The sequence below is a fragment of the Streptomyces sp. NPDC002467 genome (assembly GCF_042889825.1).
Taxonomy (GTDB): domain Bacteria; phylum Actinomycetota; class Actinomycetes; order Streptomycetales; family Streptomycetaceae; genus Streptomyces.
Window position 1 is genome coordinate 198,250 of the sequence record NZ_JBIARJ010000010.1, and the last position, 89,864, is coordinate 288,113.

Consider the following 89,864-nt stretch of genomic DNA (forward strand, 5'->3'; position numbering starts at 1 on the left):
TTCAGGCCGGTGGGCCTGCCGATGCCGAACTTGGACAGGTACGAGTACAGGACCCTGTTGGCCTCGGGCTGGGTGGGGCCGAGCTGGCCGGTGGCCAGGATCGTCCCGATGTTGGAGGACTTGGCGAGGACCCCGTTGAGGGTCAGGTACCAGGTCGGGTGGTCGATGTCGTCCTTGAAGAGCCGGTCGCCGCGGTGCAGCCGGTTGGGCACCTCGACGGGCGTCTCGGGCGTGGCCTTCTTCTCCTCCAGTACGGCGGCCATCGACATCACCTTGGCGGTGGAGCCGGGCTCGTACACGTCCTGGAGGGCGGCGTTGCCCATGGCGGTGGAGCGGGCCCGGGTCAGGTCGTTGGGGTCGAAGCCGGGGGCGTTGGCCATGGCCAGCACCTCGCCGGTGCGGGTGTCCTGTACGACGACGTAGCCGCGGTCGGCGCCGGACTTCTCGACCTGCTCGGCGATGGCGCTCTGCGCGGCCCACTGGATGTCGCGGTCGATGGTCAGCTCGACGTCCTCGCCGGGCACGGCGGGCTTCTCGCTGGAACCGGCCGTGGGGACCTTGCGGCCGCCGGACTGGGCGTAGGTGATCTCACCGTCCTTGCCGGACAGCTTCTTGTCGAGGGAGGACTCCAGCCCGCCCGCGCCCTTGCCGTCGGCGTTGACGTAACCCAGTATCCCGGCGGCGAGGTCGCCGTTCGGGTACACGCGCTTGCTGCTGTCCTCCTTGAACACGCCCGCCAGGACGTTGGCGCCGGGGCCGTTGTTCTTCTTGTCGGCCGCGGCCTTGTCGGCGAAGACCCGCTTGAGGTCCTTGATCTGGTTCCAGACCTGGGGGGTCTGGCGGTGGGCCAGCACGACGTAGCGGGAGTTCTTGGTCTTCAGCTTGGCGGTGAGCGCCTTGGCGTCCGCGCCGAGGATGGGCCCGAGGAGGGCGGCGGCCTGCTCGGGGGCGTCCGGGGCCTTGCTCTCCTGAGCGGTGAACATCTTCGGGTCGGCGGTGATGTCGTACGCGTCGACGCTGGTGGCCAGGGCCACGCCCTTGCGGTCGGTGATCTCGCCGCGTTCGGCGGCCAGCTTGACGCTGGTGTAGCGGTTCTTGGAGGCCTCGGCGGAGAAGGCGGAGGCGTCGACGGCCTGCACCTGGAGCAGGCGGACGACGAAGGCGACCATGACCAGCGTCAACCCGACGCCGACGAGCCGCAGCCGGGGGCGGGGGCTGCCGAGCCGGATGGTGTGCGGCTTGCGCTGCGCGGCGGGGCGGCGGGTCGCGGGCCGTGCGGTGGGCCGCGCCCGGTCCCGGTCCCCCGGCCTCGGCCGCCCGGGCCGCGGCACCCGCCGCCGCGGGTCCTGCGGGCTCACCGGGCCACCGCTGCGGGCAGGGCCGCGCCCGGCCTCCTGGGGCTCCGCCCCAGACCCCGCTCCTCAAACGCCGGAGGGGCTGACTTCGGGCCACTGCCGTCCGCCAGGCGCGGCCGGTCCACCCGCAGCGCGAATCCCGCCCCGCCGGGGGCGATTCCAGCCCCGCCGGCGTTTGAGGCGCCGCCGGAGGCGATTTCAGCCCGTCCGGGGCGCACCTCCCAGCGGTGGCTCGGGAAGTTCGAGGACCGAGGGTCCGGGGCGGAGCCCGGGGGGCGGGTCCGGGCGGAGTCCGGGGAACCGGGGGCACCTCCCAGCGGTAGCTGGGGGAGGAAGGGCGGGGTGGGGCAAGGCCCCGCAGGGATCCGCGTCACGACGTCACCTTCCAGGAGTCTGGCTGGGCTGCGGGCCACCGCCGGGAGTCGGCTGGGCCTGGGACGGACTCGCCGGGGCGGCCGGGCCCGGGGCCGACGCGGCGGCGGCGGACGGCGGCGGCGACGGGGCCGGCGGGGGCTCCGCCTCGGCGGCGGTCCCCGCCACCTTGCCGTCCGCGCCGATGAAGACCGGGCTGCCGCCCGGGACCAGGCCCAACTCCTGCGCCCGCCGCTGCAGGGCGTCCGGCGCCGAGTACCCGTCCACGTCCCGCTGGAGCGCCTGCTCCTCGTCCGTGAGGGTGGTGGTCTCCTTCTTCAGCTTCGACAGCTGGAAGGAGCCCTCGTTCAGCGCCGAGTTCAGCAGCAGCAGGCTGATGAGGCCGCCCGCGAGCAGGGCCACGACGAGCAGCACGAACGGCGTCCGCGCCGCCTGCCCTCCCGACCGGGCGGGTCGGACAGTCCGCGCGGGCCCGGCGGCGCGGACCGGCCGTCCGCCGAGCGCCTTGCGCGTCAGCGTCGCGAACTTCCCCGGCCCGGCCGCGGCTCCGGCCTTGGCACCGGCCCCGCCGGCTTTCGTCACAGTCGCGCCTCCCGGATGCGCTCCACTCCGCGGAACCTCGCCGGCGCGGCCCGCCGGTTCTCGGCGACCTCCTCCTCCGTCGGCAGTTCCGCCCCGCGCGTCAGCAGCTTCAGCTTCGGCTGGTACTTCTCCGGTACGACCGGCAGCCCGGGCGGGGCCGTGGAGGTGGCACCCGCCGCGAAGACCTGCTTCACCAGGCGGTCCTCCAGCGAGTGGTACGAGAGGACGGCGATCCGGCCGCCGACCGCGATCCGGTCCACCGCCGCCGGGATGGCCTTCTCCAGCCCGGACAGCTCTCCGTTGACCTCGATGCGCAGGGCCTGGAAGGTCCGCTTGGCGGGGTTGCCGCCGGTCCGCTTGGCCGCCTGGGGCAGCGAGTCGCGGATCAGCTCCACGAGCCGGGCGCTGTTCGAGAAGGGCTCCTTCTCGCGTTCCCGGACGATCGCCGACACGATCCGCTTGGCCTGCTTCTCCTCGCCGTACTGGCGCAGGATCCGTACGAGCTCGCCCGCCGCGTAGGTGTTGAGCACCTCGGCGGCGCTGATGCCCGTCGTCTGGTCCATGCGCATGTCGAGCGGGGCGTCCTGCGCGTAGGCGAAGCCGCGGTCGGCCTCGTCGAGTTGCATGGAGGAGACGCCGAGGTCGAAGAGGATGCCCTGGACCGCGGGGATGCCCAGTCCGTCGAGGACCTCGGCCAGGTCGGCGTAGATCGCGTGGACGAGGGTGGCCCGGTCGCCGAAGGGCGCGAGGCGTTCCCCGGAGAGCCGCAGGGCCTCCTTGTCGCGGTCGAGGCCGATCAGGTGCGCCTCGGGGAACCGGGTCAGCAGGGCCTCGCTGTGGCCGCCGAGGCCGAGGGTGCAGTCGACGACGACGGCCCCCGGCTTCTGCAGCGCCGGGGCCAACAGGTCCAGGCACCGCTGGAGCATTACCGGGACATGTCGGGACTCGCTGGTCAAAGCGCCCTCTCAGATAACGGCGCGGCAGGCATACGCCGCGCCGCGCACGCGGAGTGTTACCAGGGGGCCGGGCGGCCGGTGAGGGCCGGGCTCCGGCCGGTTCGCGTCACTTTAGTGCAACGGTCGCCGCGGTCAACGAACCGCCCCGCGTGCGGTGCGCCCCTCTCGTACGGAACCCGCGAATGCCCCGAATCACCCGTACGGCCCCCTCCTGCCACCCCTGTGGATTAGCTCACAACAAAACCGGTTGACCTTCTTTGTCCGTCCTCACCCGGTGCCCGGACCAGCTGTGACCACTAACGTCGTATCCATGACGACTTCCGCATCCGTGCCCGCCGAGTCCGCACACAAGGCCCCCGTCGGAGGCACCGTCACCGACCGACTGGTCGAGGCGAACCGTGCCTACTCGGCCGAGTTCACCGATCCGGGAATGGACGCGCGCCCCGTGCTCCAGGTGGCGGTCGTCGCCTGCATGGACGCCCGACTCGACCTGCACAAGGCCCTCGGCCTGGAGCTCGGCGACTGTCACACGATCCGCAACGCGGGCGGCGTGGTCACCGACGACACCATCCGCTCCCTCACCATCAGCCAGCGCGCCCTGGGCACCCGCTCGGTCATACTCATCCACCACACCGGATGCGGTCTCGAACGTCTGACCGAGGACTTCCGGCACGAGCTGGAGGACGAGGTCGGCCAGCGTCCCTCCTGGGCCGTGGAGGCCTTCCGGGATGTGGACCAGGACGTTCGCCAGTCCATGCAGCGCGTCCGCACGAACCCTTTCCTGCCCCACCGCGACGATGTGCGAGGCTTCGTCTTCGACGTGCACACCGGACTCCTGCGGGAGATCGATCCCAGCTCTTGAGTGACACAAGGCCGTAACGCCGTCAACAATGCGGGGAGACGCCACCCGGGACCCCCCGGGCCGGTGTCCGCGTTTTGGGGTGGGCCGGTCATGCGCCAAGGGCGTCGGCCCTGGATTTTGGGCCGAGGAGTACCAAGGTGACGACGTATGACGACCGAGCGAGCCTCGCGGATCTGACGAGCACGGCGGAGCGGGTGCGCCACTCGGTCGAGAGCGTGATCGAGGGCAAGCCCGAGGTCGTCCGCCTCGCGCTGACCGTGCTCCTCGCCGAGGGGCACCTGCTGATCGAGGACGTCCCCGGCGTCGGCAAGACGATGCTCGCCAAGACGCTCGCCAAGTCCATCGACTGCTCGGTGCAGCGCATCCAGTTCACGCCGGACCTGCTGCCCTCCGACATCACCGGCGTCAGCATCTACGACCAGCAGCGCCGCGAGTTCGAGTTCAAGCCCGGCGCGATCTTCGCGCAGATCGTCATCGGCGACGAGATCAACCGCGCCTCCCCCAAGACCCAGTCCGCGCTGCTGGAGTCGATGGAGGAGCGCCAGGTCACCATCGACGGCACCACCTACACGCTGCCGAGCCCCTTCATGGTCGTCGCCACCCAGAACCCGGTCGAGATGGAGGGCACCTACCCCCTCCCCGAGGCCCAGCGCGACCGCTTCATGGCCCGCGTCTCCGTCGGCTACCCCGGCCCCGACGCCGAGCTGCAGATGCTCGACGTGCACGGCGGGCTCTCCCCGCTCGACGACCTCACGGCCGTCGCGCACGCCCACGACATCGTCAAGCTCATCGAGGCCGTCCGCGAGGTGTACGTCGCCGAGCCCGTCAAGCGGTACGTCGTCGACCTGGTCTCCGCCACCCGCACCCACCCCGACCTGCGCCTGGGCGCCTCGCCCCGCGCCACCCTGCACCTGCTGCGCGCCGTGAAGGCCTCCGCCGCGCTCTCCGGCCGGGACTACGTCCTGCCCGACGACGTCCAGGCGCTCGCCGCCCCGGTCCTCGCGCACCGCCTGCTGCCCACCGCTCAGGCCCAGCTGAACCGGCGCACCGCCGAGCAGGTCGTCGCCGACATCGTGCAGCGCACCCCCGTACCGGCCGCACACCACGGCGGCGAGATGCCGCCCGGCGCCGGCCTCCGGGGCTTCTGATGAGCGCCGGTGCCCCGCGCGGCGCCGGTGGCGAGGACAGCGGCGGCGGGCTGCGCGCGTCGCTGTCCGGCCTGACCACCCGCGGCCGTTCGTTCCTGGCCGCCGGGATCGCCGCCGCCGCGTGCGCCTACGTACTGGGCCAGAGCGAACTGCTGCGGGTCGGCCTGCTGCTCGTCGCCCTGCCGCTGATCTGCGTCCTCGCCCTGCACCGCACCCGCCACCGGGTGTCCGGCAGCCGACGGCTGAGCCCCGGGCGGGTGCCCGCGGGCACCGAGGCCCGGGTGCAGCTGCGCATGGACAACGTCTCGCGCATGCCCACCGGACTGCTGATGCTGCAGGACCGGGTGCCCTACGTACTGGGCCCGCGCCCGCGGTTCGTCCTGGACCGGGTGGAGCCCGGCGGGCGCCGCGAGGTGTCCTACCGGGTCCGCTCCGACCTGCGCGGCCGCTACCCGCTGGGCCCGCTCCAGCTGCGCCTGACCGATCCCTTCGGGCTGGTCGAGCTGACCCGCTCCTTCAGCACGTACGACACGCTCACCGTCATCCCGCGAACCGAGCCCCTGCCGCCGGTCCGGCTGGCGGGCGACTCCTCCGGCTACGGCGACGGCGGCCGCCGCTCGCTGGCCCTGGCCGGCGACGACGACGTCATCCCGCGCACCTACCGACGCGGCGACGACCTGCGCCGGGTCCACTGGCGCTCCACCGCCCGCTACGGCGAGCTGATGGTGCGCCGCGAGGAGCAGCCCCAGCGCAGCCGGGCCACCGTCCTGCTGGACACCCGCGACATCGCCTTCGAGGGCGCGGGCCCCGACTCCGCCTTCGAATGGGCCGTGTCCGCGGCCGCCTCCACGCTGGTGCACCTGCTCGAGCAGGGCTTCTCGGTGCGACTGCTCACGGACACCGGGACCTCGGTGCCCGGCGAGGGCGCCGGCGGCTTCTCCTCCGGCGGCCACGAGTCCGCGGAGGCGGCCGGGTTGATGATGGACACCCTCGCGGTGATCGGGCACTCCGACGGCGCGGGGATCTCCCGTGCCCACGACGCGCTGCGCGGCGCCGCCCAGGGCGGCGGGTTCGGCGGCGACGGCCTCCTCGTCGCCTTCTTCGGGGACCTGGACGACGTACAGACCGAACTGGCGGCCAAGATGCGCCAGCGTGCGGGGGCCGCGGTGGCCTTCGTACTGGACTCGGCGGCCTGGGCCGGCGAACCCGCGCTCGCGCAGGACCTGCCCTCGCCGGCGGAGCGGCTGCGCAGGCTGCGCGACGCGGGCTGGACGGCGGTGGCCGTCCCGCCCGGGGCGGCCTTCGGCGAGCTGTGGCGGCACGCCGGGGCCGCTCCCCTCGGCACGGGAACCTCCGGAGGACGCGGATGAGCGGGCGCGCGAGACTGACGCTGTTCGCGGCACTGGCGACACTGCTCACCTCGTGGTCACTGACCCCGCTGGTGCAGTCGTCGGCCTGGCTGCTCCAGGCGGTGCTGCTGCTGGCCGTGCAGAGCGGGGTGGGGGCCGGGGCGCGGCGGGTGCCGCTGGCCCGGTCGCTGACCGTGGCCGCGCAGGCCCTGGTGTCACTGCTGGTGCTCATGTTCGTGTTCCTGGGCAAGGGCGAGTCGACCGGCCAGGGGCCGTTCGCCTACCTCGTCACGGACTTCGGGGCGCTGTACGCGCAAGGCGCGCAGGACGTGAACGAGTTCGCCATACCCGCCCCGATGACGGACGGCATCCGGCTGCTCCTGCTGTCCGGGGTGCTGCTGATCGGGCTGCTCGTCGACACGCTCGCGGTCACCGCGCGGACCGCGGCGGCGGCCGGACTGCCGCTGCTCGCGCTGTACTCGGTGGCCGCGGGCCTGTCGGGCGGCGGCAAGGCCTCCTGGTTCTCCTTCCTCCTGGCGGGCTGCGGCTACCTGTTGATGCTGCTCGCCGAGGGCCGCGACCGACTCGCCCAGTGGGGCAGGGTCTTCGGCGCGGCCCCCCGGGACCGGGTCTCGGCCTCCACCGGCCTGGGCGGCGGTGCGGGCGGACACGCGACGGCCCCGGTGCGGACCGGGCGGCGGATCGGCGCGGTGGCGCTCGGAGTCGCGTTGGCGGTTCCGGCGGCGCTGCCCGCGCTCGGCGGCGGGCTGCTGGGCGCGCGGGGCGAGGACGGCGGCGGCAGCGGTGCCGGCGGGACGATCTCGGCCGTCAACCCGCTGGTGTCCCTGCAGAGCAGCCTGAACGCGCAGGACAACCGGGTGGTGCTGAAGTACCGCACCGACAGCCCCCAGCAGAGCGACCAGTACCTGCGGATCCTGGCCCTCGACGAGTTCAACGGGGTCAAGTGGGAGGCCTCCGGGCGGGCGTTGACCGACGTACCCGAGCAGCTGCCGACGCCCGCCGGGCTCAGCGCGGCGGTCCGGGCGGGCGCGACCGAGGTGCGGACGAGCGTCTCGGCGGCGGACAGCTACACCCAGCGCTACCTGCCGATGCCGTATCCGGCGACGCAGGTGGACATCGGCGGGAAGTGGCGGTTCGAGCCGGAGGGCCGGACCCTGGTCGGCGACCAGCTGGCGAAGGACAAGTTCCAGAACGTCCAGGGCGCGCAGTACACCGTACGGAGCCTGCTGCTGAAGCCGACGGCCCAGCAGCTCTCCAAGGCCCCGGCACCGGACACGGCCGTCCTGGCCGAGTACACCAAGCTGCCGGACGACCTGCCGCCGGTGGTCGCGGAGACCGCCCGCCAGGTGACGCAGGGGGCGAAGGACAACTACACGCGGGCGGTCAGGCTCCAGGACTACTTCGCGGTGAACGGCGGCTTCCGCTACAACACGAAGACCGCCTCGGGCACGGGTTCGGAGGCGGTCGCGAAGTTCCTCGCCCAGAAGGAGGGCTTCTGCGTCCACTTCGCGTTCTCGATGGCGGCGATGTCCCGCTCCCTGGGGATCCCGGCCCGGGTGGCCGTGGGCTTCACGCCCGGCGAGAAGCAGGCGGACGGCAGCGTGAACGTCTCGATGCGGGACGCGCACGCCTGGCCCGAGCTGTACTTCGAGGGAGTGGGCTGGACCCGGTTCGAGCCGACGCCCCGGTCGGGCATCACGGTTCCGGACTACTCCCGCCCGCAGGCGCAGCCGGCCCAGCCGTCCGCGCCGGCGCCGCTGCCGTCGGCGAGCACGCCCGCGCCTTCCGCGGCCCCGTCGCAGGCGGACGACTGCCCGCCGGACATGAAGAAGCTCGGCGAGTGCGGTGCGGCCATGGCGGCCAAGCGCCCGTCGGCCGGCGGCGGGCCGTCGGCGACGACGGTCGCGCTGTGGGCGGGCGCCGCGCTGGCGGTGCTGGGCCTCCCGCTGCTGCCGATGCTGTGGCGGAGCAGGCTGCGGGCGCGCCGGCTGGGCTCGGGTGACGTGCTGACGGCCTGGCGGGAGCTGGGTGACGCGGCGTGGGACGTGGGCGTGCCGCCGGACGGGGCGCTGTCCCCGCGGCGGGCCGCGGCGCGCGTGGTGGACCTGGGCCGGCTGGAGCCGGACGCGGCGGCTGCCGTGCACCGGGTGGCGGGCGCGGTGGAACGCTCCCTGTACGCGCCGCCCGGCGCGGAGGGCTCGTACCCCGATCTGGCCTCCGACGTCCTGCTGGCCCGCGCCGGCCTCCTGTCGGCGGTGACCCGCCGGTCGCGGCTGCGCGCGCTGCTGCTTCCGCGCTCGGCGGCCCGCCTCTCCTGGGCGGCCTCGGCCCGCTGGTCCTCCGCGACCACGGCGACGTCGGCCCGCCTGGCGGCGGTGCGCCTGCGTCTTCCCCTCCGGGGCCGCGGCTGACGGGCGGGCCCTGCGGGCGGCTCTGCCCCTCCCCGCCCTTCCACCGTTCCCCGGGGCTCCGCCGCGGACCCCGCGCCTCAAACACCGGCGGGCTGGAAGATCCAGCCCGCCGGTGTTTGAGGCGATCTTCGAGCGGCACAGGGCAGACGGCAGCGGCCAAATCCAGCCTCGCCGGCGTTTGAGGCGCGGGGTCCGGGGTGGAACCCCGGCAGCGGCGCCGCACCCGGCATCCGAACCGGCACCCCCGCGGAAGCGAAACGGCGAGGCTCGATCCCCCCGAGCCCCGCCGTTTGCGCCCCACACCCCCGTATCCGGACCGGGAGACACCCGCCCCGCTCCGCAGCCCCGTGTCGGCGGTGCGGGCCGGGTCTCCCGTCCGTGGTCCCCAGTCTGGCGTCCGCGCAGGTGGGGGCCCATCCGCGCGCCTACTCATATCCGCGTCTAGGTACGGATACTCAGTCGCCGCGGCGGGGCCCCACCAGTTCTACGGGCTCCACGCCCCGCGCGGACACCGCCGACCGGGGGTCAGCGCCGGTGCGACCGAACCTTTGATTCGCTCATGTGAGTGATAGTGCATTTGAGCGGCCGTCGTTACGGTCGGGTGCATGAACCTCAAGGAATGGGCGAAGGCGCAGGGTGTGCATTCGCAGACCGCGTATCGCCGGTTCCGTGAGGGCGCGTCGTGGGCGCCTGCGGAGCGATCAAGGCCACGCACGTTCCTGGCGGTGACCACTGCGGTGGTCGAGCACGGAGACCGTCTGGGAAGTGGTGGCTGCCGATGACTGAGCAGCCGAAGAAGAAGCAGCTGCGCACCATCGACGCGCCGTTCGTGGCCCCCGGCCCGTCCGGCGTGGCGATACGCGACCGCCTCAAGCACCTCACCCCCGAGGACGAGAAGGTCTTGCAGCTCGTGGGTGGACACCTTGGACACCTGGCGTCCTTCGATCTGGCAGCCCGTTGCGCCGATGGCAACGACCATGACGCGCAAAGATGGGCGGCCCGCAAACAGGGTCTGACCGCCGCATCGTCGTCCCGCTGGGCGGGCAGCATCACCAAGGCCACGCACGACCAGTGGGCGCTGTCCCGCCGTTGTCAGCTCGCGTACATCCAGAACATCGAAGCCGGTGTCCGCATGCTGACGCACAGGCTGTCCCAGCCTCTTGGAGGCAAAGGCAGCAAGCGGGCGCCCGGCGGCTACCGGTCCAAGGGGGAGTGGTTCCACAAGTCCCGTCGCCTGCACACCCTGGAACACCGCCTCGACACGGCTCGGGCCGACCGGGAGAACGGTGTCGTGCACGTCGTGCGCGGCGGCAAGAAGCTCCTGGGCAACCGGCACCACCTCGAAGCGGCGCATCTCACCGAGGCCGAGTGGCGGCATCGGTGGGAGGCGGAGCGCTGGTTCCCGGCCGCTGACGGCGAGTCCGGCAAACGCTTCGGCAACGAGACCATCCGTGTCGCCTCGGACGGCGAAGTGTCCCTCAAGCTGCCCGCGCCGCTGGCACACCTGGCGAACGCGAAGCACGGCCGGTACGTGCTGACCGCCCGCATCGCCTTCGCCCACCGGGGCCAGGAGTGGCGGGACCGGATCGACGGCAACCGGGCCGTCGCCTACCGCATCCACTACGACGCCCCGCGCGGGCGCTGGTACCTCACAGCGTCCTGGCAGCGCCCCGTGGTCCGGACGGTCCCGCTGGAGACGGCACGGGCCAAGGGCGTGATCGGCGTGGACACCAACGCCGACCACTTCGCCGCCTACCGGCTCGACGCCCACGGCAACCCGACCGGCGAACCGCGTCGCTTCCCCTACGACCTCAGCGGGATGGCGGACCACCGGGACGCGCAGATCCGGCACGCCATCACCCGGCTACTGCACTGGGCCAAACGGGCCGGCGTCGCCGCGATCGCCATCGAAGACCTCGACTTCACCGCAGAGAAGACCCGCGAGAAACACGGCCGCAGGAAACGGTTCCGGCAGCTCATCTCCGGTATCCCCACCGGCAGGCTCAAGGCCCGACTCGTCTCCATGGCGGCTGCAGCCGGCCTCGCGATCATTGCGGTCGACCCCGCCTATACCTCCCTGTGGGGTGACCAGCACTGGCGCAAGCCGCTGACCACCCCACGACGCAAGATGTCCCGACACGATGCCGCCGGTATCGCGATCGGGCGACGCGCCCTCGGACACCCCATCCGGCGACGGACGGCACCGCCCCACGACGACCAGAGCGATCGTCGCGGGCATCGGACCGCCCAGGCCGGAAGCGGTACCCGAGGACGCGAGGAAACCCGCCACCCCGCAACGGACCGTGCACACGATGCACGCGCCCGAACGGGGACAAGACGAAGAACGCGGGCGACCAGTGCATCCAAAACCGTTCGGGATGCGCTCAGTACCAGGACGTGGGTCCAAGACCCACTCCTGCGCACTGGCTAGGAACGGTCAGTGGCCGCTGACCCGACCCCGCAGCAGCAGCGACAGCGCCGAGTGGACGTCGTCCAGGGACCGCTCGCGCTGGAAGGACTGCCAGTCCAGCGCCGCCACCAGCACCATCCCGACCAGTGCCGCCGCCGTCAGCGGCACGTCGATCTCCGCGCTCAGCTCACCCCGCTCGACGCCCTCCGCCAGCACCTTCTCCACGACGGCGACCGCCTCCTGGCGGACCACCATCAGCGTGGACTGCCAGGTCCGGTTGGTCCGCCACAGCTCGGCGACGTACAGCTGAGTGAAGGCCGGGTAGCGGTCGATGAAGACGAGACCGGCCCGGATCATGCCGTCGAGGGCCTCGACCCTCGTGCCGCCCCGTGCCTCGGTGGTCTCGGCGGCTTCCCGCAGGGACGCGGTCAGCAGTCCGACTCCGTGCCTCAGCAGTTCCTCGAAGAGGTCGTTCTTGCTGGCGAAGTTGTAGTAGACGGTGCCCTTCGCCACGCCCGCCCGCTCGGCGATCTCCTCGACCGTGGTCGCCGAGAAGCCCTGCTCCGCGATGAGCGTCACGGCCGCCTCGTAGAGCTTCTGCCGCGTGGCCTGCCGTCGGCCGCCCGCGCTGGTACCGGTGCTGCCGGTGCTGCTTTCCATGGCGCTGATTCTCACAGGTCAACCGCTCCCTACAGGCTCAGTTCCGGGTGCAGCCGGTCCATGGTCCACACCTGCTTGCCGCGGGCGGCGAGCGCGGTGAGCGCGAGGGCGCCCACCGTGAAGGCGAGCAGGACCCCGCAGCCCTGCCAGACCGCGGTGAGCGGACCACCGCTGATCAGGTGGCGCAGGCTCTCGACGATGTACGACATCGGCAGGTACGGGTGGATCGCGTTGAAGAAGCCGGGGCTGGTCTGCACCGGGTAGGTGCCGCCCGCCGAGGTCAGCTGGAGCATCAGCACGGCGAGGACGAGGATCCGCCCGGCCGCCCCGAACTTGGCGTTGAGCCACTGCACGATCGCCGCGAAGCAGCCCGTGACCAGCATCAGGAAGCCGATGGTGAGGGCCGGGTGGGCCATCTCCAGGCCGAGTCCGAAGTGCAGTACGGACATCAGCGCGCCCACCTGTGCCGCACCGAGGCCCGCTACGGGCAGCCAGCCGGCGAGGGCGATCCGCCAGGGCGAGGCGCCGGCGGCCAGGGCCCGCTTGTTGAGCGGGGCGATCAGCATGTAGGCGACCATCGCGCCGACCCAGAGCGAGAGCGGGATGAAGTAGGGGGCGAAGCCGGTGCCGTAGTTGGGCGCCTTGTGCAGGGACTGGTTGGCGAGCCGGACGGGGTCGGCCATGACCTCGGTGCGGACGTCGCGCTGCTGCTCGTCGTAATTCGGGATCTTGTCGACGCCCTCGTGGAGGCCGCCGGCGAGTTCGCCGGTGCCGTCGACGAGCTTGTACATGCCGCCGCTGAGGCTGTGCGCGCCGTCGCCGGTCTTGCCGACTCCCTCGCCGATGGCGGCGGAGCCGTCGGTGGCCTTGCCCAGGCCCTCGTGGAGCTGGGCCATGCCGGTGGCGACCTTGTGGGCGCCGTCGTTGAGGGCCTTGGCGTCGGCGACGGCCTGGTCGAGCTTGCCGGCGAGGCCAGGGGCGCCGTCGGCCAGCTTGCGGGCCTGCTTCTCCAGGTCGGCGAGCTGCTTGCGCAGGGCCGCCAGGTCTCCGCCCGAGTCCTTGACCAGGGTGTCGACGTCGCCGGTGAGCCGGGCGGCCTCGGCGGTGGCGTCCTTCAGCTTCTTCATGTCGGCGCACGTGGCGGGCAGCGGCTTCGGCGCCGCGCCGGTGCAGGTGCGGGCGTAGGTGTCGGCGGCCAGGGTGGCGGCCTGCTTGCTGACCCTGGCCGCGGCGGGGGCCTTCTTGCCGAAGGTTTCGAGGTGGTCCTTGACGACCCCTGCGGTGTCCGCGACGAGCAGGGCCGCGTCGGCGAGCTGCTTGGGGTTGTCGAGGTAGGGGCGGACCTGGGAGGCGGTGCCGTTGACCTTGTCCGCGACCTGCTGGGTGCCGGCTGCGACGTCCTTGGTGCCCTTCGCCAGCTTGGCGGAGGCCTCGCCCAGCTTCTTCAGCCCGCCGGTCAGTTCGCCGTTCTTCTCCTCGACGGTGTCGAGTCCGGCGGCGATCTCCTTGGCGCCTTCCTGGGCCTTGCCCGCGCCGTCCTTGAGCTTGTCGGCGCCGTCGGCGGCCTGGGCGGTCTTGTCGTGCAGGTCGGAGAAGGAGACGAAGATCTTGTCGAGGAAGCCGCGGGAGGCGTTGGTGGACGCCGCCGAGCGGACCTCGGAGAAGACCGTCCGGGAGATCGAGCCGACGATGTAGTTGTTGGCGTCGTTGGTGCGGACCTGGAGGGCCCCGGTGGTGGGGTCCTGACCGGAGCTGGAGGCGATCCTCTGGCTGAAGTCCGCGGGCATGGTGAGGGACAGGTAGTACGTCCCGTTCTCCAGGCCCTTGGCGGCTTCCTCGGGGCTGACCTCGCGCCAGTCGAAGGTCTTGCTGTCGTGGAGCTTCTTGGTGATCTCGCCGCCGGCGTCGATGTGCTTGCCGTCGACGGTGGCGCCCTTGTCGGAGTTGACGAGGGCGACGGGCACCTTGTCGAGGCGGCTGTACGGGTCCCAGAAGGACCAGAGGTACAGGGCTCCGTAGAGCAGCGGCAGCAGGAGCAGCGCGACGAGAGCGGCCCGGGGCAGCTTCCCCCGCCCGAACCGCTTCAGCTCAAGCGCGGCCAGCTTCGGCGAGCGCATCGTCCGCCCCCTTCGTGTCTTCGTTGTCGGTGTCGGTGTCGGTGCCGGTCTGGGTGCCGGTCTCGGCGTCGACCTCGGCGTCGACCTCGGCGTCGACCTCGGCGGTGACGGCCTTGGTGGTCGCGGCCCCCGGGCCGGCGCCGGTCCGCAGGACCATCGCGTCGGCCGGGGCCTCGCTGCACACCGCGAGGACGGTGGTGCCCGCGGCGGCGATCCGGCGGAGCATCGCCCAGGCCTCGTCGCGTTCGGCGTCCGAGAGCTTCAGGTCGAGGTCGTCCAGGGCCAGCAGTCGCGGCTCGCCGAGCAGGGCGATGGCCACGGACAGCCGTACGGCCTCCAGTCGTTCCAGGTCGCGTACGGAGGTCCGCGCGCCCTTCGGCAGCGTGTCGAGGTCCAGTCCGGCGGTGGCGAGCGCGGCGTCGATGCGGCCCGCGGTCGCGGCGCTGCGCTCGTCGCGGGGGCGCAGCAGTGCGCGGACGGATCCCTCGTAGCGGCGCTGGAGCAGGGCGCCCTCGCGCAGTTGCTCGGCGACGGTGAGGGCCTGGTCGAGCTCGTTGACCCCGGTGACCGGGCCGAGGGCGGCGGTCTTGCGGACCGCGGTCATCCGCTTCGGCAGCCGGTGGCCCCCGATCTCGGCGTGGCCCTCGGTGGCCTTCATCCGTCCGGTGAGGGCGAGGAGCAGGCAGGTGCGGCCGCTGCCGGAGGGGCCTTCGACCGCGATGAGCGAGCCGGGCGCCGCGTCGACGCCGATCCCCCGGAAGGCCCATCCTCGCGGGCCCTTGAGTCCGAAGTTCTCGGCTTTGACGGCCGCGCCGTGCGGGCTGTCCACGCCGTCCCCCCTTCTTTTTGAACTGACCGGTCAGTTCAAAAACTAGCACCCCTTTCCGCACCACGCGCGCAGGAGGGGGCAGTTGCCGTGTCGACGGATGCAAAACCGCAGGTCAACGCGATTGTCAGTGGTGACCGTCACGATGGGAGCAGGCAGCAACACACGTGCAAGGCATCGACAGGAGGTTCGTCATGGCCACACCGTCCCCGTCCCCTGTCCATCCCGTCCCGCGCAAGTCGACGGCCGATCCGTCCGCGCTCGACCTGCTCGAAAAGGCGCGCGCCGGCCTGGCCGAAGCGGCGCGGCTGACCCGGCCCAACGAGCGGTACGCCACCGCCCACCTGGCCGCGCTGCGCACCGCCGCGGCCGTGCTCGCCGCGCGCGGGCGGCCGGAACCGGTCAACCCGCGGCGGCGGCCCCGGATCCGCAGCGCGTGGGAGGTGCTCCCGGAGATGGCGCCGGAGCTCTCCGAGTGGAGCGCGCTCTTCGCCTCCGGCGCGGCGCGCCGGGCCCGGGCCGAGGCGGGGATAGCGGGCGCGGCGAGCCCCCGCGAGGCGGACGATCTGGTGCGCGCCGCCTCGATGTTCCTGCGCCTGGTGGAACGGATGCTCGCCCTCCGGCCACTGACGCAGACCCTCCCGGGGCCCTTGCCGGGACCTCGTCCGGAGCGTCCGGACGCGGGATGAGCTGCCGGACTGCGCAAGGCAATAGGGTGGGACCGGGTGGGGCACTGACGGCCCACCCGATTCCCTAGCGCGCCGAGGAGCCATCAGCCGTGTCGGACAATTCCCGCCCCCGCGCCTCCCTTCGCACCGCCGTGGTGTGGGAGGTCCTCAAGGAGGCCCTCGACCGCCGGGTGAAGGCGACCGGGCGGGATGTGCTGGACGTGCTCGACACCGGTGGCGGCACGGGCAAGTTCGCGGTGCCGGTGGCCCTCCTGGGCCACCGGGTCACCGTGGTCGACCCCAGCCCGAACGCGCTGTTCGGGCTGGAGCGCCGGGTCTCCGAGGCGGGTCTCTCCGACCTGGTCCGCGGCGTCCAGGGCGACGCCCAGGGCCTGTTGGACGTCGTCGAGCAGGGCGCGTACGACGTGGTGCTCTGCCACGGCGTGCTGGAGTACGTCGACGACCCGGCCGAGGGCGTGGCCAACGCGGTCTCCGCCCTGCGTCCCGGCGGCACCCTCAGCCTGCTGGCCGCCGGCATCGGCGGGGCCGTGCTCGCCCGCGCGCTGGCCGGCCACTTCACCGAGGCCCGCACCGCCCTCACCGACCCGGCCGGCCGCTGGGGCTCCGGCGACCCGGTGCCGCGCCGCTTCACCGCCGAACAGCTTTCCGAGCTGGTCGGCGGGGCCGGCCTGGAGGTCGGTTCGGTCCACGGCGTACGGATCTTCGCCGACCTCGTCCCGGGCGTCCTGGTGGACACCGAGCCGGGGGCCGTGGAGGCTCTGCTCCGCCTGGAGGAAGCCGCCGCGGAGCTCCCCGCCTTCCACGCCGTCGCCACTCAGCTGCACGTACTGGGCGAGAAGCAGGGCTGATCTGCGATCTTCATCGCATGGAGTCGGCCACACACCCTCCGCCACGACGCTCGGCCCCGTATGATCGGGTAACCGAACGGCATGGCGGACGGATCATTGGGGAATAAGCGCCTCAGTGGCCGCTCACGGAGCCGGACGGACATGCAGTTCTTTCCGGCAGTGCTTTTTTAGGAACGTGGCATAGAGGGCGGGTATCACGGGGGCGGTTCCCCGCCTATCCTGAAGGGGACCCCTGGTCGCTACCCCCCGCGACCGACGGATGAGGAGGACTCCCGTGCCGCTCTCGGAGCACGAGCAGCGAATGCTCGAGCAGATGGAGCGAGCGCTGTACGCCGAAGATCCCAAGTTCGCGACAGCGCTTGAGGGAAGCGGACTGCGTACGTACACCCGGCGACGGGTCTACCAGGCAGTCGCAGGCATTGTGGTGGGTATCGCGCTCCTCATGACCGGTGTGATCATTCCGAACGTGCTCTGGATCAGCGTGGTGGGCTTCCTCGTCATGCTCGGATGCACGGTTCTCGTGGTCACCGGTTGGCGCAAGGCACCCAAGCCTGGCGAGCAGCCCGTCTCCGGCAGTACAGGCGGTTCGGCCCACGGCCGGGACCGCCGGCGTCGGTCGATGATGACCCGCATCGAGGAACGGTGGCAGCGCCGCCGTGACGAGCAGGGGCAGTAGCACCACCGGCCCCGGAATCAACGTGCACGAGGGGACGGCCGCCGCCCGGTGGCCGTCCCCTCGTCGTTGTGCGCCCCGTCACCGTCCCGCTCCCCGATTCCGCACGCGATCCACACCCGTTCGGCCCACGACTGCGGCATGATGATCGCGTGAATGTGCTCCCCCTGGTCTTCACCAGCGGCTGGGCCAGTGGGGTCAACGCGTACGCCGTGGTCCTCCTGCTCGGCATCTTCGGCGCGACCGGCATGACCGACGAGGTCCCCGCTTCGCTACAACGCACCGACGTCATGATCGTCGCCGGCGTGCTGTTCCTCTGCGAGGCGGTCGCCGACAAGATCCCGTACGTGGACTCGGTATGGGACTCGGTCCACACCGTGATCCGCCCCGTGTCCGGCGCGGTGGTGGGAGCCCTGCTGGCGGGCCAGAGCGGTTCGCTCTCCGACATCGCCGCCGGCGCCATCGGCGGCTCCACCGCGCTGATCAGCCACTTCATCAAGGCCGGCACCCGGATGGCGATCAACACCTCGCCGGAGCCGTTCAGCAACATCCTGGTGAGCACGGCCGAGGACCTCGGCGTGGCCGCCATCGTCACCTTCGCGATCTTCCACCCGGGGGCCGCCGCGACCATCGTGGCCGTCATGCTCGCCGCCGGCCTGGCCCTGCTGGTCTTCCTCTGGACCAAGATCCGCCGCTTCATGCGCCGGCGCGCCCAGCGCCGCGAGGAGAAGCGCCTGGGCACCGGGGCCCGCGAGACCGCCGGGGCCCCGCCGTACCGCTGACCGGGCTCGATAGGCTCGGCCGCATGGCACGAATTGCGGTGATCGGCGCCGGGATGGGCGCGATGGCGACGGCGGCCCGGCTGGCCGTGGCAGGACACCTGGTGACGGTGTACGAGCGCGGGACCACCTACGGCGGAGCGCTCGGCAGGTACGAGCGCGACGGCTTCGCCTTCGACACCGGGCCCGGACTGCTCCACCTGCCCGCCGTCTACCGCGACCTGTTCGTGAAGACCGGCAAGCGGTCCCTGGAGGACTGCGTGGACACCGTCCAGGTGGATCCCGCCATCCGGCACGTCCTCCCCCACCACGGCATCGACGTCACCCTGCCGGGCGCTTCGCGCGGCGGGGTCGCCGCCGCCCTCGACTCCGCCTTCGGCCCGGGTGCGGGCGAGCGCTGGAACGGAGTGCTGGGCCGCGCCCGGGACGCCTGGGACGCCACCCGCCGCCCGCTCCTGGAGGAGCCGCTGCGCACGGACGAGGCCCGGCGGACGCTGGGCGCCGACCCGTACCCCGCCCTGCGCAGGAGCGGCCTGCTGCGCCGCCGCACTCCGACCCTCGCCGAGGTGGCCGACCGGGAGCTGGGCGGCGCGCTCGGGGAAGTACTGACGGGCCTGGTCCGCTCGTACGGGATCGACCCCGCCGGCGCGCCCGCCTCCGCGGCCGTGCTCCCGTACATGGAGCAGACCTTCGGCAGCTGGTACGTGCGCGGCGGAATGCGGGCGCTGGCCACCGCCGTGTACGAGCGCTGCCTGGAGCGGAAGGTCGCCTTCGTCTTCGGCGCCGAGGTACGGGAGGTGCTCGCGCCCGCCGGCCGGGCCTCCGGGCTGCTGCTGGCCGACGGCACCGAGGTGGAGGCGGATTCCGTGGTCTGCGGGATCGACCCGCGGCAGCTGCCGGCCCGGTCCCTGCCCTGGCCCCCGGAGGCGGTCCCCGCCCGCGGCGAGGGGGTGCCCAGCCGGGTCACCCTGCTGCTCGCGCTGCGAGGGGCCCGCCCCGCCGACGCCGTCCACCGCACGCTGGTCCACGCGCAGGGCGCCGACGTCACCGTGATGCGCCCCGACGACCCCGCGACCCGACCCGACGCGGACCACGAGGCGGTCACCGTGAGCGCCGTGTGCGGCCCCCGGGTGCCCGGGGAGGGGGAACTCCTGGAACTCGCCGAGAAGGCCGTTCCAGGGCTACGGGAGCGCCTGCTGTGGCAGGAGGTGCGCACCCCCGCCGACATCGAGGCGGCCACGGGCGCGGTCGGCGGCTCGGTGCCCCCGCCCGCCCTCGCGGGGGCCGGGGGCCGCCTGCTCCACCCGGCCAACACCACGGCCGTGCCCGGCCTGTACCTGGCGGGCGGCTGGGCGCACCCGGGCGGCGGGCTGCCGCACGCCGGGATGACCGGGGCGCTGGTGGCCGGGCTGATCGTGGAGGGTGCGGAGTTCCGCGGCTCGCAGTGAGCCGCGGGGTCCGTCAGTAGCGGTACTGCTCGTACTCGCCGGTGCCCTGGGAGGGGTACGGGTAGCCCTGCTGCTGGTCCTCCGGCGGGTACGGCTGCCCGTACGCGTCGGTGGTCCGCTGCTGCGGGACCCACACCCCGCCGGGCGGGGTGTCCATGGAGTACTGCTGCTGCGCCTGGTCGCCGTAGGGGGCGTAGCCGGCGGCGTACGGGTCGGCGCCGGGCGGGACCGACCCGCCGGTGCCGATGTACGGGTCCGAGTAGGCGGCGTACACCTGCTGCTCGCCCCCCGCGTAGCCGTTGGAGTAGTCGTAGCCCTGGCCGCCCTGGGACTGCGAGGGGTCGTAGTACGCGGCGTACTGGTGGGCGTCCTGCTCGGCCGTGGTGAACGGCGAGGCGAAGGCCGCCGTCTGCGCGGCGTCATGGGCGGGCTGGTCGGGCCGGCCGGGTGCGAAGCTCTGGATCCCGTAGGACCCCGTGTCCTCGGGCACCGGCTCCGGGCTGTAGACCTCCGGGGCCTCGGGACGGTCCCGGCCGTCGCCGCTGCCGTCGCCCTGGCCCTCGTACTCCAGCCCGGTGACCTGGAGGGAGGGTTCCTGCTTCGCCGGGGCGCCGGAGCGGCGCCGCCGGGTCTGCCGTACGGGTTCCCCGCCGCGGCGCAGCGCCCAGCCGGCCACGAAGCCCTTGCGGAACGAGAGCGTGACGAGGGTCTGGCCCGCGGCGAACATGGCCGCGCCGGCGCCGATGACCAGCACCGACGGCAGCACGACCCCGGCGACCACGCCGAGGAACCCGGCGAAGGCGAGCAGGCGCCAGCGGAGCCGGGCCTTGTACTGCATCAGGACCTCGGCGAGCAACCACAGCGCGACGATGCCGAACGCGATGTAGAGGACCGTCATACCCATGCGTGGCCCCTCTCGGTACGGCCGCCCATGGCGTACGGCCGATCAGGCCCGCTGGTGCAGGCCCAGGTTCTCGTAGATTTCGAGAGTCGCCGTGGAGTTGTTCAGCGTGATGAAGTGCAGTCCCGGTACACCCTCGGACAGCAGCCGCGCGCAGAACTCCGTGGCGAACTCGATGCCAATGGAGCGTACAGCGGCCGCGTCGTCCTTGACCGCGAGCATGCGCTCTTTCACGTCCGCGGGGAAGACCGCGTTGGTGAGCTGGGGCAGTCGGTCGAACTGCTTGATGCCCACAACAGGCATGATCTCGGGGATGATCGGGGTCTCGCAGCCCGCCTTCTCGACGCTGTCGCGCAGCCGCAGATAATTCTCCGGGTCGAAGAACATCTGCGTGATGGCGTAGTCGGCGCCGGCGCGGCACTTGTCCACGAAGTGCCGGATGTCCGTGTCCCAGTCGGCCGAACGCGGGTGCATCTCGGGGAAGGCCGCGACGCCCACGCAGAAGTCCCCGGACTCCTTGACGAGTCGGACGAGGTCGGCGGCGTAGTGCACGCCCTCGGGATGCGCCACCCACTCGCCCATGGGGTCACCCGGCGGGTCTCCGCGCAGGACGAGCATGTTCCGGATGCCGGCGTCGGCGAACTGGCCGATGACGTGGCGCAGCTCGGCGACCGAGTGGTCGACCGCGGTGAGGTGCGCGACGGGGGTCAGGGTGGTGTCCGAGGCGATCTGCTCGGTGGCGCGGACGGTGCCGCCGCGGGTGGAGCCGCCGGCTCCGTACGTCACGGAGACGAAGCTCGGGGATACCGCCTCGATCCGGCGCAGCGCGTTCCAGAGGTTGCGTTCGCCCTTCTCGGTCTTCGGCGCCCAGAACTCGAAGGAGTAGGAGCGCCCGGACGCGAGGAGGTCCCGGACCGTGTGTGCACGGTCCGACCAGGTGGAAGCGGTACCAAAGGCCATACGGGCAGGTTAGACGCGGCGTGGCGCAGCCCGAAGTGGTGTCCGTCTTTTGGACACCTTTTTGGACACCTCGTCGGGGCTATTGGCCGATGCGGGCCCTTACGCGCTTGGCCAGCTCGGCGGCGGCCGCACCCGGGTCGGAGGCCTCGGTGACGGCGCGGACGACCACCACGCGGGTGGCTCCGGCGTCCAGGACCTCGTCCAGGTTCGAGGCGTCGATGCCGCCGATGGCGAACCAGGGCCGGTCCTGCTCCAGCGAGGCCGCGTACCGGACGAGCCCGAGGCCGGGGGCGTAGCGGCCGGGCTTGGTGGGGGTGGGCCAGCACGGGCCGGTGCAGAAGTAGTCCACGCCCGGCTCGGCGACGGCCGCGTCGACCTCGGACTCCGCGTGGCAGGAACGGCCGATCAGCACGCCCTCGCCGAGGATGGCGCGGGCGGCGGGGACGGGGATGTCGCCCTGGCCCAGGTGCAGGACGTCGGAGCCGATGGCGTGGGCGACGTCGGCGCGGTCGTTCACGGCGAGGAGCTTGCCGTGCCGGCGGGCGGCCTCGGCGAACACCCGGAGGTGCTCCAGCTCCTCCCCGGCCTCCATGCCCTTGTCCCGGAGCTGGACGATGTCCACGCCTCCGGCGAGCACGGCGTCCAGGAACTCGGGGAGGTCACCCTGCTTCTTCCGGGCGTCCGTGCACAGGTAGAGCCGGGCGTCGGACAGCTGCTGCATGGGTGTACCCCCCGTGGTGGAGCGCGGTGCACGGGCACGGACGGCCCGCACACCGCGGTGGAACAGATGGATCAGTCGGAACGACTCAGAGGGCGAGCGCCTGAGCCCGGCGCTTGACCTCCGTGCCGCGATTCTCGCTCAGCGCCTGCGCGGGGGTGCCGGGCAGGGTCGGGTCCGGAGTGAACATCCACTCCAGGATCTCCTCGTCGGAGAAGCCGTCGTCGCGGAGCACCGTCAGCAGGCCGACCAGGCCCTTGACGACCTTGTCGCCGTCGATGAACGGCGCGGGCACCTGGAGGGAGCGGTTCTCGCCGCGGCGCACGGCGACCAGCTGACCTTCCTTGACCATCTGGCGGACCCGGGTCACCTCGATGTCGAGCATCTCCGCGATGTCGGGGAGGTACAGCCAGGAGGGGACTAGGGCATCGATCTTTGCGTCAATCTCGGTCACACCCCAAGCCTGCCATCTCGACTCCGCCGCCGGTACCTGACCCACCCCGTCCGGGTAGCCCCCGGCATTTCCAGCCCGTCCGGCGTTCGAGGATCGCGGTCCGGGGCGGAGCCCCGGGAAACGGAGAAAGGGCGGGGCGGGGAGCTGCTCCGCGCAGCGGCACCCCCACCCCGCCCCACCGGTCACACGGCTACGCGACGACCGCCGACTTCAGCGCGACCCCGGGGTCGGAGACCTTCGCGGGGTCCACCGGCACCCCCGTCTCGATCAGCCGCCGCCCCTGCGCGAGGTCCCGCGGCCTCCCCACCGCGAGCACCGCGACCAGCGCCCCGCCCTTCAGCCAGCACACCGACCAGGCCTCACCGGCCGGGTCCCCCCGCCACAGCAGCTCGTCCGCCCCGCCGTGGTGCCCGGCGTACTGCACGAAGCGCCCGAACTGCTCGGACCAGAAGTACGGGACCGGGTCGTACACCTCACCCGGTTCCCCACCCCCCGCCAGGATGTTCGCCGCGACCGCCCGCGGCCCCTGCAGCGCGTTGTCCCAGTGGTGCACCAGCAGCCGCGCCCCGTACCGCCCCGAGGGGAACGACGCGCAGTCGCCGACCGCGTAGACCCCCGGCAGGGAGGTACGCAGGTGCTCGTCCGCGGTGACCGACCCGTCCGGCCCGAGCTCCACCCCGGTCCCGGCCAGCCATCCGGTGGCGGGGCGGGCGCCGATGCCCACCACCACCGCCCCGGCCGGCAGCTCGCGGCCGTCCGCCAGCAGCACCCGCCCGGCCTCGACCCCGGCGACCTTCGCGCCGGTGACCAGTTCGGCGCCCGCCTCCGCGTACCAGCGCCCCATCGGCGCGGCGACCTCCTCGGGCAGCGCCCCCGCCAGCACCCGCTCGGCGGCCTCGACCACCGTCACCGCGCAGCCCGCCTCCCGGGCCGCGGTGGCGAACTCGGCGCCGATCCAGCCCGCCCCGACGACCACGACCGAGGGGGCCTCGGCCAGGACCGGCCGCAGCCGGGCCGCGTCGTCGAGGGTGCGCAGCAGGTGTACGCCGGGAACGCCCTCGGTCCCCGGCAGGGTCAGCGGTTCGGCTCCGGTGGCCAGCACGAGGACCTCGTACGGGACCGGACCGGCCTCGGTGTCCAGTTCCCGCTCGCCGGCCCGCAGCCCGGTGACCTCGGTGCCGAGCCTGAGCTCGATGCCGAGCCCCTCGAAGTCCACGTCGAAGGCGGAGTCCTCGGCCTTGCCGAGCAGGACCGCCTTGGAGAGCGGGGGCCGGTCGTAGGGCTGGTGCGGTTCGGCGCCCAGCAGGGTCACGGGGCCGGCGTAGCCCTGCTCCCGCAGGGCCACCGCGGTCTGCACACCGGCCATTCCGGCGCCGACGATCACGACGCCGCTCTGATTGTTCTCCGTCTGCTCACTCACCCGGCCACCCTAATCATCTGACGCTCCGTCAGGAATAGGTGCCGCCTTACCCGCCGTCGACGGCCGGGTTAGTCTGGCCACCGTACCTATCGCGGGAGTCCGGCGCACCGGGCTGAGAGGGAGGCTGGACGGCCTCCGACCGTACGAACCTGATCCGGGTCATGCCGGCGAAGGGAGGGGCTGGACGCCCATGTTTTCATCTCGGAATCGAACAGAACCCGAAGCGGGATCCGGAACCGGACCCGGTACGGGATCCGGAGCCGGATCCGACGTCCTCGTCATCGGCGGCGGCATCATCGGCCTGGTCACCGCCTGGCGGGCCGCCGAGCGCGGCCTGCGCACCGTACTCGCCGACCCCGCCCCCGGCGGCGGCGCCGCCCAGGTCGCGGCCGGGATGCTCGCCCCGGTCACCGAACTCCACTACGGCGAGGAGTCCCTGCTCGGCCTCGGCCTCGCCTCCGCCGAGCGCTATCCGCGGTTCGCCGCCGAGCTCGCCGAAGCCAGCGGCGGCATGGACATCGGCTACCGCGCCTGCGGCACCCTCGCCGTCGCCCTCGACTCCGACGACCGCCTCCACCTGCGGGAACTCCACGCCCTGCAGCGCCGCTGCGGCCTGGAGTCGGAGTGGCTCACCGGCCGCGAGTGCCGCCGCCTGGAGCCCATGCTCGCCCCCGGCGTCCGCGGCGGCCTGCGCGTGGACGGCGACCACCAGGTCGACCCGCGCCGGCTCGCGGCCGCCCTGCTGGCCGCCTGCGAGCGGGCCGGGGTGATCATCCACCGGGCCAACGCGGAACGGCTCCTGGTCACCGCCGACCGCGCGGCCGGCGCCGTGCTCGACGACGGTACGGAGCTGCGCGCGAACCAGGTGGTCCTGGCCGCCGGCTCCCTCAGCTGCAAGCTGCCCGGCGTACCGCCGGAGGCGGCCGTACCCGTCCGGCCCGTCAAGGGCCAGGTCCTGCGGCTCGCCGTACCACCGGCGTACGCGCCGTTCCTCTCCCGGACCGTGCGGGCCGTCGTACGCGGCAGCCACGTCTACCTGGTGCCGCGCGAGAACGGGGAACTCGTCCTCGGCGCCACCAGCGAGGAACTCGGCTGGGACACCACCGTCACCGCCGGCGGGGTCTACGAACTCCTCCGCGACGCCCACGAACTGGTACCCGGCATCACCGAACTCCCCCTCGTCGAGACCAGGGCCGGCCTGCGCCCCGGCTCCCCCGACAACGCCCCGCTGCTCGGCCCGACCGAGCTGCCGGGCCTGCACCTGGCCACCGGCCACTACCGCAACGGGGTCCTCCTCACCCCCCTCACCGGCGACGTACTCGCGGAGCTGCTGACCACCGGCGAACTCCCGCCGATCGCCCGCCCCTTCTCCCCCCGCCGGTTCTCCGCCGCACGTCAGGAGTCCTACGCATGACCATCTCCGTCAACGGCGAGCCGCGCGAGATCGCGGCCGGCACCACCCTCGACTCGGTGGTCGCCACCCTCACCACCGCCCCCTCCGGCGTCGCTGCCGCGCTCAACGAGACCGTCGTCCCGCGCGGCCAGTGGCCGGCCACGGCGCTGGGCGAAGGCGACCGGGTCGAAATCCTCACCGCGGTCCAGGGAGGCTGAGCGAGATGGCGGACGACCTCTTCACCCTCGGCGGCCGGACCTTCTCCTCCCGCCTGATCATGGGCACGGGCGGGGCCCCGAGCCTGGACGTCCTGGAGCGCGCACTCGTCGCCTCCGGCACGGAACTCACGACCGTCGCGATGCGCCGCCTGGACCCGACGGTCCAGGGATCCGTCCTCTCCGTCCTCACCAAGCTCGGCATCGCGGTCCTCCCCAACACGGCGGGCTGCTTCACGGCGGGCGAGGCCGTCCTGACGGCGCGCCTCGCCCGGGAGGCGCTGGGCACGGACTGGATCAAGCTGGAGGTCGTCGCGGACGAGCGGACCCTCCTCCCGGACGGGGTCGAACTCCTCGACGCGGCCGAGATCCTGGTCGACGAGGGCTTCACCGTCCTCCCGTACACCAACGACGACCCGGTGCTGGCCCGCAAGCTGGAGGACGTGGGCTGCGCGGCGATCATGCCGCTCGGCTCCCCGATCGGCTCGGGCATGGGCATCCGCAACCCGCACAACTTCGAGCTGATCACCGAACGGGCGGGCGTCCCGGTCATCCTCGACGCCGGCGCCGGCACGGCCTCGGACGTGGCCCTCGCCATGGAACTCGGCTGCGACGCGGTCATGCTCGCCTCGGCCGTCACCCGCGCCCAGTCCCCCGCCTTGATGGCGGCGGCCATGCGCGACGCGGTCTCGGCCGGCCGCCTCGCCCACCGCGCGGGCCGCATCCCCCAACGCCGCTTCGCGGAAGCCTCGTCCCCCACGGAGGGCCGCGCCACGCTGGACCCGGAGCGGCCGGCGTTCTGAAGGGGGCGCTGTCCGTTCGGGCCGGGATGCCGGGGCGGCGGTCACGCGGGGCCTTGCCGCGTGGGCGGTCAGGGGTGACCGATGTCGGGGCCCCGGTCGGTCGGCGCCGCGACTGGCCCTCGTCCTGGGTCGCTTCCTGCATTTGACGGTCCGGGCCGGATGGGTTGCGCCATCCGGCCCGGACTCTCAGGTCAATTTCCGTTCGACGCGACTTCCTCAGTCGTCCCAGTAGTGGTGATGCTTGTGGTGGTGGTTGTGGTGGTCGTAGCAAACGCCCCACCCCCAGCCCCAGCCCCAATCCCAGTCCCAGCCGTGGCGGTCGTGACGGTTTTGATGGCAATAGCCCCAGCCCCAATCCCGATCGCCGCTATTGGACGTCGTCGCAGTCACGGTTTTGGCGTGCGATGCCGCCGGCGCCGCGAATGCGCTGGAGGGCACCAACGCGCCCGCCGCGACCAAGGCGCTCGAGGCTGCGAGGATGGCGAGACGCTGTACGCGGGATGCGTGAGTCATGAGAATTCACCTCCTTTGAGATAGGGAAAAAGAGATGGCCGGACGGCCTTACCCAGAGCCCAATTGAGCCCGGGGCGAGCGCATCGCGTCACGCCCCGCGTTCTCGGGACTTGACAGTTCGAGAAAATCACCCGTGTCGAGACATCAGCTCCGGACGGCCGTCGGACGCCGGGAATGAGGAGCACGTAGCGATCCGTCGCGGCTTATGACCAGCCCAGGACGGGTCGCAGACGCCGTCGTGGAGGAGCGCGTAGCGATTTGACGCGCCCTTCCTGCCGCCTGGGCTCTTGTGGTCGACAACGACCACGCCCACCCCCGACCCGCCCATCCGCGAGGCCGTGACCGCCGCCACCACACCCCACCCGCACCCGAGGGGGCGGGTGGGCAGCCGCCGTCGCGCCGGTGCGGGCCGTGGGGGTGGAGGCCCCGCCCGCGCGTGACCCCGTACCCCGCCCACGTCACAGCTGGGCTGCAAGAACGACCGCGCCCGTCGGGTCGCGTCCGCCCGCCAATAGAATCGGCGGGTGGATACGACCCTGGATGACCCCCTCGTCGGGCGCGTGCTCGACGGCCGCTACCGCATCGACGCCCGCATCGCGGCCGGCGGCATGGCAACGGTCTACCGGGCCGTCGACACCCGGCTCGACCGCGTGCTCGCGCTGAAGGTGATGCACCCGGCCCTCGCCGCGGACGCGGCCTTCGTCGACCGGTTCATCCGGGAGGCCAAGTCCGTGGCGCGGCTCGCGCACCCCAACGTGGTCTCGGTGTTCGACCAGGGCACGGACGGGCCGTACGTGTTCCTGGCCATGGAGTACGTCTCCGGCTGCACCCTGCGCGACGTGCTCCGCGAGCGCGGCGCGCTGCGGCCGCGGGCCGCCCTCGACATCCTCGAACCCGTCCTCGCCGCCCTCGGCGCGGCGCACCGGGCCGGGTTCGTGCACCGTGACATGAAGCCCGAGAACGTCCTGATCGGTGACGACGGCCGGGTCAAGGTGGCCGACTTCGGGCTGGTCCGCTCCGTGGACTCCGTCACCAACACCACCGGCTCCGTCCTCGGCACCGTCTCCTACCTGGCCCCCGAGCAGATCGAGAACGGCGTCGCCGACACCCGCGTGGACGTCTACGCCTGCGGTGTCGTGCTGTACGAGATGCTGACCGGGGCCAAGCCCCACACCGGCGGGACGCCCGCCCAGGTGCTGTACCAGCACCTCCACGAGGACGTGCCGCCTCCCTCGGCCGCCGTCCCCGGGCTGGCCGTCGGGCTCGACGAGCTCGTCGCGCAGGCCGCCGCGCGCAACCCGGAGCTGCGGCCGTACGACGCCGCCGCCCTGCTCGGCCTCGTCATCGAGGCCCGTGCGCAGCTCGGCGACGCCGAGCTGGACGCCGTACCGCCGCAGGCGCGGGCCGACGAACGGTCGTCCGCCGAGGACCGCACCGGCGTGATCCCGCGTCCGGTGACGGCGCAGCAGCCCGTGCACCACACCTCCCGCCTGGAGATGCCTCCGACTCCGCCGCCGGCGACGCACCGGCCGGCAGCCGCCTCCTCCCGGCTGCCGCGCCGCGGTGTGCTCCTGGTCATCGCGGGGGTCCTGCTCTCCCTCGGTCTGGGCACGGGCGTCTGGTACATCAGCTCGGGTCAGTTCACCAAGGTCCCGAACCTGCTCGGCAAGAGTGAGGCCCAGGCGCGCTCCCAGCTGTCCGCGGCCGGGCTCGGGGTGAAGGGCGTCGAGCGGAAGTTCAGCGACGCCTTCGACCGCGGGACGGTGATGGACACCGACCCTCCGGGCGGCAAGCGCATCCGCGGCAACGGCGCCGTGAAGATCGTCATCTCCCGCGGCCCCCAGGTCGTGGCCGTGCCCAACCTGAAGGACCGCCCGCTGGAGGAGGCCAAGAACGAGCTGACGAAGGCCGGGCTGGCTCCGGGCATCGTCACCCAGGCCTTCAGCCAGGACGTCGCGCAGGGCTCGGTGATCAGCACCGACCCGACGGGCGGCGAGAAGCGCGCGCCCGACACCGCGGTCTCGCTGGTGGTGAGCAAGGGCCGTCCGGTCGGCGTCCCGAGCGTGGTGGGGCTCCCCGCCGACCAGGCGAAGGCGAGCCTGGAGGGCCTGGGCTTCAAGGTCGAGACGGCCCCCGAACAGGTCAACTCCCCCGCCGCGGCCGGTACGGTCGCCAACCAGTCGGTGAGCGCGGGCGCCCAGGCCGCGGCCGGTGACACCATCACGCTGACCGTGTCCAAGGGCCCCCGCCAGCTCCCGGTCCCGGGCGTGACCGGCCAGGAGGTGGACGCGGCCCGCAAGACGCTGGAGGCCGCGGGCTTCAAGGTGAAGGTGGAGAAGCCCTTCCTCTCCTTCAGCAACACCGTGGACACCCAGTCGGTACCGGCCGGGCAGACCGCCCCCGAGGGCAGCACGATCACCATCAAGACCAAGGGGCTGTAGGCCGCAGTGATACGCAATCCAGTGGGCGGGCACGTCCCCGTGGCGGGCGGCCTCGCCTCGGTCGGGCTGACCTACGCCCGCGAGATGGGCGCCGAGGCCGTCCAGGTCTTCGTCGCCAATCCGCGCGGCTGGGCCACCCCGGTCGGCAACCCGGCGCAGGACGAACGGTTCCGGGCGGAGTGCGAGGCCGGGTCCATCCCGGCTTACGTGCACGCGCCCTACCTGATCAACTTCGGCTCCCACACCGAGGCGACCGTGGAGAAGTCGGTGGAGTCGCTGCGCCACTCACTGCGCCGCGGACGGGAGATCGGTGCGCTCGGGGTGGTCGTGCACACCGGCTCGGCGACCGGCGGGCGGCCGCGCGAGGCGGCGTACGCGCAGATCAGGGAGCACATGCTGCCGCTGCTGGACGAGCTGACGCACGACGACGACCCCTTCCTGCTGCTGGAGTCCACGGCGGGGCAGGGTTCCTCGCTGTGCTCGACGGCCGAGGAGTTCGGCCCGTACTTCGAGGCGCTCGACCGCCATCCGATGCTGGGGATCTGCCTGGACACGTGCCACGTCTTCGCGGCAGGCCATGACCTGGCGGAGCCGGGCGGCACCAAGCAGACCCTCGACCTGCTCGTGGACACGGTCGGCGAGGGCCGACTGAAGCTGGTCCACGCGAACGACTCCAAGGAGGGCGTCGGCGCCCACAAGGACCGGCACGCGCAGATCGGCCAGGGCCACATCGGCCGGGAGGCCTTCGCGGAGCTGTTCACGCATCCGGCGATGGAGGGCGTACCGCTGGTCATCGAGACGCCCGGCGGCAAGGAAGGGCACGCGGCGGACGTGGCGCTGTTGAAGGAGCTGCGCGGCACCGGGTGATCCGATGATCCCTTGAGGAATACCCCAGGGGGGTATACGGTTCTGTCTGTCGACGGGACCGCCACCCGGCATTCCCACGAGGGGGTTGTTGTCATGGAGCAGACGCACGCAGGCCATGAGCACCATCAGCACCACGGACACGAGCAGCACGGCGGGCACGGCGAGCACGAGGGCCACACCGGGCACGCCAACCACGAGCAGCACGGCAGCCACGCCGGACACGGTGACCCCGCAGGTCACGAGGGTCACGTCGGCCACGCGGGTCACACGGGTCACGCGGGTCACGAAGACCACAGTGGACACGCCGGGCACGACTCACACGGCGACCACGACGCGCACGCCCGCCACGGCCACCACGCCCCCGGCAAGGTCAGCTGGGCCATGGCCGCGCAGGCCACGCTCCACTGCCTCACCGGCTGCGCCATCGGCGAGATCCTCGGCATGATCATCGGTACCGCGCTCGGCTGGGGCAACGTGTCGACCATGATCCTGGCGATCGTGCTGGCGTTCTTCTTCGGTTACGCCCTCACCCTGCGCGGGATCCTCTCGGCCGGCGTCGACTTCCGTACGGCCATCCGGGTGGCCCTGGCCGCCGACACCCTCTCGATCGCCGTCATGGAGCTGATCGACAACGGGGTGATCGCCCTGTGGCCCGGCGCGATGGACGCGCACCTCTCGGACGCGCTGTTCTGGATCGTGCTCGCGATCTCGCTCGCGATCGCCTTCGTCCTCACCACCCCGGTCAACAAGTGGATGATCGGCCGCGGCAAGGGTCACGCGGTCGTCCACCAGTACCACCACTGAGCAGTACCACCATCGGGCGAATCCCCGACGGCGTCCGCTACAGCTCCGGGCCGTCCCCCGGCTCCTCCTGGTAGGAGTAACGCTGTTCGCGCCAGGGGTCGCCGATGTTGTGGTAACCGCGCTCTTCCCAGAAGCCCCGACGGTCCGCGGTCATGTACTCGATCCCCCGGACCCACTTGGGGCCCTTCCAGGCGTACAGGTGCGGGACGACGAGCCGCAGCGGGAACCCGTGCTCGGCGGTGAGCAGTTCACCGCCCTCGTGGGTGGCGAAGACGGTCCGGTCGGAAGCGAAGTCGGCCAGCCGCAAGTTGGAGCTGAAGCCGTACTCGGCCCACACCATCACGTGCGTGACCTGCGGGGCGGGCGGTGCGAGGGCGAGCACGGTACGGGCGAGCACGCCGCCCCATTCGGCGCCCTGCATGCTGAACTTCGTCACGCAGTGGAGATCCGCCACCACCGACTCGAACGGCAGGGCCGTGAACTCCTCGTGGTTCCAGCAGTGCTTCTCACCGTCGGCCGTGGCCCCGAAGACGCGGAACTCCCAGCGCTCCGGCTTGAACTTCGGTACGGGCCCGTAGTGGGTGACGGGCCAGCCACGCTGGATCCGCTGCCCCGGAGGGAGCTCCGGCTGCTGCGCTCCCGGAGATTCCCGGCTTTCCGGCTGACCCATGACTCCATGGTGACAGACTTGGCGGGGTGGTCATGACCAGGTCTGGGCCAATGCGGGCCACTTTCCGGGCAAGTCACGGCAACTCCCACTAAGGAGGCACTTACTGGACGCTCCCCAGTGGCGGTGCAAGGATGCGCGCACCTGCCCCGTCACATAGCTGACATTGCCTGGAAGGAGCCTCTGCGATGCAGGGCGACCCCGAGGTCCTTGAGTTTCTGAACGAGCAGCTGACCGGCGAGCTGACGGCCATCAACCAGTACTGGCTGCACTACCGCATCCAGGACAACAAGGGCTGGACCAAGCTCGCCAAGTACACGCGTGAAGAATCCATCGACGAGATGAAGCACGCGGACAAGATCACCGAACGCATCCTCATGCTGGACGGCCTGCCGAACTACCAGCGCCTCTTCCACGTGCGCGTCGGCCAGACGATCACGGAGATGTTCCAGGCCGACCGCCAGGTCGAGGTCGAGGCCATCGACCGCCTCAAGCGCGGTATCGAGGTCATGCGGGGCAAGGGCGACATCACCTCCGCGCGGCTCTTCGAGGAGATCCTGGAGGACGAGGAGCACCACATCGACTACCTCGACACCCAGCTGGAGCTCATCGAGTCCCTGGGCGAGCCGCTGTACATCGCGCAGCTGATCGAGCAGCCGAGCTGATCCCGCCCTTCCGGGAGGACTAGGCCGCTTCTGCCAGCCGCGGCACGAGCACCGGCTGCGGCGCGAGCACCGGCTCCGGTGCGGCCACCGGCGCGGGTGCGGCCACCGCCGCCAGCTCCGGGTCCGCGGCGAGGACGGCCGCGGCGTTGCCCTTGTCCAGCTGCTCGCGGCGCGGGCAGGCACCGCGGCCGAGTATGCCCTGGATGGTGCGCACGCAGGAGCCGCAGTCCGTGCCGGCCTTGGTGGCCGAGGCGATCTGGCGCGGGGTGCAGGCCCCGGCAGCCGCGTGGTCCTTGACCTGCTTGTCGGTGATCCCGAAACACGAGCAGACGTACACGCGGTTCACCTCCCTGGGCGGAATGGTTCTTCGAGCCATCCCCTAGATCGGTGAGGCTTACCTAACCGTACCCAAAGTTAGGGTTCCCTAAAAGACCCGGATACGAGGATGGGGCGCGGATCACATCGATCCGCGCCCCATCGTCACAGGCTGCTGCCCGCCGGTCGCTGCTTACTGGTCGCGGTACATCTCGGCGACCAGGAACGCCAGGTCCAGGGACTGGCTGCGGTTGAGCCGCGGGTCGCAGGCCGTCTCGTAGCGCTGGTGCAGGTCGTCGACGAAGATCTCGTCGCCGCCGCCCACGCACTCGGTGACGTCGTCACCGGTGAGCTCGACGTGGATGCCGCCCGGGTGGGTGCCGAGGCCCTTGTGGACCTCGAAGAAGCCCTTGACCTCGTCGAGCACGTCGTCGAAACGACGCGTCTTGTGGCCGGAGGCCGCCTCGAAGGTGTTGCCGTGCATCGGGTCGGTGACCCAGACGACGGTCGCACCGGAAGCGGTGACCTTCTCGACGAGCTCGGGGAGCTTGTCGCGGACCTTGTCGGCGCCCATGCGGACGACGAAGGTCAGCCGGCCCGGCTCGCGCTCGGGGTCCAGGCGGTCGATGTAGGTCAGCGCCTCGTCCACCGTGGTGGTGGGGCCGAGCTTGATGCCGATCGGGTTGGCGATCTGCGAGCAGAACTCGATGTGCGCGTGGTCCAGCTGGCGGGTGCGCTCGCCGATCCAGACCATGTGGCCGGAGGTGTCGTACAGCTTGCCGGTACGGGAGTCCGTACGGGTCAGCGCGCCCTCGTAGTCGAGCAGCAGCGCCTCGTGGGAGGCGTAGAACTCGACGGCCTTGAACTCGGCCGGGTCGGTGCCACAGGCCTTCATGAAGTTCAGCGCGTTGTCGATCTCCCGCGCGAGCTGCTCGTAGCGCTGCCCGGACGGGGAGGACTTCACGAAGTCCTGGTTCCAGGCGTGCACCTGGCGCAGGTCGGCGTAGCCACCGGTGGTGAAGGCGCGCACCAGGTTCAGCGTCGACGCGGACGCGTGGTACATGCGCTTCAGCCGCTCGGGGTCCGGGATCCGGGCCTCTTCGGTGAAGGCGAAGCCGTTGACGGAGTCACCGCGGTAGGTCGGCAGGGTGATGCCGTCGCGGGTCTCGGTGTCCTTGGAGCGCGGCTTGGAGTACTGGCCCGCGATGCGGCCGACCTTCACGACGGGCACGGAGGCCGCGTACGTCAGGACGGCGCTCATCTGGAGCAGCGTCTTCAGCTTGGCGCGGATGTGGTCGGCGGACACGGCGTCGAAGGCCTCGGCACAGTCGCCGCCCTGGAGCAGGAACGCCTCGCCCTTGGCGACGGCTCCCAGTCGGGCGCGCAGCTGGTCACACTCGCCCGCGAAGACGAGCGGCGGATACGACTCGAGGTCCGCGACGACAGCGCGCAGAGCCTCGGCATCGGGGTACGAAGGCTGCTGCGCCGCGGGAAGGTCTCGCCAGGTCGCCTTGGCGGCGAGGGCTTGGGTTTCAGCGTTCACGGTCACCTCGTAAACATTACGTCGTCATTCGTCACGTCCAGCCTTCCGACCACCTGGTGAGACGGAAGTGGCTCGAAGGTTGACGGAGCCCGAAAATACGGAATCCATGGTTCATACCGTGTCATGAGACGGATCCTGCGCCTGGAGGGCGATCTGGGCTAAGGTGCGCAGCATGTACGCGCACTCGAACCAGAACTGGTGGTGGACCGCTCCGGGCGGCCCACTCCTCGCGCGTACGTAAACGACACTACCGACGCGAAGGCCGCCCCGAGGGGCGGCCTTCCGTGTTTCTCACGGACGCACCGGGCCGCTCCTCCCGCTCCTCCCACCGGAAGGACGACCCGCCCATGTCCACGGCACTCAGCCGCCTGCTCGACGATTCCTGCCCCCCGTTCGCCCTGCTCCGCCGGCGCACCCCCGGCCGTGACCACGACACCGTCGAGGTCCTCCTCGGCCCGGTCCACGAGGCCGAGCGCCTCGCGGACCTGCCCGTGCGGGAGCTGCCCACCCTCGCGCTGGTCCCGTTCCGGCAGATCCGGGAGCGCGGTTTCGACGTGCGCGACGACGGCACGCCGCTGAGCGTGCTCGTCGCCGAGGAGACGTACGAGATCCCGCTCGCCGATGCGCTGGCCGCGCTGCCCTCGCACCCGGTCCGGGTCGACGGAGGCGGCTTCGACGTCCCCGACGAGGAGTACGCGGCCACGGTCGAGCGGGTCATCGAGGACGAGATCGGCCGCGGGGAGGGCGCGAACTTCGTCATCCGGCGCACCTTCGAGGGCCGGATCGAGGGCTTCGGCCGGTCCGACGCCCTCGCCCTGTTCCGGCGGCTGCTGGAGGGCGAGAGGGGCGCGTACTGGACGTACGTCGTCCACACCGGGGAGCGGACCCTGGTGGGTGCGAGCCCCGAGGTCCACGTCCGGATGTACGGCGGCACCGTCGTCATGAACCCGATCAGCGGGACGTACCGCTATCCGCCCGGCGGTCCGACCGTGGACTCGCTCCTCTCCTTCCTCGGCGACCGCAAGGAGACCGAGGAGCTGTCGATGGTGGTCGACGAGGAACTCAAGATGATGTGCACGGTCGGCGACCGCGGCGGGGTCGTGGTCGGACCGCGCCTCAAAGAGATGTCGCACCTCGCGCACACCGAGTACGAGCTGCGCGGGCGCTGCTCCCTGGACGTGCGGGAGGTGCTGCGCGAGACGATGTTCGCGGCGACGGTGACCGGCTCGCCCGTCCAGAACGCCTGCCGGGTGATCGAGCGGTACGAGACCGGCGGGCGCGGGTACTACGCGGGCGCGCTGGCCCTGCTGGGAGTCGACGCGTCCGGGTCCCAGACCCTCGACTCCCCCATCCTGATCCGCACCGCCGACATCGCCCCCGACGGGACGCTGCGCGTGCCGGTCGGGGCCACCCTCGTCCGGCACTCCGACCCGGCGGGCGAGGTCGCGGAGACCCACGCGAAGGCCGCCGGGGTGCTGGCGGCGCTCGGCGTCCGGCCGGCGGCGCCCCGCCCTGCCTTCGAGGGGGCGGCGCGACTGGCCGAGGACCCCCGGGTGCAGGCCGCGCTGTCCGCCCGGCGGGCGGACCTGGCCCCCTTCTGGCTGCGGATGCAGGAGCAGCCCGCCTCGCCGTCCGGCCACGCGCTGGTCGTCGACGGCGAGGACACCTTCACGGCGATGCTGGCGCACGTCCTGCGGGTGGCCGGGCTGGAGGTGACCGTACGCCGCTACGACGATCCGGGACTGCGGGCGGCGGCCCTGGCCTGGGAGGGCCCGATCGTGCTGGGCCCGGGCCCGGGGAACCCGGCTGACGCGGCGGACCCCAAGATGCGGATGCTGCGCGCGCTGACGGCGGAACTCCTCGGCTCGCACCGGGGCGGCCTGCTCGGGGTCTGCCTGGGACACGAGCTGCTCGCGGCGGAACTCGGACTGCCGCTGATCCGCAAGGCGGAGCCGGCGCAGGGGGCGCAGACGCGGATCGACCTGTTCGGGGCGCAGGAGGTGGTGGGCTTCTACAACACGTACACCGCGTACTGCGCCGAGGGCGCGGAGCCGGTGGGGGTGGAGGTCTCGCGGGATCCCGCGACGGGTGAGGTCCACGCCCTTCGCTCCGCGGCGCGGGGTTTCGCGGGGGTCCAGTTCCACCCGGAGTCGGTGCTGACCCTGCGGGGAGCGGAGCTGCTGCGCGGGCTGGTGGCCGACGTGACGGCTGCCGCCGCGGCGTAGGCGGGGGCAGCCGCTGCGCGGGGCCCTTCCCCCACCCCGCCCCTTCCCGAAACTGTGGGCTCCGCCCCCAGACCCCCGCGCCTCAAACGCCGGCGAGGCTGGATCTTCCAGCCCGCCCGGCGTTTGAGGGCACGGGCGCGCAGCGCACGTACGGGGTCCGGGGGCGGAGCCCCCGGGGAACGGTGGAAGGGCGGGGTGGGGGACGGCCCCGCGCAGCGGCACCCCACCGCACCGTCGCGGAGTACGGGTCAGGAGGGGACCAGGGTGTTCTCCGAGCGCCGCCCCGCGAGGAAATCCGTCACGTTGGCGGCCGTCGTGTCGATGATCTGCCCCACCGCGTCCGCCGTGTAGTACGCCTGGTGCGAGGTCACGACCACGTTCGGGAAGGTGACAAGCCTGGCCAGGGTGTCGTCCCCCACCGCCTCCATGGACTTGTCCGTGAAGAACACCCCGGCCTCGGCCTCGTACACGTCGAGGCCCACCCCCGTGAACCGTCCCACCCGCAGTTCGGCGACCAGCGCGTCCGTGTCGATGAGCCCGCCGCGGCTGGAGTTCACCAGGATCGCGTCGTCGCGCATCAGCCCCAGCGCCGCCGAGTCGATGAGGTGGTGGGTGGACTCCAGCAGCGGCACGTGCAGGCTGATGAGGTCCGAGGAGGCGAACAGCTCCTCCGTCTCCACGTACTTCATGCCCAGATCCACGCACGCCGGGTTCTGCGCCACGTCCCAGCCCAGCAGCTTCATGCCGAAGCCGTGCGCGATCCGGGTGAAGGCCTCGCCGATCTTGCCGGTGCCGAGGACGCCCACGGTGCGGCCGTGCATGTCGCGGCCCATCAGGCCGTTGAGACGGAAGTCGAAGTCCCGGGTGCGGTTGGAGGCCCTGACGATCCGCCGGTTGACGGCCATCGCGAGGGTCCAGGCGAACTCGGCCACCGAGTAGGGCGAGTAGTACGAGACGCGGCTGACGGTCATGCCCAGCCTGCGGGCCTCGTCCAGGTCGATGTTGTTGAAGCCGGTGGAGCGCTGGGCGATCATCTTCGTCCCGCCCGCCGCCAGGATCCGCAGCACCCGGCCGCCCAGGTCGGCGTTGACGCTGGAGGAGACGACCTCGTACCCGGCCGCGATCGGCGCGGTGTCCTCGTCGAGGAAGACGTCGAGGCAGCGGACCTCGTGTCGGCCCTCGAAGGCCCGCTCCAGGAGCGGCTCCTCGTCGGCGGTCACACCGAATGCCAGGATCTCCACGCTTGCTCCCGTACGTCGGACACATCAGGGCCATGGGTCGTTCGTCACGATACGACCCATGGCTCCCGGGTGGCGTCCGACCCTCGGATCAGCCGAAGAAGACCCCGACTTCCTCGTACAGCGCCGGGTCGACCGTCTTCAGCCTGGCCGTGGCCTCGGCGATCGGGACCCGGACGATGTCGGTCCCCTTGAGCGCGACCATCTTGCCGAAGTCCCGGTCGCGCACCGCGTCGATCGCGTGCAGCCCGAAGCGGGTCGCCAGCCAGCGGTCGAAGGCGCTGGGCGTGCCGCCGCGCTGGACGTGGCCGAGCACCGTCGTACGGGCCTCCTTGCCGGTCCGCGCCTCGATCTCCTTCGCGAGCCATTCGCCCACGCCCGAGAGCCGGACGTGCCCGAAGGAGTCCTTGGTGCCGTCCTTCAGCACCATGTCCCCGTCCTTGGGCATGGCGCCTTCGGCGATGACCACGATCGGCGCGTAGCTCGCCGTGAACCGGGAGGTCACCCAGGCGCACACCTGGTCCATGTCGAAGCGCTGCTCGGGGATCAGGATGACGTTGGCGCCGCCCGCGAGGCCCGAGTGGAGGGCGATCCAGCCGGCGTGCCGACCCATGACCTCGACGACCAGGACCCTCATGTGCGACTCGGCCGTGGTGTGCAGCCGGTCGATGGCCTCGGTCGCGATGCCGACGGCGGTGTCGAAGCCGAAGGTGTAGTCCGTCGCCGACAGGTCGTTGTCGATGGTCTTCGGTACGCCGACGCAGGGGATGCCGTACTCCTCGTACAGCTTGGCGGCGACGCCGAGGGTGTCCTCGCCGCCGATCGCGATGAGCGCGTCGACCTCGTACTTGGTGAGGTTCTCCTTGATCCGCCGCACCCCGTCCTCCACCTTGAACGGGTTGGTGCGCGAGGAGCCGAGGATGGTGCCGCCGCGGGGCAGGATGCCGCGGACGGCCGGGATGTCGAGGGGGACGGTGACTCCCTCGACCGCGCCCCGCCAGCCGTCCTTGAATCCGATGAACCCGTAGCCGTACTCCTGCTCGCCCTTGCGGACGACGCCCCGGATCACCGCGTTGAGCCCGGGGCAGTCGCCGCCGCCGGTCAGCACTCCGACCTTCATGGAATCTCCCTTCGCCATGACGGTCACGCTAGTGGTGACGCAGGTCACAGCAAGGGGAGTGGATGGGTCAATTCCGGTGATGTTGAGGGGCGTTGCGTACGCCCGTTCACTCGTACGAGGAGTTCGGGGAGGTAAGTGCGATGTTCGACCGCGCTCCGCCCGACCTACGCGTCGTCGAGGCCGCGCTCGATGGCGTAGCGGACGAGTTCCACCCGGTTGTGCAACTGGAGCTTGCCCAGGGTGTTCTGGACGTGGTTCTGCACCGTGCGGTGGGAGATGACCAGGCGTTCCGCGATCTGCTTGTACGACAGCCCCTTGGCGACGAGTCGCAGTACCTCGGTCTCCCGGTCGGTCAGCTGCGGGGCGTGCCGGTCGTCGGAGGCGGTCGGCGCCGGGTCGGTGGCCAGGCGGCGGTACTCGCCGAGCACCAGTCCGGCCAGGCCCGGCGTGAAGACGGGGTCGCCGACGGCCGTGCGGCGGACGGCGTCGATCAACTCCTGGGCGCCGGCGGACTTCAGCAGGTAACCGGTCGCGCCGGACTTCACCGCCTCCAGGACGTCCGCGTGCTCGCCGCTCGCCGACAGGACGAGGACCCGCAGCGCCGGGTTGGCGCCGACCAGCTCCTTGCAGACCTGCACCCCGGGCATACCGGGCAGGTTGAGGTCGAGGACCAGGACGTGCGGGGTGACGGCGCGGGCCCGGCGGACCGCCTCGGGGCCGTCGCCGGCCGTGGCCACCACGTCGAAGCCCGCGGCGGCCAGGTCGCGGGCGACCGCGTCCCGCCACATCGGGTGGTCGTCGACCACCATCACCTTGATCTCGCTCGGCACACTCGGCTCGCTCATCGCTGGTCCGTCCTCCCCCTGGGTACTTTCAGTTCCACTTCGGTGCCCTGTCCGGGAACGGACACCAGCTCGGCGCTGCCGCCGAGGTCGCGCAGTCGGCCGCGGATGGACAGGGCGACGCCCATCCGTCCCTCTCCCTCGGCCTGGTCCAGCCGGCCCGCCGGGATGCCCGGGCCGTCGTCGCGGACGGTGACGATCACCTCGTCGCCCCAGTCCTCGACCAGGATCCAGGCGCCGGCGCCTTCCCCGGCGTGCTTGCGCACGTTGTCGAGGGCGGCGCCGACCGCCGCGGCCAGTTCCTTCGCGGCGGGCACCGGCAGCCGCACCGGGGTGCCCGGCTCGGCGAAGCTCACCCGGGAACCGGCGTGCGGGGCGAGGAGGGTCCGCAGATCGACCTCGCCCTCGTCGGCGCCGGGCTCCTCCACCTCGTACGAGTCCACCAGCGCGCCCAGCGACTCGTCGCGGGAGATCCGGGAGGGGTGCACCAGCCCGCTGGAGACCAGGGTGCGCAGGGCCACTTCCTGCTCGCCCGCCATGCGGCCGAGTTCGGCGGCCTCCCCGCCCAGTTCGGTGCCGCGCCGCTGGACCATGGCGAGGACCTGGAGGACCCCGTCGTGGATGTCGCGGGCGAGCCGCTCGCGCTCGCGGGTGGCGGCCTCGATCTCCAGGGCGCGGGCCAGGGTGGCCTCGCTGGCCCGGGCGACCTCGACGACGTAGCCGATCGCGATGGAGGCGACCCAGACGAGCAGGACGTTGTGCAGGGTGTCGCGGGTGGGGTCGCCGCCGTGGATGACGAGGTTGGCGGCGGCCACGAAGGTGGAGGCGAAGCCGGCCCAGCGCCAGCCGCCCTTGAGGGCGAAGGCGAGGACCGCGCCGGCGGTCCAGATGCTGGGGAGGGTGGGGCCGCCCTCGGCGATCCGCTTGTGGGTGTCGGCGACCGGCGTGAGCAGGATCCCCGCGATGGCGACGGTGAGGTCGGCGCAGAGGAAGCGCTTGGTGCAGGCAGCGGCGCCGGCCACCTTGGAGGAGGTGGCCAGGGTCCAGACGGCGAGGGCGGCGAGGTAGCCGATCGCGACCACGGGCCGGTCGAACTTCTTGTAGGCGGAGGCGAACAGCACCACCGCGTAGACCATGGTCAGCAGGCGGTAGCCGGTCAGCGCCCGCCAGAGCGGCTGCTCCACCGACATGCGCACGACACGTTCACGTCTCGCCATTTCCCCCGCCCCCGCTCCCCGATCCCGCGGGCGGTACCGCCGCCGCCCGTTACTGCTCCGCGCTGTCGCCCTTGGCGCTCTTCTCGACCTTGGCGGCCTTCTCCGCGTCCTTCTCGGCCTTCTCCGCGTCGGCGATCTGCCGCTTGGCGGCCGTCGCGTAGATGTCCACGTACTCCTGGCCGGAGAGCTTCATGATCTCGTACATGACCTCGTCGGTCACCGAGCGGAGGATGAAGCGGTCCCCGTCCATGCCGTGGTAGCGGCTGAAGTCCAGCGGCTTGCCGATCCGGATCCCGGGGCGCATCAGCTTCGGCACCACCTTGCCGGGCGGCTGGATCTTCTCCGTGTCGATCATCGCCACGGGGATCACGGGCGCTCCGGTGGCCAGCGCCACCCGGGCGAGCCCGCCGGGCTTGCCCCGGTAGAGGCGGCCGTCGGGTGAACGCGTCCCCTCGGGGTAGATACCGAACAGCTCCCCGCGCTCGATGACCTCGATGCCGCTCTTGATGGCGGCCTCGCCGGCCCCCCGGGCACCGGAGCGGTCCACCGGGAGCTGGCCGACGCCCTTGAAGAAGGCGGCCGTCAGCTTGCCCTTGACGCCCGGGGAGGTGAAGTACTCGGCCTTCGCGATGAAGGTGACCTTGCGGTCCAGCACGGCCGGGAGGAAGAAGGAGTCCGAGAAGGACAGGTGGTTGCTCGCGAGGATCGCAGGCCCCTCGGCGGGAATGTTCTCCAGGCCCTCCACCCACGGCCTGAAAGCGAGCTTCAGGGACCCGCCGATGGAGAACTTCATTGCGCCGTAGATCAACTCGAAAGCCTTCCTGTGTCTGTCGAACAGACCTTATCCCCTGCCTCCCCCGACAGCGGCCCGACGGCCCTGGTCGGTACCAGTCCGGTCGCGTACGGTGAAGTCACACAGAGCAACGCACCCACCTGATGTACATCATGATCAAGGAGACCCTGGTGCCCGTCCTCCCTGGAGCCGAGCCGTTCCGCCACGAGGGCGGAGAGGTCGGCGTCCTCCTCTGCCACGGCTTCACCGGTTCCCCGCAGTCGATGCGCCCCTGGGCCGAGTACCTCGCCGGGAAGGGCCTCACGGTGTCGCTGCCGCTGCTGCCCGGGCACGGGACGCGCTGGCAGGACATGCAGCTCACGGGCTGGCAGGACTGGTACGCGGAGGTCGACCGGGCGCTCCAGGAGCTGCTGGACCGCTGCGCGCAGGTGTTCGTCTTCGGGCTCTCGATGGGCGGCGCGCTCACGCTGCGGCTGGCGGCCAAGCACGGGGACGCGATCAGCGGCCTCGTCCTCGTCAACCCGGCCAACAAGGTCCACGACCCGATGGCCTTCGCCCTTCCGGTGGCCAAGCACTTCATCCGGTCGACGCCGGGCATCGCCAGCGACATCGCGAAGCCGGGCTCGGAGGAGGTCGGCTACGACCGGGTCCCGACCCGGGCCGCGGACTCGCTGCGCAAGCTCTTCTCGCTGGTGGACGCCGATCTGCCGCAGGTGACGCAGCCGGTACTGCTGCTGCACAGCCCGCAGGACCACGTCGTACCGCCCGTGGACTCGGCGCGGATCCTGGCGCGGATCTCGTCGACGGACGTCACCGAGACCCTGCTGGAACAGAGCTACCACGTCGCGACGTTGGACCATGACGCGGAGCGGATCTTCGCGGACAGTTTTGCGTTCGTCGGCCGGCTGGCGGAGAGCGTGGGCAGGGAAGGGGCGGAGGCGGGTGGCTGAGCACGAGGAGCAGTCGGGCGGAGTTCCGCCGCTGGACGAGGAAGCGGCGTGGGCTGCGATCGTCGCCGGGTACGGACAGGAGCCGCCGGACCCGCCGGGGGCGAGGCCGTTCCGGCCGATCGAGAACCTGCTGCTGCCGGAGGAGGACGTGAAGCCGTTGCCGCCGGGGGCGGCGGGGGCGGAGGGGGCGGCGGGGGCGGAGGCCGGCTCCGAGGCGGACTCTGAGCCCGAGGCCGAGGAGCCGGAGCCGCCGGCTGCGGCCGCCCCGACCCTGGGCGGCTCGGTGGTCTTCGCCCCGGGCGTGGGCGGCATGGTGGGCCCCCGGGACCACTCCCTCGCGGAGCCGAAGGACGGGAAGGACGACGACGAGGGCCACTTCGTGCAGCCCGAACCGGAGCTGCCGGAGGCGGACACGACGTCGAAGTTCGCCTGGCTGGCGGTGGTCGGCGGGCCGGTGCTGCTGCTCCTGGCGGTGCTGCTGCAGTGGGAGATGACCTGGTGGCTGACCACCCTGGGCATCGGCGGATTCCTGGGCGGTTTCGCGACGCTGGTCGCGAGGATGGCGCAGGGCGACGACGATGACGACGATCCGGGGCGCGGGGCCGTGGTCTGACCTTTCCGATGCGCCGCTCGCGCGGCGGCTCGGCGCCGGGGCGCCAAGCCTCTTTCACGCGCCCCTCGCACGGCTCGGCGCCGGGGCGCCTCCCCGGCTTCGTGCCGCTGCAACGGCCTCCGGCCGTCGGTGGCTGGTCGGGGGTGCGGCCCCCTGGCTGGGCCCGGTGGTTCGTCTGCGGGTGGTGGGCCGCTGCGCGGGGCGTGGTCCCCTACCCGCCCTTCCCCCGTTCCCCGGGCTCCGCCCGGACCCGCCCTGGGGCTCCGCCCCAGACCCCGCGCCTCAAACGCCGGCGGGGCTGTACGCGCCCCGGCCGGGGCTGGATCCGCCCCCGCCGGCAAGGGCTGGAGCCGCCTCACCGGGGCTGAATCCGCCCCCCGCCAGGCTCAATCCGCCCCACCCGGGGGGATTTGTCCCTGCCAGGGCTGGACCTGTCTCGCCGGTGCTGGATTGCACGGGGGCAATTAAGCCCGCAGCCGGCGGACGGCAGCAACCAAATCCAGCCCCGCCGGCGTTTGAGGCGCCGCCGGAGGCAAAGCAGACCGTCCGGCGTCTGAGGACCGGGGGCCGGGTGCACCCAGCCCGTCCGAGGACCGGGGGCCGGGGCAGGGCCGTCCGCGGCTGAGGCGGGAGCGTCGTCCGGGCTACGGCGCAGCCGGGAGGCGGAGGACCGCCAGGACCGGGAGGTGGTCCGTCGCCGCGCGGAGGTCCGCGGAGGCGAGCCCCGGCAGCCCCGCGGGGACACCGCAGGCCAGCACCTCCACACCCCGCGAAGCGAACACCGCGTCGATCCGCCGGTCCGGCGCCGCCGCCGGGAAGGTCCGCTCCCCGCCCCAGGGGGACACCGTCCGGCAGTCCTGGAGGGTGTCGGCGAGCCGCCGGAAGACCGGGCCGCCCGGTGTTTCGTTCACGTCGCCGCCCACGATCGCGTACGGCGTGTCCATCGCGGCGACCCGGTCCAGAAGGAGTTCCGCCTGCGCCCCGCGTTCCGCCGCGTCGAGGGACAGGTGGGTGCTGACGACCCCCACCCGCGCCCCCGCGAAGCGGACCACCGCCGTGGCGAGGCCCCGCCGGTGCAGGCCCGGCGTGAGGGGCAGGAGTACGTCCTCGGTGCGCTCCACGAAGGCCCTCAGCGAGCACAGCAGCAGCGGCCCGGCCGCCGTCGCGCCGCCGCTCAGCACCACCAGGTCGGCCTTCGCGGCGAGCCGCGCCGCGTGCTTGCGCCAGCGGAAGAACAGCGGCGCCTCCTGGATGAAGACCAGGTCCGGCTCGCACGCCCGGATGACCCTGGCCACTGCGTCCTCGTCGTCGCGCAACGAGCGGATGTTGTAGCTGAGTGCCCGGATCACGGCGGAACCGTCCGGCTCGGTACGGGACTTCGGCAGCGGGGGCGGCAACTGGTCCATGCCCGCAAGATATGCCGCCGCCCGCCGCTCCCCCAAGGGGCACGGCGGGCGGAACGCCCGTAAGAGTCAGCCCTGGCGGGCCAGGTCGGCCGCGCCGACGAGGCCGGCCTTGCCTCCGAGCTGGGCGGCCAGCACCTGCGCGTGCGGACGCCAGGCACCGCCGACCAGCCAGCGCTTGAAGGACTTGCGGATCGGGTCGAGGACGAGGTCGCCCTCGTCGGAGACCCCGCCGCCGACGATGAACGCCGACGGGTCGAACAGGGACGCCAGGTCGGCCAGGCCCGCGCCGGCCCAGCGGGCCAGCTCGCGGAAGGCGTCGACGGCCACCAGATCGCCCTGTCGGGCGGCTTCGCTGATGTGCTTGCCCTCGATGCCGTCGGGGGTGCCGTCGCCGAGCGCGAGCAGGATCGCCGCGTTCTCGGGGGTGGCGTTGGCGCGCTGCTTCGCGTACCGGACGAGCGCGCGCCCGGAGGCGTACTGCTCCCAGCAGCCCTGGCTGCCGCAGCCGCACAGCAGACCGTCCGGGACGACCCGGATGTGCCCGAACTCGGCGGCCACGCCGAAGCGTCCGCGCCGCAGCTTGTTGCCGATGATGATGCCGCCGCCCAGGCCGGTGCCGAGCGTGATGCAGATGACGTCCTCGTGGCCCTGACCGGCGCCGAAGCGGTACTCGCCCCAGGCCGCGCAGTTCGCGTCGTTCTCGACGACGACGGGCAGGCCGATGCGCTGCTCGACCTTGTCCTTGAGCGGCTCGTGGCGCCAGTTGATGTTCGGCGCGAACAGGACGGTGGCCCGCTTGTCGTCCACGTATCCGGCGGCGCCGATGCCGACGGCCTCGATGGTGTGGTTGCTGCTGACCTCGGACACGGCGGCGCAGATGGCCTCCGTGACTCCGTTCGCGGTCGGCGGGGTGGGCACCTTGTACGTCTCAAGGATGGTGCCCTCTTCGTCGACCACGCCGGCCGCGATCTTCGTGCCGCCGATGTCGACGCCGATGGTGAGTCCCATTAGTCCCTCGGTTTCCGGTCAAACCCCGCCAGGGCCAACCGTACCCGAGCGTGCATGGGGTTCAGTCGAGATCGATGCGCTCGCCGGGGCCTGCGTCGGGGCCGTCGTCGCGGGGGTCGCGGTCGTGGGAGCCCGTGCGGGGGGCCGGGGGCTCGTCGCGCGTCCAGCGGCGCTCGTGGCCCTCGACGGCGGAGCGGTAGGCGGCGAGCAGCTCGGACCCGGCGGCCGCGAGGTGGTCGAAGACCTCGGGGTTCCGCTCGATGACGGGTTTCGCCGCGGTCTTGGCCTGGTCCACGAACTGGCGGACCGCGCCCTGGGCCGCGGCGCCGAAGAGCGGGTTGTTCAGCGCGGAGACCTTGTCCGCGACGGCGCCGAAGAGCTTGAAGAGTTCCTCGGCGGCGGTCCCGGTGGCACCGGCGCCCGGCTGTCCCTGGCCGCGCAGGCGCTCCTTCTCGGCGGCGAGGTCCTCGGCGCAGGCCTTGGCCCAGGCGTCGTCGTCGGTGGGACGGTCGGTGGCCTCGCTCATCGCGGGTTCTCCTTGCGGGGCGTTCGGTGCGGCCTCTTTCGACCTTACCCGAATGGGGGTACGCGGTTCAGTGCGTACGGGGCCACAGGCCCGGGTCCGGCGTGAAACGGACGCGGAGCACGCCGTCTGCGAGTGCGGCGCCGGAGACGGAACAGCGGCGCAGGACCGAGGGCAGGGGAACGATCCTGCGGTAGGGGCCCGCGGTGAGGAGCAGCTCGTCGCCGCGGCGGATCAGGTCGAGCTCGCTCTTGCGGGCGCCGGGCAGCGGCACCTCCCAGACGAGCACCCCGTCCTCGGCGCGGCGGTCCTCGACGGCCCAGCCCGGGCGGGGGGCGGGCGGCCGGGGCGCGAGCCCTTCCGCCTCCGCGAGGAGGGCCAGGTCGTGCGGGCCGCGCGGGTCCCGGCCGAGGTGGGCGAGCGGGATGACGGGGAGCTCGGCGGCCCACTCGGCGGTGTGCTTCTCCTGCTGGGAGGCGAGGCCGGCGAGCCAGGGGTCGGCGGAGCCCTGCGGGAGGAGGCGGTTGGCGACGACCGCGGAGACGGGCAGTTCCTGGAGGGCGAGCCCGAGCCGGCCGAGCCGGAGCGCGTCGGCGGCGGCCGGTCCGGGCTCGGCGACGAGCCGTATCTCGGTGGTGTCGGACTCGACGACGGCCTGGACGGCGGCGAGCTCCTCGTCCCAGCGGGCGGCGGTCTCGTAGAGCCACTGCGCGGGCATGGGCACACCGGCGAGCTGGGCGAGTACGGGACGCAGGGCGCGGGCGGCCTGGCGCTCCGCGGGGAGCAGCCGGGCGAGGTAGCGGCGCAGCTGGGCGGGGAGGGAGAGGGTGGCGACGGCCCGGTGCAGCGGGGGCAGGTCGACGACGACGAGGTCGGTGGCGGGGGTGGTGGCGGCCCGGCGGACGGCGCGGAGCAGGGCGAACTCCTCGGCGCCGGGGAGCTCGGTGAGCTCTTCGGCGGTGAGGGGCCGGGCGCCGATCATCCCGAGGAGCGCGGATCCGCGCTCCTGGAGGGCGACGAGCTCGTCGCGGAACTCCTGGCCGGAGTCGACGCGGGCGACGCTCAGCCGGTCGTCTTCGGGCGGGTGGGGGGCGTCGGTGAGCAGCAGTACCCGGCGGCCTTCGCGTGCCGCGGCGAGGGCGGTGGCCGCGGCCACGGTCGTCTTCCCGGCTCCGCCGGGGCCGGTGATCAGGAGGGTGTGCATGTCGCTCCGACTCGGTGGTGGTTCTCCCGCTGCGCTGGGCTCCCGGGCGCCGCCCGGACCCGCGCCTCAATCGCCGGCGGGGCTGGACGCGGCTGCTGCCGTCCCCCTCCTGCGGCCCAAAGATCGGGTCTCCGCCCCGGACCCCGCTCCTCAAACGCCGGAGGGGCTGGAACGTCCCCCCGGCGGGGCTGGGATGGCCCTGCGGGCAAATCCCGCCCGCCTGAGCGCAAGGTCGCGCTGCGCGCACTTGCGGGCCGGCCTCGGCCAAATCCAGCCCCGCCGGCGATTGAGGCGCGGGCTCCGGGGCGGAGCCCCGGCAGCGGCGCCGCACCCAAGAACCGGCGGGCGACCCCGCAGGGGATCAGGCGGATTCGACGCGCTTCTTCAGGCCCGCCAGGGCACGGTCGATGATGACCTTCTCCGCCTTGCGCTTGATCATGCCCAGCATCGGGATCTTGACGTCCACCGTCAGCTGGTACGTGACCTCGGTCCGCTTGCCGCCGTCCACCGGGGCCAGCCGGTACGAGCCGTCCAGCTGCCGCAGCATCTGGGACTTGACCAGGGTCCAGCTGACCTCGTCCGGGCCGGTCCAGGTGTAGCCGAGCACGTGGTCGTCCTTGATCGCGCCCGCGTCGAGCAGGAGCCGGACCTTCTCGGCGCGGCCCTCGGCGTCGGCGGCCAGTACCTCGGCCTCCTTCACCTCGCCGGTCCACTCGGGGTAGCGGGCGAAGTCGGCGATCACGGCCATCACGTCGGCCGGGGCGGCGTCGATCGTGATGCTTGAGCTGGTGTGTTCCGCCATCGCGGTGGCTCCTCCGGGGAGTGTTCGAGGAAGTGTGCGGCCTCCGGCCGCCGCTCGAAGGCTACCGTGCGTGCGGTGGTCACCACTCCAGGGCCCATGGCCTTCCGGTGGCCGCGAAGTGCCCGACGTTCACGCACTCGGTGTTCCCGATCCGCATCCGCCGCGCCAGCGGCTGGTGCACGTGCCCGAAGAGGGCGTACCGGGGCCGGGTCCGCCGGATCGCGGCGAGCAGTGCCTCGCTTCCCCGTTCGAAGCGCCGTGCCACCGTGTCGTAGCAGAGCTCCGGCACTTCCGGAGGGATGTGCGAGCACAGTACGTCGACGTCGCCGAGCGCCTCCACCTTGGCCGCGTATTCCTCGACGTCCACCTCGTACGGGGTGCGCATCGGCGAGGGCAGTCCGCCGCCGACGAAGCCGAAGACGCGGCCGCCGATCTCGGCCCGTTGCCCGTCGAGGACGGTGATGCCGTGGCGGTCGGCGTACTCGGGCCACAGTCCGGGGACGTCGACGTTGCCGTAGGTGGCGTACGTGGGGGTGGGGAAGGCCGCGAACATCTCGGCGTACTGGCGGCGCACCGCGCCCTCGATCATCCGGTCACGGTCCATTCCGGCCCACAGCTCCCGGCCGAACGCGTGTGCTTCGGCGAACCGGCGGGCGGTGCGCAGTTCGACGATCCGGTCGGCGTTGTCGACGCCGAAGAGGTCGGGGAAGATCCCGCGCGAGTGGTCGGCGTAGTCGAGGAAGAGGACGAGGTCGCCGAGGCAGATCAGGGCGTCGGCGCCCTCCCCCGCCCTGGCGAGGGCCTCGGTGTTGCCGTGCACGTCGCTGACGACGTGGATCCGTGTGCGACTTTTCCTGCCACGCGCGCTGCCACCCATGCGGCCACCCTAGAGGTGGGGGGTAACCCGGGGTAGGGGAACCGTGGAAGCCCGTCCTACCTGCGGTTACTTCCGAGTCGCGAACGGGGTCGACTACTGTCGGCTCGTAAGGGCCGTGTCTGTGACGCACGGAACATCTGGCCGGTTCCCTCTATCGGGAACCCACTACTCGTGGGTAACGTCCGGTCGGTCCACATGGTGGCGATGGCGCCCAGAGGAGCAGCAGTCTTGCGCGAGTTCAGCCTTCCGGCCCTGTACGAGGTCCCGTCGGACGGGAACCTGACGGATCTCATCCGCCGCAATGCCGCGCAGCATCCGGACACCGCCGTCATGGGCCGCAAGGTCGACGGCCGGTGGCAGGACGTGACCGCGACCGAGTTCCTGGCCGAGGTCCGGGCCACCGCGAAGGGCCTGATCGCGGCGGGCGTCCGCCCGGGCGACCGGGTCGCCCTGATCTCCCGCACCCGCTACGAGTGGGTGCTGATCGACTTCGCGATCTGGACCGCCGGCGGTGTCACGGTCCCCGTCTACGAGACCAGCTCTCCCGAGCAGATCCAGTGGATCCTCGGTGACTCCGGCGCCGTCGCCGTGGTTGTGGAGAGCCCCGGGCACAGCGCGTCCGTCACCTCCCTGCGGGACCGGCTGCCGGAGCTGCGCGAGGTCTGGGAGATCGAGCAGGGCGCCGTCGAGGCCCTGAAGGCCGCGGGCGCCGGGATCACGGACGCCGAGGTCGACGAGCGCAGCAGCCTCGCGGTCGCGGACGACCCGGCCACCATCGTCTACACCTCGGGCACCACCGGCCGCCCCAAGGGCTGCGTGCTGACCCACCGCAACTTCTTCGCCGAGTGCGGCAACGTGGTGGAGCGCCTCAGCCCGCTCTTCCGCACCGGCGAGTGCTCCGTGCTGCTCTTCCTGCCGGCCGCGCACGTCTTCGGCCGCCTGGTCGAGGTGGCCGCCGTGCTGGCGCCGATCCGGCTGGGCTGCGTACCGGACATCAAGAACCTGACCGACGAGCTGCAGTCCTTCCGGCCCACGCTGATCCTCGGCGTACCGCGCGTCTTCGAGAAGGTCTACAACTCGGCGCGCGCCAAGGCCCAGGCCGACGGCAAGGGCAAGATCTTCGACGCGGCGGCCGAGACGGCGATCGCGTACAGCAAGGCGCTGGACGCCCCGGGCGGCCCGTCCTTCGGCCTGAAGCTCAAGCACAAGATCTTCTCGAAGCTCGTGTACAGCAAGCTGCACACGGTGCTCGGCGGACGCGGCGAGTACGCGATCTCCGGCGGCGCCCCGCTGGGCGAGCGCCTCGGGCACTTCTTCCGCGGCATCGGCTTCACGGTGCTGGAGGGTTACGGCCTGACCGAGTCCTGCGCGGCGACGGCCTTCAACCCGTGGGACAAGACGAAGATCGGTACGGTCGGCCAGCCGCTCCCGGGCTCCGTGGTGCGCATCGCGGACGACGGCGAGGTGCTGCTGCACGGCGAGCACATCTTCAAGGAGTACTGGAAGAACGAGACGGCCACCGCCGACGCGCTGACCGACGGCTGGTTCCACACCGGCGACGTCGGCACGCTCGACGAGGACGGCTACCTCGCGATCACCGGGCGCAAGAAGGAACTGATCGTCACGGCCGGCGGCAAGAACGTCGCACCCGCCGTGATCGAGGACCGGATCCGGGCGCACGCGCTGGTCGCGGAGTGCATGGTCGTCGGCGACGGGCGGCCGTTCGTGGCCGCGCTGGTCACCATCGACGAGGAGTTCCTCGGCCGGTGGGCCGCGGAGAACGGCAAGCCGGCCGGTGTGACGGCGGCGCAGCTGCGCGAGGACGCGGAGCTGATCGCCGCCGTCCAGAAGGCCGTCGACGACGGCAACGCGGCGGTGTCCAAGGCGGAATCGGTGCGGAAATTCCGCATTCTGCCCTCCCAGTTCACGGAGGAGTCGGGTCACATCACGCCTTCGCTGAAGCTGAAGCGCAACGTGGTCGCGAAGGACTTCGCGGACGAGATCGAGGCGCTGTACCGGGGCTAGTCCCGGCGGTCGTTCATCTTGGGTCCTCGGCGAGGATCCGGGCCATGTTCCGCTCCGCGAGGGCGGTGATGGTCACGAACGGGTTCACGCCGAGCGATCCGGGGACCAGGGAGCCGTCGACGACGTACAGCCCCTGGTACCCCTTCGCCCGCCCGTACCCGTCGGTGGCGTCGCCGAGCACGCAGCCGCCGAGCGGGTGGTAGGTGAAGTCGTCGGCGAAGGCCTTGTTGCCGCCGAAGAGGTCGTAGCGGTACATCGTGAAGTTCTTCCAGTTGATGCGGTCGAAGAGGCACTTCGCCGCGTTGACCGAGGGCGTGTTCTGGTCCCTGCTCCAGTTGAGGCGGGCCGAGTCGGTGGCCGCGTCGTAGGTGAAGTGCCCGCGCTCCGGGTTCTTGGTGATGGCCAGGTACATCGAGATCCAGTGCTCCAGCCCCATGGGGAGCGGGGCGATCTCGGCGAAGACGGGGTTCGAGGCGTTGTCCCAGTCGTCGATGCCCATGGCGGGCATGGTGGCCTGGTTCGCGCCGACGGTGTCCCAGAGGTGGTTGGCGCGGGCCGTCATGACGTTGCCGTTGTGGCCCCAGCCGAGCCCGACCTCGGGGCTGAGCGCCGGCAGCGCGCCCGTCTCCCGGGCCCGGAGCAGGATCTCGGTGGTGCCGAGGCTGCCGGCGCCGAGGAAGAGCTGCTTGCAGCCGAGTTCGCGGACCTGGGTGACCCGTCCCGTGACGTCGCTGGTCTGCACGGTGAGGACGTACCCGCCGGCCGGGTCCTGGCGTACGCCGACGACGCGCTGCATCGTCTCGATGGTCACGTTGCCGGTGCCGAGGGCGGCGGCGAGGTAGGTCTTGTCGACGCTCTTCTTGCCGTGGTTGTTGCCGTAGATGACCTCGCCGGCGAGGGCGGACCGGGTGGCGGTGCCGGCGGCTTCCCGCTTCATGTACTCGAAGTCGTAGACGTTCGGCACGAAGACGGTCTTGAGGCCGGTGTTCTGGGCGTGCTTGCGGGAGATCCGGGCGAAGCGGTACCACTCCGTGGACTCGAACCAGGCCGGGTCGATGTCGTTGACGCCGAGCATGGCGCGGGCGCGGGGGTAGTACGTGCCGTACATCTCGTCGGCGTCGACCTGCGGCAGCACCTCCTGGAAGTACGAGCGCCTGGGCGTGGGCGCCATGCCGCCGTTGACGAGCGAGCCGCCGCCGACGCCGCGTCCCACGTACACGGACATGTCGCCGTAGTTCACGCGGTCGAGGACGCCGGGGTACGGGCTGATGTCGCGGTTGACCACGTCGAGCCAGAGGAACTGGGCGAGCGGGGCCTCGGTGCGGTTGCGGAACCACATGGAGCGCTGGTCCGGCGCGGAGGTGGAGGGGAAGACCTTGCCGTCGGGGCCGGGGGTGTTCCAGAGCCGGCCCATTTCGAGGACGACGGTACGCACGCCGGCCTGGCCGAGGCGCAGGGCGGCGACGGCGGAGCCGTAACCGGAGCCGACGACGATGGCGGGGGCGTACTGCGCGGCGGCCGGCTCGGCGGCGGCCGCGGATTGCAGCCCGATGCGGGTGAAGCCGAGGGCGGCTGCGGTCTGGAGGGCGCCGATGCCCAGGAAGTGACGACGCGTCAGGTGTGGTGTCATGGCCGCATCATGGACGGAATTCGGCCTTCCAGCCAGACGCCGCCTTGACAGGCATCTGAGAGACAGTCAGATCTGACAGTCGCCGCGGGCACCGGGGAGCGCCGCGACCCAAAGCCTCGGGGCTCCGCCCCGCACCCCGCTCCTCAATCGCCGGAGGGGCTGGTTTTGCCTCCGGCGGCGCCTCAAACGCCGGCGAGGCTGGTCTTTAACCGGCGGGCCGGAATCGGCTCGTGGGCAATCCGGCCGCACCCAGCGGACGGCAGGAGCCGAATCCAGCCCCGCCGGCGATTGAGGCGCGGGTCTGGGCGGAGCCCAGGGGGCCGCGCAGCGGCTCCTTCAGCCTCGCCGGCGTTTGAGGCGCGGGGGCTCGGTGGGCAGCGCCCACGCAACGGCGCCGCGCCGGCCGGCTACAGAAGCTCCCGCAGGCGATCCGCCAGCAGGTCCCAGCGCCACTTCTCCTCGACCCACGCCCGCCCCCGTTCGCCCATGCGCGCACGCAGGTCCGGGTCCCGGAGGAGGGTGACGATGCGGTCCGCCGCGTCTTCCGGGGCGCCGCCCCGGACCACCCACCCCGTCTCCCCGTCGAGCACCGCGTCCGGCGCCCCGCCGGAGTCGCCCGCGACCACCGGCAGGCCCGTCGCGGAGGCCTCCAGGTAGACGATGCCTAGCCCTTCCACGTCCAGCCCGCCCCGCCGGGTGCGGCACGGCATCGCGAAGACGTCGCCCGCCCCGTAGTGGGCGGGGAGTTCGGACCACGGGACCGCGCCCGTGAAGACCACCGAGTCCGCGACCCCGGTCGAGACGGCGAGCGCCCGCAGGTCCGATTCGTACGGCCCGCCGCCCACGATCAGCAGCACCGCGTCCGGCACCTGCGCGAGGATCGCGGGCATGGCCTCGATGAGGGTGTCCTGGCCCTTGCGCGGCACCAGCCGCGAGACGCAGACCACCACCGGGCGGTCGGTCAGCCCGAGCCGCGCCCGGACCTCCGCGCCGCCCGACTCCGGGTGGAACGTCTTCTCGTCCACCCCCGGCGGCAGTTGGACCATCCGGGCCGCCGCCCGATCCGTCACCGCCGAGGCGATCCGCGAGCGCGTGTACTCCCCGAGGTACGTCAGCGTGTCCGTGCCCTCGCCGATCCGCCGCAGCAGCTGCCGCGCGGCCGGCAGTTGCGCCCAACCCGCCTCGTGCCCGTGCGTGGTGGCGACCAGCCGCTTCGCGCCGGCCCGCCGCAGCGCCGGGCCCATCAGCCCGAGCGGGGCCGCCGCCCCGAACCACACCGACTCGCAGCCGTGCTCGCGCAGCAGGCCCACCGCCCGCCGGGTCACGCGCGGGGTCGGCAGGAGCATCGTCGTGCGGTCGCGCACGACCTGGAACGGCTGCTCCGCGTCGAAGGCCGCGGTGGCCTCGCGGCCCTCCGCGCTGTGCTTCCACGTGGAGGCGTAGACGACGACCCGTTCGGGATCCAGCCGCAGCGCCATATTGTGGAGGAAGGCCTGGATCCCGCCCGGTCGCGGCGGGAAGTCATTGGTCACGATCAGCGTCTTGTGCATCGCCTGCCGACAGTACTAGCTCAGCCCAGCTCGTCGCGCAGGGACTCCTGCCAGGTACGGGTGAGCGTGTCGGTGTCGGTTCCCAGGACGTCGGCCAGGGCGGTCGGCAGCGGTTCGCGGCCCGCCGTCTCGTAGAGGCGGACCAGGCCCGCCTCGCCCCATTTCTCCGCGATCAGCCGGCAGGCCAGCCACGCGCCCTCGTACGCCCGTGCCGCCGCGTCCGGGTCGCCGCCGAAGGCGAAGTCCTCCGGGCCGGGGAGTGCGGCCGGTACCTCGCCGCGGCGAACGGCCCGCGCGAGCGTGGGGGCGCCCTGCGCGGAGGTGGTGGATGTGTCCCGGTAGGCCGCCCAGTCCGCGAAGCCCTCGGAGAGCCACTGCGGGGTGCCGGCGGTGGTCGCGGCGCGCGTCGCCACGTGCGTGACCTCGTGGGTCAGCACGATCCGCCGGCCCTGCCCGCTCAGCTCCGGGTACGCCTGCGGGTTGACCACCACCCGGTCCGCGGGGGCCGGCCCGGAGCCCACCTGGCCGGTGGTGACGGCCCCCAGCCCCCGCACGGTCTCGGCGGGGCGGCCCAGCAACCCGGCCATCCCCTCCAGGGTGCCGGGTACGAGGACCACGACCCGCCCCGCCCACGGCCGCGGCCACGCCGCGCCGACGGCCGGCACCGCCCGGTCGGCCTCGGCCGCGATCCCGGACAGGGTTTCGGGGGACTGCCCTTCGCCGCCCAGCACCAGGGAGTGCGCTCCGCGCGCCACCGTCACCGCGCCCTGGTCCCACGGCTGCGGCAGGGCGCCGGGCGCGGGCCGGTCGGCCGTGACGCGCCACCGCCCGCCCTCCCCGTCCAGGGTGAGCTCCCGCGCCGAGCCGGCCGGGGCCGTGTCGTAACCGGAGAGCCGGTAGCGCAGTTCGGCCCGGGCTGTGGCCCGGGGGCCGTCCCGCCGCACCGAGGTGACCTCGTACGACCAGTCCTCCAGCGGGATCCCGGCGAGCCGCCCGGGCGGCACCCGCGACCAGGCCGCCACGGCCTGCCGGACGTCCCGCTCGGCGGTGTCCCGGGGGGCGGTGGGCGCGCCGCAGCCGGTCGGCAGCACGTACAGCGCGCAGAGCAGCAGCGGCAGGGCACGTGGGACGGGGCGACCGCGGGGCATCCGCCGATCGTACGTGCGCGCTCCGCCCGCTCAGGGGCGGGTGACCGACGACACCGGCATCATCCCGACCGGGTCGTAGCGCACCCGGGCCCCCGGGTAGGGAGCGTGGACCACCTGGCCGTTGCCGACGTACATGCCGACGTGGCTGGCGTCGGAGCGGTACGTCACCAGGTCCCCGGGGCGGGCCTGCGAGAGCGGCACCTGGCGGCCGGCGTGCCGCTGGGCCTGCGAGGTGCGCGGCAGCGAGACGCCCGCCTGCCGGTACGACCAGACCATCAGGCCGGAGCAGTCGAAGCCGGAGGGACCGGTGGAACCCCATACGTAGGGGCGGCCGACCGCCGACCGGGCCGCCATCACGGCGGCCGCGGCGCGACCGGAGGAGGGCCCGAAATCGGCGAGTTCGGGCAGTGCGTCCTGGCGGCCGCCGGAGCGCGAGGCCCGCTCGTAGTCGGCCCGTTCCTCGGAGGGCATGGCGTTGAGGAGCCGCCGGGCCGCGGCGAGCTTGGCGGTGACGGACCTCTTCTGGGTGGCCACGTCGGCGCGCAGGGCTTCGAGTTCGGCGAGTTTCCCGGAGGCTTCGCGGCGCTCCTGGGCGAGCCGGCGCTGCTCCTCGCGCAGCGCTTCGAGCTGTCGGGCCTGGCGCCCGGTCAGCCGGTCCAGGGCCGCGGACTGTTCGAGGTAGGCGTCCGGGTCGTCGGCGAGCATCAGGGCGAGGGAGGGGTCGATGCCGCCGCTGCGGTACTGGGCTCCGGCGAAGGTGCCGAGGACGCCGCGCATGGTGTTGACGCGTTCCTGGCCGCGGGCCACCGCGTCCTGGGCCCGGCTGATCTCCGCGCGGAGCCGGTCGGCCTTCTCGCCCGCCTCGTTGAAGCGCTCGGTGGCCTGCTCGGCCTCCTCGAAGAGCCGGTCGACCTGGGCGCGGGCGCCCGCCGCCGGGTCCTGCGGGAGCCCGGGGGCCGCGCCCGCGGGTGCGCCGGCCATGACGACCGCTGCGCCTGCCGCCGCGGCGGCGGTCAGGACGGTGACCTTCGTGTTCCGGTCGAGGGCGCTCGGCCCGGTCCGGCGATGGGACGCCACGTGAAACCGCTCCCTTCCGCTGCGCGGGGCCCGGGTCCGCCCGGTGGGCGGCCGTGTGCCGGGTTCCGCGCTGGCAGACAGTAGCGGCGCCGCGGGGCACCGACCAACGACCATCAGAGGGCACGCACAGTGACGCCCCGTCGGAGACGCAGGTCACCGGCGGGGCGTGTGGTCGCGGCGCACGCGTGCAATTCCCCCGGATGGGCGGTGCGCGCGGCGCGTTGTGTGACGGGGGAGGTTCCCGGGGCCTCAGGGACCCCAGAGGTCCCGGGGGCCCCAGGGACCCGAAGGGTCAGCCGACCCGGACGCCGAACTGGAACGGCATGTTGTCCATGGACTCGTACTTGATGCCGCTGCGCGGGTTCGAGGCGTGCAGCGTCATGTTGTTGCCGGCGTAGAGGCCGACGTGGTGCAGGTCGCCGTAGAAGAAGACGAGGTCACCGGGCTGGAGCTGGCTGCGGCTGATGCGGGTGCCGTCGTTGACCTGGGTGTAGGTGACGCGGCTGATGTTGACGCCGGCCTGCTTGTACGCCCACTGGGTCAGGCCCGAGCAGTCGTACACGTTGGGGCCGGTGCCGCCGGACTGGTAGGCGAAGCCGAGCTTCGTCTTGGCGGCTTCGAGAGCGGCGCCGGCGCGGCCGGAGGCCTTGACGTTGCCGAGGTCCACGCGCTGGCCGTCGGCGCGGCTGGCGCGCGTCTCCTCGTCCTTGAGCGCCGCGCGCTCCTGCGCGGTCAGGGTGTTGAGCACGGCCTGGGCCGCGGCGAGCTTCTCCTGCGAGACCTTCTTCTTCTCCGCGAGCTCCTTGCGGGTGGCATCGAGGTCGGCGAGCTTGCCGGCGGCCTCCTGGCGCTGCTGCGCGAGGGTGCGCTGCTTGGCCTGGATCCGCTGGACCGCCTCGACCTGCTTGCCGCTCAGGTGGTCGAGGGAGGCGGCCTTGTCGAGGTAGCCGTCGGGGTCCTCGGAGAGGAGGAGGGCGAGCGCGGGATCTATGCCGCCGGTGCGGTACTGCGAGGTGGCCATCGAACCGAGCGTGTTGCGCAGCTCGTTGATGTCCGCCTGGCCGCGCGCGACCTGGTCCTGGAGGTACCCGATCTCCTTTTCGAGCTGCTCCTGGCGCTCCTTGGCCCCGTTGGACTTCTCGGTGGCCTGCTCCGCCTCTTCGTAGAGGGCGTCGACCTGGGCCTTGACCTCGTCCTTGCTCGGCTTGGCCGGCGCGGCGGAGGCGCTCTGGGCGGTGAGGGCTACGGCTGCGGCGGCGGTGACGCTGAGGAAGGTCACACGAGCGCGGGTCGGCTGCTTGGGTCGACGGTGGGACGCCACGGGGGCGAGCTCCTTCTTCCTTGGAGCCGCCGAAGAACACACGCTCGGCAGCACCTCCGCCGCCACCCCGAATGAGTGATCTACCGCACGAAGGTTTGAGCAGACCTTAGTGACCTCGCTGTGATCAGTTCAAATCCCGTCGCGAAAAAACTCGCCACCCGACCAGGTTCTTTACCTACAGTGCACGCTGCGTGCAGGCCACTTGACCGTACGTCCCCCAGACTTCCCGCCAATTCGGGCATTGGGGCCAGGAGTTACGAAACGCGCGAAAGGCGCTTCAGGAGCAAGGCGGACGTCACCGGCCGCGCCCCGGCTTTGGCCACGCCGTCGGCGACCTCCCGGTCCGTGGAGACCACGACCACCGGACGGCCGGGCGGCTCCGCGCGCACCAGCTGACGGATCAGCTCGTCCGCCGTCACCCCGGCCTTGGAGAACAACACCCGCACCCCACGCGGCGGCGCGAGCAGCACCGGGGCCGCGAGCTCCGCACCGTCGAAGACACAGGTCATCTCGGCGCCCGTCTGCGCGGCCAGCATCGACAGCCCGCCGAGCAGTCGCAGCCGCTGCTTCTCCAGCGGCATCGTCGGATAGCCGGTCTTCGTCACGTTGTAGCCGTCGACCACCAGATGGGCCTGCGGCAGCGCCAACAGCTGGTCCAGCAGCGCCGGATCGGTCTCCGACAACGCCCGCGCCGCGATGTCCTTCGGTGTCATCCGGCCGGGCTCCACCGCGTCCACGGTGTCCGCGGGGCGGGTGTTGACCGGCGGCAGCGCCAGTTCCCGGCGCAGACCCGCCGCCGCGTCCAACACCGTGTCCAGCAGCAGCCGCAGCCGCATGTCCTCGATGCTGCGCCCCTCGCGGGTGGCCCGGCGGGAGGTCTCCAGAGCCGTCTCCACCTCCGTGAGCCGGGACTTGAGCCGCCGGCTCTCGCTCTCGGCGGCCGCCACCTGCGCGGCGGCCTCCCCGCGGATCCCGTCGATCTCGGCGTTCACCTTGCGCAGGGCCGCCTCGCCGCGCTTGACGTCGCTGAGCGCGCTGCGCAGCTTGCGCTGAAGCGATTCGGCTTCCTTCCGGGCGGCCTCCAGCTCGGCCCGGACCTCTTCGCCCCCGGTGCGCTGCAGTTCCCGTACGTGGGCCAGCTCCTCGCGCAGCCGCTCCAGCTCGCGCCGGGTCTCCTCGCCCACCCGCTCGGCGTCGGCGCGCTGCGCCTCCTCGCCCGCGGCGGCGACCAGCTTGACCCAGCCGGCGGGCCGCAGCAGGTACGCGGCGGCGGCCACGTCCAGGGGATCGGCGGCGGCCGGCGGCGCGCCGGACTCCAGCGCCGCGGCCAGGTCGCCCTGCGCCTCGCGCAGCTTCTCGGCGACCCGGCCGCGGAAGACGCCGTCGGCCTCGACGGCCGCGGCCATGGCGTTCCCGGCGAACTTGACCCGCCGGGTCGGGGTGAACCGGGCGTACTGGCGCAGCTGCGCCGGGAGGTCCGCGACCGTCAGTCCGCCGAAGGCGTCCGAGACGAGCGCGACGACCCGACGCCGCACGCCTTCCGGCAGCGGGCGGTCGAGCACCTCGGCGGCGTCGCCGGCCGCATCGGCCGGCTCAGCGCCGCTTGCTGGCTCCACGATCCGTCACCCCTACCCTGATCTACCTGTGGGCGGGGCTCCGTCAGGAGCCGCCGCCCGGCCTGTCCACGAGCTCGATCTGGTCCACCGCGTTGCACCAGCGGCAGCGGACCGACTCGATGGTCTCATTGACCACCTCGCGCTCCTCGACCTTGGGCTCCCCGGCGAGGTCCAGGTGGACGTACTCGACGACCTTCGACGATCGGGTGACGTCGAAACGCGTGAGGTTGCCGCACAGGGTGCAGCGCCACCGGGTGGTGTCGGTCGGCAGGGGAACCGTCATCGGGCCGCTCTCTCCTTCGTAGCTGATTCAATCAAAGCCGTCCGCGCTGGTCTCGTCGGACCGCAGCTCGTAACCCTACGGCCTGCCACCGCTTCAGGTGGGGCCGGTTGCGTCATGCTCTGTCACATGATCGTAAGGTGGCGGGCCGTCCGCGAGGCCGCCCGGGGACCGGTGGTCACCCATGCGCTGATCGCGGGCTGCGCTCTGGTGTTCGTCCTGGGCCCGGCGTCGGGGCTGAATCCGGTCTACGGCACGGGCGACGAACTGCTGAACTCGGGGACGGAGTACTTCCGGCGCTGGGGCGTGGTCCCGGACGAACTGTTCACGCGCAGCCCGCGCGCGTGGCTGACGCCGCTGACGGCGCTCTTCGTCCACGGCAGCTGGCTGCACCTGCTCGGGAACATGCTGTTCCTCTACGTCTTCGGCGCGATGACGGAGGAACGGATGGGCCGCCCGGCCTTCCTCGTCTTCTACGTCTGCACGGGCTACCTGGCGCTGGCCGCGTACGCGGCGGCCAACGCCGGCTCGGACCAGACCCTGGTCGGCGCGTCCGGGGCGATCTCGGCGGTCCTGGGCGCCTTCCTGTGCCTGCTGCCGAGCGCGCGGGTGACGAGCCTGTTCCCGTTCCTCTTCTTCCTGCCGCTGCGGTTCCCGGCGTGGATCGTGCTGCTCTTCTGGTTCGCCCTGCAAGGGGTGGCCGCGCACCGTGCGGGGAGCGGGCCCGGGGTCGCGTATCTGGCCCATCTGGTGGGCTTCTCGCTCGGCTTCCTCTACGCGTGGGCGCGGTATCGGCGTACGACTAGAGTGGGTCGACCAGCGACGGCCACCGAGGGAGACAGCCAGCCGTGATCACCGCGATCGTGCTCATCAAGACCAGCGTGGACCGCATCCCCGAGATCGCCGAGTCCATCGCCGCGCTGGACAGCGTCAGCGAGGTCTACTCCGTCACCGGCACCTACGACCTGATCGCGCTGGTCCGCGTGGCCCGTCACGAGAACCTGGCGGACATCATCCCGGGCCGCATCAGCAAGATCCCGGGCGTCGAGGCCACGGACACGCACGTGGCGTTCCGTACGTACTCCCAGCACGACCTGGAAGCGGCGTTCGCCATCGGTTTGGACGCCTGACCCCACGCCTCAATCGCCGGCGGGGCCGCTTTTGGCTCCTGCCGCCTTGCCGGTGCGGCTCCGCTGCCGGGGCGCTGCCCCGGACCCCGCGCCTCGAACGCCGGCGAGGCTGGATCTGCCGATCGGGGCCCCGAACCTGCGGCCCCTGCGCGGTTGCCCGGCGAGGCCGGACTTGCCCGTCGGGGCCCCGAATCGTCAGGTCCTGCGCGGTGTCCCGCCGGGACGTCTCCTCGTCCTCGCGCACCCAGGCACCGCGAGGACGAGGAGACACCCCGGAGGGCCCCCGGCCCGCCGACGCGCTCCCGAACCGCCCCCCCCAGCCCTGCCGGCGCTTGAGGCGCGGGGTCCGGGGCGGAGCCGCGGCAACGGAGCCGCACCCGGGGGATCAGAGGGGCGGCAACGCCTCCCCCGCCCGCGGCGGGCGGGCCTCAGTCAAGTGGAAGAGGTAGCCCCGGAGGTACTCCGACAGCGGCCCGTCGATGTGGGCCGCATAGGCCCGGGCACCCGCCGCCGTGTCGCGGTACTCCGCCCGCTCCGACGTCGCCCACGCACCCCAGCCCACGCCCACGGCCCACTCCCGGACCCTCCCCCGCTCGCGCCACCAGTCGCGGACCAGCTCGGGGGTCCAGTGGAGGTCGCCGTCGTGGTTGTAGCCGAGGAAGGCCTCCTCCGTGGCGGCCAGGTGCAGGTCCCGCACCTCCTGCGGGCCGCGGGGCTGGCGGTAGACGAACTCCTGGCCGTACCGGTCGTCGTACAGGACGAGGTCCGGCGCGTGCAGCCGCCCCGTCAGGCAGGTGTCGGTGTCCGCCCCGTAGAAGGGGCCCGGCACGCCCAGCCAGTTGCGCTGTTCCCACCGGCCCGCCCAGGGGCCGGTGACTCCGTGGGCGGTGGCGAACGCCGGGTCCGGCGCGAGGCCGGTCAGCGTGGGGATCGGATCCCAGTAGGTCACGGTCCTGGTCCTGGTCCTGGTCCTGGTCCGGCCCGCTCAGACGGCCGGGACGCAGCGGCCCTCTTCGGTGCGGTACTGCCACTTCGCACCGTCCGTGACCAGTTCCTTCACCGCGTGGACGAAACGGTCCACGTGCTCGTCGGGGGTGCCCGCGCCGAAGCTCACCCGGATGGCGTTGAGGGACCGCTCCCCCGGTGCCGCCTCCGGCGCTCCGCACTCGCCCTGGGCCTGCGGCTCGCTGCCCAGCAGGGTGCGGACCAGCGGGTGGGCGCAGAAGAGGCCGTCGCGGACGCCGATGCCGTACTCGGCCGACAGGGCCGCGGCGAAGTGAGAGCTGTTCCAGCCGTCCACGACGAAGGAGATGACGCCGACGCGCGGGGCGTCGTCCCCGAAGAGGGACAGGACGCGGACCGCCGGGACCTCGGCCAGGCCGGCGCGGACCTTGCCGATGAGTTCCTGCTCGCGGGCGACCAGCGTGTCGAAGCCGGCCTCGGTCAGGGCCCGGCAGGCGGAGGCGATGGAGTAGACGCCGATGACGTTCGGGGAGCCGGCCTCGTGGCGGGCGGCCGTGGTGTGCCACTCGACGTCGACGCCGCCGTCCTCGCGCCGGGCGACCTTGCGGGAGGCGCCGCCCCCGGCCAGGTACGGCTCGGCCTGCTGGAGCCAGTCCGCGCGGCCGGCGAGCACGCCCGAGCCGAACGGCGCGTACAGCTTGTGGCCGGAGAAGGCGACCCAGTCCACGTCGAGGTCCTGGACGGAGACGGGGTGGTGCGGGGCCAGCTGGGCGGCGTCCAGCACGATCCGCGCGCCGTGGGCGTGCGCGGCGGCGGCGAGTTCCTTCACCGGCCACAGCTCACCGGTGACGTTGGAGGCTCCGGTGACGCAGACCAGGGCGGGGCCGTAGGGCTCGCGGTCGGCCAGCGCGCGCTCCAGGGTGGCGACGGCCTCGTCCGGGGTGCGGGGGGCGTTGAGGTAGGTGACCTGCGCGTTCGTCCACGGCAGCAGCGAGGCGTGGTGCTCGGTCTCGAAGACGAAGACCTGGCAGTCGGCGGGGAGGACGGCCGCGAGCAGGTTCAGCGAGTCGGTGGTGGAGCGGGTGAAGACCACCTGGTCGGAGGGGCGGCAGTCGAGGAACTCGGCGACCGTGGCCCGGCTCTGCTCGAAGAGGTCGGTGGAGAGCTGCGAGAGGTACCCCGCACCGCGGTGGACGCTGCCGTAGTAGGGGGCGTACGCGGCGACGTCGTCCCAGACCCGCTGGAGGGCGGGGGCGCTGGCCGCGTAGTCGAGGGCCGCGTAGGTCACCTCGCCGCCGGTGACGAGCGGGACGGTGACGTCACGGCCGAGGACCGCGAGCGGCTCGGAACAGGCGGGGTCGACGGTGGCGGCGGCAGCGGCGGTGGCGGCGTTCAGGGTCGCGGACATGGCGGTATCTCCCGGCAGGCAGGGCGGAATGGCTTCGGTGTGCCCGTACGCGGGTACGGCGGCGCTGCGGCCGTCCGGGGTACGGGAGAGACCTCGGAGGAGAAGTGGGGGCGTACGCGGGTATGCGGAAACGACCCTGATCCGAGGGTTGAAGAAGGGGCGGAGTCGCCCTATCGCATTCGCTTGCTCACGGAAAACGCTCCTCGATAGACCAGGACCCCTGGTTTCGAGGGATCCGCGCTTGCCGTAGGCCTTGCTGCCTACGACCTGGTCATCACCCGGGGCACCCCGCCACGGAAGGAGGGTTGCCGGACAGCAAGCCGGGGCCTAAACGCTGTCACTCGTGACCTGATCCGCATCCTGCCACAAGATCGATCGAATGCAAGACCCCGGTCCACATGCTGGACCGGGGTCGTCGCTTTCACGCCGTTCTCGCGCAGCCCTGCTGCGGCGGACCTACCTGTTGGTGGCCGTCACCCATCGCTCCAGGGCGGCCCGCGCCGAACCCGAGTCGATCGACTCGGCCGCACGGGTGATGCCGGCCGCGATCTCCTCCTCCAGCGTGCCGGTGCCCGGGTCGAGGGCGACCAGCGCCGCCGCCGAGTTCAGCAGCACCGCGTCGCGGACCGGGCCGGTCTCGCCGGCCAGCAGCCGGCGGGCGACGTCCGCGTTGTACGAGGGGTCCGCGCCGGCCAGCGCCGAGACGTCGACCAGGTCGATACCGACGTCGCGCGGGTCGAAGGACTGCTCGGCGACCTTGCCGTCGCGGACCCACCAGACGTGCGAGGTGGCCGTGGTGGTCAGTTCGTCCAGGCCGTCGTCACCGCGGAAGACCAGCGCGGAGGAGCCCCGCTCGGCGAGCACGCCCGCCACGATCGGGGCCACCCGGGGATCGGCGACACCGGTGGCCTGGGCCCGTACGCGGGCCGGATTGGTCAGCGGGCCCAGGAAGTTAAAGGTGGTGCGGATGCCCAGTTCCTTGCGGGCGGCAGCCACGTGCCGCAGGGCCGGGTGGAACTTGACCGCGAAGCAGAAGGTGATGCCGGCTTCCTCCGCGACCTCCACGACCCGCTCCGGGGTGAGGTTGAGGTTGACGCCGAGCTTCTCCAGCACGTCCGAGGAACCGCTCGCGGAGGACGCGGCGCGGTTGCCGTGCTTGACGACCTTCGCGCCGGTTCCGGCCACCACGAGCGCGGACATCGTGGAGATGTTCACCGTCTTGGCGCCGTCGCCACCGGTGCCGACGATGTCCACCGTGCGGCCCGGCACCTCGATGAGGTTGGCGTGCGCGTACATGGCCCGTACGAGACCGTTGATCTCGTCGACCGTCTCGCCCTTGGCCCGCAGCGCGACCGCGAAGCCGGCGATCTGGGCGTCGGTGGCCTCTCCCCGCATGATCCGGTCCATGGCCCAGGCGGTGTCGTCGGCGCTCAGGTCCCGGCCGGTCAGCAGGGCGTCGAGGACGCCCGGCCAGCCGCGGGCCGCCACGCTGTCGCCGCCCGCCGGGGTCACAACGTTCATGGTCCGCTCCTGCTGCTCGTCAGAGATCCACGTCGAATGGGAAGGGCTTCAGCCTATCCAGCCCCGGGGACGGCAAAGAGCCCCGTCCAGACACTGGACGGGGCTCTCGCCGTGGCGACACCAGGACTGACCGAAATCAGTCCCTCATGCGGTCAAGCGGGGATCAGTGGTGGCCGTGGCCGGACTGGATCTCCTTGAACTCCTCCGCCGTGGGCTTCATGATCTGGTTGCCCTCGGCGTAGAGGCCCTTGCTGAGCTTCGCGCGCAGCTTCTCGCCGGCCTTCACCTTGCGCTCGACACCGTTCTCGTCGACCGTCGGGCCGATCTCGATCGGCTTGTACTGCTCGTGCGAGGTGAGCTTGTGCAGCTGGCCCTGCGGCAGCGGCTCGTGGACCTCGACGAACTCACCGTGCGGCAGACGCTTGATGATGCCGGTCTCGCGACCGTGCAGCACCTTGTCGTGGTCCCGGCGCTGGAGGCCGAGGCAGATCCGCTTGGTGACGATGAAGGCGACGACCGGGACGACGAAGAAGCCGATCCGGACGAACCACGTGATCGAGTTGATCGACAGGTGGAAGTACTGGGCGAACATGTCGTTGCCGCCGCCGATGAGGAGCACGATGTACTCCGCGATCCAGGCGACACCGAAGGCCGTACGGGTCGGGACGTTACGCGGGCGGTCCAGGATGTGGTGCTCGCGCTTGTCGCCGGTGATCCAGGACTCGATGAACGGCCAGACGGCGATCGCACCGAGCACCAGCGGGAAGAGCAGCAGCGGGATGAACACGCCCAGGACGAGCGTGTGGCCCCACAGGTTGATCTCCCAGCCGGGCATGGCTCGGATCAGGCCTTCCGGCATACCCATGTACCAGTCGGGCTGCGCACCGGTGGACACGTGGTCCGGGCGGTACGGGCCGAGCGCCCAGATCGGGTTGATCGAGGCGATGGCCGCGATGGCCGCGACGACACCGAAGACCAGGAAGAAGAAGCCTCCGGCCTTGGCCATGTAGACCGGCAGCAGCGGCATGCCGACGACGTTGTTGTTCGTCTTGCCGGGACCCGCGAACTGGGTGTGCTTGTGGTAGAAGACCAGGATCAGGTGGGCCACCAGCAGGCCCATCATGATGCCGGGCAGCAGCAGGATGTGGATCGAGTAGAACCGTGCGACGAAGTCGCCGCCCGGGAACTCTCCGCCGAAGAGGAAGAACGACAGGTACGTGCCGACGACCGGCACGGACAGGATCGCGCCCTCCATGAAGCGGACACCGGTGCCCGAGAGCAGGTCGTCCGGCAGGGAGTAACCGGTGAAACCGGTGAACATGCCGAGGACCAGCAGCAGGAAGCCGAAGATCCAGTTGACCTCACGCGGCTTGCGGAACGCGCCGGTGAAGAAGACGCGCATCATGTGCACGACCATCGCCGCGACGAAGATCAGCGCCGCCCAGTGGTGGATCTGACGGATCAGCAGACCACCGCGGACGTCGAAGCTGATGTCGAGCGTCGAGGCGAAGGCCTCGGACATCATGACGCCCTGCATCGGCACGTACGAGCCGTGGTACACGACCTCGTTCATGCTCGGGTGGAAGAACAGCGTCAGGTACACACCCGTGAGGATGATGATGATGAAGGTGTAGAGGCAGATCTCACCCAGCATGAAGGACCAGTGGTCCGGGAAGATCTTGCGCATGTTCGCCTTGGCGAGGCTGTAGATGCCCAGGCGGCCGTCCGCCCAGTCCGCTACTCGCTCGCCGGCAGGCGCTTTGCGCGCCTTCGTGTCAGTGGTCGCAGTGCTCATCCGCGCTCCCAGAATGCAGGACCGACGGGCTCTTCGAAGTCGCCGAGCGCTTCGAGGAAGCCTTCGTCATTCACACCGATCCGCAGCTGCGGAAGCGCGTGACCGGCCGGGCCGAAGATGACACGGGCGCCGTCGGAGAGGTCGAAGGTGGACTGGTGGCACGGGCAGAGCACGTGGTGCGTCTGCTGCTCGTACAGGCTGATCGGGCAGCCGACGTGGGTGCAGATCTTGGAGTAGGCCACGATGCCCTCGTGGGACCACGCCAGTTCCTGCTTGTCCTTGATGTCCTCCGGCTTGATGCGGACGATCATCAGGGCGGCCTTGGCGATCTGGACCTGGAAGTCGTGCTGGTCCTCCTCCAGGCCTTCCGGCATGGCGAAGGTCAGCGAACCGACGAGGACGTCCTCGGGACGCAGCGGCTCCATCGTGTTCTGGTTGATGAGCAGCTTGCCCTTGGCCCAGACGGTCTTGCGCAGGCTCTGCTCGGGCAGCGGACCCAGGTCGCGCAGCAGCATGACGCCGGAGAGCGGGAACAGGGCCAGCGCGCCGAGCATCGTGTTGCGGATCAGCGGACGGCGGGCGATGCCCGACTCGTTCGCACCGTCGGCGAAGTCCTGCAGGACCTTGGCCTTGACCTCCGCCGGAGCGGCGATCTCGTGGCGGTCGTCGGCGACCTCGACGTCGGACATCAGGGTGCGGGCCCAGTGGACCGCGCCCGCGCCGATGCAGAAGAGGGCCGCGCCCAGGGACAGGCCCAGGGCGAAGTTGAGCGCGCTCACCTTCCCGACGGGGAAGATGAACACGGTCTTGTCGACCGGAATGGTCACGTACGCGGTGATGAACGCGATCGTGGCCAGCATCGAGATCGTGAAGAGCATCGCGACGGTGCGCTCGGAGCGCTTCGCCGCCCGCTCGTCGATGTCCTGGATGCGCGGCTTGTGGACCGGGAGGCCCGGGTCCGCGAACGGGTCGTCCGCAACCGCTACGCCACCGTGGTGGGCGTCGCCCTGCTCGCTCGGCAGGTGCTTCTCTTCGGGAATGTCTTGGCTACTCATGACTTCTTGGCCTTAGCGGTGTGGGCCGCGACCCAGACGGCGACAGCGATCAGCGCACCCAGAGCGAAGATCCAGCCGAAGAGACCCTCGGAGACGGGGCCGAGGCCACCGAGCTTCAGGCCACCAGGGCTGACCGACTTCTCGCCGTTCACGTTCTGGAGGTACGCGATGATGTCCTTCTTCTGCTTCTCCGGCATCGTGCTGTCCGGGAAGGAGGGCATGTTCTGCGGGCCGGTGAGCATGGCCTCGTAGATGTGCTTCGGCTCGACGCCCTCGAGGTTCGGGGCGTACTTGCCGTTCGTCAGCGCGCCGCCCTCGCCGGTGAAGTTGTGGCACTGCGCGCAGTTGTTGCGGAACAGCTCACCACCCTTGGCGATGTCGGCACCCGCCGGGCTGTACTGCTTCTCGGTCGGCACGACCGGGCCGGCGCCGAGGGACGCGATGTACGCGGCCAGCTGGTCGATCTGGGCCTGGGTGTAGATGGCCGGCTTCTTCGGCACCTGGGCGCCGGGCTGCTGGGCGGGCATACGGCCCGTGCTCACCTGGAAGTCGACGGCCGCGGAGCCGACGCCGACCAGGCTCGGGCCGTCAGAGGAACCCTGACCGCCGGTTCCGTGGCAGCTTGCGCAACCCACGGCGTAGAGCTTCTGGCCCTCCTCGATCGCGAGGGACTGGGCGGTTTCATCGGCCTGCGCCTTGCCCGCGGGGGCGAAGGCGGCGTACAGCCCCCCAGTGGCCGCCAGCGCGAGGAGTAGAACGACGACCGCCGCCAGCGGATGGCGTCGTCGTGCGGAGAGCTTTTTCACGGATTACCCCGGTGTCAGGATCTTCTGCGTCGGTGTTTCTGGATGGTGTGCCGGACGGGGGTCCGGCGACGGGTTCGCTACTTGATCAGGTAGATCGTCGCGAAGAGGCCGATCCAGACGACATCGACGAAGTGCCAGTAGTAGGACACGACGATGGCCGACGTGGCCTGTTCGTGGGTGAACCTCTTGGCCGCGTACGTCCGGCCGAGGACCAGCAGGAAGGCGATGAGACCGCCCGTCACGTGCAGACCGTGGAAGCCGGTGGTCAGGTAGAACACCGAGCCGTACGGTCCGGACGAGAGGCTCAGGCCCTCGTGCTTGACCAGCTCGGTGTACTCGAACACCTGGCCGCCAATGAAGATCGCACCCATGACGAACGTGATGATGAACCACGTCCGGAGCTTCTTCACATCACCGCGCTCGGCGGCGAACACGCCGAGCTGGCAGGTGAGGGAGGAGAGCACCAGGATCGTCGTGTTCGTCGCCGAGAAGGGCAGATTCAGGAACCCAGCCTGTTCTGTCCAGTACTCGGGTCCTGTCACGGATCGCAGGGTGAAGTACATCGCAAAGAGGGCCGCGAAGAACATCAGCTCGGAACTCAACCAGATGATGGTTCCGACGCTGACGAGGTTCGGCCGGTTGACCGTCGGGTGCGCGTGCCCGGTATCTACTGTCGTTGCTGTCGCCACGACCGACATTATGTCGGTCGCTTATCCCGCCCTCACCCCGGGGGGTGCCGTTCGGAGTGTCAGGGGCGTGTGCAAGGCCCGAACGGCCCATCAGATGACCCCTGCGCGGGCTCACGTGCGACATGTCCGAACCGATGTTGACAACGCATCGGGAGGAGTAGCATCCCGCGCAACATCAACGTGATTCACGGGAACGTGGAGGAACGAAATGCGGGCGACTGCGCGGGTTCTGGTCTACAGCGACGACGCGGGCACCCGGGAGCAGGTGCGGCTGGCGGCGGGGCGTCGGCCGGCCGCGGACCTGCCGCCGGTGGAGTTCGTGGAGTGCGCGACGCTTCCGGCGGTCCTGACGGAGCTGGACGCGGGCGGCGTCGACGTGTGCGTGCTGGACGGCGAGGCGGTCCCGGCCGGGGGCATGGGTGTGTGCCGGCAGATCAAGGACGAGATCTTCCGGTGTCCCCCGGTGCTGCTGCTGATGGGGCGCCCGCAGGACGCCTGGCTGGCCACGTGGAGCCGTGCGGACGCGGCCGTGACCCTGCCCGTGGACCCGGTGGAGTTCCCCGAGGCCCTGGCGGGCCTGCTGCGCTCCCGCCTGTCCCTGGACGCCTGACGCTCCGACAGCGCGCCTCCGGGGCCCTTGGAGGGCCCCGGAGGGGTTCGGGAGACCGCGGTGGCCGCAGGGGCCGCCGGGGCCGGGGAGACGCCGGGGCCCGGACGGTCGGGCTCGGACGGTCGGGTCTCAGACGGTCGGGCGCAGGCGGGCCTGGTCCATGGGGTTGCGGCCTTCCTGGGTGCCCTTGAGCAGGTAGCTGCCCTGGCGCCAGTCCTTCCAGTCCATGTTCCAGTCGCCGTAGCCGTTGCCGAAGACGTCCATGTCCTCGCCGATGCTGTTGATCACCTGGACGATGTCGCCCTCGGTGATGTTCTCGTAGAACCAGGCGGCGTTGCCTGTGCTCATGCCGGTGCAGCCGTGGCTGACGTTCTCGTAGCCCTGGGAGCCGACGGACCACGGCGCGGCGTGCACGTATTCACCGCTCCACGTCACCCGGGTGGCGTAGTAGACGGGGAGGTTGTAGTACTCGCTGCCGCCGATGCCGACGGTGTCGCCGCGCATCTGGACGTAGTACTGCTTCCCGAGCACCACCTTGATGCCGTTGCGGGTGGAGAAGCCGGGCTTTCCGGTGGTCACCGGAATGGTGTTGATCACTTCTCCGTTGCGCTTGAACGTGAGGTAGTGCGAGGCGGCGTCCGTGGTGACCTCGACGCGGTCGCCGATCTCCAGCTTCAGCGGCTTGGCGCCGGCCCCGTAGAGGTGATCGGAGATCCTGACGCCCTCCAGGTTGCTCTGTACGGAGACCGTGGTGTTGGCGGGCCAGTACTCCTTCGGGCGGTAGTGCAGCTTCTTGTCGTCGACCCAGTGCCAGGCCCCTTCGACGCCCGAGGGCGTGTCGACGACGAGTCCCCGTTCGATGACGGCGCGGGCCGCCTTCTCCTTGACGGGTTCGCTGAGTTCGGCCGTGATGGGCTGTCCGACGCCGTATTTGCCCGCGTCCGGGCCGAATTCGACCTTGAGGACGCCCTTGGCGGGCGTGGTGTCGAAAGCGGCCGTACGCCGCCCCTGGGCACCCCTGCCGTTCTCCGTGCTCACGGTGACGGTGTAGCGGACGCCCGCGGCCATCGGCACGGTGTTGTGCCAGCGGTCACCCTTGGCGGACAACTCGCCCGCCAGGCGGCGGCCGTGGGTGTCCACGACCATCACGTCGGTGATGCGGGCCTCTCCCCCCTTCGTGGTGACTTCGAGGGGCTTGTCGGGGTCCACGGGGCGGCTGCCGACGGTCTGGTTGAAGGCGACCTGATCGCCCGCGTCGTACGGGCGCGCGGACAGCGGGTTGTCGTCGCCCGACCCACAGGCGGTTGCGCCGGCCCCGAGGGACGCGACCAGCACGGAGCAGCCGAGTACCGTCCAAAGACGCGGTGAGTGGTTCATGGGCTCAACGCTATGAAGATATGACAATTACGGCGCGCGGGGTGACTGCAAACGAGGGGCCCGGACTCCTCCATTGGAGGTGTCCGGGCCCCAGGTGCCTCGCGGCGCGGCCGCGCGGGTGTTGCTACTGGTTCGCGTTCTCACCGCGGTAGTACTCGTACACCCAGCCCCACAGGCCGATCACGAGGATCGGGGCCGAGAAGTACATGAGCCACCAGCCGAAGATGACGCCCATGAAGGCGAACGCGCCGCCGATGCCCAGGAAGAGCGGCATCCAGCTGTGCGGGGAGAAGAACCCCAGCTCGCCCGCCTCGTCGGCGACGTCGGCCTCCAGGTTGTCCTGGGCCATCTCGTCCACGCGCTTGGCCGTGAAGGCCAGGTAGTAGCCGATCATGGCGGTCAGGCCGAAGGTCAGGAACAGCGCCGTGGTGCCGACGGGCTCCTTCGACCACACGCCGTACACGACGGCCATGATCAGGACGAACAGGGAGAGCCAGAGGAACATCTTGCCCTGGATCTTCACTTGCCGGCCTCCTTGCTGCCGCCGGTGACGGCCGCCTTGGTTCCGGCGTGGTCCTCGAGGTGGTCGAGGGCCGCGATCTCCGGGTGGTGCAGGTCGAACGCCGGCGATTCACTGCGGATGCGCGGCAGGGTGAGGAAGTTGTGCCGCGGCGGCGGGCAGGAGGTCGCCCACTCGAGCGAACGGCCGTAGCCCCACGGGTCGTCGACCTCGATCTTCTTGCCGTACTTGGCGGTCTTCCAGACGTTGTACATGAACGGAAGCATCGACAGGCCGAGCAGGAAGGAGCTGATCGTGGAGATCGTGTTCAGCAGGGTGAAACCGTCGGCGGCGAGGTAGTCCGCGTAACGACGCGGCATGCCCTCGGCGCCGAGCCAGTGCTGCACCAGGAACGTGCCGTGGAAGCCCACGAACAGCGTCCAGAAGGTGATCTTGCCGAGGCGCTCGTCCAGCATCTTGCCCGTGAACTTCGGCCACCAGAAGTGGAAGCCGGAGAACATCGCGAAGACCACGGTGCCGAAGATGACGTAGTGGAAGTGCGCGACGACGAAGTACGAGTCGGAGACGTGGAAGTCCAGCGGGGGCGAGGCCAGGATGACGCCGGTCAGGCCACCGAAGGTGAAGGTGACCAGGAAGCCGACGGCCCAGAGCATCGGGGTCTCGAAGGACAGCGAGCCCTTCCACATGGTGCCGATCCAGTTGAAGAACTTCACACCGGTCGGGACCGCGATCAGGAAGGTCATGAAGGAGAAGAACGGCAGCAGCACACCGCCGGTGACGTACATGTGGTGGGCCCACACGGTCACCGAGAGGCCGGCGATCGCGATCGTCGCCGCGATCAGACCGATGTAACCGAACATCGGCTTGCGCGAGAAGACCGGGATGACTTCGGAAATGATGCCGAAGAACGGCAGCGCGATGATGTACACCTCTGGGTGTCCGAAGAACCAGAAGAGGTGCTGCCAGAGCAATGCGCCGCCATTGGCCGCGTCGAACACGTGCGCACCGAACTTGCGGTCCGCCTCCAGCGCGAAGAGCGCGGCGGCCAGGACCGGGAAGGCGAGCAGGACCAGGACACCGGTCAGCAGCACGTTCCAGACGAAGATCGGCATGCGGAACATCGTCATGCCCGGAGCGCGCATGCAGATGATCGTGGTGATGAAGTTGACCGAACCGAGGATCGTGCCGAAGCCGGAGAAGGCCAGACCCATGATCCACATGTCGCTGCCGATGCCCGGCGAGCGGACGGCGTCGGTCAGCGGCGAGTAGGCGAACCAGCCGAAGTCGGCCGCACCCTGCGGGGTGACGAAGCCGGCCACCGCGATGATCGAGCCGAAGAGGTACAGCCAGTACGCGAACATGTTCAGCCGCGGGAACGCCACGTCGGGCGCGCCGATCTGCAGCGGCATGATCCAGTTCGCGAAACCGGCGAACAGCGGCGTCGCGAACATCAGCAGCATGATCGTGCCGTGCATCGTGAACGCCTGGTTGAACTGCTCGTTCGACATGATCTGCGTGCCCGGACGGGCAAGCTCGGCGCGCATGAAGAGCGCCATGATGCCGCCGATGATGAAGAACACGAACGACGTGAGCAGGTACATCGTGCCGATGGTCTTGTGGTCGGTGGTGGTGAGCCACTTGACGACCACGTTGCCCGGCTGCTTGCGCCGTACCGGCAGCTCGTTCTCGTACGAGTCAGCTGCGGCGGCACCCTGGGATTCGTTGAGGATGCTCACAGTTTGTTCGTCTCCGCATTCCGGGCCGGGTCGGTCTGCTTGATGCCGGCCGGCAGGAAGCCGGTCTGACCCTTCTCCGCGAGGCCCTTCAGGTACTTCTGGTACTCCGCGGGGGAGACCACCTTGACGTTGAAGAGCATTCGGGAGTGGTCGACGCCGCAGAGCTCGGCACACTTGCCCATGAAGGTGCCTTCTTCGGACGGAACGACCTCGAAGACATTGGTGTGGCCCGGGATGACGTCCTGCTTGAACAGGAAGGGAACCACCCAGAAGGAGTGGATGACGTCATTGGACGACAGGATGAAGCGGACCTTCTCACCCTTGGGCAGGACCAGGGTCGGCCCGGGGTTGCCCGTCTCCGGGTTCTTGTCGCTGGGGACACCCTTGACGTAGACGCCTTCGGCGCCCGCCGGGAAGTCCTTGGTGAAGCGGTCCGGCAGGGCGGAGAGCTCCTTCGGAACCTCGCCCTTCTTCGGGGTGGCCGCGTCGCCGTCGACGTTCTCGATGTAGTTGAAGCCCCAGCTCCACTGGTAACCGATCACGTTGATCGTGTGCTGCGGCTTGGTGAGCTCCAGCAGCTTCGACTCGTCACGCGCGGTGAAGTAGAAGAACACCGAGACGATGATGAGCGGAACCACCGTGTACAGCGCCTCGATGGGCATGTTGTACCGGGTCTGCGGGGGGACCTCCACCTTCGTCCGGCTGCGCCGGTGGAAGATGACGGACCACAGGATCAGACCCCAGACGAGGATGCCCGTGATGAGTGCGGCCGCCCAGGATCCCTGCCACAGGGAGAGGATGCGCGGACCCTCCTCGGTTACCGGTGACGGCATTCCGAGGCGGGGGAAGTCTTTCCATGTATACGAGCAACCAGTGGCGGTCGCCAGGACCACGCCCGCAGTCAGCGCCTGCAGCAGCTTCCGCCGCATCGGGCGCCGCGGCGAGCGGTCGGAGCCGTAGGGACTCACGTAGCGCCTTCCCGAGAGTCTCGGCCCGCGCGGCCGGCCGCGGCCGTGTTCGGGTCGGTCGCCGGCCCTGACGCAGGCAGGGGTTTGGATGTTTATGCGGACCAAACCCTACTGGACGCTATTTGAGGTCGCGCGGGGAGGGTGCCCAACGCGCCGCCAGGGCCCCCGAAGGGATGGATCCGCCGTCCGGGGGACGGATCCGGAACCCCTGAATGGCGGGCTCCGGAAGCCATCTGACGGCCCCTGACCTCGGACGGCGTCGGGCTGCGGCTAGCGTGCCCGTATGCCGTACTTCGACGCCGCGTCCGCCGCCCCCCTGCACCCCGTGGCACGCCAGGCCCTCCAGGCCTCCCTGGACGAGGGCTGGGCCGATCCGGCCCGGCTCTACCGGGAGGGAAGGAGGGCGCGGCTGCTGCTGGACGCGGCGCGGGAGGCCGCGGCGGAGGCGGTGGGCTGCCGGGCGGACGAGCTCGTGTTCACTCCTTCGGGGACGCACGCGGTTCACGCGGGGGTCTCGGGAGTCCTCGCGGGGCGCCGACGCGTCGGGGACCATCTGGTCGTGTCCGCGGTCGAACACAGTTCTGTACTCCACGCCGCCGAGGCGCACGCGGGGCGCGGCGGTTCGGTGACGGAGGTCCCGGTGGACCGGTTCGGCGCGGTTGCTCCCGCCGGGTACGCGGAGGCGCTGGGCGCTTCGACCGCGCTGGCCTGCCTGCAGTCGGCCAACCACGAGGTGGGCACGGTGCAACCGGTGGCGGAGGTCGCGGAGATCTGCCGCGAGGCCGGGGTGCCGCTGCTCGTGGACGCGGCGCAGTCGCTGGGCTGGGGCCCGGTCGAGGGCGCGTGGTCGGCGCTGGCCGCCAGTGCGCACAAATGGGGCGGGCCGCCGGGGGTGGGGCTGCTGGCGGTCCGCAAGGGGGTCCGCTTCTCGCCCCAAGGCCCCACGGACGAAAGGGAGTCGGGCCGCTCCCCCGGCTTCGTGAACCTCCCCGCGATCGTGGCGGCGGCGGCCTCGCTGCGGGCGGTGCGGGCGGAGGCGGAGGCGGAGGCGGCCCGGCTGCGGATCCTGGTGGACCGCGTGCGGCGGCGGGTGGTCCGACTGGTGCCGGACGTGGAGGTGGTGGGCCACCCCGACGCCCGCCTCCCCCACCTGGTCACCTTCTCCTGCCTGTACGTGGACGGGGAGACGCTGCTGCACGAGCTGGACCGGGCGGGTTTCTCGGTCAATTCGGGCTCGTCCTGCACCAGCTCCACCCTGACCCCGAGTCATGTGCTGCGGGCGATGGGGGTGCTGTCGGAGGGGAACGTACGGGTCTCGCTGCCGGCGGGCACGCGGGCGGAGGAGGTCAACGCGTTCCTGGAGGTGCTGCCGGGCGCGGTGGCGGGCGTACGGGAGCGGCTGGGGGTTTCGGCGGCCCCGGAGGTCTCGCCGGAGGCGGAGTCGCTGGAACTGGACGCGCTGGGGTTGCGCTGCCCGCAGCCGGTGATCGAGCTGGCCAGGGCGATCGGGCGGGTGCCGGTGGGGGGCACGGTGACGGTCGTCTCCGACGACGAGGTGGCGCGGCTGGACATCCCGGCGTGGTGCGGCATGCGGGGGCACGAGTACCTGGGGGATTCCCCCCGCCCTGTCGGCGTGGCCTACGGCGTCCGCCGCCTCCACTGACGAGCCCGGGTGCGGCGCCGCTCCCGGGGCGCTGCCCCGGACCCCGCTCCTCAAACGCCGGAGGGGCTGGATTTTGGCTGCCGCCGCCCGCCAGGGGCGACTGGTTTGCCCGCAGGGCAAACTCAGCCTCGCCGGCGTTTGAGGCGCGGGGGTCCGGGGGCAGCGCCCCCGGCAACGGCGCCGCACCCGCGGGACCCGGGCTGAGCCCAGGCCCCGGGGGCGGAGCCCCGAAGGTCAGACCGACAGGTGGGACTGGACTTCCGCCGCCGCCTCGTCGCCGTACGCCTTGGTGAAGCGCTCCATGAAGTGCGCACGCGCCAGCGTGTACTCCTGGGTGCCCAGCGTCTCGATGACCAGGGTCGCCAGCATGCAGCCGACCTGCGCGGCGCGCTCAAGGCCGACGCCCCAGGCGAGCCCGGTCAGGAACCCGGCGCGGAACGCGTCGCCGACACCCGTCGGGTCGACCTTCGCGTTCTCCTCGGGGCAGCCGACCACGATCGGCGCCTCCCCGACCCGCTCGATCCGCACGCCCTGCGCGCCCAGCGTGGTGACCCGGGTGCCGACCTTGGCCAGGATCTCCGCGTCGGTCCAGCCGGACTTCGACTCGATGAGGCCCTTCTCGTACTCGTTCGAGAAGAGGAACGTCGCGCCCTCCATCAGGGTGCGGATGTTCTCGCCGTCCATGCGGGCGATCTGCTGCGAGAAGTCGGCGGCGAAGGGGATCCCGCGCGTGCGGCACTCCTCCGTGTGGCGGAGCATCGCCTCGGGGTCGTCGGCGCCGATGAGGACCAGGTCCAGGCCGCCCACGCGGTCGGCGACGGACTTCAGCTCGATCAGGCGGGCCTCGCTCATCGCGCCCGTGTAGAAGGAGCCGATCTGGTTGTGGTCGGAGTCCGTGGTGCACACGAAGCGCGCGGTGTGCAGCACCTCTGAGATGCGGACGGACTCGGTGTCGACCCCGTGCCGGTCCAGCCAGGCGCGGTATTCGTCGAAGTCGTAGCCGGCGGCGCCGACCAGGATCGGGCGGCTGCCGAGCTGCCCCATGCCGAAGCAGATGTTCGGGCCGACACCGCCCCGTCGGACGTCGAGGTTGTCGACGAGGAAGGAGAGGGAGACCGTGTGCAGCTGGTCCGCGACCAGCTGGTCGGCGAAACGGCCGGGGAAGGTCATGAGGTGGTCGGTGGCGATGGAGCCGGTGACTGCGATGCGCACGGCGTGGACGCTCCTGCGGAGGACGGCAAGGGACAGTCAAAACTACCCGGTGAGCGGGCTCCAGCCGAACGCCCGAAACTACCCCGTAGTAGGTCTTTCTTCGCACGAGCCGCGGTGCCTACGGTGCCTCCATGACCTACACCGACGGTTTCGGCTACTCCGAGTACACCTCCGAGCGGTCCGGCGCGGAAGGCTCGCGTCGGCCCGGTTTCGCCGGCCTGCTGGGCGACTGCGCCCGGATGGCCCCGCATTGGGCGGTTCCGGCGGGCCCCCGGCCGGTCCGCGTGGCGCCCTCGCAGATCCACGGGATCCGCGTCCCGGCGGCCTCGGCCCGGCTGATCGCGGGCACGGCGGCGTACGGGGACCAGTAGGGAACCGGTTGCGCGTCTGTTCCGTCACACCCGCATCAGGCATGCGGGACGGGTGAAGGAGCGATGCGGTGACCAGCGAACGACCCGATACGGGTGACACGGGCGATGTGGCCGACAAGGCCGACGCGGCCCCCACGGCCGATCCGACCGACCTGACGGACACGGCCCCCACGGCAGGCACCTCCGACGCGGAGCCGGCACCACGCGCCGGCCGTCGGCGGCCCGCCTGGGCCGTCGCCTCGATCGCGGCCGCCGTCCTGCTGGCCGGCGGCGGGACCGCGTACTGGGCGTCCGCGGCCCACGGCGACGGCACGGCGGGCGGTCGTACGGGCGACAGCGCGGCCTCCGCGCCGCGCGACGCGGGAGATCCCCCGGGGCCGGGCATCGCGCCCGGAGAGCCCGACCCGAACGGCGGGCCGGTCACGTACAAGGCGGAAGGGAAGCTCCCGGACGGCCCGGGGACGGCGCCCGCCTACGCAGCGACCGGGGAGGTCACCTCCGAGGACGTGGCCCGGCTGGCGACGGCCCTCGGCATCCCGGGCACCGCGCGCCTCGCCGGGGAGACCTGGGTCGCCGGGGAGGCCGCTGACGGCTCCGGGCCCCTGCTGACGGTGTCCTCGAAGGCGCCCGGGACCTGGAACTTCGCCCGCCACCAGGGGAACGGCCAGGGGAACGGCAACGGGACCGGGGACAACTGCGTGCGCGGCAAGGACACCTGCGGCCCGGCCACCCTCCCCCAGGACGGGGGCGCCGGCGGCGCGAGCGCCGGCCAGCCGGTGTCGGAGGAGGCAGCCAAGGCCGCCGCCCGCCCGGTGCTGGCCGCCGCCGGCCTGGACGGGGCCGCGCTCGACGCCCGGCTCGTCCAGGGCTCGGTACGTGTGGTCAAGGCGGACCCGGTGTTCGGCAAGCTGCCCACGCAGGGCTGGTCGAGCACGGTGAGCGTGGCCGGCGACGGCTCGGTGGTGGGCGGCAGCGGCGAGCTGAAGGCCCCCGTACGGGCCGCCGAGCAGCCGGTGGTCGGGGCCGTGGAGGCGCTGGCCCGGCTGAACGCGCGGTCGAGCGGCCGGGAGGGCACCGGCCCCGGGCCGAGCGGCTGCGCGACCTCCGTCCCGCTGGATCCGGACAACGCGGTCGCGTCGACGGACACCCCGCCGTGCAACCCGGATCCCCGGCCGATGAAGCCGCCGCGCACCGAGACGGTCAAGGGGGCCTCGCTGGGCCTGGTCCCGGGGACGGTGAACGGGGTGCGGGGCCTTGTACCGGCCTGGATCTTCGAGGTGGCGGGCCGGGACGGCGCCCCCGGGCGCGCGGTGACCGAACCGGCCGCCGCGCAGGCTCCCGCGGAGAGCTCCCCCGGCGGGAAGGACGGCCGTACCGTGCCGGGGTTCTCGTACGCGGACGCGGACCGGAAGCTGACCGTGAACTTCTGGGGCAGCCCGTGCAGCACCTACGCGGTGGAGGCGCGGGAGTCCGCGGAGTCGGTGCTGGTGAAGATCACGGACACCCCGAACCAGCCGGGCCAGGCCTGCATCATGCTCGCGCAGGAGATGTCCGCGACGGCCACGCTGCAGCAGCCGCTGGGCTCGCGGAAGGTGCTCGACGCGACCACGGGCAAGCCGCTCCCCCGGCAGTAGCCACGAGGTCCCGGGGTACGACGAGGGCCCGCCGCCGGTCGGATGCGACCGGTGGGCGGGCCCTCGTCGTGGGTGCTGCCTGGCTTAGCTGAACGAGTCGCCGCAGGCGCAGGAGCCCGTGGCGTTCGGGTTGTCGATCGTGAAGCCCTGCTTCTCGATGGTGTCGACGAAGTCGATGGAGGCGCCGTGGAGGTACGGGGAGCTCATCCGGTCCGTGACGACCTTCACACCGTCGAAGTCCTTCACGACGTCGCCGTCGAGGGAGCGCTCGTCGAAGAAGAGCTGGTAGCGCAGGCCGGAGCAGCCGCCGGGCTGGACGGCGACGCGGAGCGCCAGGTCATCGCGGCCTTCCTGCTCCAGCAGGGTCCTGACCTTCTCGGCGGCGGCGTCGGACAGGAGGATGCCGTCGCTCACAGTGGTCTTGTCGTCCTGTACGGACATCTACATTCACTCCCGAAGTGGGCGGCTCCCCGCGGGGGGCGGGGAAACGTCGGACTCTTGCCGTCGGTGGCAACGAGCGGGACCGCGATTTCATTCCGGACCCGACGCTTGTTTCAGATATTCATGCTCGCACACCGCGCGGGGGACGGGCCCGAACGGACGGGACGGATCCGCGGGCTGATGCGTCACATTGACACTATCGGCATCGTCAAACTGACATGAAGCGGTTATGATAGATAGCGTCATATAGACGAGAAGCCGAAGCGGTCTTCCAGAAGTCCGGTCTTCCGACCCTCCGGAAGCCCCTTGTCGCAGAACAGAAAGGGTGCGTGTCGTGACCACCGCCCAGCCTTTGGACGTCCAGCCGACGCCCCTCGCCCTGCTGCTGCTCGGCCGCGAAGCCGACCCGAAGAGCGAGCGCGGGGTGGAGTGCCCCGGCGACCTGCCCTCTCCGTCCGACCCGGACCTGGTGGCGCGCGCCCGTGCCGCCAAGGAGAAGCTCGGCGACAAGGTCTTCATCCTCGGCCACCACTACCAGCGTGACGAGGTCATCGAGTTCGCCGACGTCACCGGCGACTCCTTCAAGCTGGCCAAGGACGCGGCCGCCAAGCCGGAGGCCGAGTACATCGTCTTCTGCGGCGTGCACTTCATGGCCGAGTCCGCGGACATCCTGACCTCGGACGACCAGAAGGTCGTGCTGCCCGACCTCGCGGCTGGCTGCTCGATGGCCGACATGGCCACCGCCGAGCAGGTCGCGGAGTGCTGGGACGTGCTGACCGAGGCGGGCATCGCCGGTTCGACGGTCCCCGTCTCGTACATGAACTCCTCCGCCGACATCAAGGCCTTCACCGGCAAGCACGGCGGCACGATCTGCACCTCGTCCAACGCGAAGAAGGCGCTGGAGTGGGCCTTCGAGCAGGGCGAGAAGGTGCTCTTCCTCCCGGACCAGCACCTGGGACGCAACACCGCCGTCCGCGACATGGGCATGTCCCTCGACGACTGCGTGCTCTACAACCCGCACAAGCCCAACGGCGGCCTGACCGTCGAGGAGCTGCGGAACGCCAAGATGATCCTGTGGCGCGGGCACTGCTCGGTCCACGGCCGGTTCTCGGTGGACTCGGTCAACGACGTGCGCGAGCGCATCCCGGGCGTGAACGTCCTGGTGCACCCCGAGTGCAAGCACGAGGTCGTCGCGGCCGCGGACTACGTCGGCTCGACGGAGTACATCATCAAGGCGCTGGAGGCGGCCCCGGCCGGCTCCAAGTGGGCCATCGGCACCGAGCTGAACCTGGTCCGCCGCCTGGCGAACCGTTTCGCCGCAGAGGACAAGGAGGTCGTCTTCCTCGACAAGACGGTCTGCTTCTGCTCGACGATGAACCGCATCGACCTCCCCCACCTGGTGTGGACCCTGGAGTCCCTGGCCGAGGGCAACCTCGTCAACCGGATCCAGGTCGACAAGGAGACCGAGAGCTTCGCGAAGCTCGCGCTGGAGCGCATGCTGGCGCTCCCGTAGCGGCGGGGACCGGAGCCCGGTCCTCGGCCCGCGGACGCCCGAAGGGGCGGCCCCCCGGTGTGGGGGCCGCCCCTTCGGCGTGCGGCGGGCGGGCGGGGCCTTACGGCCCCGCCCGGTCAGACGCCGGCCGGCGTCTCCTCCTCGCGGGGGGCGACCACCGTCAGGCGTGCCTCGCGCTTCGCCGAGCGCTTGGCGCGGCGGCGCTCCTTGCGGAGTTCCACCATCGTGTAGAGCGTCGGTACCAGGAGCAGCGTCAGCAGCGTCGAGGTGACCAGGCCGCCGATCACCACGACCGCGAGCGGCTGCGAGATGAAGCCGCCCTCGCCGGTGACGCCGAGCGCCATCGGGAGCAGCGCGAAGATCGTCGCCAGGGCCGTCATCAGGATCGGGCGCAGGCGGTGCCGGCCGCCCTCGATGACGGCTTCGACGACGCCGAGGCCCTGGGCCCGGTACTGGTTGACCAGGTCGATCAGGACGATCGCGTTGGTGACGACGATGCCGATGAGCATCAGCATGCCGATCATCGCCGGGACGCCCATCGGGGTGCCGGTGACGAGGAGCAGGCCGATCGCGCCGGTCGCCGCGAACGGGATGGAGACCAGCAGGATCAGCGGCTGGACCAGCGACCGGAAGGTCGCGACCAGCAGCATGAACACGATCGCGATGGCCGCGAACATGGCCAGGCCCAGCGAGGCGAAGGCCTTGTCCTGGTCCTCGGAGACGCCGCCGATGGAGGCGGTGGCGCCCTCGGGCAGCTTCAGGGCCTTGATCTTCGTCTGGAGGTCGGCGCTGACGGCGCCGGTGTTGTCGCCGACCGGGCGTGCGGTGATGGTGGCGGCGCGGGCGCCGTCGATCCGGGTCATCGCGACCGGGCCGGGTACCTCCTTGACCTCGGCGATGTCACCGAGCTTGACGGGGCCGACCGGGAGGGCCTGCAGCTGGGCCAGGGTGGTGGCCGGCTGCGCGGACTTGATGACGATGTCCCGCTCGGTGTCGTCCAGTACGGCCTTGCCCGCCGGATTGCCCCGTACGGCCTGCGCGACGATCCCGCCGAGCGCGGCCTGGTTCAGGCCCAGTTCGGCGGCCTTCGGGGTGGCGGTCACCGAGATCCGGGGCACGGACTGGGAGAGGTCGCTCTGTACGTCGGTGACGTTCTCGAGGGTGGCCACCTCGGCGCGGACCTGCTCGGCGGCCTTGGCGAGGACACCGGCGTCCCCGGCCTTGACGACCACGCTGAGGTTCTGGTTGCCGAAGCCGTCGCCCGCGGCGATCCGGGTCTCGCCGATGCCGTCGAGGCCGGCGAGCTTGCCCTCGATCTGCTTCTTGACGCTGTCGGCCTTGCCCGAGTCCTTCAGGGAGACCTGGTACGAGGCCTGGTTGGAGCCGGTGCCGCCGCCGAAGGCCGCGAGGAAGCCGGAGGAGCCGACGGTGACCTGGTAGCTCTTGACGCCGTCGACCGAGGCCAGCACCTTCTCGATCTTGCGGCTCGCCTCGTCGGAGGCGGCCAGGGAGGTGCCGGGGGCCAGTTCCTGCTTGACCGTCAGGACCTGCTGCTCGCCCTGGTCGAAGAAGTTGGTCTTGAGCAGCGGGGTCATGCCGAAGGTGCCGAGGAGGACGACCACGGCGATGGCCACGCTCGTCAGGCGGCGGCGGGTGGCGAAGCCCAGGACCCGGACGTAGAGGCGCTGGAGCTTGCTGCGCGCCTCCTTCTCCTCCGCGTCGCGGCGGGCCTTGGCGGCGCTCTCGGCGTCCCCGGCGGCGATGCCCTTGGGCGCGCTGAGGAACCAGTACGACAGGACCGGAACGACCGTCAGCGAGACGATCAGCGAGGCCAGCAGGGCCGCGGTGACGGTGAGCGAGAAGGAGCCGAAGAGTTCGCCGATCATGCCGCCGACGAGGCCGATCGGCAGGAAGACGGCCACGGTGGTGAGCGTGGAGGAGGTGACCGCGCCGGCCACCTCCTTGACCGCGGTGAGGATGGCGCTCTCGCGCTCCTCGCCGTAGCCGAGGTGGCGCTTGATGTTCTCCAGGACCACGATCGAGTCGTCGACGACGCGGCCGATGGCGATGGTGAGCGCGCCCAGCGTCAGCATGTTCAGCGACAGGTCGCGGGTCCACAGCACGATCAGCGCGAGGACGACGGACAGCGGGATGGAGACCGCCGTGACCAGCGTCGAGCGCAGCGAGGCCAGGAAGACCAGGATCACGATCACCGCGAAGAGCAGGCCGAGCATGCCCTCGGTGGTGAGGCTGGAGATGGACTTGGCGACGGCCGGTCCCTGGTCGCTGACGACGGTCAGCTCGGCGCCGCCGCCGAGGGTGGAGCGCAGCGCGGGCAGCTTGTCCTTGACGGCGTCGGAGATGGCGACGGCGCTGCCGTCCTTGTCCATCGTCATGACGAGGGCGAGGCTGGGCTTGCCGTTGGTACGGGTGATGGAGACGGCCTTGGCGGCCTCCTGCTTCACGGTGGCGACGTCGCCGAGGCGGACGGCGGGCTTGCCCGGGCCGGCGCTCAGACGCAGGTCCTGGACCTGGGCGAGGGAGGTGTAGCCGGTGCCGACGCGGACGGTCCGGTTCTTGCCGGCCTCGTCGAAGGAGCCGGCGGGGACGGTCGCGCCGCCCGCCTGGAGGCCCTGGGCGAGGGCGGCGCCGTCGAGGCCGGCGGCCGCGAGCTTGGCGTCGTCGGGGGTGACGGTGACCTGGAGGTCCTGGACGCCGTCGACGGTGACCTGTCCGACGCCCTCGATGTCCGACAGGACGGGGACGACGGAACGTTCCAGCTGGTCGGCGAGGGCCTGCTGGTCCTTGTCGGAGGTGACGGCGAGGATGACCGTCGGGATGTCGTCGGTGGAACCGGCCACCACCTGCGGGTCCACCTCGGCGGGCAGCCGGACCCGGGCCCGGTTGACGGCCTGCTGGACGTCGGCGACGAGCTGCTTGGTGCCGCTGTCGCCGTAGTCGAAGGTGGCCATGATGAGGGCGTTGCCCTCACTGGCGGTCGAGGTGATGCCGGTGATTCCGTCGACGCCCTTCAGCATGGCCTCGATCGGTTCGACGACCTGCTTCTCCACCACGTCGGGCGAAGCGCCCTGGTACGGCGCGAGCACGGACACCATCGGCAGTTCGATGGACGGCAGCAGCTGCTGCTTGAGCTGCGGGATGGCGATGGCGCCGAAGAGGAGCGCGACGAGCGACACGAGGCCGATCAACGCCCTTTGGGCAAGGCTGAAGCGGGACAGCCAGGACATGGGTGTGGGATCTCTCTGCAGTGGGAACGCAAGGGCGTTTCCAGCCTGTCCCGCGGTCGGGGCCTCCCGCGTCGCCCCCAGGTCCCGTCCTTATGTGGCACATACCGCGTCCGCAGTACGCCGCACTACTGCGCCGCGTACGCCGCTACTCCGCGCGAGGCCGGACAAGTCCCGATTCGTACGCGATGACCACCAATTGGGCGCGGTCGCGGGCGCCGAGTTTGGCCATGGCCCGGTTCACGTGGGTCTTGACGGTGAGCGGGCTGACCTCCAGCCGGCCGGCGATCTCGTCGTTGGACAGCCCCGCGGCCACGTGTACGAGGACCTCGCGCTCGCGGCCGGTCAGCGCGGCGAGGCGCTGCGCGTGCGAGCCCGCCGTGGCCGCGGCCGCGGCCGGGTCGGCGCCGCCGCCCTGCGCGAGGAAGGTGGCGATGAGCCCCTTGGTGGCGGCCGGGGAGAGCAGGGCCTCGCCGGCGGCGGCCACCCGGATCGCGTTGAGCAGCTCCTCGGGCTCGGCGCCCTTCCCGAGGAACCCCGAGGCGCCGGCCCGCAGGGCCTGGACCACGTACTCGTCGACCTCGAAGGTCGTGAGCATCACCACGCGCACGGCGGCGAGTTCGGGATCCGCGCTGATCATCCGGGTGGCGGCGAGCCCGTCGGTGCCGGGCATCCGGATGTCCATGAGCACGACGTCCGCGCGGGTCTCCCGCGCGAGCGCGAAGGCCTGCGCCCCGTCGGACGCCTCCCCGACGACCTGCATGTCGGGCTCGGAGTCGACGAGCACCTTGAAGGCGGAGCGCAGCAGCGCCTGGTCGTCGGCCAGCAGCACCCTGATGGGGGCGGCCGCGGTCGTTTCCGTCGGAGTGTGGTCCACGGGGTGAGCGTACGTGGGCCGTTGCCCGCGGGATCAGCCGAGGGCGAGGACGATCAGGGCGGTGGTCGCCGCGGTTTCGGCGAGGGCGCCGAAGACGTCGCCGGTGACCCCGTCGAAGCGGCGCACGCAACGACGCAGCAGGAGTTCCGCGGCGAGGAGGGCGGCCGCGACCGCGACGGCGGCGCGGGCGGCGGCCGGGAGGCCCAGCGGGAGGGCGGCGGCGGCCGCGGCCACCGTGGTCAGGGCCGTCAGGGCGGCGGCCGTGCGGCGCGGGACCACGCCCGCGACGGCCGCGCCGAGGCCCTCGGGGCGGGCCGCCGGGACGCCGTCGCGGGAGGCGAGGGTCATGGCGAGGCGGGCGGCCACGGCGGCGGTGACGGCGGCGAGGGCACCGCGTGCCCAGCCGTCGGCGTACGCGTTCGACAGGGCGGCGACCTGCACCAGCAGCGTCAGTACGAGGGCGACGACGCCGAAGGGGCCGATGTCGGACTGCTTCATGATGCGCAGCGCGGCCTCGGCCGGTTTGGCGCTGCCCAGACCGTCCGCGGTGTCCGCGAGGCCGTCCAGGTGCAGCCCCCGGGTCAGGGCCGCCGGTACGGCGACGGTGACGGCCGCGGCGAGCAACGGGCCGCCGCCGAGCGCCGCCAGCACCCCGGGCACGGCTGCGAGCAGGCCGACGACCAGCCCGGCGAGCGGGGCGCAGGCCATCCCGGTGCGGGCGGCGGGGCGGTCCCAGCGGGTGATGCGGGCGGGCAGCACCGTGAGCGTGCCGAACGCGAAGCGCACGCCGTCGAGGAGCGTGGCGCGGTCCGCGGGCGGCGTGGGGGCCGGTTCTTCGTACGAATCTGTCATCGGCGCGAACGCTACCCGCTCGCCCCGAACGGTAAATTGCCCATTACCGACCAAACAGGGAGGCAGTGGGATGGGTCACTGGTGGTATCGGAACATCGTCGAGCCGGGGAAGCTGCCCATGCTCCTCGCGCTGCTCGCCTTCGTGACGTCGTTCCTGGTCACCCGTGTGATCACCCGGCTGATCCGGGCCGGTCGGGGCCCCTTCAAGAACATCACCCCGGGTGGCCTGCACGTCCACCACGTGGTGCCCGGCGTGATCCTCGTGATCATCGGCGGCTTCGGCGCGGTCGGCAGCGCCCGTCACGGCCTCGCCGCCTGCCTCTCGGCGGTGATCTTCGGTCTCGGCGCGGGCCTGGTCCTGGACGAGTTCGCGCTGATCCTGCACCTCGACGACGTGTACTGGAGCGAGGAGGGCCGCAAGAGCGTCGAGGTCGTGGTCCTGACGGCGGCGCTGGTGTGCCTGGTCCTGGGCGGCTTCCTGCCCTTCGGGGTCAACGACCTGACCTCCGAGGAACGGCAGAGCCGGGGACTGGTCGCCATGAACACGGCCACCAACTTCTTCCTCGCCCTGATCGCCCTGTGGAAGGGCAAGGCCCGCACCGCCATCTTCGGGGTGGTCATCCCCTTCGTGGCGCTCGTCGGCGCGATCCGGCTGGCCCGGCCCGGGTCCCCGTACGCGAAGAGGTTCTACGCGAACCGTCCGCGCGCCCGCGCCAAGGCCGGGCTGCGCGCCTTCCACCACGACCGCCGGTGGGCGGCGCCGCGGCGCAAGTTCGAGAACTTCATCGGCGGAACCCCGGACCCGAGGCAGCCGGCCGTCTCCCCGGAGGAGCCGGAGAACCGATGACGGGCCCGCCCCATGCCCCTGGGACGGGCCCGTCGTCGTGTCGTCGTGACCCGCTCAGCCCGGGATCAGGCCGTCGTCGCTGAGCATGTCCCTGACCTCGTCCAGCGTCGCGTCCTCGCCGGGCAGGATCAGCTCGGACGGCTCCAGAGCATCGTCGGGCAGCGGCTCGCCGAGCCGCCGTACGGCTTCGAGCAGCGCCCCCAGCGTCCGCCGGAAGCCCTCCTCGTCACCGCCCTCCATCTCCTCCAGGAGCGCGTCGTCCAACGTGTTGAGCTCGGTGAAGTGACCGTCGGCCACCTTCACCTGACCTTCCCCCATGATGCGGACGATCATGACGGACCCCGTCCTACTGCTTGTCGAACCGGTGCTGGGTCTGCGACTGCTGCTGACCGGCGCCCGGGGCGCCGCCCTCGATGGCCTGCTGCTGCGAGGGACCGCCCGCGAGCTCCGCCTTCATCCGCTGGAGCTCCAGCTCGACGTCCGTACCGCCCGACAGGCGGTCCAGCTCGGCCTGGATGTCGTCCTTCGAACCGAGCCCGCTCTGGTCGTCGAGCGCACCCGACGCGAGCAGCTCGTCGATCGCCCCGGCCCGCGCCTGGAGCTGGGCGGTCTTGTCCTCGGCCCGCTGGATGGCCAGACCGACGTCGCTCATCTCCTCGGAGATGCCGGAGAAGGACTCCGCGATCCGGGTCTGCGCCTGGGCCGCGGTGTAGGTGGCCTTGATGGTCTCCTTCTTCGTCCGGAAGGCGTCCACCTTGGCCTGCAGCCGCTGCGCGGCCAGCGTCAGCTTCTCCTCCTCGCCCTGGAGGGTCTGGTGCTGCACCTCCAGGTCGCTGACCTGCTGCTGGAGCGAGGCGCGACGGGACAGCGCCTCACGGGCCAGGTCCTCACGGCCCAGGGCCAGCGCCTTGCGGCCCTGGTCCTCCAGCTTGGCGGACTGCCCCTGCAGCTGGTTCAGCTGCAGCTCCAGGCGCTTGCGGGAGGTCGCCACGTCGGCGACCCCGCGGCGCACCTTCTGCAGCAGCTCCAGCTGCTTCTGGTACGAGTAGTCGAGGGTCTCGCGCGGGTCCTCGGCCCGGTCAAGGGCCTTGTTCGCCTTCGCGCGGAAGATCATCCCCATACGCTTCATGACACCGCTCATGGGCTTCGCGCGCCCCCTTCTAGACGGACTGTGCTCCAGGTCACCGACAAGACCCACAGTACGGGGCCTGTCTCCATTACCGCACTGTTCGAGTACGGATGCGCTCCTCCTCCAGGACGACTCCGCTCCCGCCGTATCAGGCGTAAGGAGTAGGTGCGCCCCCGAGGAGACTCGCACCCTGGAAGACGCCCGCCGTTGCCGGATCGTTCCCCGCCGGGGTGGGGCCCATGCGCTCGACAACGTAGGGTTGGGTTTGTGTTTGGTAGCCGCTCCTCCAAGGAAGAGAAGGCCGCCGCCACCGACAAGGTGAGCGCCGACCTCTCGCAGCCCCGTGACCCGCAGGCCCCGAAGGGCCGCCCGACGCCGAAGCGTGCTGTGGCCCAGTCGCAGCGCAAGGCCGTGGTGGCCTCGACCGGCAACCGCAAGGAGGATGCCAAGCGAGCCCGTGAGCGCCGTCGCGTGGAGATGGCCAAGCAGCGCGAGGCGCTGGCCAGCGGCGACGAGCGTTACCTGCCCGCGCGTGACAAGGGCCCCGTCCGCCGGTTCGTCCGCGACTTCGTGGACTCCCGCTTCTCCGTCGCCGAGATGTTCCTGCCGCTGGCAGTGGTCATCCTGGTGCTGAGCATGATCCGGCAGCCGTCGATCCAGAACATCGCGCTGCTGCTGTGGCTCGGCGTGATCGCCCTGATCATCGTCGACTCCGTCGGCCTGGTGTTCCGCCTGCGCAAGGCCCTGGGCCAGCGCTTCCCGAACGAGCCCCGCCGCGGCGCCGTCGCGTACGGCCTGATGCGCACCCTCCAGATGCGCCGACTGCGCCTGCCGAAGCCGCAGGTCAAGCGCGGGGAACGGCCCTGAGCGGATTTTCCGAGGGCGCCCGGCTCTGGCTGGAGGGCCTGGGCGGACTGCGCAACGCCGTCCGCCAGGAACTCGTGGGCCGGCAGGTCGACGAACAGATCTCGCAGCGCTTCCCCGTGGGGCAGCGGCTGCGCGTCCTCGACGTGGGCATGGGCCAGGGCACGCAGGCACTGCGACTGGCCCGCGCCGGGCACAAGGTGACGGGTCTGGAGAAGGACCCGGGCATGCTCGCCGTGGCCCGCGCGGCGCTGGCCGCCGAACCGGCCGGCATCCAGGACCGCGTCCTCCTCATGGAGGGCGACGGCCGCGAGACCGGCGCGCACTTCACGCCGGGCAGCTTCGACGTGGTGCTGTGCCACGGGGTGCTGATGTACGTGCCCGAGCCGGACGCCATGCTCGCCGGGCTGGCCCGGATGCTCGCCCCCGGCGGCCTCCTCTCCCTGCTGGTCCGCAACGGCGACGCGCTCGCCATGCGGCCGGGGCTGGACGCCGACTGGAAGGGCGCGCTGGCCGCCTTCGACACCGTCGACTACACGAACCGGCTCGGCCTGGACGTACGCGCCGACCGCCTGGCCGACCTGACGGCCACCCTCGCCGGCATCGGGGCGCCGCTGCACTCCTGGTACGGGGTGCGGGTCTTCACCGACGGGACGGAGGCGGGCGAGTCCCTGCCGGCCGACGAGGAGCTGGAAAGCCTCCTGACCGCCGAGGACCGCGCGGGCCGCACCGATCCCTACCGGGGGGTGGCGGCGCTGCTGCACTTGTGCGGGGTCCGGGGGCAGTAGCCTCCGGGGCACCGCTGCCGTGCGCGCCCCTCGCCCTTCGGGGCTGGGTACGCGGCGGCCCCTGCGTGTACCGCCGCGCCGTCGGGGTCGGGTGCGCGGTGGGGCGCCCCCGCAGGGCGTCGAACGAAACCCGCTCGTCTTGCCGGTGCCGCATCGGGTTCGACGCCCGAGGAGGTGCCCCGGCGCGCGCCCGGCCCCGA

General features: G+C 71.7%; 84 protein-coding genes and 2 riboswitches (1 of these 86 running past the window's edge). Of the genes, 33 read left to right on the forward strand and 51 right to left on the reverse strand.

From position 1 onward, the window contains the following. The 3 genes from ACFYYJ_RS22115 to rsmH all read right to left on the reverse strand — a co-directional run. On the reverse strand, window positions 1-1,358 hold the 5' portion of the coding sequence (locus tag ACFYYJ_RS22115; protein WP_385363996.1) for a peptidoglycan D,D-transpeptidase FtsI family protein. 628 nt of this gene lie to the left of the window's left edge; the window shows 1,358 of its 1,986 coding nt (coding positions 1-1,358); the start codon lies at window positions 1,356-1,358; its stop codon lies off the left edge, out of view. Between the two features lie 375 nt (window positions 1,359-1,733). Beyond that, complete coding sequence (locus tag ACFYYJ_RS22120; protein ID WP_389134726.1) at window positions 1,734-2,309, reverse strand: hypothetical protein; 576 nt, start codon at window positions 2,307-2,309, stop codon at window positions 1,734-1,736. Then, entirely contained in the window at window positions 2,306-3,265 is a 960-nt protein-coding gene (gene rsmH / locus ACFYYJ_RS22125; RefSeq protein ID WP_385134054.1) for a 16S rRNA (cytosine(1402)-N(4))-methyltransferase RsmH, read from the reverse strand. The genes ACFYYJ_RS22120 and rsmH overlap by 4 nt, the downstream gene beginning before the upstream one ends. Window positions 3,266-3,512: 247 nt before the next feature. On the opposite strand from rsmH, the gene ACFYYJ_RS22130 reads away from it, so the two are divergent. The 6 genes from ACFYYJ_RS22130 (at window position 3,513) to ACFYYJ_RS22155 (ending at window position 11,487) form a co-directional block, all read left to right on the forward strand. Beyond that, window positions 3,513-4,127, forward strand: coding sequence for a beta-class carbonic anhydrase (locus ACFYYJ_RS22130; protein ID WP_385134051.1), 615 nt, complete (start codon window positions 3,513-3,515; stop codon window positions 4,125-4,127). A gap of 137 nt (window positions 4,128-4,264) precedes the next feature. Then, complete coding sequence (locus ACFYYJ_RS22135) at window positions 4,265-5,275, forward strand: AAA family ATPase (RefSeq protein ID WP_385134048.1); 1,011 nt, start codon at window positions 4,265-4,267, stop codon at window positions 5,273-5,275. Beyond that, complete coding sequence (locus ACFYYJ_RS22140) at window positions 5,275-6,645, forward strand: DUF58 domain-containing protein (protein WP_389134730.1); 1,371 nt, start codon at window positions 5,275-5,277, stop codon at window positions 6,643-6,645. Before ACFYYJ_RS22135 ends, ACFYYJ_RS22140 begins: the two co-directional genes overlap by 1 nt. Beyond that, complete coding sequence (locus ACFYYJ_RS22145) at window positions 6,642-9,056, forward strand: transglutaminaseTgpA domain-containing protein (RefSeq protein WP_389134733.1); 2,415 nt, start codon at window positions 6,642-6,644, stop codon at window positions 9,054-9,056. The genes ACFYYJ_RS22140 and ACFYYJ_RS22145 overlap by 4 nt, the downstream gene beginning before the upstream one ends. A 605-nt stretch (window positions 9,057-9,661) precedes the next feature. Further along, window positions 9,662-9,838: a hypothetical protein gene (locus ACFYYJ_RS22150; RefSeq protein ID WP_389134736.1), complete on the forward strand. Its 177-nt coding sequence runs from the start codon at window positions 9,662-9,664 to the stop codon at window positions 9,836-9,838. Beyond that, window positions 9,835-11,487, forward strand: coding sequence for an IS200/IS605 family accessory protein TnpB-related protein (locus ACFYYJ_RS22155; RefSeq protein ID WP_389134738.1), 1,653 nt, complete (start codon window positions 9,835-9,837; stop codon window positions 11,485-11,487). Before ACFYYJ_RS22150 ends, ACFYYJ_RS22155 begins: the two co-directional genes overlap by 4 nt. Window positions 11,488-11,493: 6 nt before the next feature. Here ACFYYJ_RS22155 and ACFYYJ_RS22160 read toward each other — a convergent pair whose 3' ends face one another. The 3 genes from ACFYYJ_RS22160 to ACFYYJ_RS22170 are packed head-to-tail and all read right to left on the reverse strand — an operon-like array spanning window position 11,494 to window position 15,072. Next, entirely contained in the window at window positions 11,494-12,141 is a 648-nt protein-coding gene (locus ACFYYJ_RS22160; protein WP_385130624.1) for a TetR/AcrR family transcriptional regulator, read from the reverse strand. Window positions 12,142-12,155: 14 nt separating this feature from the next. Next, a complete protein-coding gene (locus tag ACFYYJ_RS22165; protein WP_389134741.1) occupies window positions 12,156-14,243 on the reverse strand; it encodes a YhgE/Pip family protein in 2,088 nt (695 codons plus the stop codon). After that, entirely contained in the window at window positions 14,215-15,072 is an 858-nt protein-coding gene (locus ACFYYJ_RS22170; protein ID WP_389134744.1) for an ATP-binding cassette domain-containing protein, read from the reverse strand. Before ACFYYJ_RS22170 ends, ACFYYJ_RS22165 begins: the two co-directional genes overlap by 29 nt. A 191-nt stretch (window positions 15,073-15,263) precedes the next feature. On the opposite strand from ACFYYJ_RS22170, the gene ACFYYJ_RS22175 reads away from it, so the two are divergent. From ACFYYJ_RS22175 to ACFYYJ_RS22195, 5 genes are all read left to right on the forward strand, one after another. After that, window positions 15,264-15,758 carry an SAV_6107 family HEPN domain-containing protein gene (locus tag ACFYYJ_RS22175; protein ID WP_385364163.1) on the forward strand — a complete coding sequence of 165 codons (495 nt, stop codon included), beginning with the start codon at window positions 15,264-15,266 and terminating at the stop codon, window positions 15,756-15,758. Between the two features lie 89 nt (window positions 15,759-15,847). Then, window positions 15,848-16,606, forward strand: a complete 759-nt coding sequence (locus tag ACFYYJ_RS22180; RefSeq protein ID WP_385130634.1) for a methyltransferase domain-containing protein — start codon at window positions 15,848-15,850, stop codon at window positions 16,604-16,606. Between the two features lie 274 nt (window positions 16,607-16,880). After that, the gene (locus tag ACFYYJ_RS22185) at window positions 16,881-17,282 is read left to right on the forward strand and encodes a DUF3040 domain-containing protein (RefSeq protein WP_385130637.1); all 402 of its coding nucleotides are present in this window, start codon (window positions 16,881-16,883) and stop codon (window positions 17,280-17,282) included. 149 nt (window positions 17,283-17,431) lie between these two features. Beyond that, window positions 17,432-18,061 (forward strand): DUF4126 domain-containing protein, encoded by a 630-nt coding sequence (locus ACFYYJ_RS22190; protein ID WP_385364162.1) that lies wholly within the window; start codon window positions 17,432-17,434, stop codon window positions 18,059-18,061. Window positions 18,062-18,084: 23 nt separating this feature from the next. Then, on the forward strand, window positions 18,085-19,506 hold the full coding sequence (locus ACFYYJ_RS22195; protein WP_389134751.1) for a phytoene desaturase family protein: 1,422 nt from the start codon (window positions 18,085-18,087) through the stop codon (window positions 19,504-19,506). 13 nt (window positions 19,507-19,519) lie between these two features. On the opposite strand, the gene ACFYYJ_RS22200 is transcribed toward ACFYYJ_RS22195, so the two are convergent. The 5 genes from ACFYYJ_RS22200 to ACFYYJ_RS22220 all read right to left on the reverse strand — a co-directional run bounded on the left by ACFYYJ_RS22200 (window position 19,520) and on the right by ACFYYJ_RS22220 (window position 23,959). Continuing rightward, a complete protein-coding gene (locus ACFYYJ_RS22200) occupies window positions 19,520-20,410 on the reverse strand; it encodes a hypothetical protein (protein ID WP_385130645.1) in 891 nt (296 codons plus the stop codon). A 42-nt stretch (window positions 20,411-20,452) separates the two neighbouring features. Beyond that, window positions 20,453-21,367 carry a methylenetetrahydrofolate reductase [NAD(P)H] gene (gene metF, locus ACFYYJ_RS22205; protein ID WP_385130648.1) on the reverse strand — a complete coding sequence of 305 codons (915 nt, stop codon included), beginning with the start codon at window positions 21,365-21,367 and terminating at the stop codon, window positions 20,453-20,455. A 79-nt stretch (window positions 21,368-21,446) separates the two neighbouring features. Next, window positions 21,447-22,088 (reverse strand): thiamine phosphate synthase, encoded by a 642-nt coding sequence (thiE, locus tag ACFYYJ_RS22210; protein WP_389134755.1) that lies wholly within the window; start codon window positions 22,086-22,088, stop codon window positions 21,447-21,449. Window positions 22,089-22,173: 85 nt separating this feature from the next. Continuing rightward, window positions 22,174-22,539 carry an Rv2175c family DNA-binding protein gene (locus ACFYYJ_RS22215; RefSeq protein WP_384593954.1) on the reverse strand — a complete coding sequence of 122 codons (366 nt, stop codon included), beginning with the start codon at window positions 22,537-22,539 and terminating at the stop codon, window positions 22,174-22,176. A gap of 190 nt (window positions 22,540-22,729) precedes the next feature. Further along, entirely contained in the window at window positions 22,730-23,959 is a 1,230-nt protein-coding gene (locus tag ACFYYJ_RS22220; protein WP_385364159.1) for an NAD(P)/FAD-dependent oxidoreductase, read from the reverse strand. A gap of 81 nt (window positions 23,960-24,040) precedes the next feature. Beyond that, window positions 24,041-24,152: riboswitch (TPP riboswitch) on the forward strand. Here ACFYYJ_RS22220 and thiO point away from each other — a divergent pair. From thiO to ACFYYJ_RS22235, 3 genes are all read left to right on the forward strand, one after another. Further along, complete coding sequence (gene thiO, locus ACFYYJ_RS22225; protein WP_385130652.1) at window positions 24,150-25,373, forward strand: glycine oxidase ThiO; 1,224 nt, start codon at window positions 24,150-24,152, stop codon at window positions 25,371-25,373. Its footprint overlaps the riboswitch before it by 3 nt. Beyond that, window positions 25,370-25,570, forward strand: coding sequence for a sulfur carrier protein ThiS (gene thiS, locus ACFYYJ_RS22230; protein WP_384593944.1), 201 nt, complete (start codon window positions 25,370-25,372; stop codon window positions 25,568-25,570). The genes thiO and thiS overlap by 4 nt, the downstream gene beginning before the upstream one ends. 5 nt (window positions 25,571-25,575) lie before the next feature. Beyond that, window positions 25,576-26,370, forward strand: a complete 795-nt coding sequence (locus ACFYYJ_RS22235; protein ID WP_385130654.1) for a thiazole synthase — start codon at window positions 25,576-25,578, stop codon at window positions 26,368-26,370. 216 nt (window positions 26,371-26,586) lie between these two features. Here ACFYYJ_RS22235 and ACFYYJ_RS22240 read toward each other — a convergent pair whose 3' ends face one another. Beyond that, window positions 26,587-26,883, reverse strand: coding sequence for a hypothetical protein (locus tag ACFYYJ_RS22240; protein WP_389134761.1), 297 nt, complete (start codon window positions 26,881-26,883; stop codon window positions 26,587-26,589). A gap of 524 nt (window positions 26,884-27,407) precedes the next feature. Here ACFYYJ_RS22240 and pknB point away from each other — a divergent pair. The 3 genes from pknB (at window position 27,408) to ACFYYJ_RS22255 (ending at window position 30,995) form a co-directional block, all read left to right on the forward strand. After that, complete coding sequence (gene pknB / locus ACFYYJ_RS22245; RefSeq protein ID WP_385130658.1) at window positions 27,408-29,324, forward strand: Stk1 family PASTA domain-containing Ser/Thr kinase; 1,917 nt, start codon at window positions 27,408-27,410, stop codon at window positions 29,322-29,324. Window positions 29,325-29,333: 9 nt separating this feature from the next. Then, window positions 29,334-30,191 carry a deoxyribonuclease IV gene (locus ACFYYJ_RS22250; RefSeq protein ID WP_385364167.1) on the forward strand — a complete coding sequence of 286 codons (858 nt, stop codon included), beginning with the start codon at window positions 29,334-29,336 and terminating at the stop codon, window positions 30,189-30,191. A 381-nt stretch (window positions 30,192-30,572) separates the two neighbouring features. Further along, window positions 30,573-30,995 carry a DUF4396 domain-containing protein gene (locus tag ACFYYJ_RS22255; protein WP_385364166.1) on the forward strand — a complete coding sequence of 141 codons (423 nt, stop codon included), beginning with the start codon at window positions 30,573-30,575 and terminating at the stop codon, window positions 30,993-30,995. Window positions 30,996-31,032: 37 nt separating this feature from the next. On the opposite strand, the gene ACFYYJ_RS22260 is transcribed toward ACFYYJ_RS22255, so the two are convergent. Next, window positions 31,033-31,665, reverse strand: a complete 633-nt coding sequence (locus tag ACFYYJ_RS22260) for a sulfite oxidase-like oxidoreductase (RefSeq protein ID WP_385130660.1) — start codon at window positions 31,663-31,665, stop codon at window positions 31,033-31,035. Window positions 31,666-31,850: 185 nt separating this feature from the next. Here ACFYYJ_RS22260 and bfr point away from each other — a divergent pair, with 185 nt between their 5' ends. Further along, entirely contained in the window at window positions 31,851-32,327 is a 477-nt protein-coding gene (gene bfr, locus ACFYYJ_RS22265) for a bacterioferritin (protein WP_030707395.1), read from the forward strand. Between the two features lie 19 nt (window positions 32,328-32,346). On the opposite strand, the gene ACFYYJ_RS22270 is transcribed toward bfr, so the two are convergent. Then, the gene (locus ACFYYJ_RS22270) at window positions 32,347-32,664 is read right to left on the reverse strand and encodes a bacterioferritin-associated ferredoxin (RefSeq protein WP_389134848.1); all 318 of its coding nucleotides are present in this window, start codon (window positions 32,662-32,664) and stop codon (window positions 32,347-32,349) included. Between the two features lie 171 nt (window positions 32,665-32,835). After that, complete coding sequence (locus ACFYYJ_RS22275) at window positions 32,836-34,191, reverse strand: class II 3-deoxy-7-phosphoheptulonate synthase (RefSeq protein WP_385130662.1); 1,356 nt, start codon at window positions 34,189-34,191, stop codon at window positions 32,836-32,838. A gap of 166 nt (window positions 34,192-34,357) precedes the next feature. Between ACFYYJ_RS22275 and ACFYYJ_RS22280 the strand changes: the two genes are divergently transcribed. Both ACFYYJ_RS22280 and ACFYYJ_RS22285 read left to right on the forward strand, forming a co-directional pair. Next, a complete protein-coding gene (locus ACFYYJ_RS22280) occupies window positions 34,358-34,426 on the forward strand; it encodes a trp operon leader peptide (RefSeq protein ID WP_202203957.1) in 69 nt (22 codons plus the stop codon). 106 nt (window positions 34,427-34,532) lie between these two features. Then, on the forward strand, window positions 34,533-36,410 hold the full coding sequence (locus ACFYYJ_RS22285) for an anthranilate synthase family protein (protein ID WP_389134766.1): 1,878 nt from the start codon (window positions 34,533-34,535) through the stop codon (window positions 36,408-36,410). A gap of 248 nt (window positions 36,411-36,658) precedes the next feature. On the opposite strand, the gene ACFYYJ_RS22290 is transcribed toward ACFYYJ_RS22285, so the two are convergent. From ACFYYJ_RS22290 to ACFYYJ_RS22310, 5 genes are all read right to left on the reverse strand, one after another. Further along, on the reverse strand, window positions 36,659-37,651 hold the full coding sequence (locus ACFYYJ_RS22290) for a 2-hydroxyacid dehydrogenase (protein WP_389134769.1): 993 nt from the start codon (window positions 37,649-37,651) through the stop codon (window positions 36,659-36,661). 88 nt (window positions 37,652-37,739) lie between these two features. After that, the gene (locus ACFYYJ_RS22295; RefSeq protein ID WP_385366278.1) at window positions 37,740-38,768 is read right to left on the reverse strand and encodes a 6-phosphofructokinase; all 1,029 of its coding nucleotides are present in this window, start codon (window positions 38,766-38,768) and stop codon (window positions 37,740-37,742) included. A gap of 164 nt (window positions 38,769-38,932) precedes the next feature. Beyond that, window positions 38,933-39,613: a response regulator gene (locus tag ACFYYJ_RS22300; protein ID WP_385366273.1), complete on the reverse strand. Its 681-nt coding sequence runs from the start codon at window positions 39,611-39,613 to the stop codon at window positions 38,933-38,935. Then, a complete protein-coding gene (gene macS / locus ACFYYJ_RS22305; protein ID WP_389134772.1) occupies window positions 39,610-40,827 on the reverse strand; it encodes a MacS family sensor histidine kinase in 1,218 nt (405 codons plus the stop codon). The genes ACFYYJ_RS22300 and macS overlap by 4 nt, the downstream gene beginning before the upstream one ends. 49 nt (window positions 40,828-40,876) lie before the next feature. Continuing rightward, a complete protein-coding gene (locus ACFYYJ_RS22310; RefSeq protein ID WP_389134852.1) occupies window positions 40,877-41,620 on the reverse strand; it encodes a lysophospholipid acyltransferase family protein in 744 nt (247 codons plus the stop codon). A gap of 170 nt (window positions 41,621-41,790) precedes the next feature. On the opposite strand from ACFYYJ_RS22310, the gene ACFYYJ_RS22315 reads away from it, so the two are divergent. Both ACFYYJ_RS22315 and ACFYYJ_RS22320 read left to right on the forward strand, forming a co-directional pair. Further along, entirely contained in the window at window positions 41,791-42,570 is a 780-nt protein-coding gene (locus ACFYYJ_RS22315) for an alpha/beta hydrolase (protein ID WP_385366280.1), read from the forward strand. Next, window positions 42,563-43,183, forward strand: a complete 621-nt coding sequence (locus ACFYYJ_RS22320; RefSeq protein WP_389134774.1) for a hypothetical protein — start codon at window positions 42,563-42,565, stop codon at window positions 43,181-43,183. Before ACFYYJ_RS22315 ends, ACFYYJ_RS22320 begins: the two co-directional genes overlap by 8 nt. A gap of 644 nt (window positions 43,184-43,827) precedes the next feature. Here ACFYYJ_RS22320 and ACFYYJ_RS22325 read toward each other — a convergent pair. The 6 genes from ACFYYJ_RS22325 to ACFYYJ_RS22350 all read right to left on the reverse strand — a co-directional run bounded on the left by ACFYYJ_RS22325 (window position 43,828) and on the right by ACFYYJ_RS22350 (window position 49,003). Then, window positions 43,828-44,589 carry an endonuclease/exonuclease/phosphatase family protein gene (locus ACFYYJ_RS22325; protein ID WP_385366839.1) on the reverse strand — a complete coding sequence of 254 codons (762 nt, stop codon included), beginning with the start codon at window positions 44,587-44,589 and terminating at the stop codon, window positions 43,828-43,830. A 66-nt stretch (window positions 44,590-44,655) separates the two neighbouring features. Beyond that, complete coding sequence (locus ACFYYJ_RS22330) at window positions 44,656-45,597, reverse strand: ROK family glucokinase (protein WP_385130183.1); 942 nt, start codon at window positions 45,595-45,597, stop codon at window positions 44,656-44,658. Between the two features lie 61 nt (window positions 45,598-45,658). After that, window positions 45,659-46,123: a DUF5304 domain-containing protein gene (locus ACFYYJ_RS22335; protein ID WP_385130181.1), complete on the reverse strand. Its 465-nt coding sequence runs from the start codon at window positions 46,121-46,123 to the stop codon at window positions 45,659-45,661. Between the two features lie 67 nt (window positions 46,124-46,190). Continuing rightward, entirely contained in the window at window positions 46,191-47,324 is a 1,134-nt protein-coding gene (locus ACFYYJ_RS22340; RefSeq protein WP_389134777.1) for an ArsA family ATPase, read from the reverse strand. Window positions 47,325-47,685: 361 nt separating this feature from the next. Beyond that, window positions 47,686-48,126, reverse strand: a complete 441-nt coding sequence (locus ACFYYJ_RS22345; RefSeq protein ID WP_384587422.1) for an SRPBCC family protein — start codon at window positions 48,124-48,126, stop codon at window positions 47,686-47,688. 79 nt (window positions 48,127-48,205) lie between these two features. Further along, window positions 48,206-49,003, reverse strand: coding sequence for a metallophosphoesterase (locus ACFYYJ_RS22350; RefSeq protein WP_389134781.1), 798 nt, complete (start codon window positions 49,001-49,003; stop codon window positions 48,206-48,208). A gap of 228 nt (window positions 49,004-49,231) precedes the next feature. On the opposite strand from ACFYYJ_RS22350, the gene ACFYYJ_RS22355 reads away from it, so the two are divergent. Beyond that, window positions 49,232-51,028 carry an AMP-dependent synthetase/ligase gene (locus ACFYYJ_RS22355; RefSeq protein WP_389134784.1) on the forward strand — a complete coding sequence of 599 codons (1,797 nt, stop codon included), beginning with the start codon at window positions 49,232-49,234 and terminating at the stop codon, window positions 51,026-51,028. A 13-nt stretch (window positions 51,029-51,041) separates the two neighbouring features. Here the strand turns inward: ACFYYJ_RS22355 and ACFYYJ_RS22360 are convergent, their stop codons facing one another. From ACFYYJ_RS22360 to ACFYYJ_RS22390, 7 genes are all read right to left on the reverse strand, one after another. Then, complete coding sequence (locus ACFYYJ_RS22360; RefSeq protein ID WP_389134787.1) at window positions 51,042-52,658, reverse strand: GMC oxidoreductase; 1,617 nt, start codon at window positions 52,656-52,658, stop codon at window positions 51,042-51,044. Window positions 52,659-53,065: 407 nt separating this feature from the next. Next, window positions 53,066-54,208 carry a glycosyltransferase family 4 protein gene (locus tag ACFYYJ_RS22365; RefSeq protein WP_385363667.1) on the reverse strand — a complete coding sequence of 381 codons (1,143 nt, stop codon included), beginning with the start codon at window positions 54,206-54,208 and terminating at the stop codon, window positions 53,066-53,068. A gap of 20 nt (window positions 54,209-54,228) precedes the next feature. After that, complete coding sequence (locus tag ACFYYJ_RS22370; protein WP_389134791.1) at window positions 54,229-55,356, reverse strand: hypothetical protein; 1,128 nt, start codon at window positions 55,354-55,356, stop codon at window positions 54,229-54,231. 30 nt (window positions 55,357-55,386) lie between these two features. Beyond that, a complete protein-coding gene (locus ACFYYJ_RS22375) occupies window positions 55,387-56,433 on the reverse strand; it encodes an NlpC/P60 family protein (RefSeq protein ID WP_389134794.1) in 1,047 nt (348 codons plus the stop codon). A gap of 292 nt (window positions 56,434-56,725) precedes the next feature. After that, window positions 56,726-57,754 (reverse strand): NlpC/P60 family protein, encoded by a 1,029-nt coding sequence (locus tag ACFYYJ_RS22380; protein ID WP_385363664.1) that lies wholly within the window; start codon window positions 57,752-57,754, stop codon window positions 56,726-56,728. 254 nt (window positions 57,755-58,008) lie between these two features. Beyond that, window positions 58,009-59,373 (reverse strand): NYN domain-containing protein, encoded by a 1,365-nt coding sequence (locus tag ACFYYJ_RS22385; RefSeq protein ID WP_389134856.1) that lies wholly within the window; start codon window positions 59,371-59,373, stop codon window positions 58,009-58,011. Window positions 59,374-59,413: 40 nt separating this feature from the next. Beyond that, window positions 59,414-59,653, reverse strand: a complete 240-nt coding sequence (locus ACFYYJ_RS22390; RefSeq protein ID WP_384587438.1) for a hypothetical protein — start codon at window positions 59,651-59,653, stop codon at window positions 59,414-59,416. A 114-nt stretch (window positions 59,654-59,767) separates the two neighbouring features. Here ACFYYJ_RS22390 and ACFYYJ_RS22395 point away from each other — a divergent pair, with 114 nt between their 5' ends. Both ACFYYJ_RS22395 and ACFYYJ_RS22400 read left to right on the forward strand, forming a co-directional pair. After that, entirely contained in the window at window positions 59,768-60,502 is a 735-nt protein-coding gene (locus ACFYYJ_RS22395) for a rhomboid family intramembrane serine protease (RefSeq protein WP_385130167.1), read from the forward strand. Beyond that, a complete protein-coding gene (locus tag ACFYYJ_RS22400) occupies window positions 60,499-60,780 on the forward strand; it encodes an Lrp/AsnC family transcriptional regulator (protein ID WP_008738815.1) in 282 nt (93 codons plus the stop codon). The genes ACFYYJ_RS22395 and ACFYYJ_RS22400 overlap by 4 nt, the downstream gene beginning before the upstream one ends. A gap of 385 nt (window positions 60,781-61,165) precedes the next feature. On the opposite strand, the gene ACFYYJ_RS22405 is transcribed toward ACFYYJ_RS22400, so the two are convergent. From ACFYYJ_RS22405 to ACFYYJ_RS22435, 7 genes are all read right to left on the reverse strand, one after another. Further along, on the reverse strand, window positions 61,166-61,729 hold the full coding sequence (locus ACFYYJ_RS22405; protein ID WP_385130165.1) for a ferredoxin: 564 nt from the start codon (window positions 61,727-61,729) through the stop codon (window positions 61,166-61,168). A gap of 36 nt (window positions 61,730-61,765) precedes the next feature. Then, complete coding sequence (locus tag ACFYYJ_RS22410) at window positions 61,766-63,139, reverse strand: aminotransferase class V-fold PLP-dependent enzyme (protein WP_385130187.1); 1,374 nt, start codon at window positions 63,137-63,139, stop codon at window positions 61,766-61,768. A 244-nt stretch (window positions 63,140-63,383) separates the two neighbouring features. After that, a riboswitch (SAM riboswitch) is annotated at window positions 63,384-63,500 on the reverse strand. Between the two features lie 107 nt (window positions 63,501-63,607). Beyond that, window positions 63,608-64,672, reverse strand: coding sequence for an anthranilate phosphoribosyltransferase (trpD, locus tag ACFYYJ_RS22415; RefSeq protein WP_384750493.1), 1,065 nt, complete (start codon window positions 64,670-64,672; stop codon window positions 63,608-63,610). 163 nt (window positions 64,673-64,835) lie between these two features. Then, window positions 64,836-66,467, reverse strand: coding sequence for a cytochrome bc complex cytochrome b subunit (locus tag ACFYYJ_RS22420; RefSeq protein ID WP_385130162.1), 1,632 nt, complete (start codon window positions 66,465-66,467; stop codon window positions 64,836-64,838). Beyond that, window positions 66,464-67,522, reverse strand: a complete 1,059-nt coding sequence (locus ACFYYJ_RS22425; protein ID WP_385130160.1) for a Rieske 2Fe-2S domain-containing protein — start codon at window positions 67,520-67,522, stop codon at window positions 66,464-66,466. The genes ACFYYJ_RS22420 and ACFYYJ_RS22425 overlap by 4 nt, the downstream gene beginning before the upstream one ends. Continuing rightward, the gene (locus ACFYYJ_RS22430) at window positions 67,519-68,328 is read right to left on the reverse strand and encodes a c-type cytochrome (RefSeq protein WP_384750502.1); all 810 of its coding nucleotides are present in this window, start codon (window positions 68,326-68,328) and stop codon (window positions 67,519-67,521) included. The genes ACFYYJ_RS22425 and ACFYYJ_RS22430 overlap by 4 nt, the downstream gene beginning before the upstream one ends. Before the next feature lie 77 nt (window positions 68,329-68,405). Beyond that, the gene (locus ACFYYJ_RS22435; protein WP_376658781.1) at window positions 68,406-69,026 is read right to left on the reverse strand and encodes a heme-copper oxidase subunit III; all 621 of its coding nucleotides are present in this window, start codon (window positions 69,024-69,026) and stop codon (window positions 68,406-68,408) included. A gap of 199 nt (window positions 69,027-69,225) precedes the next feature. On the opposite strand from ACFYYJ_RS22435, the gene ACFYYJ_RS22440 reads away from it, so the two are divergent. Then, entirely contained in the window at window positions 69,226-69,627 is a 402-nt protein-coding gene (locus tag ACFYYJ_RS22440) for a hypothetical protein (RefSeq protein ID WP_376658780.1), read from the forward strand. A gap of 129 nt (window positions 69,628-69,756) precedes the next feature. Here the strand turns inward: ACFYYJ_RS22440 and ACFYYJ_RS22445 are convergent, their stop codons facing one another. From ACFYYJ_RS22445 to coxB, 4 genes are all read right to left on the reverse strand, one after another. After that, the gene (locus ACFYYJ_RS22445) at window positions 69,757-71,004 is read right to left on the reverse strand and encodes an Ig-like domain-containing protein (protein WP_385363661.1); all 1,248 of its coding nucleotides are present in this window, start codon (window positions 71,002-71,004) and stop codon (window positions 69,757-69,759) included. Window positions 71,005-71,128: 124 nt separating this feature from the next. Next, on the reverse strand, window positions 71,129-71,527 hold the full coding sequence (locus ACFYYJ_RS22450; RefSeq protein ID WP_384587467.1) for a cytochrome c oxidase subunit 4: 399 nt from the start codon (window positions 71,525-71,527) through the stop codon (window positions 71,129-71,131). Beyond that, entirely contained in the window at window positions 71,524-73,260 is a 1,737-nt protein-coding gene (gene ctaD, locus ACFYYJ_RS22455; RefSeq protein WP_384587471.1) for a cytochrome c oxidase subunit I, read from the reverse strand. The genes ACFYYJ_RS22450 and ctaD overlap by 4 nt, the downstream gene beginning before the upstream one ends. Continuing rightward, window positions 73,257-74,228 (reverse strand): cytochrome c oxidase subunit II, encoded by a 972-nt coding sequence (gene coxB / locus ACFYYJ_RS22460; protein WP_385130156.1) that lies wholly within the window; start codon window positions 74,226-74,228, stop codon window positions 73,257-73,259. Before coxB ends, ctaD begins: the two co-directional genes overlap by 4 nt. A 283-nt stretch (window positions 74,229-74,511) precedes the next feature. Between coxB and ACFYYJ_RS22465 the strand changes: the two genes are divergently transcribed. After that, window positions 74,512-75,891 carry a cysteine desulfurase/sulfurtransferase TusA family protein gene (locus ACFYYJ_RS22465; RefSeq protein WP_389134809.1) on the forward strand — a complete coding sequence of 460 codons (1,380 nt, stop codon included), beginning with the start codon at window positions 74,512-74,514 and terminating at the stop codon, window positions 75,889-75,891. A 234-nt stretch (window positions 75,892-76,125) separates the two neighbouring features. Here ACFYYJ_RS22465 and ACFYYJ_RS22470 read toward each other — a convergent pair whose 3' ends face one another. Then, entirely contained in the window at window positions 76,126-77,103 is a 978-nt protein-coding gene (locus tag ACFYYJ_RS22470; protein ID WP_389134812.1) for a carbohydrate kinase family protein, read from the reverse strand. A gap of 131 nt (window positions 77,104-77,234) precedes the next feature. Between ACFYYJ_RS22470 and ACFYYJ_RS22475 the strand changes: the two genes are divergently transcribed. Both ACFYYJ_RS22475 and ACFYYJ_RS22480 read left to right on the forward strand, forming a co-directional pair. Continuing rightward, window positions 77,235-77,474 carry a hypothetical protein gene (locus ACFYYJ_RS22475; RefSeq protein WP_385365981.1) on the forward strand — a complete coding sequence of 80 codons (240 nt, stop codon included), beginning with the start codon at window positions 77,235-77,237 and terminating at the stop codon, window positions 77,472-77,474. Between the two features lie 68 nt (window positions 77,475-77,542). After that, window positions 77,543-79,108, forward strand: coding sequence for a hypothetical protein (locus ACFYYJ_RS22480; RefSeq protein ID WP_389134816.1), 1,566 nt, complete (start codon window positions 77,543-77,545; stop codon window positions 79,106-79,108). A gap of 84 nt (window positions 79,109-79,192) precedes the next feature. On the opposite strand, the gene erpA is transcribed toward ACFYYJ_RS22480, so the two are convergent. Beyond that, entirely contained in the window at window positions 79,193-79,549 is a 357-nt protein-coding gene (erpA, locus tag ACFYYJ_RS22485; protein ID WP_030010511.1) for an iron-sulfur cluster insertion protein ErpA, read from the reverse strand. A gap of 325 nt (window positions 79,550-79,874) precedes the next feature. Here erpA and nadA point away from each other — a divergent pair, with 325 nt between their 5' ends. Further along, complete coding sequence (gene nadA / locus ACFYYJ_RS22490) at window positions 79,875-81,062, forward strand: quinolinate synthase NadA (protein WP_385130149.1); 1,188 nt, start codon at window positions 79,875-79,877, stop codon at window positions 81,060-81,062. 116 nt (window positions 81,063-81,178) lie between these two features. Here nadA and ACFYYJ_RS22495 read toward each other — a convergent pair whose 3' ends face one another. The 3 genes from ACFYYJ_RS22495 to ACFYYJ_RS22505 all read right to left on the reverse strand — a co-directional run bounded on the left by ACFYYJ_RS22495 (window position 81,179) and on the right by ACFYYJ_RS22505 (window position 86,036). Further along, entirely contained in the window at window positions 81,179-84,310 is a 3,132-nt protein-coding gene (locus ACFYYJ_RS22495) for an efflux RND transporter permease subunit (protein WP_389134821.1), read from the reverse strand. Window positions 84,311-84,455: 145 nt separating this feature from the next. Then, window positions 84,456-85,184 (reverse strand): response regulator, encoded by a 729-nt coding sequence (locus ACFYYJ_RS22500; RefSeq protein ID WP_389134823.1) that lies wholly within the window; start codon window positions 85,182-85,184, stop codon window positions 84,456-84,458. A 33-nt stretch (window positions 85,185-85,217) separates the two neighbouring features. Continuing rightward, complete coding sequence (locus ACFYYJ_RS22505; protein WP_389134826.1) at window positions 85,218-86,036, reverse strand: adenosylcobinamide-GDP ribazoletransferase; 819 nt, start codon at window positions 86,034-86,036, stop codon at window positions 85,218-85,220. Between the two features lie 70 nt (window positions 86,037-86,106). On the opposite strand from ACFYYJ_RS22505, the gene ACFYYJ_RS22510 reads away from it, so the two are divergent. Then, entirely contained in the window at window positions 86,107-86,883 is a 777-nt protein-coding gene (locus ACFYYJ_RS22510) for a hypothetical protein (RefSeq protein WP_384595133.1), read from the forward strand. A 54-nt stretch (window positions 86,884-86,937) separates the two neighbouring features. On the opposite strand, the gene ACFYYJ_RS22515 is transcribed toward ACFYYJ_RS22510, so the two are convergent. Together ACFYYJ_RS22515 and ACFYYJ_RS22520 are read right to left on the reverse strand one after the other, a co-directional pair. After that, entirely contained in the window at window positions 86,938-87,216 is a 279-nt protein-coding gene (locus ACFYYJ_RS22515; RefSeq protein WP_385133931.1) for a hypothetical protein, read from the reverse strand. Between the two features lie 13 nt (window positions 87,217-87,229). Beyond that, window positions 87,230-88,024, reverse strand: a complete 795-nt coding sequence (locus ACFYYJ_RS22520) for a PspA/IM30 family protein (protein WP_389134830.1) — start codon at window positions 88,022-88,024, stop codon at window positions 87,230-87,232. 255 nt (window positions 88,025-88,279) lie between these two features. Between ACFYYJ_RS22520 and ACFYYJ_RS22525 the strand changes: the two genes are divergently transcribed. Together ACFYYJ_RS22525 and ACFYYJ_RS22530 are read left to right on the forward strand one after the other, a co-directional pair. After that, on the forward strand, window positions 88,280-88,879 hold the full coding sequence (locus ACFYYJ_RS22525; RefSeq protein WP_385133934.1) for a DUF3043 domain-containing protein: 600 nt from the start codon (window positions 88,280-88,282) through the stop codon (window positions 88,877-88,879). A gap of 74 nt (window positions 88,880-88,953) precedes the next feature. Next, window positions 88,954-89,664, forward strand: a complete 711-nt coding sequence (locus tag ACFYYJ_RS22530; protein WP_385133936.1) for a class I SAM-dependent methyltransferase — start codon at window positions 88,954-88,956, stop codon at window positions 89,662-89,664. The last annotated feature ends 200 nt before the right edge of the window (window positions 89,665-89,864 follow it).

What these genes read in the sequence shown, in the direction of transcription:
- ACFYYJ_RS22515 (WP_385133931.1), bottom strand. Translation starts at nt 87,216, where the DNA reads ATGATCGTCCGCATCATGGGGGAAGGTCAGGTGAAGGTGGCCGACGGT.
- bfr (WP_030707395.1), top strand. Translation starts at nt 31,851, where the DNA reads ATGCAGGGCGACCCCGAGGTCCTTGAGTTTCTGAACGAGCAGCTGACC.
- ACFYYJ_RS22420 (WP_385130162.1), bottom strand. Translation starts at nt 66,467, where the DNA reads ATGAGCACTGCGACCACTGACACGAAGGCGCGCAAAGCGCCTGCCGGC.
- ACFYYJ_RS22445 (WP_385363661.1), bottom strand. Translation starts at nt 71,004, where the DNA reads ATGAACCACTCACCGCGTCTTTGGACGGTACTCGGCTGCTCCGTGCTG.
- ACFYYJ_RS22300 (WP_385366273.1), bottom strand. Translation starts at nt 39,613, where the DNA reads ATGAGCGAGCCGAGTGTGCCGAGCGAGATCAAGGTGATGGTGGTCGAC.
- ACFYYJ_RS22145 (WP_389134733.1), top strand. Translation starts at nt 6,642, where the DNA reads ATGAGCGGGCGCGCGAGACTGACGCTGTTCGCGGCACTGGCGACACTG.
- ACFYYJ_RS22175 (WP_385364163.1), top strand. Translation starts at nt 15,264, where the DNA reads ATGGCCACACCGTCCCCGTCCCCTGTCCATCCCGTCCCGCGCAAGTCG.
- ACFYYJ_RS22505 (WP_389134826.1), bottom strand. Translation starts at nt 86,036, where the DNA reads ATGACAGATTCGTACGAAGAACCGGCCCCCACGCCGCCCGCGGACCGC.
- ACFYYJ_RS22465 (WP_389134809.1), top strand. Translation starts at nt 74,512, where the DNA reads ATGCCGTACTTCGACGCCGCGTCCGCCGCCCCCCTGCACCCCGTGGCA.
- ACFYYJ_RS22475 (WP_385365981.1), top strand. Translation starts at nt 77,235, where the DNA reads ATGACCTACACCGACGGTTTCGGCTACTCCGAGTACACCTCCGAGCGG.
- ACFYYJ_RS22330 (WP_385130183.1), bottom strand. Translation starts at nt 45,597, where the DNA reads ATGGGACTCACCATCGGCGTCGACATCGGCGGCACGAAGATCGCGGCC.
- trpD (WP_384750493.1), bottom strand. Translation starts at nt 64,672, where the DNA reads ATGAACGTTGTGACCCCGGCGGGCGGCGACAGCGTGGCGGCCCGCGGC.
- ACFYYJ_RS22310 (WP_389134852.1), bottom strand. Translation starts at nt 41,620, where the DNA reads ATGAAGTTCTCCATCGGCGGGTCCCTGAAGCTCGCTTTCAGGCCGTGG.
- ACFYYJ_RS22195 (WP_389134751.1), top strand. Translation starts at nt 18,085, where the DNA reads ATGGCACGAATTGCGGTGATCGGCGCCGGGATGGGCGCGATGGCGACG.
- thiE (WP_389134755.1), bottom strand. Translation starts at nt 22,088, where the DNA reads ATGCAGCAGCTGTCCGACGCCCGGCTCTACCTGTGCACGGACGCCCGG.
- erpA (WP_030010511.1), bottom strand. Translation starts at nt 79,549, where the DNA reads ATGTCCGTACAGGACGACAAGACCACTGTGAGCGACGGCATCCTCCTG.
- thiS (WP_384593944.1), top strand. Translation starts at nt 25,370, where the DNA reads ATGACCATCTCCGTCAACGGCGAGCCGCGCGAGATCGCGGCCGGCACC.
- ACFYYJ_RS22520 (WP_389134830.1), bottom strand. Translation starts at nt 88,024, where the DNA reads ATGAGCGGTGTCATGAAGCGTATGGGGATGATCTTCCGCGCGAAGGCG.
- ACFYYJ_RS22165 (WP_389134741.1), bottom strand. Translation starts at nt 14,243, where the DNA reads ATGCGCTCGCCGAAGCTGGCCGCGCTTGAGCTGAAGCGGTTCGGGCGG.
- ACFYYJ_RS22140 (WP_389134730.1), top strand. Translation starts at nt 5,275, where the DNA reads ATGAGCGCCGGTGCCCCGCGCGGCGCCGGTGGCGAGGACAGCGGCGGC.
- ACFYYJ_RS22295 (WP_385366278.1), bottom strand. Translation starts at nt 38,768, where the DNA reads ATGAAGGTCGGAGTGCTGACCGGCGGCGGCGACTGCCCCGGGCTCAAC.
- ACFYYJ_RS22360 (WP_389134787.1), bottom strand. Translation starts at nt 52,658, where the DNA reads ATGACACCACACCTGACGCGTCGTCACTTCCTGGGCATCGGCGCCCTC.
- metF (WP_385130648.1), bottom strand. Translation starts at nt 21,367, where the DNA reads ATGGCCTTTGGTACCGCTTCCACCTGGTCGGACCGTGCACACACGGTC.
- ACFYYJ_RS22425 (WP_385130160.1), bottom strand. Translation starts at nt 67,522, where the DNA reads ATGAGTAGCCAAGACATTCCCGAAGAGAAGCACCTGCCGAGCGAGCAG.
- ACFYYJ_RS22335 (WP_385130181.1), bottom strand. Translation starts at nt 46,123, where the DNA reads ATGAGCGAGGCCACCGACCGTCCCACCGACGACGACGCCTGGGCCAAG.
- ACFYYJ_RS22155 (WP_389134738.1), top strand. Translation starts at nt 9,835, where the DNA reads ATGACTGAGCAGCCGAAGAAGAAGCAGCTGCGCACCATCGACGCGCCG.
- ACFYYJ_RS22325 (WP_385366839.1), bottom strand. Translation starts at nt 44,589, where the DNA reads ATGGACCAGTTGCCGCCCCCGCTGCCGAAGTCCCGTACCGAGCCGGAC.
- ACFYYJ_RS22345 (WP_384587422.1), bottom strand. Translation starts at nt 48,126, where the DNA reads ATGGCGGAACACACCAGCTCAAGCATCACGATCGACGCCGCCCCGGCC.
- ACFYYJ_RS22235 (WP_385130654.1), top strand. Translation starts at nt 25,576, where the DNA reads ATGGCGGACGACCTCTTCACCCTCGGCGGCCGGACCTTCTCCTCCCGC.
- ACFYYJ_RS22340 (WP_389134777.1), bottom strand. Translation starts at nt 47,324, where the DNA reads ATGCACACCCTCCTGATCACCGGCCCCGGCGGAGCCGGGAAGACGACC.
- ACFYYJ_RS22255 (WP_385364166.1), top strand. Translation starts at nt 30,573, where the DNA reads ATGGCCGCGCAGGCCACGCTCCACTGCCTCACCGGCTGCGCCATCGGC.
- ACFYYJ_RS22435 (WP_376658781.1), bottom strand. Translation starts at nt 69,026, where the DNA reads ATGTCGGTCGTGGCGACAGCAACGACAGTAGATACCGGGCACGCGCAC.
- ACFYYJ_RS22240 (WP_389134761.1), bottom strand. Translation starts at nt 26,883, where the DNA reads ATGACTCACGCATCCCGCGTACAGCGTCTCGCCATCCTCGCAGCCTCG.
- ACFYYJ_RS22370 (WP_389134791.1), bottom strand. Translation starts at nt 55,356, where the DNA reads ATGCCCCGCGGTCGCCCCGTCCCACGTGCCCTGCCGCTGCTGCTCTGC.
- ACFYYJ_RS22350 (WP_389134781.1), bottom strand. Translation starts at nt 49,003, where the DNA reads ATGGGTGGCAGCGCGCGTGGCAGGAAAAGTCGCACACGGATCCACGTC.
- ACFYYJ_RS22395 (WP_385130167.1), top strand. Translation starts at nt 59,768, where the DNA reads ATGCTCTGTCACATGATCGTAAGGTGGCGGGCCGTCCGCGAGGCCGCC.
- macS (WP_389134772.1), bottom strand. Translation starts at nt 40,827, where the DNA reads ATGGCGAGACGTGAACGTGTCGTGCGCATGTCGGTGGAGCAGCCGCTC.
- thiO (WP_385130652.1), top strand. Translation starts at nt 24,150, where the DNA reads ATGTTTTCATCTCGGAATCGAACAGAACCCGAAGCGGGATCCGGAACC.
- ACFYYJ_RS22495 (WP_389134821.1), bottom strand. Translation starts at nt 84,310, where the DNA reads ATGTCCTGGCTGTCCCGCTTCAGCCTTGCCCAAAGGGCGTTGATCGGC.
- ACFYYJ_RS22440 (WP_376658780.1), top strand. Translation starts at nt 69,226, where the DNA reads ATGCGGGCGACTGCGCGGGTTCTGGTCTACAGCGACGACGCGGGCACC.
- ACFYYJ_RS22150 (WP_389134736.1), top strand. Translation starts at nt 9,662, where the DNA reads ATGAACCTCAAGGAATGGGCGAAGGCGCAGGGTGTGCATTCGCAGACC.
- ACFYYJ_RS22390 (WP_384587438.1), bottom strand. Translation starts at nt 59,653, where the DNA reads ATGACGGTTCCCCTGCCGACCGACACCACCCGGTGGCGCTGCACCCTG.
- ACFYYJ_RS22285 (WP_389134766.1), top strand. Translation starts at nt 34,533, where the DNA reads ATGTCCACGGCACTCAGCCGCCTGCTCGACGATTCCTGCCCCCCGTTC.
- ACFYYJ_RS22200 (WP_385130645.1), bottom strand. Translation starts at nt 20,410, where the DNA reads ATGGGTATGACGGTCCTCTACATCGCGTTCGGCATCGTCGCGCTGTGG.
- ACFYYJ_RS22510 (WP_384595133.1), top strand. Translation starts at nt 86,107, where the DNA reads ATGGGTCACTGGTGGTATCGGAACATCGTCGAGCCGGGGAAGCTGCCC.
- ACFYYJ_RS22260 (WP_385130660.1), bottom strand. Translation starts at nt 31,665, where the DNA reads ATGGGTCAGCCGGAAAGCCGGGAATCTCCGGGAGCGCAGCAGCCGGAG.
- ACFYYJ_RS22365 (WP_385363667.1), bottom strand. Translation starts at nt 54,208, where the DNA reads ATGCACAAGACGCTGATCGTGACCAATGACTTCCCGCCGCGACCGGGC.